The organism is Nonomuraea sp. NPDC050310 (genome assembly GCF_040655795.1).
In the GTDB taxonomy this organism is placed as follows: domain Bacteria; phylum Actinomycetota; class Actinomycetes; order Streptosporangiales; family Streptosporangiaceae; genus Nonomuraea.
This window is the reverse complement of sequence record NZ_JBFAKP010000014.1, coordinates 111493-206242: the sequence shown is the minus strand read 5'-3', so window position 1 is coordinate 206242 and position 94750 is coordinate 111493. Positions and strand designations below refer to the sequence as shown.

General features: G+C 70.7%; 94 protein-coding genes, 3 pseudogenes and 2 riboswitches (1 of these 99 cut by a window edge). Of the genes and pseudogenes, 66 read left to right on the top strand and 31 right to left on the bottom strand.

The window, feature by feature from the left end:
• Nucleotides 1-327 (bottom strand): transposase (locus tag AB0I67_RS28895; RefSeq protein ID WP_357929469.1); only part of this gene is annotated, 327 nt, incomplete at its 3' end.
• Between the two features lie 1167 nt (nt 328-1494).
• Between AB0I67_RS28895 and AB0I67_RS28890 the strand changes: the two genes are divergently transcribed.
• A complete protein-coding gene (locus AB0I67_RS28890; protein ID WP_357929466.1) occupies nt 1495-2055 on the top strand; it encodes a sigma-70 family RNA polymerase sigma factor in 561 nt (186 codons plus the stop codon).
• A 20-nt stretch (nt 2056-2075) separates the two neighbouring features.
• A complete protein-coding gene (locus AB0I67_RS28885; RefSeq protein WP_357929463.1) occupies nt 2076-2732 on the top strand; it encodes a hypothetical protein in 657 nt (218 codons plus the stop codon).
• Between the two features lie 864 nt (nt 2733-3596).
• On the opposite strand, the gene AB0I67_RS28880 is transcribed toward AB0I67_RS28885, so the two are convergent.
• Nucleotides 3597-4247, bottom strand: a complete 651-nt coding sequence (locus AB0I67_RS28880) for a hypothetical protein (protein ID WP_357929460.1) — start codon at nt 4245-4247, stop codon at nt 3597-3599.
• 132 nt (nt 4248-4379) lie between these two features.
• Between AB0I67_RS28880 and AB0I67_RS28875 the strand changes: the two genes are divergently transcribed.
• The 8 genes from AB0I67_RS28875 (at nt 4380) to AB0I67_RS28840 (ending at nt 13675) form a co-directional block, all read left to right on the top strand.
• Nucleotides 4380-6419 (top strand): sensor histidine kinase, encoded by a 2040-nt coding sequence (locus tag AB0I67_RS28875; protein ID WP_357929458.1) that lies wholly within the window; start codon nt 4380-4382, stop codon nt 6417-6419.
• Nucleotides 6412-7062, top strand: coding sequence for a response regulator transcription factor (locus AB0I67_RS28870; protein ID WP_357929456.1), 651 nt, complete (start codon nt 6412-6414; stop codon nt 7060-7062). The genes AB0I67_RS28875 and AB0I67_RS28870 overlap by 8 nt, the downstream gene beginning before the upstream one ends.
• A 445-nt stretch (nt 7063-7507) precedes the next feature.
• Nucleotides 7508-7759 carry a hypothetical protein gene (locus AB0I67_RS28865; RefSeq protein ID WP_357929454.1) on the top strand — a complete coding sequence of 84 codons (252 nt, stop codon included), beginning with the start codon at nt 7508-7510 and terminating at the stop codon, nt 7757-7759.
• A 139-nt stretch (nt 7760-7898) separates the two neighbouring features.
• Nucleotides 7899-8303 (top strand): hypothetical protein, encoded by a 405-nt coding sequence (locus AB0I67_RS28860; protein WP_357929451.1) that lies wholly within the window; start codon nt 7899-7901, stop codon nt 8301-8303.
• 68 nt (nt 8304-8371) lie between these two features.
• Nucleotides 8372-9472, top strand: a complete 1101-nt coding sequence (locus AB0I67_RS28855) for a serine hydrolase domain-containing protein (protein WP_357929449.1) — start codon at nt 8372-8374, stop codon at nt 9470-9472.
• Between the two features lie 112 nt (nt 9473-9584).
• The gene (locus AB0I67_RS28850) at nt 9585-12728 is read left to right on the top strand and encodes a BTAD domain-containing putative transcriptional regulator (protein WP_357929446.1); all 3144 of its coding nucleotides are present in this window, start codon (nt 9585-9587) and stop codon (nt 12726-12728) included.
• Between the two features lie 18 nt (nt 12729-12746).
• The gene (locus tag AB0I67_RS28845) at nt 12747-13088 is read left to right on the top strand and encodes a hypothetical protein (protein ID WP_357929444.1); all 342 of its coding nucleotides are present in this window, start codon (nt 12747-12749) and stop codon (nt 13086-13088) included.
• A 44-nt stretch (nt 13089-13132) separates the two neighbouring features.
• The gene (locus AB0I67_RS28840; protein ID WP_357929441.1) at nt 13133-13675 is read left to right on the top strand and encodes a TIGR03086 family metal-binding protein; all 543 of its coding nucleotides are present in this window, start codon (nt 13133-13135) and stop codon (nt 13673-13675) included.
• A 31-nt stretch (nt 13676-13706) separates the two neighbouring features.
• Here the strand turns inward: AB0I67_RS28840 and AB0I67_RS28835 are convergent, their stop codons facing one another.
• The 4 genes from AB0I67_RS28835 to AB0I67_RS28820 are packed head-to-tail and all read right to left on the bottom strand — an operon-like array spanning nt 13707 to nt 17174.
• Nucleotides 13707-14336: a response regulator transcription factor gene (locus AB0I67_RS28835; protein ID WP_357929439.1), complete on the bottom strand. Its 630-nt coding sequence runs from the start codon at nt 14334-14336 to the stop codon at nt 13707-13709.
• A complete protein-coding gene (locus tag AB0I67_RS28830) occupies nt 14333-15532 on the bottom strand; it encodes a sensor histidine kinase (RefSeq protein ID WP_357929437.1) in 1200 nt (399 codons plus the stop codon). The genes AB0I67_RS28835 and AB0I67_RS28830 overlap by 4 nt, the downstream gene beginning before the upstream one ends.
• A gap of 1 nt (nt 15533) precedes the next feature.
• On the bottom strand, nt 15534-16238 hold the full coding sequence (locus AB0I67_RS28825) for an ABC transporter permease (protein WP_357929435.1): 705 nt from the start codon (nt 16236-16238) through the stop codon (nt 15534-15536).
• A 30-nt stretch (nt 16239-16268) separates the two neighbouring features.
• Entirely contained in the window at nt 16269-17174 is a 906-nt protein-coding gene (locus tag AB0I67_RS28820; protein WP_357929432.1) for an ABC transporter ATP-binding protein, read from the bottom strand.
• Nucleotides 17175-17270: 96 nt separating this feature from the next.
• Between AB0I67_RS28820 and AB0I67_RS28815 the strand changes: the two genes are divergently transcribed.
• The 6 genes from AB0I67_RS28815 to AB0I67_RS28790 all read left to right on the top strand — a co-directional run bounded on the left by AB0I67_RS28815 (nt 17271) and on the right by AB0I67_RS28790 (nt 22655).
• Nucleotides 17271-18212, top strand: a complete 942-nt coding sequence (locus tag AB0I67_RS28815; RefSeq protein ID WP_357929430.1) for a phosphotransferase — start codon at nt 17271-17273, stop codon at nt 18210-18212.
• Between the two features lie 10 nt (nt 18213-18222).
• Entirely contained in the window at nt 18223-19110 is an 888-nt protein-coding gene (locus AB0I67_RS28810; protein WP_357929428.1) for a sigma-70 family RNA polymerase sigma factor, read from the top strand.
• A gap of 145 nt (nt 19111-19255) precedes the next feature.
• Nucleotides 19256-20107 carry a lytic polysaccharide monooxygenase gene (locus AB0I67_RS28805; RefSeq protein ID WP_357929426.1) on the top strand — a complete coding sequence of 284 codons (852 nt, stop codon included), beginning with the start codon at nt 19256-19258 and terminating at the stop codon, nt 20105-20107.
• The gene (locus tag AB0I67_RS28800; protein ID WP_357929425.1) at nt 20107-20640 is read left to right on the top strand and encodes a DUF305 domain-containing protein; all 534 of its coding nucleotides are present in this window, start codon (nt 20107-20109) and stop codon (nt 20638-20640) included. Before AB0I67_RS28805 ends, AB0I67_RS28800 begins: the two co-directional genes overlap by 1 nt.
• Nucleotides 20641-20717: 77 nt before the next feature.
• A complete protein-coding gene (locus AB0I67_RS28795) occupies nt 20718-21182 on the top strand; it encodes a hypothetical protein (RefSeq protein WP_357929423.1) in 465 nt (154 codons plus the stop codon).
• Between the two features lie 9 nt (nt 21183-21191).
• A complete protein-coding gene (locus AB0I67_RS28790; protein ID WP_357929420.1) occupies nt 21192-22655 on the top strand; it encodes a peptidase S10 in 1464 nt (487 codons plus the stop codon).
• Here AB0I67_RS28790 and AB0I67_RS28785 read toward each other — a convergent pair.
• On the bottom strand, nt 22645-23748 hold the full coding sequence (locus tag AB0I67_RS28785) for a methyltransferase (RefSeq protein WP_357929417.1): 1104 nt from the start codon (nt 23746-23748) through the stop codon (nt 22645-22647). The two genes, AB0I67_RS28790 and AB0I67_RS28785, sit on opposite strands and share 11 nt — an antisense overlap.
• Nucleotides 23749-23827: 79 nt before the next feature.
• On the opposite strand from AB0I67_RS28785, the gene AB0I67_RS28780 reads away from it, so the two are divergent.
• The 7 genes from AB0I67_RS28780 to AB0I67_RS28750 all read left to right on the top strand — a co-directional run bounded on the left by AB0I67_RS28780 (nt 23828) and on the right by AB0I67_RS28750 (nt 31017).
• Nucleotides 23828-24448, top strand: coding sequence for an NAD(P)H-binding protein (locus tag AB0I67_RS28780; protein ID WP_357929414.1), 621 nt, complete (start codon nt 23828-23830; stop codon nt 24446-24448).
• Nucleotides 24449-24496: 48 nt separating this feature from the next.
• Entirely contained in the window at nt 24497-25024 is a 528-nt protein-coding gene (locus AB0I67_RS28775; protein WP_357929411.1) for a hypothetical protein, read from the top strand.
• A 63-nt stretch (nt 25025-25087) separates the two neighbouring features.
• Nucleotides 25088-26698: an ATP-binding cassette domain-containing protein gene (locus AB0I67_RS28770; RefSeq protein WP_357929408.1), complete on the top strand. Its 1611-nt coding sequence runs from the start codon at nt 25088-25090 to the stop codon at nt 26696-26698.
• Nucleotides 26699-26763: 65 nt separating this feature from the next.
• Nucleotides 26764-27549 carry a hypothetical protein gene (locus tag AB0I67_RS28765; protein ID WP_357929405.1) on the top strand — a complete coding sequence of 262 codons (786 nt, stop codon included), beginning with the start codon at nt 26764-26766 and terminating at the stop codon, nt 27547-27549.
• A gap of 152 nt (nt 27550-27701) precedes the next feature.
• The gene (locus AB0I67_RS28760; RefSeq protein WP_357929402.1) at nt 27702-29186 is read left to right on the top strand and encodes a hypothetical protein; all 1485 of its coding nucleotides are present in this window, start codon (nt 27702-27704) and stop codon (nt 29184-29186) included.
• Nucleotides 29183-29848 (top strand): hypothetical protein, encoded by a 666-nt coding sequence (locus tag AB0I67_RS28755; RefSeq protein WP_357929401.1) that lies wholly within the window; start codon nt 29183-29185, stop codon nt 29846-29848. The genes AB0I67_RS28760 and AB0I67_RS28755 overlap by 4 nt, the downstream gene beginning before the upstream one ends.
• A gap of 56 nt (nt 29849-29904) precedes the next feature.
• Nucleotides 29905-31017 carry a C40 family peptidase gene (locus AB0I67_RS28750; RefSeq protein ID WP_357929398.1) on the top strand — a complete coding sequence of 371 codons (1113 nt, stop codon included), beginning with the start codon at nt 29905-29907 and terminating at the stop codon, nt 31015-31017.
• Nucleotides 31018-31041: 24 nt separating this feature from the next.
• On the opposite strand, the gene AB0I67_RS28745 is transcribed toward AB0I67_RS28750, so the two are convergent.
• Nucleotides 31042-31542, bottom strand: a complete 501-nt coding sequence (locus AB0I67_RS28745; protein WP_357929396.1) for an inorganic diphosphatase — start codon at nt 31540-31542, stop codon at nt 31042-31044.
• A 71-nt stretch (nt 31543-31613) separates the two neighbouring features.
• Here AB0I67_RS28745 and dacB point away from each other — a divergent pair, with 71 nt between their 5' ends.
• From dacB to AB0I67_RS28680, 13 genes and pseudogenes are all read left to right on the top strand, one after another.
• Entirely contained in the window at nt 31614-33014 is a 1401-nt protein-coding gene (gene dacB / locus AB0I67_RS28740) for a D-alanyl-D-alanine carboxypeptidase/D-alanyl-D-alanine-endopeptidase (RefSeq protein ID WP_357929394.1), read from the top strand.
• Between the two features lie 22 nt (nt 33015-33036).
• A complete protein-coding gene (locus AB0I67_RS28735) occupies nt 33037-34116 on the top strand; it encodes a zinc-dependent metalloprotease (RefSeq protein WP_357929391.1) in 1080 nt (359 codons plus the stop codon).
• Between the two features lie 197 nt (nt 34117-34313).
• On the top strand, nt 34314-35294 hold the full coding sequence (tilS, locus tag AB0I67_RS28730; RefSeq protein WP_357929388.1) for a tRNA lysidine(34) synthetase TilS: 981 nt from the start codon (nt 34314-34316) through the stop codon (nt 35292-35294).
• A gap of 10 nt (nt 35295-35304) precedes the next feature.
• Nucleotides 35305-35862 (top strand): hypoxanthine phosphoribosyltransferase, encoded by a 558-nt coding sequence (gene hpt, locus AB0I67_RS28725; protein ID WP_357929385.1) that lies wholly within the window; start codon nt 35305-35307, stop codon nt 35860-35862.
• Between the two features lie 211 nt (nt 35863-36073).
• Complete coding sequence (gene ftsH, locus AB0I67_RS28720) at nt 36074-38074, top strand: ATP-dependent zinc metalloprotease FtsH (RefSeq protein WP_357929382.1); 2001 nt, start codon at nt 36074-36076, stop codon at nt 38072-38074.
• Nucleotides 38071-38640 (top strand): GTP cyclohydrolase I FolE, encoded by a 570-nt coding sequence (folE, locus tag AB0I67_RS28715; protein ID WP_357929379.1) that lies wholly within the window; start codon nt 38071-38073, stop codon nt 38638-38640. Before ftsH ends, folE begins: the two co-directional genes overlap by 4 nt.
• Before the next feature lie 105 nt (nt 38641-38745).
• Nucleotides 38746-39621: a dihydropteroate synthase gene (gene folP / locus AB0I67_RS28710; protein WP_357929376.1), complete on the top strand. Its 876-nt coding sequence runs from the start codon at nt 38746-38748 to the stop codon at nt 39619-39621.
• A gap of 30 nt (nt 39622-39651) precedes the next feature.
• A complete protein-coding gene (locus tag AB0I67_RS28705; protein WP_357929373.1) occupies nt 39652-40092 on the top strand; it encodes a nuclear transport factor 2 family protein in 441 nt (146 codons plus the stop codon).
• Nucleotides 40061-40444 carry a dihydroneopterin aldolase gene (folB, locus tag AB0I67_RS28700; RefSeq protein WP_357929370.1) on the top strand — a complete coding sequence of 128 codons (384 nt, stop codon included), beginning with the start codon at nt 40061-40063 and terminating at the stop codon, nt 40442-40444. Before AB0I67_RS28705 ends, folB begins: the two co-directional genes overlap by 32 nt.
• Nucleotides 40444-40947: a 2-amino-4-hydroxy-6-hydroxymethyldihydropteridine diphosphokinase gene (gene folK / locus AB0I67_RS28695; RefSeq protein ID WP_357929367.1), complete on the top strand. Its 504-nt coding sequence runs from the start codon at nt 40444-40446 to the stop codon at nt 40945-40947. Before folB ends, folK begins: the two co-directional genes overlap by 1 nt.
• The gene (locus AB0I67_RS28690; RefSeq protein ID WP_357929365.1) at nt 40944-41402 is read left to right on the top strand and encodes a DUF3180 domain-containing protein; all 459 of its coding nucleotides are present in this window, start codon (nt 40944-40946) and stop codon (nt 41400-41402) included. Before folK ends, AB0I67_RS28690 begins: the two co-directional genes overlap by 4 nt.
• Nucleotides 41315-41641 (top strand): annotated as a pseudogene (locus AB0I67_RS28685) (alpha/beta fold hydrolase); the annotation flags it as partial. The gene AB0I67_RS28690 and the pseudogene AB0I67_RS28685, both read left to right, overlap by 88 nt.
• A gap of 22 nt (nt 41642-41663) precedes the next feature.
• Nucleotides 41664-41993 (top strand): annotated as a pseudogene (locus tag AB0I67_RS28680) (alpha/beta hydrolase); the annotation flags it as partial.
• Here the strand turns inward: AB0I67_RS28680 and AB0I67_RS28675 are convergent.
• Together AB0I67_RS28675 and AB0I67_RS28670 are read right to left on the bottom strand one after the other, a co-directional pair.
• Entirely contained in the window at nt 41950-43053 is a 1104-nt protein-coding gene (locus AB0I67_RS28675; protein ID WP_357929363.1) for an acyltransferase, read from the bottom strand. The pseudogene AB0I67_RS28680 and the gene AB0I67_RS28675 sit on opposite strands and share 44 nt — an antisense overlap.
• Entirely contained in the window at nt 43050-44207 is a 1158-nt protein-coding gene (locus tag AB0I67_RS28670; RefSeq protein WP_357929361.1) for an NADH-quinone oxidoreductase subunit D, read from the bottom strand. Before AB0I67_RS28670 ends, AB0I67_RS28675 begins: the two co-directional genes overlap by 4 nt.
• Nucleotides 44208-44328: 121 nt before the next feature.
• On the opposite strand from AB0I67_RS28670, the gene AB0I67_RS28665 reads away from it, so the two are divergent.
• Nucleotides 44329-45102 carry a DoxX family protein gene (locus AB0I67_RS28665; protein WP_357929358.1) on the top strand — a complete coding sequence of 258 codons (774 nt, stop codon included), beginning with the start codon at nt 44329-44331 and terminating at the stop codon, nt 45100-45102.
• A 499-nt stretch (nt 45103-45601) separates the two neighbouring features.
• Here AB0I67_RS28665 and AB0I67_RS28660 read toward each other — a convergent pair whose 3' ends face one another.
• Complete coding sequence (locus AB0I67_RS28660) at nt 45602-46900, bottom strand: aminotransferase class V-fold PLP-dependent enzyme (RefSeq protein ID WP_357929355.1); 1299 nt, start codon at nt 46898-46900, stop codon at nt 45602-45604.
• 41 nt (nt 46901-46941) lie between these two features.
• Nucleotides 46942-47057, bottom strand: a riboswitch (SAM riboswitch).
• A gap of 98 nt (nt 47058-47155) precedes the next feature.
• Between AB0I67_RS28660 and AB0I67_RS28655 the strand changes: the two genes are divergently transcribed.
• Complete coding sequence (locus AB0I67_RS28655; RefSeq protein ID WP_357929353.1) at nt 47156-47878, top strand: TerC family protein; 723 nt, start codon at nt 47156-47158, stop codon at nt 47876-47878.
• Here the strand turns inward: AB0I67_RS28655 and AB0I67_RS28650 are convergent.
• The 4 genes from AB0I67_RS28650 to AB0I67_RS28635 are packed head-to-tail and all read right to left on the bottom strand — an operon-like array spanning nt 47868 to nt 51867.
• Nucleotides 47868-49178, bottom strand: coding sequence for an FAD-binding oxidoreductase (locus tag AB0I67_RS28650; protein WP_357929350.1), 1311 nt, complete (start codon nt 49176-49178; stop codon nt 47868-47870). The genes AB0I67_RS28655 and AB0I67_RS28650 overlap by 11 nt on opposite strands.
• 33 nt (nt 49179-49211) lie before the next feature.
• Entirely contained in the window at nt 49212-50378 is a 1167-nt protein-coding gene (locus AB0I67_RS28645) for a cation:proton antiporter (protein ID WP_357929347.1), read from the bottom strand.
• Entirely contained in the window at nt 50379-50861 is a 483-nt protein-coding gene (locus AB0I67_RS28640) for a cation:proton antiporter regulatory subunit (protein WP_357929345.1), read from the bottom strand.
• Between the two features lie 31 nt (nt 50862-50892).
• Nucleotides 50893-51867, bottom strand: a complete 975-nt coding sequence (locus tag AB0I67_RS28635; protein ID WP_357929343.1) for an SAM-dependent methyltransferase — start codon at nt 51865-51867, stop codon at nt 50893-50895.
• Between the two features lie 162 nt (nt 51868-52029).
• On the opposite strand from AB0I67_RS28635, the gene AB0I67_RS28630 reads away from it, so the two are divergent.
• The 4 genes from AB0I67_RS28630 (at nt 52030) to panD (ending at nt 54697) form a co-directional block, all read left to right on the top strand.
• Nucleotides 52030-52251, top strand: coding sequence for a chaplin family protein (locus AB0I67_RS28630; RefSeq protein ID WP_357929340.1), 222 nt, complete (start codon nt 52030-52032; stop codon nt 52249-52251).
• Between the two features lie 287 nt (nt 52252-52538).
• Nucleotides 52539-53429: a DUF2520 domain-containing protein gene (locus tag AB0I67_RS28625; RefSeq protein ID WP_357929337.1), complete on the top strand. Its 891-nt coding sequence runs from the start codon at nt 52539-52541 to the stop codon at nt 53427-53429.
• Nucleotides 53420-54235, top strand: coding sequence for a pantoate--beta-alanine ligase (gene panC, locus AB0I67_RS28620; protein ID WP_357929336.1), 816 nt, complete (start codon nt 53420-53422; stop codon nt 54233-54235). The genes AB0I67_RS28625 and panC overlap by 10 nt, the downstream gene beginning before the upstream one ends.
• A gap of 48 nt (nt 54236-54283) precedes the next feature.
• Nucleotides 54284-54697: an aspartate 1-decarboxylase gene (gene panD, locus AB0I67_RS28615; RefSeq protein ID WP_357929333.1), complete on the top strand. Its 414-nt coding sequence runs from the start codon at nt 54284-54286 to the stop codon at nt 54695-54697.
• Here the strand turns inward: panD and AB0I67_RS28610 are convergent.
• Nucleotides 54624-55241, bottom strand: a complete 618-nt coding sequence (locus AB0I67_RS28610; RefSeq protein ID WP_357929332.1) for a VTT domain-containing protein — start codon at nt 55239-55241, stop codon at nt 54624-54626. The two genes, panD and AB0I67_RS28610, sit on opposite strands and share 74 nt — an antisense overlap.
• On the bottom strand, nt 55241-55903 hold the full coding sequence (locus tag AB0I67_RS28605) for a DUF998 domain-containing protein (RefSeq protein ID WP_357929329.1): 663 nt from the start codon (nt 55901-55903) through the stop codon (nt 55241-55243). The genes AB0I67_RS28610 and AB0I67_RS28605 overlap by 1 nt, the downstream gene beginning before the upstream one ends.
• A gap of 148 nt (nt 55904-56051) precedes the next feature.
• Here AB0I67_RS28605 and AB0I67_RS28600 point away from each other — a divergent pair, with 148 nt between their 5' ends.
• From AB0I67_RS28600 to AB0I67_RS28575, 6 genes are all read left to right on the top strand, one after another.
• Nucleotides 56052-57257 (top strand): histidine kinase, encoded by a 1206-nt coding sequence (locus AB0I67_RS28600; protein ID WP_357929326.1) that lies wholly within the window; start codon nt 56052-56054, stop codon nt 57255-57257.
• On the top strand, nt 57248-57895 hold the full coding sequence (locus tag AB0I67_RS28595; protein WP_357929325.1) for a response regulator transcription factor: 648 nt from the start codon (nt 57248-57250) through the stop codon (nt 57893-57895). The genes AB0I67_RS28600 and AB0I67_RS28595 overlap by 10 nt, the downstream gene beginning before the upstream one ends.
• Nucleotides 57892-58293 (top strand): hypothetical protein, encoded by a 402-nt coding sequence (locus tag AB0I67_RS28590; RefSeq protein WP_357929323.1) that lies wholly within the window; start codon nt 57892-57894, stop codon nt 58291-58293. The genes AB0I67_RS28595 and AB0I67_RS28590 overlap by 4 nt, the downstream gene beginning before the upstream one ends.
• Nucleotides 58245-58661, top strand: coding sequence for a hypothetical protein (locus tag AB0I67_RS28585; RefSeq protein ID WP_357929321.1), 417 nt, complete (start codon nt 58245-58247; stop codon nt 58659-58661). The genes AB0I67_RS28590 and AB0I67_RS28585 overlap by 49 nt, the downstream gene beginning before the upstream one ends.
• A gap of 87 nt (nt 58662-58748) precedes the next feature.
• Entirely contained in the window at nt 58749-61217 is a 2469-nt protein-coding gene (locus AB0I67_RS28580) for an L-aspartate oxidase (RefSeq protein ID WP_357929318.1), read from the top strand.
• On the top strand, nt 61217-62002 hold the full coding sequence (locus AB0I67_RS28575; protein WP_357929315.1) for a type III pantothenate kinase: 786 nt from the start codon (nt 61217-61219) through the stop codon (nt 62000-62002). Before AB0I67_RS28580 ends, AB0I67_RS28575 begins: the two co-directional genes overlap by 1 nt.
• 10 nt (nt 62003-62012) lie before the next feature.
• On the opposite strand, the gene AB0I67_RS28570 is transcribed toward AB0I67_RS28575, so the two are convergent.
• Nucleotides 62013-62522, bottom strand: coding sequence for a hypothetical protein (locus tag AB0I67_RS28570; protein WP_357929313.1), 510 nt, complete (start codon nt 62520-62522; stop codon nt 62013-62015).
• Nucleotides 62523-62656: 134 nt separating this feature from the next.
• Here AB0I67_RS28570 and lysX point away from each other — a divergent pair, with 134 nt between their 5' ends.
• Entirely contained in the window at nt 62657-64132 is a 1476-nt protein-coding gene (gene lysX, locus AB0I67_RS28565; RefSeq protein ID WP_357929310.1) for a bifunctional lysylphosphatidylglycerol synthetase/lysine--tRNA ligase LysX, read from the top strand.
• A 357-nt stretch (nt 64133-64489) separates the two neighbouring features.
• The gene (locus tag AB0I67_RS28560; RefSeq protein ID WP_357929308.1) at nt 64490-64675 is read left to right on the top strand and encodes a LuxR C-terminal-related transcriptional regulator; all 186 of its coding nucleotides are present in this window, start codon (nt 64490-64492) and stop codon (nt 64673-64675) included.
• Between the two features lie 77 nt (nt 64676-64752).
• On the opposite strand, the gene AB0I67_RS28555 is transcribed toward AB0I67_RS28560, so the two are convergent.
• Nucleotides 64753-65781, bottom strand: a complete 1029-nt coding sequence (locus AB0I67_RS28555; RefSeq protein WP_357929305.1) for a C40 family peptidase — start codon at nt 65779-65781, stop codon at nt 64753-64755.
• 9 nt (nt 65782-65790) lie between these two features.
• A riboswitch (cyclic di-AMP (ydaO/yuaA leader) is annotated at nt 65791-65944 on the bottom strand.
• Nucleotides 65945-66208: 264 nt separating this feature from the next.
• On the opposite strand from AB0I67_RS28555, the gene AB0I67_RS28550 reads away from it, so the two are divergent.
• The 6 genes from AB0I67_RS28550 to AB0I67_RS28525 all read left to right on the top strand — a co-directional run bounded on the left by AB0I67_RS28550 (nt 66209) and on the right by AB0I67_RS28525 (nt 72753).
• Complete coding sequence (locus AB0I67_RS28550) at nt 66209-66778, top strand: amino-acid N-acetyltransferase (RefSeq protein ID WP_357929303.1); 570 nt, start codon at nt 66209-66211, stop codon at nt 66776-66778.
• A gap of 86 nt (nt 66779-66864) precedes the next feature.
• A complete protein-coding gene (locus AB0I67_RS28545; RefSeq protein ID WP_357929300.1) occupies nt 66865-68424 on the top strand; it encodes an RDD family protein in 1560 nt (519 codons plus the stop codon).
• A gap of 138 nt (nt 68425-68562) precedes the next feature.
• Nucleotides 68563-69012, top strand: coding sequence for an RDD family protein (locus AB0I67_RS28540; RefSeq protein ID WP_357929297.1), 450 nt, complete (start codon nt 68563-68565; stop codon nt 69010-69012).
• A gap of 213 nt (nt 69013-69225) precedes the next feature.
• Nucleotides 69226-69375 carry a hypothetical protein gene (locus AB0I67_RS28535; RefSeq protein WP_357929294.1) on the top strand — a complete coding sequence of 50 codons (150 nt, stop codon included), beginning with the start codon at nt 69226-69228 and terminating at the stop codon, nt 69373-69375.
• A gap of 103 nt (nt 69376-69478) precedes the next feature.
• Entirely contained in the window at nt 69479-69814 is a 336-nt protein-coding gene (locus AB0I67_RS28530; RefSeq protein WP_357929291.1) for an Lsr2 family protein, read from the top strand.
• Between the two features lie 431 nt (nt 69815-70245).
• Nucleotides 70246-72753 carry an ATP-dependent Clp protease ATP-binding subunit gene (locus AB0I67_RS28525; RefSeq protein WP_357929288.1) on the top strand — a complete coding sequence of 836 codons (2508 nt, stop codon included), beginning with the start codon at nt 70246-70248 and terminating at the stop codon, nt 72751-72753.
• 52 nt (nt 72754-72805) lie between these two features.
• On the opposite strand, the gene AB0I67_RS28520 is transcribed toward AB0I67_RS28525, so the two are convergent.
• Entirely contained in the window at nt 72806-73525 is a 720-nt protein-coding gene (locus tag AB0I67_RS28520; protein ID WP_357929286.1) for a hypothetical protein, read from the bottom strand.
• Between the two features lie 296 nt (nt 73526-73821).
• Between AB0I67_RS28520 and AB0I67_RS28515 the strand changes: the two genes are divergently transcribed.
• Nucleotides 73822-74763 carry a TIM barrel protein gene (locus AB0I67_RS28515; protein ID WP_357929283.1) on the top strand — a complete coding sequence of 314 codons (942 nt, stop codon included), beginning with the start codon at nt 73822-73824 and terminating at the stop codon, nt 74761-74763.
• 15 nt (nt 74764-74778) lie between these two features.
• On the opposite strand, the gene AB0I67_RS28510 is transcribed toward AB0I67_RS28515, so the two are convergent.
• Nucleotides 74779-75189: a MarR family winged helix-turn-helix transcriptional regulator gene (locus AB0I67_RS28510; protein WP_357929281.1), complete on the bottom strand. Its 411-nt coding sequence runs from the start codon at nt 75187-75189 to the stop codon at nt 74779-74781.
• Nucleotides 75190-75304: 115 nt separating this feature from the next.
• Here AB0I67_RS28510 and AB0I67_RS28505 point away from each other — a divergent pair, with 115 nt between their 5' ends.
• Complete coding sequence (locus tag AB0I67_RS28505; RefSeq protein WP_357929279.1) at nt 75305-75676, top strand: cupin domain-containing protein; 372 nt, start codon at nt 75305-75307, stop codon at nt 75674-75676.
• A gap of 18 nt (nt 75677-75694) precedes the next feature.
• Here the strand turns inward: AB0I67_RS28505 and AB0I67_RS28500 are convergent, their stop codons facing one another.
• Nucleotides 75695-76450, bottom strand: coding sequence for an A/G-specific adenine glycosylase (locus tag AB0I67_RS28500; RefSeq protein ID WP_357929476.1), 756 nt, complete (start codon nt 76448-76450; stop codon nt 75695-75697).
• A 168-nt stretch (nt 76451-76618) separates the two neighbouring features.
• Between AB0I67_RS28500 and AB0I67_RS28495 the strand changes: the two genes are divergently transcribed.
• A complete protein-coding gene (locus AB0I67_RS28495) occupies nt 76619-77290 on the top strand; it encodes a hypothetical protein (RefSeq protein ID WP_357929276.1) in 672 nt (223 codons plus the stop codon).
• Between the two features lie 6 nt (nt 77291-77296).
• On the opposite strand, the gene disA is transcribed toward AB0I67_RS28495, so the two are convergent.
• Nucleotides 77297-78373: a DNA integrity scanning diadenylate cyclase DisA gene (gene disA, locus AB0I67_RS28490; RefSeq protein WP_357929273.1), complete on the bottom strand. Its 1077-nt coding sequence runs from the start codon at nt 78371-78373 to the stop codon at nt 77297-77299.
• Nucleotides 78374-78506: 133 nt separating this feature from the next.
• Nucleotides 78507-79913 (bottom strand): DNA repair protein RadA, encoded by a 1407-nt coding sequence (radA, locus tag AB0I67_RS28485; protein WP_357929270.1) that lies wholly within the window; start codon nt 79911-79913, stop codon nt 78507-78509.
• A 440-nt stretch (nt 79914-80353) separates the two neighbouring features.
• Between radA and AB0I67_RS28480 the strand changes: the two are divergent.
• Nucleotides 80354-81085 (top strand): annotated as a pseudogene (locus AB0I67_RS28480) (alpha/beta hydrolase); the annotation flags it as partial.
• Here AB0I67_RS28480 and AB0I67_RS28475 read toward each other — a convergent pair.
• Nucleotides 81082-81624: a dihydrofolate reductase family protein gene (locus tag AB0I67_RS28475; protein WP_357929267.1), complete on the bottom strand. Its 543-nt coding sequence runs from the start codon at nt 81622-81624 to the stop codon at nt 81082-81084. The pseudogene AB0I67_RS28480 and the gene AB0I67_RS28475 overlap by 4 nt on opposite strands.
• 138 nt (nt 81625-81762) lie before the next feature.
• On the opposite strand from AB0I67_RS28475, the gene AB0I67_RS28470 reads away from it, so the two are divergent.
• The 3 genes from AB0I67_RS28470 to AB0I67_RS28460 all read left to right on the top strand — a co-directional run bounded on the left by AB0I67_RS28470 (nt 81763) and on the right by AB0I67_RS28460 (nt 84730).
• Nucleotides 81763-82356, top strand: coding sequence for a TetR/AcrR family transcriptional regulator (locus AB0I67_RS28470; RefSeq protein WP_357929265.1), 594 nt, complete (start codon nt 81763-81765; stop codon nt 82354-82356).
• 50 nt (nt 82357-82406) lie between these two features.
• Entirely contained in the window at nt 82407-82964 is a 558-nt protein-coding gene (locus AB0I67_RS28465) for a TetR/AcrR family transcriptional regulator (RefSeq protein ID WP_357929263.1), read from the top strand.
• Nucleotides 82965-83038: 74 nt separating this feature from the next.
• Nucleotides 83039-84730, top strand: coding sequence for an alpha/beta fold hydrolase (locus AB0I67_RS28460; protein WP_357929261.1), 1692 nt, complete (start codon nt 83039-83041; stop codon nt 84728-84730).
• Nucleotides 84731-84928: 198 nt separating this feature from the next.
• Here the strand turns inward: AB0I67_RS28460 and AB0I67_RS28455 are convergent, their stop codons facing one another.
• From AB0I67_RS28455 to AB0I67_RS28430, 6 genes are all read right to left on the bottom strand, one after another.
• Nucleotides 84929-85849, bottom strand: a complete 921-nt coding sequence (locus AB0I67_RS28455; protein WP_357929259.1) for a hypothetical protein — start codon at nt 85847-85849, stop codon at nt 84929-84931.
• Between the two features lie 674 nt (nt 85850-86523).
• Nucleotides 86524-87291: an antibiotic biosynthesis monooxygenase gene (locus AB0I67_RS28450; protein WP_357929257.1), complete on the bottom strand. Its 768-nt coding sequence runs from the start codon at nt 87289-87291 to the stop codon at nt 86524-86526.
• 101 nt (nt 87292-87392) lie between these two features.
• On the bottom strand, nt 87393-88289 hold the full coding sequence (locus AB0I67_RS28445; protein ID WP_357929254.1) for a neutral zinc metallopeptidase: 897 nt from the start codon (nt 88287-88289) through the stop codon (nt 87393-87395).
• Between the two features lie 36 nt (nt 88290-88325).
• Nucleotides 88326-88634 carry a thioredoxin gene (gene trxA / locus AB0I67_RS28440; RefSeq protein ID WP_357929251.1) on the bottom strand — a complete coding sequence of 103 codons (309 nt, stop codon included), beginning with the start codon at nt 88632-88634 and terminating at the stop codon, nt 88326-88328.
• Nucleotides 88631-88993, bottom strand: a complete 363-nt coding sequence (locus AB0I67_RS28435; RefSeq protein ID WP_357929248.1) for a MerR family transcriptional regulator — start codon at nt 88991-88993, stop codon at nt 88631-88633. The genes trxA and AB0I67_RS28435 overlap by 4 nt, the downstream gene beginning before the upstream one ends.
• A 43-nt stretch (nt 88994-89036) precedes the next feature.
• Nucleotides 89037-91217: a M28 family peptidase gene (locus AB0I67_RS28430; RefSeq protein ID WP_357929245.1), complete on the bottom strand. Its 2181-nt coding sequence runs from the start codon at nt 91215-91217 to the stop codon at nt 89037-89039.
• A 195-nt stretch (nt 91218-91412) separates the two neighbouring features.
• Between AB0I67_RS28430 and AB0I67_RS28425 the strand changes: the two genes are divergently transcribed.
• The 3 genes from AB0I67_RS28425 to AB0I67_RS28415 all read left to right on the top strand — a co-directional run.
• Nucleotides 91413-92126, top strand: coding sequence for a Crp/Fnr family transcriptional regulator (locus AB0I67_RS28425; protein WP_357929242.1), 714 nt, complete (start codon nt 91413-91415; stop codon nt 92124-92126).
• Between the two features lie 87 nt (nt 92127-92213).
• Nucleotides 92214-93155, top strand: coding sequence for a hypothetical protein (locus AB0I67_RS28420; RefSeq protein ID WP_357929240.1), 942 nt, complete (start codon nt 92214-92216; stop codon nt 93153-93155).
• A protein-coding gene (locus AB0I67_RS28415; protein WP_357929238.1) for a hypothetical protein crosses the window boundary here: on the top strand, nt 93155-94750 show its 5' portion. It continues 420 nt past the right edge of the window; only the first 1596 of its 2016 coding nucleotides appear in the window; its start codon is at nt 93155-93157; its stop codon lies off the right edge, out of view. The genes AB0I67_RS28420 and AB0I67_RS28415 overlap by 1 nt, the downstream gene beginning before the upstream one ends.

Here is a 94750-nt window from a genome sequence, read left to right as displayed (position 1 = left end):
GACCGAGTCGATCGCGCATCGCGACCAGTCCAGCTCTCCGCGCGAGCCGAGCTCGTCCAGCAGGATCCGGTACAGCTTGGCCCACACCCGGGCGGCGCTCCACTCGGTGAAGCGGCGATGCACCGTCTGCCAGGAAGCGCCGAAGATCGGCGGGAGCTGACGCCACGTGCAACCGCTGGTCGCTACGAACACGATCGCCGCCAAGACCAGTCGGTCATCGGCTCGTCGCCGCCCACCACCCTGCGGGCGCGTCGGCGACGGCGGTACCACCCGCTGAAACAGCTCCCACAACTGGTCCGGAACCAGCCGATCGATGAACGGATCCATGATCAACCCAACGATTGATCACCAAACAAGACACTGTCTTAGGGGCTTCTGCGGGTCTAACTGCTTGACTGAGCGCTTCACGTCTTGACGATCCTGCCCATGGCGATCACATCGTGCTCCGCTACCTCACCTTGGCGGCTGGCCTGCGCTGCGGGCCCACACGAGACCGGTGGGCGAGCGGCCTCTGCGGGCTCCAGCACCTCCTGAAGTGACGCGACTACGCGCGCCTCCGGGTCTGGTGCAGCCCACCGGACCTCACCGAGCGGGAATGCTCGGCCTGCCGTACGTCTAGGCCGATCAGGTGGTTGTGTGGCGGTGGGCCGGTCAGGCACGACTGTTTGATCGTCGCCGACAGACACTGCGCAAAAGGACACGAGGAAAGCTCGTACGTCATCCTTGGAGCATGTCGCGTAGAAAGCCACCGCCCTCTCCAGTCGTGCTACTGATCGCCGGCCTTGGACTCTGCGTGTGTGGCTTCGCTGTTTGGACTATCTTTCTCGTCGCCGGCTTTGCCCTCGGTAGCGTTGGGATTGTCACTCTTGTGATCGTCATCATGACCCTCGGGCTTGGGATCTTTCTCTATACGTGCGCCCGTAGACGTCAATGAGTGCAGTCTTGTCGGCAGGACGGCAAGGGGCATGCCGGAGAACCCGCGAGGCAAAGTCTGCTTGCTTAAGCTTGTCGATAGGCATCTGTTACGACACCGCTAGTCGGCTGTCGACGTAGCTGGAGCCCGATCTCAATTTCTAGGATTTCGCACCGCGCTCGGGCGGACCCTGCCCGCCGTCACCGCCCCCGGCTCCCGATCCTGACCCCGCTGGCCGCCACTGACCAAGTCGTGGCGATGATCCTGGCCGCGCTAACCCATATCCGCCGCAAGAAACCCGGCCGCGATCGTCTTCAACCTGGCGCTGTTCGCCCCGGCCGCCTTTGTGGCCTGGGGCCGCTTCGGCCCGTACGCCCTCAAGACTCTGGAACCGAGCACGATCTTCGAACTCTACGTCTACACCTTCGGCAACCGCCGCGCCTGGCCGACGGCAGCTGCGGTCCTACATCCCAAGCTGGGCGACGCGCTGCAGGCGGCATTCAACCCCTTCTGTTCGCTCTCATAACGTTTTCCCAGCCACTGACCAAGAAGGGATGTAATCGACGAAGGGAGCACGGCCGGTGCGTCGCAGACAGGCGGACATCGCTACGGACGTGGAAGCGTTCGAGGTCTTCTACCGGCGCCACGTCGACGCGATCACGTCGTTCCTCGCCCGCAGGGTCGATGATCCGCACACGGTCGCCGACCTGGTGGCGGAGGTGTTCGTCGCGGTGCTCGACTCCGCCCACACCTACCGGCCCGGGCTGGGCAGCGAGATCGCGTGGTTGTACGGCGTGGCGCGCAACACCCTCTCGGCCGAGCGGCGGCGGGCGTTCAAGGAGACGAGACTGACCGACCGTCTGGGCGGGCGAAGACCGCTCGACTCCGACGACGTCGCCGAGCTCGAGGAACGGATCGATGCGGAGAGCGTGGCCAGGCGGGCTCTCCAGGCCATGGCCGGACTACCGGACGGTGATCGCGCGATGCTGGAACTGGTTGTCATCGACCAGCTCACGGTCAGCGAGGCGGCCACTGCCCTGGGCATCCGGCAGGGGGCCGCCAGGGCCAGGTTGCACCGCGCCCGCCACACGCTGAGGAACGTGCCGGGGATAGCCCCCTTCGTCTTGGAAGGAATGCGATGAACTTCAAGGAGCACGTACTGATGGAACTCAAAGCGGAGATCGTCGCCCGGAACGAGGCTCGCCGCCTGCGTATCAGGAGGCGTCTGCTCGCCGGAGCCGCGGTGGCCGGGATCGCCGCGGCGGCGGCCGTCGCGGTGCCGTTCCTGAACGGGGCGGGGACCCCGGCCTACGCCGTCGCCAAGAACGCCGACGGCACGATCACCCTGAAGATCAACGAGTTCAGGGATCCCGCCCAGGTGGAGAAGGACCTGGCAGCACTCGGTCTGACCGCTGACGTCTCCTACGTCAAGCCCGGCAGCCGGTGCGCCCCCGACCGTGGCGAGACCGACGCCGGTCCCTCGTTCTCCAAGGAGGAACTCGCGAGCAAGGACCCCGAGGTTCGGAAGAGGATCAACGCGGCGATCGACAACTCGCCGAACGGCAAGGCGTTCAAGATGGGCGGCGGCGAGGTGCGGATCAGACCGCAGCACATCAAGCCGGGGCAGACGGCCGTCATGGAGTTCACCGAGAACGAGGACCAGACCTCGGGCCCGGAGAAGCCCAGAGCCCTGTGGCAGTTCAGCGGCTACCTCGTCACCGGTCCGGTCAAGCCCTGCACAGTCATCGACGACCCGTCCTGGAACCAGATGCCCGACCCCAAGACAAACCCCGAGGCGTACCCGCCGGCCGGTAGCTGACTCCCGCCCGCAGCCGCCATCGATCCGCCGGGGCGGGTGGCCGACTGGGCGTAGCCGCCGTGCTCGGCGGCTACGCCTGGCCGCTGTACCTCACATCTGGCGTACGAGGCCAAGGTTGGCATCGCCACGGTCGGGGGCTCGTGACGATGTCGAAGACGCCGGAACCCCAGTGATCGACCTCAGAGCCATCGAGGGCGAAGGAGCCGCAGACGTCTGCTCGGCGGTGACGCCATCGACGCCCTGACCGAGCGTGGCGGCGGCACCGATAACCAGGCGCTCGTCGGCTCTAGATCGCTTTGCCATCGGGGCAGGGTCTCGTCGAAGGGGTGAGCGTGGGTCAGAAGCGCAGGCGAAGTCCCCAGGAAAAGAAGCTGCTGAGCTACACCAAGGACCGGCGCAACAACTACGGGCAGAGCGACAAGGGCTCGCGTAAGAGAATCCGCCGGAACAAGCGGGCACCTCATCGGGCGAACAGGCGCCACGTATCCCAGATTCTCGATGTGACTGTCGGGCCCGTCGATGCCGTAGCAGAGGAGGCCGCCGAGGAGCGGCTTGCCGTCAAGCGTCCCAAGCGATGGAAGAAGTGGCCGGACACGCCGCTCGGCCTGATGGTTCAGCAGCGGCTTGAGGGCAGGGCGGCACGTGACGATGGGCACGGGGCACGGAACGAACGACGAGCAAGGCGGGTAGGCATTCGACTGCGTCGGCCAACGACGGCAGTTGGGAGCCGTCTTCTCCGGGTGTAGATGACCTTCAACAATGATCTGCGGGCGTGGGCCATTGCTGGCATCGCTTCCTGAGCGGCCTACGAGGGTTGGCTTATACCGCGGCGCTCGGTGAGGCACCCGTCCCACGGTCGGCGCTTCAGCGGGGCAGCACCAAGCTGGGGCGGAGGGTGAGCAGGAGGCCGAGGGTGGCGTAGCCGAGGAGGAGGTGGCCGCCGCCGATCCAGCGGGCCCCGTCCTCGCCGGCCAGGATGAGTGCCGGCATGGTCACCGCGAACCAGCTCTCGGCGATCAAGGGCCACCAGCGCAGCGGGCCGCGCCAGCGTCCCGCCACCGCCAGCTTCACGCCGATGACCAGCATGCCGAGCATGGACAGCGGCCAGAACACGTCGAGGATGCCCATGGCCACGTGGTCCTGGGCGGACTCGGGCAGCAGACCGTTCAGCAGCGACCACAGGGTGGCCGGCGCGAGCAGTCCGAGCTCGACCTTGAGCATGGCCCGCGAGACGCGCGAGTCGCCCGTGGCGCGGGTCCGGATCTGGACGGCGAGCAGGGCGAACAGGCCGAGCTGGAAGGCGACCCCGGTCAGGCTGCCGATGCGCTCCTCGACGCCCTCGTTGACCGTGCCGAAGAGGAGGACGCTGGTGGCCCAGGCGAGGGTGCCCCCGGTGAGCGCGAGGCCGAGCAGGCGGACGGCGGCGGGCGTGATGGGTTCGGCGGCGATCGGCTGGTCAGACTGGGGGACGTCGGTGCGGGCCGTGGCTGGGGTGGTGGTGAGCTGCGGGTCCATGGGAGTTCCTTTCTGCGGGCTCGCACCAGGGTCGTGGCCGGTAGTCCCGGGCGGGCAGGGTCCGGTGTCCCGGTTTGTCCTGGGACTGCGGTCCCGGGTGGGTCAGGACGGCTTTGGGATGTAATACGGGGCATGACAGGAACGGGGCGCACCCGGGTGCCGCTCGTGCTGGCCGTCGCGGCGCTGGCCATCGCGGTGTTGACCGTAGCCCTGGACGCGCGGGTGGCGGGCGTGCCGATCCCCGCGGCGGCGCAGTTGGACCCGGGGTGGCCCGCGGCGCTGTCGGGGCTGGCGATGCTCGGGCCCGGCGTGCTGCTGCTGCGCATGTTGCCGCGGCATGCGGTGGCGTGGGTGCTGACCGGCTTCGGGTTGCTGGTGCTGGTCGACGGGATGGCGTCGGCGTGGGCGGCCTACGCCCTTTACGGCGCACCGGGGGCGCCCGGGGCGGCGGGCGCCTACTGGTTCTATTCGCGTTTCGGGGCGGCGATGCTGCTCGCCCTGCCCGTGCTGATCCTGCTGTTCCCGGATGGACGGCTGCCTTCCGGCCGGGTCTGGCGGCCACTGGCGGTGACGAGTCTGGCGTTGACGGGGCTGCTTCCGGCCCTGCTGGTCGTCGCGCCCATGGAGGTGATGTCGCGCTTCCACGGTGTCGCGTTGCCGCCCGAGATCGCGCGGCTGAGCCTGGATCCGCTCGCGGTGCGCCTGCCGTACGCCTGGTGGGAAGTCATCCTGCAGGTGGCCTACGGCTCGATCCTGGTGAGCATGCTCGTGCCGTTCGCGGTGGTGGTGCGGCGCTACCGGGCGGCCGATCCGGAGCGGCGGGCACAGATCAAGTGGCTGATGTGGGCGGCTCTGGTGGACACGGCCGTGCTGCTGGCGCCGCTGCGGGTGCCGCCGCAGGTGCCGTCGGTGCTGATGAGCCTGGCGATCGCGGCCACGTCGGCGGCGGTCGTCGTGGCGGTCGCCAAGTACCGGCTCTACGACGTCGACCGGCTGCTGTCGGCCACCCTGGCGTACGGCGTGCTGGCCGCGCTGGTGGTGGCGGTGGACGTGGCGGTGTTCACGGTGGCCGGCAGCGTGCTGGGCGAGCGTGATTCGGCGCTGGCGGCGATCGGGATCGTCGCGCTGCTGTACGCGCCGTTGCGCGGCTGGTTGTGGCGGGGGGCGCGACGGCTCGTCCGTGGCGGCGGGCACGACTCCTACGCCGCGGTCTCGACGCTGGCCGAGCGGCTGGAGCTGGCCACCGATCCGGACGAGCAACTGGTCGCGGTCGCCTCGACGCTCTCCGAGGCGTTCCGGCTGGCCTACGTGCGGGTGGAGATCGACCGCCCGAACGGCGAGCGTTCCGTGGTCCAGCGCGGCACGCCGCGTGGTCCGTCGGTGTCGCTGCCCGTCGCCTATCGCGGCGAGGTGGTGGGCCGGCTGGTGCTGTGCCGCGCCGACCTGAGCGAGCGCGATCAGCGGCTTCTGGGTGACCTGGTACGGCAGGCCGCGGCGGCGGCGCGGGCCACCGAGCTCAGCGCCGACCTGCAGCGCATCCGCGCCCGCCTCGTGCTGGCCCGCGAGGAGGAACGCCGCCGGCTCCGCCGGGACCTGCACGACGGGTTCGGTCCGAGCCTGGGCGCGCTGCGGCTGCGCATCGAGACGGCGCGCAACCTGGCGGCCACCGCGCCCGCCCAGGCAGACCGGCTGCTGGAACAGACGGCCGCCGACGTCGGCGACGTACTGGCAGACGTGCGCAGACTGGTGCACGATCTGCGCCCGCCCGCCCTCGACGAACTCGGCATCCTGCGCGCCATCGAGCAGCAGGCCGGCCGGTTCCGCTCGGCCGCGCTCGACATCCGCGTCAGCGGCGACGGCCCGCTGGACGCGCTGCCGGCGGCGGTGGAGGTGGCGGCCTACCGTATCGTGTCCGAGGCGCTGGCCAACGTGGTCAAGCATGCCGGCGCCGCGCGCTGCGAGGTCACCCTCGGCGTGCGGGACAGGAGACTCGAAGTGGCGGTACGCGACGACGGCGGCGGCATCGACCCCGGCGTGCTGGCCGGAGTCGGCATGCTGTCGCTGCGCGAACGCGCGGCCGAGCTGGGTGGCGACTGCCAGGTCAGTTGCCCGCCCGACGGCGGCACCCTCGTCGCCGCGCGGCTGCCGATCCAGGAGGCGGCCGGTGCCTGAGGAGACGATCCGCGTGCTGGTGGCCGACGACCACCCCGTCTACCGCGACGGGCTGGCGGTACTGCTCGGCTCGATCCCCGGCATCGACGTGGCCGGGACGGCCGCCGACGGCGCGCAGGCCGTCGAGTACGCCTCGGACCTGCAGCCCGACGTGGTGGTGATGGACGTGCGGATGCCGGGGCTCGACGGCATCGAGGCGACCAGGCGGATCGTCGCCGACAGCCCGCACATCGGCGTCCTGGTGCTGACCATGTCGGAGGAGGACGCCACCCTGTTCGCCGCCATGCAGGCGGGCGCCCGCGGTTACCTGCTCAAGGGCGCGGGCCAGGAGGAGATCGTGCGCGCGATCACGGCGGTGGCCCACGGTGAGGCGATCTTCGGTCCGGCGGTCGCGCTGCGTGTGGCCGAGTTCTTCCAGGGGGTCGCCTCGGCCGGTGATCCGGTGTTCCCGCAGTTGACGCCGCGTGAGCGTGAGGTCCTTTCCCTGGTGGCGGCCGGGCGGTCCAACTCGCAGATCGCCTTGGCCCTGCAGGTGTCGCCCAAGACCGTGCGTAACAACGTCTCCAACATCTTCGCCAAGCTGCACGTCGCCGACCGCGCCGAAGCCATCGTCCGCGCCCGCGACGCAGGTCTCGGCCGCTGACCTCAGCCGGGGTGGGGGCTGAGAGGTCGAAGGTTTCGGCGAGCCATCTGGTCTCGCGCTGGTTGTCTGTGATCTTGCGGATGGCGGTTGAGACGGTGACCGGTGTGACCGTCTGCGGCCAGGGCTTTGAAGGCCAGGTACGGCGGGCTTTCCGAGCTGATCCATGGTCGCTCGGGACGGTTTCCCAGAGTTTCCAGATCGCGAAGAACTCGCCGTAGATGTCGTAGATGACGCCGAGTTTTCGGCGCTTCTTTCGCTCGTCCCAGCCAGCCGAGGGATAGAGGGCGACGCCCAGGTTGGGCAGGGCTTTGACGACTTCGGTCCAGATCGAGCCGGCGTCCATGAAATCTCCTCGGAGTGACTGTCTGAGGGATCGGTGGGACGCGGCGGAACGTTGTCAGGGGATTTGAAGTTGTGGACCTTCGCTTCGGTGAATCATCCGTTCGTGGAGTGGCTGACGGAGGAGCCTCGGCCGAAGTATCGGGAGACGACGAGTTACACCGACCTGCGGACGTTCAACGGAAAGTCGTTTCCGTGGACCTTCTGGCGGCGGCCGTTGCAGGCGATGACGGGCGCGTTCGTGGAGGCGGGGTTCTGTCCGGCGGCCATCAGTGAGCCGCAGACGGCGCCGGGGGCGCCTGAAGCGTTCGCGGGGATCAGTTTCATGTGTTTCGTCGCCCAGGTGCCGGCGGCCTGAACAGGGGTGGGAGAGGTATCAGGGGTGGTGTCAGGGCGGTGACGGTCCCGTATCAGGGGGGTCGGCGAGAGTTGGGCCATCGAAAGAACGGCAGCCGGAAAGGCGGCCGGATCGGCTGACAACTCGAAGGAGCACCACCATGACCGCCACCCTCACCGACCAGGACAAGCTCACCCTCCGCACCGCCGCCTGGGGCGCGGTGTCGCTGATGTCGGCGGCCGGGATGGCCACCTCGGCGCACAAGGTCGCCACGCACGGATCGCTGGCGCTGACCTCGGCGACGGGGCTGGTCGGGCACGTGCTGACGAAGGCGCCGAAGGGCGTGAAGTACGGCAAGACGGTGGCGGACCTGGCGGATGTGGTGCTGCCGGCGCTGACGGAGGCGATGGGGCTGCTGAAGCGGCAGGCCCCGGCCGAGGCGGACAACTTCCGGAGCACGGTGATCGTGGCGATCGAGGCTTCGGCGCAGACGCACAAGGGCGAGCCGAGCCCGACCCTGGCCGACATGGCCCGCAAGATCACCGCCGCCCTGGATGCCGCCTAGCCGAAGTCCCCAGGGTGGCCCCGCCGCCCTTCGTTGAAACCACCCTGAACATCACTAAGGAGACACCCATGTCCGCCATCCAGAACCGTTCCGACCTGCAGCAGGCCCTTCAGGAGATCGTCGACTCCGGCTTCGCCGGGGTGCAGGTGCGGGTGAACGATGAGCACGGTGAGTGGGTCGGCAGCGCCGGCGTGCGGAAGCTGGGCGAGACGGAGAAGCCCTCCACCGACGGCCACTTCCGGATCGGCAGCAACACCAAGACGTTCGTCGCCGTCCTGACCCTGCAACTGGTCGCCGACGGGCAGGTCGGGCTGGACACGCCGGTGGACGACTACCTGCCGGAGTACGGGCTGGACCGCGAGATCACCGTGCGGATGCTGCTGCAGCACACCAGCGGCGTGTTCAACTTCACCGGCGAGCACTTCCCCGACGGCACGATCGCGCCGGGCATCCCGTGGGAGGGGCAGGGGTACGTGGACGGCCTGTCGCACACCTACGACCCCGAGGAGCTGGTCCGGCTGGCGCTGTCCAAGCCGGCGCGGTTCGCCCCGGGCACCGACTGGAGCTACTCCAACACCAACTACGTGCTGCTCAAGCTGCTGATCGAGAGGGTGTCCGGCCGGTCGCTGGCCGAGGAGATGCAGGACCGCATCCTGGGGCCGCTCGGGCTGACCGGCACAGTCGTGCCGGGCGCCTCGCCGGAGATCCCGGCGCCGCACGCCCACGGCTACTACCGCTACGAGGAGGCCGGCGAGTGGAAGCTGGTCGACGTCACCCGGATGAACCCGTCCTGGATCTCGGCGGCGGGCGACATGATCTCCACCACCAAGGACCTGCACATCTTCATCGCCGCGCTGACCGGGGGCAAGCTCCTGCCCGCCGAGCTGCTGGCGGAGATGTACGAGGCGTACCCGCAGATCGGTTACGGGCTCGGGGTGTTCGTGCAGCAGACCGAGTGCGGTGACACCGTCATCACGCACAACGGCGGGTTCTTCGGCTGGGGCGCGCTGATGTACGGCTCGCCCGACGGCCGCACCACGCTGACCGCCTCGCTGACCACCGGCGACGCCGAGCTCGACTTCATCGCCACCGCCCAGGCCTTCCAGGCGGCCCAGCAGAAGCTGGTCAACCTGGCCTTCTGCGCCGGCCAGGCCGAGCCGGCGGCGTGAGCGGGGTCCACGGCAGCCTGGCGGAAAGGTCCTCCCCGATCGTCGGGGAGGGCCTTTCCGCATGCCGTACCGCATGTGGTCGTCACTGCGGGGGTTCGGCACAATTGCTCAGATGAAAGTCGGATTGCTTGGACCGTTCGAGGTCAGGAACCACGACGGGGCCGTGGTGGAGGTTCCGGGGATCCGGCTGCGCGCGCTGCTGGCGGCGCTGGCTCTCGAAGCCGGTCGGATCGTCACCAGGTCGAGGCTGGTGGACTGGATCTGGGGCGAACGCCCGCCCGCGGACGAGGTGAACGCGCTGCAGGCGCTGGTGTCCAGGTTGCGGCGGGTGTTGCCGGACGGGGTGATCGAGGCCGACGCCGGGGGCTACCGGCTGGCCGTACCGCCGGACGACGTGGACGTGATCCGGTTCGAGCGCCTGGTGAGCAAGGCCAGGACGGCAGAGCCGGGGGAGCGGGCGGAGCTGCTGCACGCGGCGCTGGGGCTGTGGCGCGGTTCGGCCATGAGCGATCTCGTCCTCCAGGACAGTGAGGTGTTCGACGCCGCGGTCGGGCGACTGGAGGAGCTCCATCTCGCCGCGCTCGGCGATCGGGTGGACGCCGACATCCGGCTGGGTCGCGGTTCTGAGATGGTGTCAGAGCTGACCGAGCTGGTCGCGAGCCACCCGCTGCGCGAGGGGTTCGTCGCGGCCCTGATGCGGGCGCTGGCCGAGGCGGGACGCGGGAACGAGGCGCTGACGCTGTTCCAGCGCACCCGCGAGCGGCTCGCCGATGAGCTGGGCGCCGACCCGTCGGCCGAGCTCACCGCCCTGCACACCGCACTGCTGCGGGGCGAGCTGGGCGAGCGGACGGAACACCGCAGGACGAACCTGCGCGCCGAGCTGACCAGTTTCGTCGGCAAGGACGGCGACGTCGGCGCGGTCGCCGGGCTGGTCATCAACCACCGGCTGGTCACCCTGACCGGAGCGGGCGGCTCCGGCAAGACCAGGCTGGCCACCGAGACCGCGCGGATGGTGCTCTCCGAGCTGCCGGACGGGGCGTGGCTGATCGAGCTGGCCTCGGTGCAGGCGGGCGGCGACCTGGCCCAGGCCGCGCTGACCGCGCTCGGGCTGCGCGACCAGGCACTGCTCGGCGGCGCACGCGGCGGCGAGCCCATGGATCAACTGATCACCGCGCTGCGCGAGCGCACGATCCTGCTGGTCCTGGACAACTGCGAGCACATGATCGAGGCGGCGGCGGCGTTCGCCGACCGGCTGCTGGGCGAGTGCCGGCGGTTGCGGATCCTGGCCACGAGCCGGGAGCCGCTGGGCATCACCGGCGAGGTGTTGTGGCAGGTCGAGCCGCTCGTGCTGCCCTCGACCGGCGCCGGGGCGGAGGAGATCGGGAGCTCGCCCGCGGTACGGCTGCTGCGCGACCGGGCGGAGCTGGTGCGCAAGGACCTCGGCTCGGACCCGGCCACGCTGGCCGCCATGGCGCGGATCTGCCGGGCGCTGGACGGCATGCCGCTGGCCATCGAGCTGGCCGCGGCCCGGCTGCGCAGCATGTCGGTCGAGCAACTGGCCCGCCGGCTGGACGACCGGTTCCGGCTGCTCACCGGCGGCAGCCGTACGGCTCTGCCGCGGCACAAGACGTTGCGCGCGGTCGTGGACTGGAGCTGGGACCTGTTGACCGAGGCCGAGCGCGGCGTGCTGCGCCGGTTGTCGGTCTTCTCCGGCGGCGCGAGCCTGGAGGCGGCCGAGCGGGTGTGCGGGGAGGACGGGGAGTACGGCGGGGAACTGGTGCTCGACGTGCTGACCACGTTGATCGAGAAGTCGCTGGTGGTCGCGGGCGGCGAGGACGTGCCGCGCTACCGGATGCTCAACACCATCCGGGAGTACGCCGCCGGGCGGCTGGAGGAGGCGGGGGAGAGCGAGCGGATCCGCCGGGCGCACCTGGCCTACTTCACCGAGCTGGCCGAGACGGCCGACCCGCACCTGCGCCGGGCCGAGCAACTGACGTGGCTGGCCGTGCTCGACGCCGAGCGCGACAACCTCAGCGCGGCCGCACGCTGGGCGATCGCCGAGGGCTCGGCCGAGGAGGCGATGCGGCTGGTGGGAGCGGCCGGCTGGTACTGGTACCTGAGCGGCTCCCGCGCCGAGGGCATGGAGCTGTGCGTCCAGGCGGCCTCGCTGGAGGGCGAGGTTCCCGACGAGGTGCGCGCCCTGGCGTACACGCTCGTGGCGATCTTCATCACCGCCGGGCCGGGCGTCGACCAGTACCAGGCCGAGAAGTGGATCCTCGCGGCCCCGCGGTACACGCGGCCCGGGTACCGCAACCCGCTGCTCGGCTTCGTCGCGCCGCTGGAGCGGATGGTGCGGGAGCCCACGAACTTCCTGCCCGCCTTCGACCCGCTGGTGGCCGACGACGATCCGTGGGTGCGGGCGCAGGCCCGGCTCACCCGCGGGCGGTTGCGGCTCACGCTCGGCGGCGACGAGACCGACGTGGACACCGACGCCGAGACCGCGCTGGCGGAGTTCAGCGCGCTGGGTGACCGGTGGGGGACCTCGCTGGCCATGAGCTTCGTGGCCGATCGGCGGGCGATGCGGGGCGAGTTCGGCCGTGCGTGCGAGTTGCTGGCGGAGGCGACGGTGGCGGTGGTCGAGGTCGGTGCGACCGGGGACGCCATCGGGCTGCTGGCGCGGCAGGCGCAGCTTTACTGGCTGCTCGGTGACGAGCGGGCCAGCGCGGCGGCCGTGGCCGAGGCGGAGCGGTACGCGGGTGACATCACGTGGCCGGACACGCTGGCCGAGCTGGAGCTCGCGCTGGCGAAGCTGGCCCGGTGGCGGGGGGAGCCGGAGCGGGTTCGCCGGCACCTGGCCGCGGTGCAGGCGTTGCTGGGTGATGCCGAGCCGAACGACATGGTCAAGGCTCGGAGCATGGACCTGCAGGGTTACCTCGCGGAGGACCTTGAGGAGGCGCGGGCGCACCGGGGCGAGGCGCTTCGGGCGGCGGAGGGGCTTGGGTATCCGCCGGTGCTGGCCGATGCGCTGGTCGGGATTGCCGATCTTGCGATGCGGCGGGGGCTGGACGAGCGGGCTGTCCGGCTGCTCGCGGCGGCTGAGGGGGTGCGGGGGACACCGGATCTGTCGCAGCTCGACGCGGCCAGGATGGCGGCCGAGGCGCGCGAGCGTCTCGGGGAGGACGGGTTCGCAGAGGCGATGCGGGCCGGGCGGGAGGGGGACTGGCGTGAACTGGCTGAGGCCACGCTCACAGCCTGAGGCGGCCCTATATAGGGCATGGTGATGTCGGCCGCCGGCATCGCCGAGTCTGCCCACCGGGTGGGGGTGCAGGGCGGGATCGCGCTCACCTCGGCCACCGGCCTGGTCGGGCACGTGCTGGCCAAGGCGCCCAAGGGCGTGAAGTACGGCAAGACCGTGGCCGAGCTCGCCGATGTGGTGCTGCCGGCGCTCACCGAGTCGGTCGCCCTGCTCAAGCGGCAGGACCCGGCCGAGGCGGACAACTTCCGCGCCACGGTCCTCGTCGCCCTGGACGCCGCCGCCGGCATCCACCAGGGCACGCCCAGCCCCACGCTGGTCGACATGGCCCGCAAGATCACCGAAGCGCTCGACGCCGCGTGACCGGAGTCGCCCCCAAAGCGGGGCGGATCCGGCACGATGGGGCCATGGAAGAGATGTTGCCTGTGATGACCCGCGCGACGGAGAAGACCGTGGACCTGGTTCGCGGCATCCGCGAGGAGCAGTTCGGCGGGCCCACCCCGTGCTCGGAGTACACCGTCAAGGAGCTGATCGGCCACCTGGAATGGGTGTCCGAGGCGTTCGAGTCGATGGCCAAGGGCGGCTCGATGGTCCCGCAGGGGGAGTACGCCGGCGACTTCCCCGAGCGGGCCCGGCGCACGCTGGCCGCCTGGTCGCGGCCGGAGGCGTGGGAGGGGACCAGCCCGGGGCTGGGCCTGCCGATGAGCACGCTCGCGCAGATGTTCCTGGTGGACATGGTCGCGCACGGCTGGGACCTGGCCAGGGCGACCGGCCAGCCGTACGAGCCGGACCCGGAGGCGGTGTCGCGCGCCTGGCAGTTCGCCGGCCAGATGGCCGAGATGGGCCGGCAGCAGGGCGCCTTCGGGCCGGCGGTGGAGGTGCCGGAGGACGCGCCCGTGTTCGACCGCCTGCTGGGCACCATCGGCCGCGACCCGTCCTGGAGACCGTAAACCGCCGCCCTAAAAACCAGGCCGTACGGCGTCAGGTTAGAAGACCGCGCTGGAAGGCCACGGCCACCGCGGCGGCCCGGTCGTTGACGCCGAGCTTGGCGTAGATGTGCAGCACGTGCGTCTTGACCGTCGCCTCGCTGATGAACAGCCGGGCGGCGGCCTCCCGGTTGGTCGTGCCCTGCGCGATCAGCCGGAGGATCTCCAGTTCCCGGGCGCTGAGCGGGTCCGCCGCCGGCGCCCGGACCTGTCCGATCAGCCGCGTGGCGACCGACGGCGACAGCACCGACTCGCCCCGGGCCGCCGCCTCGACCCCCCGGATCAGCTCGTCGCGGTGCGCGTCCTTGAGCAGGTACCCCGTCGCCCCGGCCTCGATGGCCGGCACGACGTCCCGGTCAGTGTCGTAGGTGGTCAGCACGAGCACGCGGGCCGTGCTTCCGGTCCGGGCCAGTTCCTTGATCGCGCTGACCCCGTCCATGCGCGGCATCCGCAGGTCCATCAGGATCACGTCCGGCCGCAGGGCGAGCGCGAGCTTGACCGCCTCACCGCCGTCGCCGGCCTCGCCGAGCACCTCGAAGCGGTCGTCGCCGGTGAACATGCCCCGGATGCCGTCGCGCAGGATCGGGTGGTCGTCCACGATCAGCAGCTTGATCGGCGTGCTCACGCGTCCTCCCTGGCGACCGCCGGGACGGTGGCCGAGATCGCGGTGCCGCCGCCGGGCTCCGACTCGATCTCCAGGCTCCCGGCCAGCCGCGCGACCCGCTTGCGCATCGAGGTCAGGCCGAACCCGCCGCCGTCGGCGGCCCGGTCGAGGGCGAAGCCGACTCCGTCGTCCCGGACGTCCAGGGTGACCACATCTTCCATGTACGACAAGGTAAGCCCGACCCGGCGGGCTTCGGCATGCTTGGCGACGTTCGCGAGCGCTTCCTGGGCGATCCGCAGCAGGGTCTGCTCGACCTCGGGGTGCAGCGGGCGTGCCGTACCCGTGGTGGTCATCTCCGCCGGTACGGCCTGCAACCCGGACCAGCCGGCGACCACCTCGGCCAGCGCCTCCGGCAGCGGGGCCGTCTCGAGCTGCCCCGGCCCGATGGCGTGCACCGAGCGGCGGGCCTCGGCGAGGCTGTCGCGGGCCAGCCGGGCGGCGGTGTCGAGATGTCCCCGCCACTGCGCCCCGGTCTCCTGGGCGTGCGTCGCCGCCTGGATCTGGGCGATGATCCCGGTGAGCCCCTGGGCCAGGGTGTCGTGGATCTCCTGCGCCATGCGCTGGCGCTCGTCGAGCACGCCGGCCTCGCGGGCCTGGAGGAGGAGCTGGGTGTGCAGGACCGCGTTCTCCCGCATCGCCTCTTCGAGCTGGTTCACCATGCGCTTGCGTTCGCTGCTGCGGGCCGCGGTTACGTCGCCGACCAGGCTGAACAGCGCGACCAGCGAGGTGATCGCGGCGATGAAGAACACGTGGGTGAGGATCGCGGGCAGCGTCGGGGCGGGCAGCCCGCCGGTGAAGCTGGTCACGCTGATGGTCGCGGTGGCGGCGATCCCGACGAAGCGCCATCTGCCTGTCAGCAGTTGCCAGGAGGCGATGTAGCCGACGAAGGCGAAGAACCCGGCGAACCAGATGCCCTGGCTGCACAGCGCGGCGATGAGGACGATCAGCCCGGCGACGTAGACCGCGTGGTGGCGGCTGCGGCCCAGCAGGGCGATCCAGGTGGCCGCAACGGCGGCGACGCCGAGCATCAGCAGATGCTCGGCGAGCGTCCGGCCGTCGGTCAGCCAGGTGAGGGCGACCGAGACCGTGAGCAGGAGGTAGGGCACGGTGGCCTGGAGCCGTTCGAGCCGGGCCTCCTGCAGGTCGAGCGAGGTCACGTTACTCCCAGCGGAAGAGCTTGGCGGCGGCGACACTGATGACCACCGCGTACCCCGCCATGATGACCAGGGAGAGCGTGCTGGGGAAGCCACCCGCCCAGACGTCCTGGAGAGCCTGGCGGAAGGCGCCCAGCGGGGTGTATGTCCCGATTTGGGCAAGGATAGCGGGCATCTGGCTGGGCGGCTGGATCAGTCCGGCGAGGTAGGCCATCGGGAAGTAGAGCAGCACGCCGATCCCGTTGGCCGCCCGCCCGTTCGGCGCCAGCGCCGCGATGAGCAGGCCGATCGCGAACATCGCCCCGGTGCCGAGCAGGAAGGTCAGCGTGACGGCGACGGGCGCGCTGGGCAGGTTCGCGCCGAGCACCGTGCCGGCGACCGCGAGCAGCAGCCCACAGGCGGCGACGGCCAGGACGAGCTGCAGGATGAGCTGCACCGCCAGCAGCCGGGCGGGCGGCACCGGGGTGGTGGACAACCGGCGCAGGATGCCGCGCTCGCGGTAGGTCGCCAGGGTGGTCGGCACCAGGTACAGGCCGACGAGACCGACCGCGATGGACAGGGCCATGGGCACCAGCACCGTGTCACCGGGGGCGATCGAGCTCCCGAAGATCACCAGGATGAACAGCGGGATGAGCAGGGCGAACATCGAGCCGGGTTCGCGGACGAGCAGCTTGGTCTCGATGGTGGTGAGCTTGGCGAGCGCGGTCATCTTCGAAGCCTTTCGATGAAACGGGGGGAGTCAGGAGAAGGTGCGGCCGGTGAGGGCGAGGAAGGCGTCGTCCAGCGTGCGCTTGTCGATGCGCAGGTCCGAGACGAGCAGGTTGTGCCGGGCGAGCTGCGAGGTGACCGCGCTGGCGAAGTCCCCGCGGCCGGTGATGACCGTCTTGGCGCCGGTGACCTCGACCGAGGAGACCCCGGGCAGGCCGCCCAGCAGCGCCGGCAGCTCCTCGGCGGTCCCGGTCAGCAGGGTGAAGCGCATCTCGTGCTCGGCCCCGACCAGCCCGGCGGGGGTGTCGAGGGCGACCACGCGGCCCCGGTCGACGACCGCCACCCGGTCGCACAGCTCCTCGACCTCGTCCATGAAGTGGCTGACCAGCACCACGGTCACGCCGCTGTCCCGCACCTGCTTGATCAGCTCCCAGGTGGCCCGCCGCGCCTGCGGGTCGAGCCCGGTGGTCAGCTCGTCGAGGAAGGCCACCCGCGGGTCGCCCACCAGGGCCAGCGCGATGAACAGCCGCTGCTTCTGGCCGCCGGACAGCTTGCCGAAGCGGGCGTTGCGCTTGTCCTTCAGTCCCCAATGCTCCAGCAGTTCGCGCCAGTCGCGCGGCTTGGCGTAGAAGGAGGCGTACAGGTCGAGCGCCTCCCACACCTTGATGTTCTCCGGGAGCTGGGTGTGCTGGAGCTGCACGCCGATCTGCTCGCGGAGCTCGCTGCCTGCCGTACGCGGGTCGAGGCCGAGGACGCTGATCCGGCCGCTGTCGGCCCGGCGCAGGCCCTCCACGCACTCCACCGTGGTGGTCTTGCCCGCGCCGTTCGGGCCGAGGATGCCGAAGATCTCCCCGGCCTCCACCGAGAAGGTCACGCCCTCCAGGACGGACTGGGTGCCGTACTTCTTGACCAGGTCTGCGACTTCGATGACTGCCATGGCAAAAGCATCGCGTCAGAGCCCCGGCTGGCGGATCGCCCCGGCAGCTACCATTCGCCCTGGATGTGGCTGATCGCGTAATCCACCGAATGGTGGATGGCGGAACCGGGGGAGGATGCCGTCGAGAATCTGCGCGAGCTGGTGCGTGAGCGCTTCGGCACCGAGATCGCCCAGCTCGACCGGGTGCACGGCGGCAGCAAGAAGGGCGTCTACCGGCTCACCCTGGGCACCGGCCGGACGGTGATCGCCTACGTCTGGAGCGACGAGGAGAACTACTGGCCGCCCGCCCCGGCCGCCGACTGGGACCCGTTCGCGCACGCCACCGGCTACCGGCTCTTCGAGCGGGCGCACACCCTGCTCAGCTCGCTCGGCGTCCGGGTGCCCGAGCTCTACGCGGGCAACGACGCCGACCTGGCACTGGTCGAGGACGTCGGCGGGCGCACGCTGGAGCGGCTGATCGAGGACGACCCGGCCGCGGCCGGACCGGTGCTGGCCAGGCTTGCCGGCTCGCTCGACCGGATGAGCCGGCACCGCACCGCGTGGACCGGGCCGATGTCCTGCGCCGAGGTGGTTCTGCGGCGGGCGCGGGCCGATCTGGGTGAGGCCGCCGCTCGGGTGGAGCGTCTGGCCGCGGCGGGGGACGAGCTGGCCGCGGTGCTCGGGGACCTGGCGGACGGGATCGAGCCGCGCGCCGAGTGCGGCCTGGTCCACGGCGAGCTGGGCCCCGACCACGTGCTCGTGGACGCCGCGGGCGAGCCGGTGCTGATCGACTTCGAGGGCGTGGTCCCCTTCGACGTCGAATGGGAGCACGTCTTCCTGCGCATCCGCTTCGGCGAGCACTACCCGGCCCTCGCGGTGCCCGGCCTCGACGAGCGGCGGTTGCGGTTCTACCGGCTGGCGCAGCATCTCTCCCTGGTCGCCGGGCCGTTGCGGCTGCTCGACGGGGACTTCCCCGACCGGGCGTTCATGGCCGGGATCGCCGAGCATCACACCGGCCAAGCCCTGGCCGTGCTCACACCCGGCGGGCCGTCCTGGTAGGACGGAAGGCGTGACGACGACTGTGGACGAGCTGGCGAGGCGCTTCGAGGACGACCGGGCGCACCTGCGGGCGGTGGCCTACCGGATGCTCGGCTCGCTGGCCGAGGCCGAGGACGCCGTCCAGGAGGCGTGGTTCCGGCTGAGCCGTACCGACGTGAGCGAGGTCGGCAACCTGACCGGCTGGCTGACGACGGTGGTCGGGCGGATCTGCCTCGACCTGCTGCGGGCGCGGGCGGCGCGGCCCGAGGAGGTCGGCGAGGCGCACGTGCCGGACCCGGTGGTCAGCCCGGTGGACGGGGTGGACCCCGAGCACGAGGCCCTGGTGCGGGACGCGGTGGGCCTGGCGCTGCTGGTCGTCCTGGAGGAGCTGGCGTCGCCCGCCGAGCGGCTGGCGTTCGTGCTGCACGACATGTTCGGGATGCCGTTCGAGGAGATCGCGCCGATCGTGGAGCGCAACCCGGCCGCCACCCGGCAGCTCGCCAGCCGGGCCAGGCGGCGGGTACGGCAGGCGCGCGTGGTGCCGGACGCGGATCTCGCCCTGCAGCGCGAGGTCGTGGAGGCCTTCATGGCCGCCTCCCGGGAGGGCGACTTCGACGCGCTGGTCGAGCTGCTCGACCCGGAGGTCGTGTTGCGCGCCGACTACGGCGCCGAGCCGGTGGGCGCCTCCAAGTGGGTGCGCGGTGCCCGCCAGGTCGCCGCCACGGCGCTCACCTTCCGCCGCCTGGCCGCCTACCAGCGGCTCGCGCTGGTCAACGGCGGGCTGGGGCTGGTGTCGTTGCCCGGCGGCAAGCCGTTCGCGGTGCTGGGGTTCACCGTGGTGGACGGCCGGATCGTGGAGATCGACGTCCTGGCCGACCCGGCGCGGATGGCCGTGCTCGCCCTCCCCGACCTCGGCTGACCCGGGGCCATCAATGTGCACGGTCATCAAATTTTTCACTTGTCCACCAGCTTTTTCCTGCCCAGAGCTCCCGCAAAGCCACCCCGGAGTGCTTAACTCTTAGGAAGGTTTCCTTTTAATTCCTGCTCACCCCCCAGGAGTTGAAGTGCGCAAAACCATGTTCGCCGCCACTGCGGCGGCGACTGGAGCCCTGGTCCTGCTTCCGGCCAGTGCAGCCAACGCCCACGGCACGATGTCCAATCCGCCCAGCAGGGTCTACGTCTGCAAGAACGAAGGCCCTGAGACGCCCAAGTCCGCCGCCTGCAAGGCCGCGGTGGCCGCGGGCGGCACCCAGGCCTATTACGACTGGAACGAGGTCTCCCTGCTCGAAGCGGGCGGCCGGCACCGCGAGCTCATCCCCGACGGCAAGCTGTGCAGCGCCGGGCGCGAGAAGTACCGCGGGCTCGATCTGCAGCGAGCCGACTGGCCCGCCACCAGCGTGCGCCCCGGCGCGTTCACGCTGACCTACCACGCCACCGCGCCGCACTCGGCGAGCAACTTCGAGTTCTACATCACCCGCGACGGCTGGAACCCCACCATGCCGCTGCGCTGGTCGGACCTGGTGCACATCCGCACCTTCAACGCCCAGAACCCGACGACCTTCACCAACTGGACGATCAACCTGCCGCAGCGCTCCGGCCGGCACATCCTGTACTCGATCTGGCAGCGCGTCGTGGGCAGCAACGAGGCCTTCTACACCTGCTCCGACGTGGACTTCGGCGGCCCGACCCCGACCTCCAGCCCCACGCCGACCCCCACCTCCAGCCCGACGTCGAGCCCCACGCCGAGCCCGACCACCAGCCCCACGCAGCCCGGCGGCACCTGGAAGTCCGGCACCGCCTACCGCCAGGGTGACCGCGTCAGCTACAACGGGTCGACCTACGAGTGCCTTCAGCCGCATACTGCCATCCAAGGCTGGGAACCCCCCAACGTTCCCGCGTTGTGGCGAAGGGTCTGATGAGACGTCTAACCGTGGCCGTCCTGCTGCTGCCGGCTCTGCTCGGCGGCTGCGGGACGGCCCAGCCCGCGGCCGAGCCGGTCAACGCCGACGACGTGATGTTCCTGCAGATGATGATCCCGCACCACCGGCAGGGCCTGGAGATCGTCAAGCTGGCCCGCGACCGCGGCAAGCACCCCGAGCTCAAGACCCTCGCGGCGGCCATCGAGACCACTCAGGGCGACGAGATCGCGAACATGAGCGCCTGGCTGCACGACTGGGACCAGCCGCTGGCCGCCCCCACCGACGCGCACGCCGGGCACGACGTGCCCGAGACCGACCTGCGGCAGATCACCGCCCTGCGCAAGTCGAAGACCTTCGACCGCGACTTCCTCCTGCTGCTCATCGCCCACCAGGACGACGCCGTGCAACTCGCCCTCAAGGAGGGGTACGGCGGAGCCAACCCCAAGGTGAAGGCGTGGGCCAAGCAGGTCGAGAAGTCCCGCCTGCAGCAGATCCAGATCATGAAGGGCCTGCTGGAGCAGATGTCCTGACCTCCCCGGCGCGAGGTGGCGGGTTCCCCCGCACGGGGGAACCGCAGACCCGCCCGCCGGTCGTAGCGTCGGCGGACATGACCCCACCGCTTTCCGCCCGCCCCTGGCCGGCGTGGCTGCTGGCCCTGCTGTTCCTCGGCTACGCGGCAGGCAAGGCCGTCTTCGCCGTGCAGGGCCGTCTGGGCTTTCCCGGCGGGCCGCCGGTTTCGGTGGAGGAGGCGGCCGCCTACTTCCTGGAGCCGGGACCGGCGCAGGGGCTCGCCGCGCTCTCCGGCCTGCTGGGGGCCTGCGTGGTGCTGGCGACGGTCACCCCGCCGGGCCGCCGGATCCCTCGCCGGGTGCTGCTCGCCGCGCTCGGGGTGCTGGCCCTCGCGACCGGCGGCGGCGCGGGCATCATGATCCTCGACGGATTCCTCGGCCTGGGCGTCGGCTGGCGCTGGTACCACGGCCTCCTCGGCGTGATGGTGCTCGCCCTGCTGGTCGAAACGGTGCGGAGATACGTGCGCAAGGTCCCCGTGCGTACTATCCAAATCGGTACATAATGGTTGCCCATGGCGCAAGAATCCGAGGACAAGCAGGTCAAGCCCGCCGAGCCGAGCGACAACCTGGTCACCACGCGGCACACCCTCCCGACCGGCGCGGCCTACACCGCGACCACCGGAACCTACGTGTTGCGCGAGGAATCGTTCACCGACGGCAAATTCGACGGGCTGAAGGCCAAGGCGGAGGTCTTCGTCACCTCCTACACCCTGGACGGCGCCGACTCCAAGACCCGGCCGGTCACCTTCGCCTTCAACGGCGGGCCGGGATCCTCCAGCGTCTGGCTGCACCTGGGCGTGCTCGGGCCCCGGCGGATCGTCATGGGCGACGCGGGGAGCCTGCTGCCTCCGCCGTACGGGCTGGCCGACAACGCCGAGACGCTGCTGCTGGAGAGCGACCTGGTCTTCATCGACCCGGTCTCCACCGGCTACTCCCGCGCGGCCGAGGGCGAGCAGGCCGAGCCGTACCACGGGTTCACGGGCGACCTGGAGTCGGTCGGCGAGATCATCCGGCTGTGGACGACGCGGAACGGGCGCTGGATGTCGCCGAAGTTCCTGGCCGGTGAGTCCTACGGCACGCTCCGCGCCGCGGCGCTCGCCGAGTACCTGCAGACCCGGTACTCGATGTACCTCAACGGCCTGATGCTGATCTCCAGCGTGCTGGACATGGGCACGATCGACTTCACCCCCGGCAACGACCGCCCCTACGCGCTCTTCCTGCCGACCTACGCGGCCATCGCGCACTACCACGGCCTGCACGGCGACCGCGAGCTCGCCGACGTGCTGCGCGAGGCCGAGGAGTACGCCGAGCGCGACTACCTGTGGGCGCTGGCGCGCGGCACGCGGCTGAGCGCCGAGGAGCGGGCCGCCGCGGTCGCCAAGGTGGCCTCCCTGTCGGGGCTGTCGGAGGACTACGTCGACCGGGTGAACCTGCGCATCGAGCACATCCGCTTCTTCACCGAGCTGCTGCGCGACCGGCGCAGGACCGTCGGCCGGCTCGACGGCCGCTTCACCGGCTGGGACGACGACTCCGGCCGCGAGCACTTCAGCTACGACCCCAGCATGAGCGCGATCATGGGGCCGTACAGCGCGGCGCTCAACCACTACCTGCACACCGAGCTGGGCTACTCCAACGACCTGCCGTACGAGATCCTCACCGGGCGGGTGCGGCCCTGGTCGTACAAGGAGTTCGAGAACGCGCACGTCTTCGTGGCCGACAAGCTCGGCGCGGCCATGCGGCACAACCCGCACCTGCGGGTGCACGTCGCCTGCGGCTACCACGACGGCGCCACGCCGTACTTCGCCGCCGAGGAGACCTTCGCGCGGTTGCCCATCCCGGCGGAGCTGGCGGGCAACATCGAGTTCAAATACTACGAGGCCGGACACATGATGTACGTCCACGAGGACAGCCGCCTCCAGCAGTCGGCCGACCTCGCCGCCTTCGTCCGGGCGGGCCGTCCCGAGGTCAGCGCCTGACCGAGCGGAGCACGACGAACTTGGGGTCGCCCGCGACGACCTCGCAGTTGCCGAACAGGCGGCGCAGCTTGACGTGGTAGCCGAGGTGCCGGTTGCCCACGACCCAGAGCTCGCCGCCCCGGCGCAGGGCCGCGCGGGCGCCGGTGAACATGCGCCAGGCGGTGCCGTCGGTGACGCCGCGGTGGCTGTGGAAGGGCGGGTTGTTCAGCACGAAGTCCACCGAGCCGGGTGGGAAGCCGGACAGCCCGTCACCCACCACGAACTCGGCCTTGCCGTCGCAGTTGTCGCGGAAGGTCGCCTCGGCGGAGGCGACCGCCTGGTAGGACTCGTCGAGGAAGAGCACCTCCTCGGGCGTCCCGGACAGCGCGGCGGCCAGGCCGACCACGCCGTTGCCGCAGCCGAGGTCGACGACGCGGCCGCCGTCGATCCGCGGCAGGTGCTTGAGGAAGAAGCGGGTGCCGAGGTCGAGGCGGTCGGCGCAGAAGATGCCCGCGTGGTTGGTGACCGTACGCCCGGACAGCACGCCGACGTCGTCCGGCAGCGCGTAGCGCAACGGCCACGGGTTGGCCAGCCGGGGGAGCGCCGGGTCGGGGGTGCAGTGGATCAGCCGCGCCTTGCGCTCGGCGAGCGAGGTCCTGGTGGGACCGAGGATGCGCTCGAACAGCCGCAACGTCGAGGTGTGGATCTCGGTGACCATGCCGGTGCCCATGATCAGCGTGTCCGCGTGCACCGCCGGGGCCAGCCGGGTGAGCTGGTCCTCCAGCAGCGCGAGGCTCTTGGGCACCCGCACCAGCAGCGCGTCGATGCGCTCGGGCGGCGTGTCGCGGGTGGACAGCAGCCGGACGGCGCCCTGGTCGAGGCCGTTGCGGTCGAGGTTGGCGAGCGTGGCCTGCTGGGTGAGGAACGAGTCGGTGATCTGGGTGAGCGGCCCTTGCGCGGCGAGCGCCGTCGCCAGGGCGCCCCAGCGGTCGCCCACGACGGTCGGCGCGGTGACCGGGGGCAGCTCGCGCAGGAGGTACTCGTCGGCCGCGTCCCAGGCGCGCAACTGCTCGCGGGGGTGGTCGGGGAAGCGCCTGAGCTCGAACTCGTTCATCGGTCCCGAGGGTACCCCGCCACACTCACCCCGCCGGACTTGCCGGGCTTCGCGGCCCGGGGCCGATAGCGTCGCTGACATGCAGATTCTCGTCATCGGCGCAACAGGAATGATCGGCTCGCGGGTGGTCGCGGAGGCGCTGCGGCGCGGGCACCGGGTCACCGGAGCGACGCGCAGCGGCGCGGACGGCACGAAGGTCGTCCAGGCCTCCGACCCGAAGGCCGTCGCCGAACTCGCCAAGGGACACGACGCGGTGGTGATGGCGGTCTCGCCGCCGCGCGACGGTTCGGAGCCGGTCGGCCCATTCCTGGCCGACGGCCGCGGCGTGCTCACCGGCACGCACGACGCCCGGGTCGGCCGGCTGGTGATCGTCGGCGGCGCGGGCAGCCTGGAGGTGGCTCCGGGGCTGCCGCTGATGGACACCCCCGACTTCCCGCCCGCCTACCGGGGCGAGGCCCTGGCGCAGGCCGCGCTCCTGGACGAGGTGCGCAAGGAGACCAACCTCGACTGGACCTACCTGTCCCCGGCCCCGGAGATCGGGCCCGGCGAGCGCACCGGCGCCTACCGGCTCGGCGGCGACCAGCTCATGACCGGCGCCTCCGGCAAGAGCTTCATCAGCGCGGAGGACTACGCGGTCGCGCTGGTCGACATCCTGGAGAAGGACCTGGGGGTGCGCCAGCGCGTCTCAGTGGTCGGCTAGCGAACGGGGGGCGGAGGTCGCACCACTACAGTGAGCCGCGTGAATTTCATGGGATTGGTAGTCGGTGCGACTTTCGGCCTGGTTTTCGTGCTGGTGAACGCCGGCGAGCCGTTGCCGTTCTGGCTCGCCACGGCGCTGCAGATCCTGGCGATCGTCGGCTATCTGGCGATGTTCGTCCTGGGCCAGCTCGGCTTGAAGAAGCACGGCCGTCCCGAGGCCGACCCGGCCGGCCGGCAGTCGTACGGCAAGGGGTTCTGGATCACCGTCGTGATCGAGTTCGCGCTCATCTTCGGCGGCCTCTACGCGCGCGCCCAGACCGACCTGCCGCCCGAGACGAACGTGGCCTGGATCGCCTTGGTCGTCGGCCTGCACTTCGTCGTCTTCTGGAAGATCGGCTGGGACTTCGTCATCGCCATCCCGGGCTTCATCCTCACCGCCCTCGGCCTGATCGGCCTGGTCATGGTCTTCACCCCCGCGCTCGCCTGGACGCCGATCGTCAGCGGCGTGCTGGCCGGCGTCGTCCTGCTCGGCGGCACCCTGTCGGCGGTGGCCGACCACTACCGCACCGGGCGATAAATGGGATGACCCTCCCCTCGACAGCCGGGTAACCTGCGCGGGGACCTGGGGAGGGAATTCACAATGGGCCACGTCGAGGTGGGTCATCTGACCTACGTGCTGCCCGACGGCCGTCCGCTGCTCAACGACGTCTCCTTCCGCATCGGCGAGGGCGTCAAGGCGGCACTCGTCGGACCCAACGGGGCGGGCAAGACCACGCTCATGCGCCTCATCGCCGGCGACCTGCAGCCGGTGGAGGGCAGCGTGGCCAGCTCGGGCGGGCTCGGCGTGATGCGCCAGTTCATCGGCTCGGTGCGCGACGGCTCCACCGTGCACGACCTGCTGCTCAGCGTGGCCCCTCCCGCGGTACGGCAGGCGGCCGAGCGGCTGGAGCGGGCCGAGCTGGCGATGATGGAGCGCGAGGACGAGAAGACCCAGGTGCGCTACGCCCAGGCGATCAGCGACTACACCGACGCCGGGGGCTACGACATCGAGGTGCTCTGGGACACCTGCACGGTGGCCGCGCTCGGCGTGCCGTACGATCGCGTGAAATATCGGGACGTGTCAACGCTGTCGGGCGGCGAGCAGAAGCGCCTGGTCCTGGAGGCCCTGCTCCGCGGCCCCGACCAGACCCTGCTGCTCGACGAGCCGGACAACTACCTCGACGTCCCCGGCAAGATCTGGCTGGAGCAGGCGCTCAAGGAGACCCCCAAGACCGTGCTGCTGGTCAGCCACGACCGGCAACTGCTGGCCAACGCCGCCGACCGCATCGTCACCGTCGAGTCCGGGAACATCTGGATCCACGGCGGCGGCTTCGGCACCTACGTCGCCGCCCGCAAGGCCCGCAACGAGCGCCTCGACGAGCTGCGCCGCCGCTGGGACGAGGAGCACGCCAAGCTCAAGGCCCTGGTCAACATGCTCAAGAACAAGGCCAGGTACAACGACGGCATGGCCCCGGCCTACCACGCCGCCCAGACCCGGCTGCGCAAGTTCGAGGAGGCCGGCCCGCCCGAGGTCGCGCCCAAGGACCAGCTCATCTCCATGCGCCTCAAGGGCGGCCGCACCGGCAAGCGCGCGGTCATCTGCGAGCGCCTGGAGCTCACCGGCCTGATGAAGCCCTTCGACCTGGAGATCTGGTACGGCGAGCGGATCGCCGTGCTCGGCTCCAACGGCTCGGGCAAGTCGCACTTCCTGCGGCTGATCGCCGGCGAGCCGGTCAACCACACCGGCGTCGCCCGGCTCGGCGCCCGCGTCGTGCCCGGCCACTTCGCGCAGACGCACTCCCGTCCCGACCTGCTCGGCCGCACGCCGTGCGAGATCGTGATGACCGAGCACGCCCGGCTCAAGAACGAGGCGATGAAGACGCTGGCCCGCTACGAGCTCGCCGGGCGGGTGGCCGAGCAACGCTTCGAGACGTTGTCGGGCGGCCAGCAGGCGCGGCTGCAGATCCTGCTCCTGGAGCTGTCCGGCGCCACGTTGCTCCTGCTCGACGAGCCGACCGACAACCTCGACCTAGCCAGTGCCGAGGCGCTCCAGGAGGGCCTCGACGCCTTCGACGGCACCGTCGTGGCCGTGACGCACGACCGCTGGTTCGCCGAGGACTTCGACCGGTATCTGGTGTTCGGGGCGGACGGCAAGGTGTACGAAGCGCCCGAACCCGTATGGGACGAGAGCAGAGTGGTGCGAGCCCGTTAAAGAGTTGGTACGGCAGGCGCGTGTCCCGCGCTTGCCGTACCAAGAAAGCGGCTACTACCGAATACGTGCGTATCACCGTCCTTGCCCTGGGCCTGCTGTGCCTCGCCGGGTGTTCCACCGGCACCGAGCCGGCGCCCGTCCAGCTCAAGCCGCTCGCCCTCGCCGAGCAGGCCTCGACAGTCGTGAAATCGGGCGACGGTTACGTCGTCAACTGGGCCGGAGTGCTCAGCAACGCCAACCCGTGGCACTTCGGCGAGCACGTCGTGGCCACCGTGGTCGGCCGGGACGCCAAGGGCGCCGAGGTGGTCCGGATGGACCAGCCGCTCGACGCCGTGCCCCCGGGCGGCAAGCTGGCCTTCACCGGCCAGGCGACCGCCGCCGCCAAGCCGGAGAAGGTGAGCATCGAGTACGGCCAGGCGCAGTGGCGGCCGGCCGGGCGCATCGTCTCGTCGTTCAAGGCCTTCCCGGCCTCGCGCGTCCAGACGCTCAAGCAGAAGGACGGCAGCTACCTGATCACCGGCGCGGTGGCCAACCCCTACCGCACCCCGGCGGGCAGCCTCGTCGTCAGCGCGCTGGTGCGCGACAGCGCCGGCAAGCTGCTGGGCGGCGGGAGCACCTTCGTCGACAACGTGAAGGCGGGCTACACACCGCGCTTCCTGCTCACCATCGAGGGGTTGAAGGACCCGGCGGCGGTGGCCAAGACCGAGGTCGTGGTGCGCACCTGGGGCTCGACCGGCCGGCCGTACGAGGAGCTGGCGCTGGGCGGCGCGGTGCCGGTGCACACGGTCAAGCCGACGACCGAGCCGTTCCTGCGCGACCGGGGACGTCAGCCTCTGCCGACGGATCAGTAAGCACGTGACGGCGCGGCAATTCGCCAGCAAATAGCCTGATAAATCAGGCATTTGAATGGTGTGATTGACGCGCCGTACAAATTGCCGACCTCTTTTGTCATTGGCGGAGAAAACGTAGAACTGCAAGTTACCGATCCATTACCGTCTGTCGCATGAATGACCGCGTCCTGGTCGAGGCCCTCCGCTCCCGCGACCCGGGAGCCCTCGCCGCGCTCTACGACTCCCACGCCGAAGGCGTCTACAGCTATTGCTGGTCCCTCCTGCTCAGCGGCGACAGCGCCCAGGTGGCCCTGCGCGACACCCTGATCGCCGCCGAGGCGCACATCGCCAGGCTCGCCGATCCCGACCGGCTCCGGCCGTGGCTGTACGCGCTGGCCCGCGTCGAATGCCTGCGCCGCCGCCAAGCGGTGCCACCGGACCGCGAGGCCGAGGAGCCGCCGGAGCTCGACGACCCCGAGGACGCCGACCTGCGGGTCATGGCCTGGAACGCGGTCCGCAGCCTGGCCCCGGAGGACCGGGAGATCCTGGAGCTGACCGCCACGCACCGGCTGCCGATCACCGAGGTCGCCGCCGTCCTCGGCATCGGGCTGCGCCGCCTGGACGAGGACCTCGACGAGGCCCGCGAGCGGCTCAGGGACGCGATCACCGCCGAGATCCTCGCCCGCAAGGGCCCCTACGACTGCCCGCGCCGCGCGGTGCTCCTCACCGGGTTCGCCGGTGAGCTCACGCCCGAGATGCGCGACCACCTCGTCCGCCACCTGGCCCGGTGCACGCTGTGCGCGCCCCACCGGCTGCGCCAGGTCTCCGCCGCCCGCGTCTTCGAGCTGCTGCCCGGCATGTGGCTGCCCGAGTCGCTGCGGGTGCGCGTGCTGAGCTGCTTCGTCGACCCCGAGCTCGTGCCCTACCGCCGCTACGTGGCGCGCCGTTCGGCCGCCCTGGACGCCGCCGGATTTCCCGGCGCGGACGGAGGGCGGGCTCGGCGGTGGACTCAGGCGCTGGTGGGCTCGCTGGCGGGCGTCGCGGCGCTGATCGCCATCCTGGGCGTCTTCCACTACTTCGGGGCCGAGCCGCGTGCCCTGCCCGGGGTGGCCGGGGGCGCGTTGTCGCCGATCGGGGAGTCGCCCGGCATCCTGCTGCCGTGGCAGCCCGACCCGCTGGACACCGCGCTGCACGTCGAGCCGCTGCCCGACAGCCGCGACACCCGCCCGCTCGGACCCGGCGGACCTGGCGGACCTGGCGGGCTCGGCGGGCCGGGCGGGCCGGTCGTGCCCGTGGCCGGGCCGGGGGCGCGGGCGCCGATCCCGCCCGTCGCGCCGCCCACGGTCCGTCCGGCGCCGACCGCCCGGCCCACCGGCCCGGCTCCCAGGCCGCAGCCCACGACCGCGCCGGCCCAGGGCGAGCCCGGACGGGCGCCCGGCCGCGACCACCACGGCGGCTCCACCCGCACGCCCTGCCCGCCCAAGAAACCCGCCCCCAAGCCCCCCGCCGACCGCCCGACCGACAAGCCCACGAGCAAGCCGACCGACCAACCCACGGTCAAGCCTTCGGACCCGCCCCAGACCCCCACCCCGGCGCCCAGCAATCCCCCTGGCACGACCGAGCCGCCCGCCTCCACCCCCGAGCCGTCGAGCACGTGACCTCGGGCGCCGCCTTCGAGGTCCGGCTCGACCCGCAGCTCGGCGCCCGGGTCTGCCCCGGCGAGCTGCCGCCCGCCCTGGCCGCGCTGGTCCCGCGCAGCCAGCGGGCCGACTGGCCGACCTGGCTCGACCCCGGCCCGCGCATGCTCCGCGACGTGCTGGAACTGGCCCGGCTGCAGACCGCGCGCGGCCTGGCCGTACTGTCCTGGCTGGCCGGGGCCGAGACCCCGGCCGACCTCGGCTGGCTGTGGGCCACCCGCCGGCTCACCGGCCCGCGCCAGGAACGCATGTACGGCGCCGCCGCGGCCGTCCCCGACCCCGTGCTCGGCCTGGTCCTGGCCAACTGGACCTGGGCGCTCGACACCCGGCACGGCGGCCGGGTGATCGCCCCCTACCTCGCCGCGACCGCCTACCCCGGCGACGGCCACCAGGCCGCGCACGCCGCCATGACCCTGCTGCAGACCTACGACCGCCACCCCGAGGTGCGCGCCGCGGTCGCCGCCGCCTGGGCGACCGCCAAGGTCGGCACCGACTGGTGCAAGGCCGCCGAACTCCGCGCGACCTACGGAAGCCCGACCCCGGTCTTCACCTACCCCCGTGGGGCGATCCCGCCGCCGATAGGCGTACGACCCTGGATCGAACGCCTTTTTCGCCTGCGATGATTACAGTGTGTAGTGGTTCAGGTGTGCTCTGTGTGACGAGTGGGCACAGTGAGTCCATGAGCCCGATCCGAGCTGGACTTTTGGCTGCGTGCCTGCTCGTGACGGTCTGCCCCCCGGCCGTTGCCGAGCCCGGCCCATCCGCTGACGACGTCGCCGACGCCCGGCGGGAGGTGCGCAGCCGTACCCGAGACCTGGGGGCGGTCAACGCGCGCCTGGCCGCCGCCCGCGCCCGCCTCGACGCGCTCGCCACCACCGCCGGGCGGCTGGTGGAGGCCTACAACGGGGAGAAGGTACGGCTGGCCCGGGCCGAACAGGCCCACCGCGACGCCCTCACCCGGCTGTCGGCCGCCGAGACCGCGATGGAGGCGGCCCGCGTCGAGGCGGCCCGGCTCGCGGGGGAGCTGTACGGCGGCGCAGACGTGAACCGCCCCTTCGTCGGGATGATCAACACCGACGGCTACCTGCACCGGGTCAGCGTGCTGCAGCAGATCGGCGGCGAGCGCGGCATGGTGCTGGTCCGCATGCGCGACAGCCGGCTCGTCGCCCAGGTGCTGCGCGAGGAGGCCGAACGCGCCCGGCGCGAGCAGCAGGCCGCGGCCGAACGTGCCGCGGCGGCCCAGCAGGCGGCCGAACGCGCGGTCGCCGAGCAGCAAAAGGAGACCGCGGCGCTCAAGGAGGAGCGGGAGGAGCTCGAGAGCGAGCTCGACGCCGCCCGCAGCGAGGCCGAGCGCCTCGAACGCCGCAGGGCGGAGACTCTGGAACGGTCCAGTTTCGGCTACGTGTCGCTGGCCAGCGGTTCGGCGCGCGGGGACCTGGCCGCCAACTGGGCGCTCAGCCAGCTCGGCAAGCCGTACGTGTGGGCCGCCGACGGCCCGTCCAGCTACGACTGTTCGGGCCTGACGATGCGGGCGTGGGAGCGGGTGGGCGTCCGGCTCGACCACTGGACGGGCACCCAGTGGACCTCGGGGCCGCACGTGCCGCTCAACCAGCTCCGCCGGGGCGACCTGCTGTTCTTCGGCTACGTCAGCCGCGACCCCGGCACCATCCACCACGTGGGGATGTACATCGGCAAGGGCCTCATGGTGCACGCGCCGCAGACCGGGGACGTGGTCCGCGTCGCCTCGATGTGGCGACGCGACCTCGTCGGCGCCACCAGGCCGGCCGGTTAGGGCCGGCCCGGCGGGACCGGTGGACTAGTGGTGGCCGTGGCCGCCCTGGTCCTTGAGCCGCTGGAAGGAGCGCACGACCTCGGCCTCGGCCTCGACCCGGCCGACCCAGTTGGCGCCCTCGACCGACTTGCCCGGCTCCAGGTCCTTGTAGACCTCGAAGAAGTGCTGGATCTCCAGCCGGTCGAACTCCGGGACGTGGTGGATGTCGCGGATGTGCTCCATGCGCGGGTCGGTGGCCGGGACGCACAGGACCTTGTCGTCGCCGCCCGCCTCGTCGGTCATCCGGAACATGCCGACCGCGCGGCAGGTGATGTAACAACCCGGGAAGGTCGGCTCCTGGAGCAGGACAAGTGCGTCCAGGGGGTCGCCGTCCTCACCGAGGGTGTTCTCGATGAAGCCGTAGTCTGCGGGGTACTGCGTGGAGGTGAACAGCAGCCGGTCAAGCCTGATCTTGCCGGTTTCGTGGTCCACTTCGTACTTGTTCCGTTGCCCCTTCGGAATCTCAACGACAACGTCGAACTCCACGGCGGTTCCTCCGCTTCACACCCGGACGGGCGTTAATGTCTCATAGGCGAATACGTACTTGGGAGAGATAGATGCGCGAGCGGTGGTTGGCACTCGCCACACTCGCCATGCTCCAGGTCGCGACCCTCGGCGCGGGCGCTTACGCGATCGCGAACGACGGTTTCAACCTGGACGCGATGACGAAACCGGCAACCCGGACCGAGCCGGTCGCCGAACCCCCCGTCGCACCCGTCATCACCTCCGGACCCGTGCTGGCCACAGGCGGTGACGGAACTCTCCCGACTAAGAGTACTTTGGCCAGCGAACTCACCGGCGCGCTGGGTGACAAAGCCCTGGGTCCCCACGTCGGAGCGGTCGTCATCGACGTCGCGACGGGGGAACGACTCTACGCCGCCAACGCCGACGAGGGCGTCATTCCCGCCTCGACAACCAAGATCGTAACGGGTGCCGCCGCGCTCGCCTCCCTCGGGCCCGACACCCGCCTCACCACCCGCGTCGTCCAGGGCCGCACCGCGAACACGATCGTCCTGGTCGGCGGCGGCGACCCGACGCTGGCCGGCCCGTCGGCCAAATCCTCGGGCGCCTACCCGCGCCCGGCGACGCTCGCGACGCTCGCCCAGCGCACCGCCGAGGCGCTCAAGGACAAGGGCGTCACCAAGGTCACGCTCTCCTTCGACGACTCCCTGTTCACCGGGCCGTCCAGCGCGTCCGGCTGGAAGTCCAACTACATCCCCGACGGCGAGGTCGCGCCGGTCACCGCCCTCATGATCGACTCGGGCAAGGCCAACCCCGCCCAGTCGGCGCCGCGCGTCGCCGACCCGTCCCGGCACGCCGCCACCGCCTTCGCCAAGCTCCTCGCCAAGTACGGCGTGAGCGTCGGCAAGACCGTCGCCGCCGCCACCGCGCCCGCGGGAGCGGCCGAGCTCGCCCAGGTCCAGTCCGCCCCCGTCTACGCGCTCGTGGAACGCACCCTGACCCGGAGCGACAACGACGTCGCCGAGGCGCTCGCCCACCACGTCGGGCTCAAGGAGGGCTTCGGCGGCTCCTTCGACGGCGGCATCAAGGGCGTGCAGCAGGCGCTCAAGCGCGTCGGCGTGACCAAGGGGATCGTGGTCACCGACGGCAGCGGCCTGTCCATCAAGAACCGGATCAGCGCCGGCGCGCTCGCCCAGCTCGTGGCCCTCGCCTCCTCGCCCGCCCACACCGACCTGCGCGCCGTCGTCTCCGGCATGCCCATTGCCGGGTTCTCCGGCACGCTCGGCAACGGCCGCCGCTTCACCAGCCCGCAGAGCAAGACCGAGGTCGGCCTGGTCCGCGCCAAGACCGGCACGCTCAACAACGTCAACACCCTCGCCGGCTTCGCCACCACCCGCGACGGACGCCTGGTCAGCTTCGCCTTCCTGGCCGACAAGGTGCCCGTCTACGCCGAACCCGTTCTCGACCGGCTCGCCGCCATCGTCGCGCGCTCCTGAGCTAGCACGTACGGTGGACGGTATGCAGGTGATCGACTGGGATCTGGCCGTCGCTACCGGAACGCGCCTGGTACGCCCAGGCCCGCAGGTGAGCCGCGAAGAAGCCAGGCAAGCTGTATCCGAGCTGCGCACCCTTTCGCGCGAGGCCGAGGGCCACGTCCGGGAGTTCACGCAGATCCACACCGAGACCCCGCCCCAGCCCGCGACCATCGTCGACCGGCCGGGCTGGATCAAGGCCAACGTCGAGGGCTTCCGCGTCGTGCTGGAGCCGCTCACCGAGCGCATGTCCGCTCGCGACAACCCGCCACCCGCCATCGTCAGCGCCGTCGGCTCCCGCATCACGGGCGTCGAGGTCGGCGCCGTCCTGGCCTTCCTCGCCACGCGCGTCCTGGGCCAGTACGAGCTGTTCCTGCCGCCCGACCCCTCCGGCCGCGAGGCTGTCGGCCGGCTGACCCTGGTCGCGCCCAACATCGTCTCCGCCGAGCGCGAGCTCAACGTGCACTCGCGGGACTTCCGGCTCTGGGTCTGCCTGCACGAAGAGACCCACCGGGTGCAGTTCACCGGCGTGCCCTGGCTGCGGGAGTACGTCCGGGGGCAGATGACCGAGTTCCTGCTCGCCTCCGACCTCGACCTGCCCACCCTGCTCGAACGGCTCCGCAACGCCGCCGACACGGTGGCGGACGTGGTGCTGCGCGAAGGCGAGGGCAACCTCATCGAGGCCATCCAGACGCCGGAGCAGAAGGCCATCCTCGACCGGCTCACCGCGGTGATGACCCTGGTCGAGGGGCACGGCGACTACGTCATGGACGCGGTCGGGCCGGCTGTCGTGCCCTCCGTGGTGGACATCCGGGCCAAGTTCCAGCAGCGGCGGGCCGCTGGGGGGCGGGTCGATCGCACGATCAAGCGGCTGCTCGGGCTTGAGCTCAAGATGAAGCAGTACGCGCAGGGGTCGGCCTTCGTGCACGCCGTGGTGGGGAAGGTGGGGATGGAGGGGTTCAACAAGATCTGGACCTCGCCTGAGACGCTGCCGACCATGGACGAGATCTCCGACCCGGACGCCTGGACCCGTCGGGTTGTGGGGACGGACGCGCTTCCGGCCTGACGTTTGGAATTGGGCGGGCTGGGGTTACTTCGGGCACTCTCCCCGTAGCTCCGGCCCGCCGTACCCCCTCGTCCCTGAGGTTCGGGCTGAGGGGACTTTGGATGTTCCTCCGAAATCCACCCCAGCCGTCCTCCTCCTTCCTCTCAAAATCCACCCCAGCCCCATACGGCGGGGCCCGGCACGGCCAGAATGAGCCCATGGGTCCACACCCGGCCGTGGCGGATGTACGGCGAGCAGTGCGGGAGTGCCTGGCCGACCTGAAAGCGGGCGACCTGGTCCTCGTGGCATGCAGCGGCGGCGCCGACTCCCTGGCCCTGGCCGCCGCAACCGCGTTCAGCGCACCGAGGATGAACCTCAGGGCAGGCCTGGTGACGGTGGACCACAACCTCCAGCCAGGCTCGGCCGAACAGGCGAGGAAGGTCACCGACCTCCCCCTCGACGGCCTGGAGTTCGCCGAGATCGCCAACGCCCAGGTGGGCACGGAAGGCGGCCCGGAGGCGGCGGCCCGGGAAGCCCGCTACGAAGCCCTGGCCAAGGCCGCAGACCGGCACGGGGCGGCGGCGGTCCTGCTGGGACACACCAGGGACGACCAGGCCGAAACCGTCCTGCTAGGCCTGGCCAGAGGCAGCGGTCTCCGCTCCCTGGCCGGAATGGCCCAGGTCAACGGCCGCTACCGCAGACCCCTGCTCGCGCTGAGCCGGGCCACCACGGTCGCGGCCTGCGAGGCGCTCGGCCTGACCCCGTGGGCCGACCCGCACAACGAGGACCCGAGATACACCCGCGTCCGGGTGCGCACCACCGTCCTGCCCACCCTCGAACACGAGCTGGGCCCCGGCGTCGCCGAGGCGCTCGCGCGCACGGCCGACCTGGCGCGGGCGGACGCGGACGCGCTCGACGAGTGGGCCGCGACGGCCTACCACGATTGCGCTCTAAGCGATATCCCGACGCTTGCCGTACCCCCGCTGGAAGCCCTCCCGGCGGCGGTCCGCCGGCGGGTCCTGCGCCGGGCGGCGATCGCCGCCGGAGCGCCCGCCAGCGCCCTCACAGCGGGCCACGTCCTGGCGGTGGAGCGGCTGGTGACCGCCTGGCACGGGCAGAAACGCGTTGACCTGCCCGGGGGTCATGGCGTGGTTCGGCGGTATGGCACCCTGGTGTTCGACCAGCCACCCGTCGAGTAAGGAATCCCAGGTGCACGCAGCCGACATGGGCAAAGACCTGGAGAAGGTCCTCATTCCCGAGGACGAGCTCCAGGCCAAGATCAAGGAGCTCGCGGCCCGGATCGACGCCGACTACGCGGGCCAGGAACTGCTGCTCGTCGGCGTGCTGAAGGGCGCGGTCATGGTGATGGCCGACCTGGCCAGGGCGCTGAGCACGCCCATCCAGATGGACTGGATGGCCGTCTCCTCCTACGGCGCGGGCACCAAGTCCTCGGGCGTCGTGCGGGTGCTGAAGGACCTGGACACCGACATCATGGGCCGCCACGTGCTCATCGTCGAGGACATCATCGACTCCGGCCTGACCCTGCACTGGCTGCTGGAGAACCTGAAGTCGCGCAACCCGGCCTCGCTGGAGATCTGCACGGCGCTGCGCAAGCCCGACGCGGTGAAGGTCCCGATCGACGTGAAGTACGTCGGTTTCGACATCCCCAACGAGTTCGTCATCGGGTACGGCCTCGACTACGCCGAGCGTTACCGCAACCTGCCCTTCATCGGCACGCTCGCACCGCACGTCTATAGCGGCGAATAGCGCGGGAACACAAGGCGACCTGACGTACGTTGGTAGGGCAAGGCCAGTGGCGCGGACGGTGCCCCCGTGCGCGCCGCCGGTGTACCTTCTGACACTTAGAGGATTTCCCTCTGGGTAGTCAGTAGGAGCGGCATCCGCCGCGGCCCCCGGTCACCGAGGGTTTTCAGGCCATGGTCAGGAAGGGACGGGCCCGCAAGGGGTTCCGCATCGGATGGATCTCAAGCGATTTACACGTGGGCCACTGCTGTGGATCCTGGGCATCGTCGTGCTGCTCCTGCTCGTCACCTCGCTCTGGAGCAGCGACGGCAATTTCAAGCAGGCCGACACCTCGACGGCGCTGAAGCAGATCCGGGACGGCAACGTCGCGGTGGCCAAGGTGGTCGACAAGGACATGCGGATGGAGCTCACGCTCAACTCCGCGATCCCGGTCAAGCAGAACGACACCCCCACCAACCGCATTCAGGCCTCCTGGGTCACGGGTCAGGGCCCGCTCCTGGTCGAGGAGCTGGACAAGCAGGTCCAGGCCGGTAAGACCAAGAGCTACACCGTCGAGGTCCCCCAGGAGAACTTCCTGGTCGGCCTCCTGATCAGCTTCCTGCCGATCGTCATCATCGTGCTGCTGTTCCTGTTCATCATGAACCAGATGCAGGGCGGCGGCTCGCGAGTCATGAACTTCGGCAAGTCCAAGGCGAAGCTGATCACCAAGGACACGCCCAAGACCACCTTCGCCGACGTCGCCGGCGCGGACGAGGCCATCGAGGAACTCCAGGAGATCAAGGAGTTCCTGCAGGCCCCCGCCAAGTTCCAGGCGATCGGCGCCAAGATCCCCAAGGGCGTGCTGCTCTACGGCCCGCCCGGCACCGGCAAGACCCTGCTCGCCCGCGCGGTCGCGGGTGAGGCGGGCGTGCCGTTCTACTCCATCTCCGGCTCCGACTTCGTCGAGATGTTCGTCGGCGTCGGCGCCAGCCGCGTGCGCGACCTGTTCGAGCAGGCCAAGGCGAACGCGCCCGCGATCATCTTCATCGACGAGATCGACGCCGTCGGCCGTCACCGCGGCGCCGGACTGGGCGGCGGTCACGACGAGCGCGAGCAGACGCTCAACCAGCTCCTCGTCGAGATGGACGGCTTCGACGTCAAGGGCGGCGTGATCCTCATCGCCGCGACGAACCGGCCCGACATCCTCGACCCGGCGCTGCTGCGTCCCGGTCGTTTCGACCGGCAGGTCACCGTCGACCGTCCCGACCTGGAGGGCCGCAAGGGCATCCTCAAGGTCCACGGCCGCGGCAAGCCGTTCGCGCCCGACGTCGACCTCGACGTCATCGCCCGCCGTACGCCGGGCTTCACCGGCGCCGACCTGGCGAACGTGATCAACGAGGCCGCCCTGCTCACCGCGCGGGCCGACCAGAAGCTGATCACGATGGAGCTGCTGGAGGAGTCGATCGACCGCGTCATGGCGGGCCCGGAGCGCAAGACCCGGGTCATGTCGGACAAGGAAAAGAAGATGATCGCCTACCACGAGGGCGGTCACGCGCTCGTGGCGCACGCGCTTCCCAACGCCGACCCGGTGCACAAGATCACCATCCTGTCCCGGGGCCGCGCGCTCGGCTACACGATGACGCTGCCGATGGAGGACAAGTTCCTCGCGACGCGTTCGGAGATGATGGACCAGCTCGCGATGTTGCTCGGCGGCCGTGCGGCCGAGGAGCTCATCTTCCACGAGCCCACCACCGGCGCCTCCAACGACATCGAGAAGGCGACCTCGATCGCCCGCCGCATGGTCACCGAGTACGGCATGAGCGAGCAGCTCGGCGCCCGTAAGTTCGGCTCCGGCAACGGCGAGGTCTTCCTCGGCCGCGAGATGGGCCACGAGCGCGACTACTCCGAGAAGATCGCCTCCACGATCGACGAGGAAGTCCGCCGGATGATCGAGACCGCGCACGACGCGGCGTGGGACATCCTCGTCGAGTACCGCGACGTGCTCGACAACCTCGTTCTCCACCTGATGGAGAAGGAGACGCTCTCCCGCGACCAGGTGCTGCAGATCTTCGCCCCGGTGGTCGTCCGCGAGCACCGCCCGTCCTACGCGGGGTACGGCAAGCGGCTGCCCTCCGACCGGCCGCCGGTGCTGACGCCGAAGGAGCAGTCCGGCAACGGCTCGACCGCGGTGTCCTCGCTCAACCCCAAGGCCATCCAGCCGGGGGACGGCGCGTGAGCGTCGATCAGCCACGGATCGAGAAGGCCGTCCGCGAGATCCTGATCGCCATCGGCGAGGATCCCGACCGAGACGGCCTGCTCGACACCCCGTCCCGCGTGGCCCGCGCGATGACGGAGCAGTACTCCGGGCTGCACCAGACCCCCGAAGAGGTCCTGACCAAGGTCTTCGACGTCGACCACGACGAGATGGTGCTGGTTCGCGACATCGAGGTCTACTCGACGTGCGAGCACCACCTCGTCCCCTTCCACGGCGTGGCCCACGTGGGCTACATCCCCAACGAGAAGGGCCAGGTGACCGGGCTGTCCAAGCTCGCCCGCCTGGTCGACGTCTTCGCCCGGCGCCCGCAGGTGCAGGAGCGGATGACCTCGCAGATCGCCGACGCGCTCATGCGGGTGCTGGAGCCGCGCGGGGCGATCGTGATCATCGAGGCCGAGCACCTGTGCATGACCATGCGCGGTGTGCGCAAGCCGGGGGCCAAGACGCTCACCTCCGCGGTGCGCGGAGACTTCCGCAACAGCGACAAGACGAGGGCCGAGGCGATGGCCCTCATCCTGGGCCGCTGACGCCGGGTTTCGAGCGGGCGCCGGGGACTTCCCCGGCGCCCGCTCGCGCTTTCCGGGGGACCCCGCGTGCTGCCCGGGCTTGCCCGAACGCCTAGGCTTGAGCCCATGATGAGGGGATTGCCAGCCGCGGATCGGTGCCTCGTCATGGGCGTGGTCAACGTGACCCCCGACTCCTTCTCCGACGGCGGCCTCTGGTTCGACGAGGACGCCGCGGTCCGCCACGGGCTCGCCCTGGTGGCGGAGGGCGCCGACCTGGTGGACGTGGGCGGCGAGTCCACCCGCCCGGGCGCGGCGCGGGTCTCGCTGGAGGAGGAGCTGCACCGGGTGGTCCCGGTCATCCGCCGGCTGAGCGCCGAGGGCGTCGCCGTCAGCGTCGACACCATGCGCGCCGAGGTGGCCAGGGCCGCGGTCGAGGCCGGGGCGCTGCTGGTCAACGACGTGAGCGGCGGGCTGGCCGATCCCGACATGCCGCGCGTGGTGGCCGCGACCGGCGTGCCGTACGTGGTGATGCACTGGCGTGGGCACAGCCACAGCATGGACAGCCGCGCGATCTACGACGACGTGGTCGGCGAGGTGCGCGAGGAGCTGGCCAAGCGGGTGGCGATGGTGCTGGCCGAGGGCGTCGACGAGAGCCAGATCGTGCTCGACCCCGGTCTGGGCTTCGCCAAGACCGCCGAACACAACTGGGCGGTTCTGGCGGGAATGGAGCGCTTGCTCGATCTGGGCTATCCGTTGCTGATCGGGGCTTCCCGCAAGCGCTTCCTCGGTAGGCTCCTGGCCGATGCCGACGGTTCGCCGCGGCCGTTCGCCCGGAGCGACGCGGCCACGGTCGCGGTCTCAGCACTCGCCGCGGGCAGCGGCGCGTGGTGCGTGCGCGTGCACGAGGTCGGCCCCAACGCCGACGCCGTGCGGGTGGCCGCGGCATGGAAGCGTGGCGGGGCCTCGGCGAGCGGAGCCCCGACGAGAGTGGAGAGCCCGTGAGAATGGTGACCCCGTGAGGCTGGTGACTCTGTGAGCGTGGACACCCAGGCGGTGGAGACGGTCAACCAGGCGTTCTACACCGCGATCGAGAACGCCGACCTCGACAAGATGACCGAGGTCTGGGCGGAGGACTCCGCCGACAGCCAGGTGAGCTGCGTGCATCCGGGCTGGTCGTTGCTGGCGGGGCGCTCCGAGGTGTTGCGCTCGTGGGCGCTGATCATGGCGAACACGACCTACATCCAGTTCGTGCTGACCGATGTGAAGACCGCCGTGCTCGGCGACCTGGCCGTGCTGACCTGCGTGGAGAACATCCTGACCGCGGGCGACGAGGGCGAGTCGAGCTTCGCCGCCGGCAAGGTGGTGGCCAGCAACGTCTACGTCCGCACGGCCGAGGGCTGGCGGCTGTGGATGCACCACGGCTCGCCCGTCCTGCAGACCGATGACGAGGAGGACGACGAGTTTGACGCTTGATCGCATCACCGTGAAGGGCCTGCGGGCGCGTGGGCGGCACGGCGTGCTGCCCGCGGAACGCGAGCTCGGCCAGGAGTTCGTGGTCGACGCCACGCTCTTCGTCGACACGCGCAGGGCCGCCGCGGGCGACGACCTGAGCTGCACGGTGCACTACGGGGAGCTGTCCGAGGCCCTGGTCAAGGTGGTGGAGGGGGAGCCGGTCAACCTGATCGAGACCCTCGCCCAGCGCCTGGCCGACGTCTGCCTCGACAGCGAGCTGGTGCGCGAGGTCGAGGTCAGCGTGCACAAACCGGCCGCGCCCATCCCCTTGCCCTTCGACGATGTGATCGTGACGATCCGGCGGAGCCGCTGATGAAAGCCGTCCTCGCACTCGGCAGCAACCTGGGCCGCCGCTTCGAGACCCTCCAGGGCGCGGTCGACGCGCTCTTCGACGCGCCGGGCCTCGACTACGTCGCGGTCTCGCCGGTCTACGAGACCGACCCGGTCGGTGGGCCGGAGGCGCAGCGCCCCTACCTCAACGCCATCGTGCTGGCCGACACCAAGGTCGACGCCTACACGTTGCTCGAACGCGCCCAGAGCATCGAGAACGCCTTCGGGCGGGAGCGGGCCGAGCGCTGGGGGCCGCGCACCCTCGACGTCGACCTGATCGCCGTGGCCGACCTCGCCTACGACACCCCGGAGCTGATCCTGCCGCACCCGCGGGCGCACGAGCGGGCGTTCGTGCTGACGCCGTGGGCCCAGGTCGACCCCGACGGCGAGCTGCCCGGTCACGGGCGCATCAGCGACCTGCTGGCGGGGCTCGACCAGACGGGGGTACGGCTCCGCCCCGACCTGCGACTCCAGGGGCCGGCTTGAAGCCCACCAGACCCGCACCGCTCGTCGGCCTCCTGGTGGTCGTCGCGCTGGTGACGTTGCTGCTGGTCCGGCAGTTCTACTCCGATCTGCCGCTGGTGCCCTGGACCGCGATCCCGACGGTGGTGCTGCTGGCCATCGGCGAGTTCGTGACCGGCGCCAACACCAAGGCGCGCATCGCCCGCAAGCCCGACACCAAGCCGGTGGAGCCGCTGGCCGTCGCCCGGCTGGCGGCGCTGGCCAAGGCCTCGGCCTACGCCGGTGCGGTGTTCGCCGGGATCTTCGGCGGGTTCGCGCTGCACACCGTCGGGCTTCTGATGCAGGACACGCCGCGCCGGGAGTTCTTCGTCACGACCGGCTCCTTCGTGGCGTGCGTGCTGCTCGTGTGCGCCGCGCTCTACCTGGAGTACTGCTGCCGCGTGCCCAAGCAGCCCGGCGAGGAACGGGAGCAGGCCTGAGCACCAAGGGTCTGGCCTGGACGGAGCGGGCCGGGGCGGCGCCTGCCGTCCTGCTGCTGCACGGGCTGGCCGGGCACGCGGGTGAGTGGGACGCGGTGCTGAGCGGGCTGGGTCATCGGTCGGTGGCGCTCGACCAGCGCGGCCACGGAGCCAGCGAGCGGCGCCCGGCCGACCTGTCGCACGAGGCGCGGGTGGCCGACGTCATCGCGGTCCTCGACGAGCTGGGGCTGGAGCGGGTGGTGCTGGCCGGTCCCCTTCCCGGACCGGGCGGCGGCGGTGGAGTTCCTAGGCGCGGGTTGGGCCGACGGCCTGGCGAGCACCCCGGAGGGCCTGGTGCCGCGCTTCGACCCGGACGTGATGGTCGCGATGATCGCCGAGCACTGCCGCCGCGACTACTGGGCCGAGTGGGCGCGGGTCCGCTGCCCGGTCACGCTCGTGCTCGGCCAGAACGGCATCATCCCGGCCGAGGACGTCGCGCGCATGGGGATCGAGCCGCACGTCGTCGCCGGAGCGGGCCACGACGTCCACCTGGACGCGCCGGAGGCGGTCAGGTCTTCGCTGGTACGGCTGTGCGCCGCCGTCGCCGGGTGAACAGCGCGATCACCGGCACCGTGCAGATCAGCGGCCCGAGGATGGCGATGGGCCGCTCCAGCCACCAGTACAGGTCGGGCGGCACGTCCCGGCCGATCTGCCCGAACAGCCACCACGAGATGCCCAGCGCGATCGCCATGCCGGTGGTGTGGAAGAGGAAGAGCGGCAGCGCGTAGCGGTTGATCGTCTCGTTGACCTTCTTCCACCGCGGCCGGGCCAGCAGCCGTTCCATGGTCGGCCGCAGCACCTCGACCAGCCCGATCTGGAACATCAGCAACGCCACGATGACGAAGGTGGGCGGGGCCATGTTCGACCACTTGTCGCCGGGCACGCCGACCATCGAGCCGGGGTAGATGCCCGAGTAGACCAGCCCGAACAGCGCGAACAACCCGGTCCAGAGCACCGCGTAGTCGTAGCGCCTGGGCAGGTCGACGACGCGCTGGTAGAAGAATCCGGCCTGGTGCGCCAGCCCCCACACGATGATCATGTTCAGCCAGCCGACCCACTCGACCCCGTAGCGGAGCCGGATCACGTCGACCACCAGCGCCGCGCCGCCCAGCCAGACGAGGGTGAGCACGTCGTAGCGCTTGTGCAGCCAGATCGACACCGGCAGCAGGGCGATGAGCACCAGGTAGACCGCCATGAACCAGAGCGGGCTGAGGATGAGCAGCACCACGCGGCCCATCCACTCCACGTCGAAGACCAGCGTGATCACCACGCCGATCGCCACCCAGACCGCCGAGAGCACGAGAGCGGGTACGGCCAGCGCCTGGATCCGCCGCAGGACGAAGGAGCCGATGCCGACGCCCCTCGCGTGCGCCCGCTCCCACGACAGCAGGTGGACGTGCCCGCCCACGTAGAAGAAGAGCGGCAGCACCTGCAGCAGCCAGGTGAGGATCCACAGGCCCGAGGTGAAGCCGAGCGGGCTGGTCGGCATCGGCCCGTCGGGCTCCCACTCCAGGATGGTGAAGGCCCAGTGCCAGACCACGACCACGATGAGGCTGAGGGCGCGGAGCCAGTCGACGTAGGGGTCGCGTTGGGTGGTGGTGGGGGAGCTCACTTGTCGATGTCACCCACGACGAAGAACATCGAGCCGAGGATGGCGACCATGTCGGCGACCAGATGGCCGGGCAACATCTCGCGCAGCACCTGGATGTTGTTGTAGGAGGCCGCGCGCAGCTTCATCCGCCACGGGGTCTTGTCGCCCTTGGAGACCAGGTAGTAGCCGTTGATGCCCAGCGGGTTCTCCGTCCAGGCGTAGGTGTGGCCCTCCGGCACCTTCAGCACCTTGGGCAGGCGCTGGTTCACCGGGCCTGGCGGCAGGTCGCGCATCCGCTCCACGCAGCGCTCGGCCAGGTCGAGGGAGACCTGGAGCTGCTCGAAGAGCACCTCGAAGCGGGCGTGGCAGTCACCGGCCGTGCGGGTCACCACCTTGACCGGGAGTTCGGGGTAGGCGAGGTACGGCTGGTCGCGGCGCAGGTCGAAGTCGACGCCCGAGGCGCGGGCGATCGGGCCGCTCACGCCGTACTGCATGATCTGCTCGCGGCTCAGCACGCCGACGCCCCGGGTGCGGGCCAGGAAGATCTCGTTGCCGAGGATGAGGTTCTCGATGTCGGGGACGCGCCGCCGTACCTCGGTGAGGGTCTCGGACACCCGGTCGAGCCAGCCGAGCGGGAGGTCCTCCTTCAGCCCGCCGACGCGGTTGAACATGTAGTGCATGCGACCGCCGGAGATCTCCTCCATCACCGCCTGGAGCCGCTCGCGCTCGTTGAAGGCGTAGAAGATCGGGGTGATCGCGCCCAGTTCGAGCGGGTAGGAGCCGAGGAACATCAGGTGCGACAACATCCGGTTGAGCTCGGCCAGCAGGGTGCGGGCCCAGACCGCGCGGATCGGCACCTCCATGCCGAGCAGGCGCTCGGCGGCCAGCACCACGCCGAGCTCGTTGGCGAAGCCGGACAGCCAGTCGTGCCGGTTGGCCAGCATGATGATCTGGCGGTAGTCGCGCACCTCGAACAGCTTCTCGGCGCCGCGGTGCATGTAGCCGATGATCGGCTCGCAGCCGGAGATGCGCTCGCCGTCGAGGGTCAGCCGCAGGCGCAACACGCCGTGGGTGGACGGGTGCTGGGGGCCGATGTTGAGGACCATGTCCTCGGTGGCCAGCTCCTTGCCCACCTCGGCGGCGCCTGCCCCGATGCCGACCACCCGTTCTGTCATAAGCCCCATGCTGCCACCCAGCCCGGGGGTCTTCCAGCACAGGCCTCGGTCAAGGAACGGCAATAACCCGCATTTCGGGTGTAGCGAGGGGGAGGAATGTCTTGATTGGGGGGATTCAGGGATGAAGAAGGTTCCAGTAGACATCGCAGCGCTGATCGCACGGATCGTGCTCGGCGTGATCTTCGTGGCGCACGGCTGGCAGAAATGGCAGAACGGCATCGACGCCACGACCCAGATGTTCACCCAGGCCGGAGTGCCCCAGCCCCAGCTCGCCGCCACGTTCACCATGGTCGCGGAACTGGTCGGCGGCGCTCTGCTGATCCTCGGGCTGTTCGTGCGGGTGGCGGCGCTTCTGCTGCTGGCCGTCACGATCGGGGCGATGATCTTCGTGCACTTCCGTAACGGGATCTTCATCGCCGACAACGGGTGGGAGCTCGTGGGGGCCCTGGGGGCGGGGTGCCTCATGCTCATGGCCACCGGGGGTGGGCGGCTTGGGCTTGACGGGCTCTACCTGGCTCTGCGGCGGCGCAACAAGGCGCGGGACGCCGCTCAGGAGGAGTTGTCCACGGCTCGTCAGGCGCGGGAGGACGCCGAGCGCAAGGCCGCCGAGGCCCGTACCGAGGCCGCCGAGGCCGAGGCGGCCCGTGCCGCCGACCGCGAGGCCCGGCGTGACGCCGTCCAGGAGTCGACCGGGGCCACCCGGGACGTCGCTCGCGACGCCGCCGACGACGCCCGTGACTCCGCCCGCGACGCCCGCCACTCCGCGGCGTCGGCCCAGGCCGCCGAGGAAACCCGCCCCAACACCGTGCCCCAACAGGCCCACGGCCTCTCCGAGGCAGACCGCAGGGACATCGACGCCTTGCTCGCCGACGAAAAGCGCCGCGGCGAATCCTGACCCACCCAACAGCGGGCGGGCCGCACCGGGCCTGAGGCCGGGGTGGTCGGGCCGCGGTGGTTGGGCTGGCCGGACCGGGGATGCCGAGGTGCCGGGCCGGGGTGGCCGAGGTGCCCGGCTTAGGGATGCCGGGTGGCCGAGGTGGCCGGGCTAGGGATGCCGGGGTGGCCGGAGGGGCCGGGGTGAGCAGGCCGGGGGCCGGAGCCGGGGGCCAGGCGGACCCACCGCCCGCCCCCCGCCGCCACCCGATACGGCGAGGACCCCGTGCGGCGGCTGCCTCCCACCGATGCGGCGAGGACCCCGTGCGGCGGCCGCCCTCCCACCGATGCGGCGAGGACCCCGTGCGGCGGCCTGCCTCCCACCGATGCGGCGAGGACCCCGTGTGGTGGCCGCCCGTCCACCGATGCGGCGAGCACCCTGTACGGCGGCCACCGGTCCACCGATGCGGCGAGAACCCCGGACAAGGGCCACCGAGGCGGCGAGGATCCCGCGTGGGGGGTCAGCGGGTGGTGAGGTTGTGGAGGGCGGTGAGGAGGCGGTCGATGTGCTCGTCGGTGGTGCCCAGGCCGATGGAGGCGCGGACGGCTGAGGCGGTGCCGTCCTCACAGCCACCGTCCGCAGTCCCCAGCAGGTGCCGCACGAAGGGATGCGCGCAGAACTTCCCGTCCCGCACCCCGATCCCGTACTCGGCCGACAGAACCTCGGCCACCTCCCGAGCGGTGAACCCGTCGACCACGAACGACACGATCCCCACCCGAGGGTGGTCAGCCCCCCACAGGGAAAGCTCCCGCACCCCGGAAAGGCCCGCGATCCCGGCCCGGAGCCGCCCGATCAGCCGCTCCTCCTCCCGCACGAGCGCCGTCCACCCGGTGGCGGAGAGCGCGTCGCAGGCGGCGGCCAGCGCGATGGCGCCGAGCACGTTAGGGGTGCCGGCCTCGTGCCGGGGCTCGGGGTCGTCGTGCCACTCGATCTCGTCGTTGACCGCCCGCACCGCGCCGCCGCCCTTGAGGTACGGCTCGCCCGCCGCCAGCCAGTCCCGCCGCCCGATCAGCACGCCGGCGCCAAAGGGCGCGTAGAGCTTGTGCCCGGAGAAGGCGACGTAGTCGAGGTCGAGCGCGGTGATGTTGAGCCGCCGGTGCGGCACGAGCTGGGCGGCGTCGACGAGGATGCGCGCCCCGTGCCGGTGGGCGATGTGCGCCAGGGCCGCGATCGGCCACAGTTCGCCGGTGACGTTGGAGGCGGCGGTGACGACCAGCAGCTTGGGGCCGTCGATCCCGGCGAGGGCCTCGTCCACGGCGCGTACGGTCTCGCCGGGGAAGGCGGGCGGCGCCAGCCGTACGACATCGGTCCAGGGAAGCAGCGAGGCGTGGTGCTCGGTGTCGAAGACGACCACGGTGGTGCCTTCGGGCAGGCAGCCGGCCAGCAGGTTGGTGGAGTCGGTGGTGTTCCGGGTGAAGATCACCGCGTCGTCGGGGCGGGCGCCGGCGAAGGCCCGCACGGTGTGCCGCGCCTGCTCGTAGCGGGCGGTGGTGAGCTGGGAGGCGTAGCCCGCGCCGCGGTGGACGCTGGAGTAGGCCGGCAGGGCGGCGGTCACGGCCGCGCTGACCGGCTCCAGACAGGGCGCGCTGGCGGCGTAGTCGAGGTTGGCGTAACTCACCAGCCGGCCACCCTTGACCGGAACCTCCAGGTCGGCACCCAGGACCGCGGGCAACTCACGCGCGCCGGACTCGCCGGGCGAGGCGGCGGGGGAGGTGGTGCTCTGGGCGGGGACAGAGCTGAAGATGCTGAGCGTGGACACGGCGAACTCCTTCGAGGCCTTGGGCCCCGATCCGTCCGTGGAGCCCGCGCTTGCCCGCCACACCTCGTGACGGACCAGGTCCTCACCCGGGGCACCCCGCCGCGGACGCGAGGGTTGCCGGCCAGCAAGCCGGGGCTGTGCGCTGGCACTCATGACCTTCGTCGGAACTATAACCGACACAGGGGCGGAAACCGCAAGTCGCGAACTTTCTCGAGTCGACGATCGTTGTGTGCAGATTGAGCAAGGAGGTACAGAATGCTGGACTGGGTGACCAACCCAGAGATCTGGATCGGGTTTCTCACCCTGGTCGCACTCGAGATCGTGCTGGGCATTGACAACATCATCTTCATCTCGATCATCGCGGGGAAGCTCCCGCCCGAGCAGCGCGATCGTGCTCGGGTGCTGGGTCTCGCCGCCGCGTTGATCAGCCGCCTGGCGCTGCTGCTCGCCCTGTCGTGGGTGATCAGGCTGACCGAGCCGCTCTTCACCGTGCTGGGTCAGGAGATATCCGGACGAGATCTGATCCTCATTCTCGGCGGTCTGTTCCTGCTGGCCAAGAGCGTGCTGGAGATCGGCCACAGCATGGAGCTGAAGGACGGCGAGGGGGGCACCAAGCGCAAGGTCACCTCGTTCGCCTCGGCGATCATCCAGATCATGATCCTGGACATCGTCTTCTCGCTGGACTCGGTCATCACCGCGGTCGGCATGGTCGACGAGCTGGGCGTGATGATCGCCGCGGTCATCGCCTCGGTGATCGTGATGCTCTTCGCCAGCGGCCCGATCAGCCGTTTCGTGGACCGGCACCCGAGCATCAAGATGCTGGCGCTGTCCTTCCTCGTGCTGATCGGCGTCGTGCTGCTCGCCGAGGGCTTCGAGCAGCACATCAGCAAGGGTTACATCTACTTCGCGATGGCCTTCTCCCTGGTCGTGGAGATGCTGAACATCCGGATGCGGAGCAGGCACCGGGCTAAGCAGTAAGGGTCCGCTCGCCGCCGAACAGGCCCGCCGGGTCGAGGCGTCTCTTCGTCTCGGCCAGGCGCGCGCCGTACTCCGGGGTGAAGGCCCGCGCGATCTGGTCGGGCCCGGCGGCGAAGTTGAACGGCGTGTAGCCGGTCGCGGCGGCGCCGAGTCCGGCCGAGAAGCGGCCGCCGAAGTCCTGTACGGCGGCGGCGACGTCCGGCCCGGGCGCGAGGCTGACCGCCTCGGCCACGAACTCGCCCTGGGCGTAGGCCAGCCCGGGGTCGAGCTGCGGCGCGCCGCCGATGTGCCGCACCAGCCACAGCAGGTACGGCTCGGCATCCCGGGGCGAGATGCCGGCGAGGTAGTCGATCGCTTCGTCGCTGAGCCCGGCCAGCATCTCCGCGCGCAACATGAACGGCAGCGGATCGGTCGGGTCGGCGGTGATCTCGTCGATCCGGTTCGAGGGCATTGGCCCGGTGAGGTCCATGACGAGTCCCGGCAGCGCCCGCAGCGGCGCGAGCAGCTCGTCCATGCCCGAGTGGTCGGGTCCGGGGTGGCACAGGCAGATCCGGGCGACCGACTGGCCGCGCATGGGCGGCGGCACGAAGGGCGCGTCCGGCACGTGCAGCACACCCACCGCGGAGGTCAGCTCGCGCGGCACGGTGGCCACCCAGTCGCGGTAGGCGAGGAGGACGTCCCTGGCCAGGTCGGCCGGCCACATCATGGACCCGGCGTAGAGCTGCGCGGCCGGGAACAGCCGGGTGCGCAGCGCGGTGACCACGCCCAGGTTGGGCCCGAAGCCGCGCAGCGCGGCCATCAGCCCGGGGTCGCGCTGGTCGTCGACCCAGCGGATCTCGCCGTCGGCGGTGACGAGCTGGAGTTCGACGATGGCCTGCGCGGCCAGGCCGAAGGGCCGGGCCAGGAAGCCCAGGCCGCCGCCGAGGCTGTAGCCGACGACGCCGACGTCGCTGGTGCTGCCGACCAGGGGCGCCAGGCCGTGCGGGTGGGCGGCGTCGATGACCGCCTTCCACTTGGCGCCGGGGCCGACCAGGGCGGTGTCGCCGTTGATGGCGACGGTGTCCATGCCGGAGGTGACGAGGAGCAGGTCGTCTTCGGTGGCGGGGCGCAGCGCGCCGTGCCCGGTGGCCTGCACGCGCACGCGCAGGCCGCGCTGGGCGGCGAAGTCGACCGCCTCGGCGACCTGCTCGGCGGTCTCGGCGACCGCCACGTAGGCGGGCCGGTGCACGATGGCGGCGTTCCACGCCGCGCAGAGACCCGGATACTCAGAGTCACCGTGCTGGAGTAGGCGAAGTGGCATGCCTCGAGTGTCGAGGCATGCCCGCACCGTCCGCTAGCTGGGAGAACTACGTAGGAGCCGGGTCAGCAGCGGCTCCACCAGCCGGGCGGCCAGCGGTCCGAAGGCGGCCAGCACGAGGACGTAGGTCGCCGCCAGCGGGCCGAGGTCGGGGTGGACCCCGGCGGCCACCGCCAGTCCGGCGATGACGATGTTGAACTCGCCGCGCGGGATCAGCCCGATGCCGGCTCTGACCCGGCCGGCCCGGCCCACGCCGGCCCGTCTGGCCGCCCAGGCGCCGGTCCCGAGCTTGGTCAGCATGCTGATCACCGCGAGCAGGATGGCCAGCCCCGCCACCGGCGGGATCTTCGTCGGATCGGTCTGCAGGCCGAAGAAGACGAAGAAGACCGCGGCGAACAGGTCGCGCAGCGGCGCGAGCAGGGCCCGTGCCTCGTGCGCGAGCTCACCGGACAGCGCGATGCCGACCAGGAAGGCGCCGACCGCCGCCGAGACCTGGAGCTGCTGCGCGAGCCCCGCGACCAGCAGCGCCAGGCCGAGCACCTTGAGCAGCAGCACCTCGGCGTTGGGACTGCTCACGAAGGCCTCGATGAAGCGCCCGAACTTGAGCGAGATGATCAGCACGCCGGTCACCGTCAGCAGCGCGACGCCGACCGAGACCGCGCCCGCCACCACCCCGACGCCGGCCAGCAGCGCGGTCAGCACGGGCAGGTAGACGGCCATGGTCAGGTCCTCGAAGACCAGCAGGCTGAGCACGACCGGGGTCTCGCGGTTGCCGATCCAGCCGAGGTCGGACAGCACCTTGGCGGTGATGCCGGAGGAGGTCATGTAGGTCACGCCGCCGAGCGCGACCGCGGCCACCGGGCCCCAGCCGAGCAGCAGCGCGGCGATCACGCCGGGGGCGGCGTTGAGCACGAGGTCGACGACTCCGGCCAGGGCGTTGCCGCGCAGGCTGGAGACGAGTTCGTTGGCGTTGTACTCCAGCCCCAGGGTGAGGAGCAGGAGCACGACGCCGATCTCGGCGACGATCGAGACGAAGTCCGTGCTGGTGGCCAGGGGGAGAATGCCGCCCTTGCCGAAGGCGAGTCCCGCGACGAGGTAGAGGGGGATGGGGGAGATGCCGAATCGAAGAGCCAGCGCGCCGAGCACGCCGAGCGCGAGGATGATGGCACCGAGTTCGAGAAAGACGATCGCGGTGTGGTGCACTTAGCCTTCCGTCAGGATGTCGGCGACGGCGGCGGTGTTCTCCTCGTCGCCCACCACCACGGCGATGTCGCCGTCGGCGAACACGAAGTCGGGGCCCGGGCTGGTGTGCACCTGCCCGCGCCGCACCACCGCCACCACCGAGGCGCCGGTGCGGGTCCGGATGCGCGCCTCACCGAGGGTTCGTCCCGCGTACGGCGAGCCCGCCGGAATGGGCAACTGCAGGCTGACGAGCCCTTCGATCTCGCGGTGGAGGTCGTTGAGCCGCTGCACGATGCGCGGGGCGCCGAGCAGCTCGACGAGCGCGTCGGCCTCGTCGTCGTTGAGCTGGATCGCCTCGCAGGCCCGGTCGGGGTCCTCGCGCGAGTAGACGATCAGGTCACGGCGACCGGAACGGTGCGACACGACGGCGATGCGCCGGCCCGACTGGGTGTTGAACTCGTGTTTCAGCCCTATGCCGGGCAGGGCTGTCTGCTCGATCTCCACCCTTTTACCGTATCGGGGGACCTGCGTGGTTTCATCTCCGCTGGGTCAACCACCCGAATGCGCCCAGCCCGTGCGGATCGATGAGCTCCGCCTCCTCGCCGGCCGCCGACAGGGCTCGCACGTAGCCGCGCGGATCGTGGTGGGCGAGGTCGATCGGGGGGCGGGTGCCCGTGATGCCCAGCTCTCGCAGGATCTCGCGCTGTGTGGACAACTCTGTGGATATCACGCCCGCTTCGATCCCGGTCGCGGCGCAGGCGTCGAGGGCGACGTGGGCGGTGATGTCGCAGGTCCCGTTGGGTATGGGGGCGACGAGGCGGCCGTCGCGGTAGCCGGCGAGTGATCCACAGGGCGGCCGGTTATCCACAGGGTGTGCATAATCGATGGCGATCGCCTGACCCCTGGCCAGCCGTACCAGCACGGCCGCCCAGGCGGCGTCGCGGGTGCGGCCGATCTCGGCGCGCGCGCCCACCCGGGTGAGCGGCCACCAGCGGTCGAGCCAGGCGCGGTCGGCGGGTGCCGGCGGGTCGCCGAGGCGTTCCTCGCCGGTGTCCGGGTCGACCAGGACCAGCCGTGGGCCGCCGGGGGTGAGTTCGACGACGTCGAGCGGGATGTTGTCGAGCCATTCGTTGGCGATGGCGAGGCCGGTCATCGCAGGGGGCAGGTCGTGCCGCCAGCGGATCTCCTCGGGCAGGCCGTCGGGGCGCGGGGAGAGGTCGACCGCGGTGACCCGCAGGCGTTCGCGCAGGTCGCCGGGTGCGGCGTCGAGCACCCGGCGGGCCAGCCGGCCCTCACCGGCGCCGATGTCCACCAGGTCGAGCACGGCCGGCGAGCCCAGGTCGCGATCGAGCCGTTCCAGGAGCGTCAGGATCGCGCGGGCGAAGGTGTTGGCCGCGCTGACCGAGGTCCGGAAGTGGCTGGACGGGCGCTCGCGCAGGTAGAAACCGGCCTGGCCGTCGAGATCGCCGTAGAGTGCGCGCTCCATCGCCGCCCGCCAGGTGAGCCACATGCCATGACTATCTCATGACACGCGGAGTGCTGAGATGGCTACGCATGGTGATCGCTTTGCGCTAGCGTTACTCGCTGTCACCGGATGGTCGCCCGGCCCGGCCCCCAGCGGGCGCGGTCACACCCGGTGCGGTCCACAGCAGATCCGACGAAAGGAGCCCCCGTGCTCAAGAAGACCGCCGTCGTCGCCGGAGTCCTGGCCCTCATGGCCGTCGCCGCCCCCGCGGGCGCCGACACCACGAGTGGGGACAGCGGCATCCTGTCCGGCAACCAGATCTTCGCCCCGATCACCGCGCCCATCAACGTCTGCGGGAACGCGGTTGGGCTGTTCGGCGTCGCCATCGCCGGCTGCCAGGGCGGCGCCCACGCTCACGTGCACCACTGATACCCCTTGCATCCCTGGCACCACTGGCACCACTGACGGGCGCCGAAGACCCGGCCGGTCATGGACCGGCCGGGCGCACCTCCACGGGTAGCACATCGTCAAACGCGGACGCCGGTTCCAACCCGGAACCCGGGGTCCGCTCACATGCGATGGATCCACTTCCCCTCGTTCGATATTCGATTAGGGGGTGCGATGTTTGTATGCCCTTGTCGGATTTGTCGCTACCTCAACATGCGGCAAAACCCCAGTCACGGCCGATGGACCCGGGGCCGGTTACCCTGGTCGGCATGGAGGCTGGGGATCGGCCGGGTCGACTGTCGGTCGGCGTGCTCGGCACGGGGAAAGTCGGTTCGGCGCTCGGCGCGGCGCTCGCGACCGCCGGGCACCGGGTGGTCGCCGCGAGCGGGGTCTCCGACCGTGCGCACCGATGGGCCGCCGAGCGGCTGGGGGTCGAGCCGGTCCAGCCTGACCAGGTCGTCCGTGCCGCCGACCTGGTGTTGCTGACCGTTCCCGACGACGCGCTGCCCGACCTGGTGGCCGGGCTCGCCGCGACCGGGGCGGACCTGCACGGCAAGATGCTCGTCCACACCAGCGGCGCCTACGGCCTGTCGGTGTTGGAGCCGGCCACCCGTCGCGGCGCGCTGCCGCTGGCCCTGCACCCCGTGATGACCTTCACCGGCCGGGACGACGACCTGACCCGGATCACCGGCGCCTCCTTCGGCGTCACCGCCCCCGACGTCCTGCGGCCGATCGCCGAGGCCCTGGTCATCGAGATGGGCGGCGAGCCGGTCTGGATCGACGACGCCGACCGCGCGCTCTACCACGCGGCCCTGGCCGGGGCGGCCAACCACATGGTCACCCTGATCGCCGAGTCCTCCGAGCTGCTGACCAGGATCGGCGTGGACAACCCGGGCCGCATGCTCGGCCCGCTGCTCGGCGCCGCGCTCGACAACGTCCTGCGGATGGGCATCGGCGCGCTGACCGGCCCGGTCGTGCGCGGCGACGCCGGCACCGTGCGCAAGCACGTGGACGCGCTCATCCTCGCCGCACCCGAGGCGGCCGACGCCTACATCGCGCTCGCTAGGCTCACCGCCGACCGGGCGCTGGCGGCCGGCCTGCTCAAGCCCGAAGCCGCCGAGCGCCTCCTGGACGCGCTGGGAGGCAACATATGGACGTAGCACGCACCGGGGCCGAGCTCCGCGAACTGCTCAAGGGCGGCAGGGTCGCGCTGGTGCCGACGATGGGCGCGCTGCACGAGGGCCACCGCTCGCTGATGCGTCTGGCCCGCGAGCGCGCCGACCAGGTCGTCGTCAGCATCTTCGTCAACCCCCTGCAGTTCGGCCCGAACGAGGACTTCGGCCGCTATCCGCGCACCTTCGACCAGGACCTCGAGGTCTGCGCCGCCGAGGGCGTCGCGGCGGTCTTCGCCCCCTCGGTCGAGGAAATGTACCCGCCGGGCCGCCAGGTCAGCGTCTCGGCGGGGCCGATGGCCACCGTCTTCGAGGGCGAGGTGCGTCCCGGCCACTTCGACGGCGTGCTGACCGTCGTGCTCAAGCTGTTCAACCTGGTGCGTCCCGACGTCGCCGTCTTCGGGCAGAAGGACGCGCAGCAGCTCGCGATGATCCGGCGCATGGTCGCCGACCTCGACGTGCCGGTCGAGATCGTCGGCGCGCCCACGCTGCGCGAGCCCGACGGGCTGGCGTTGTCCAGCCGCAACCGCTACCTGTCGGCCGAGGAGCGGCAGCGGGCGCTGGCCATCTCCCGCGCGTTGCGCGCCGGGGAGATGGAGCGGGCGCCGTCGGCGGTGCTGGCGGCGGCGCGAGCCGTACTCGACGAGGAGGGTCTGGTCCCCGACTACCTCGCGCTGGTGGATCCGGCGACGTTTACCCAGGTGGACGACCGCTACTACGGGCCGGCGGTGCTGGCGGTGGCGGTCAAGATCGGGACTACCCGATTGCTCGATAACGTTCTGCTTGAGCTGTAATCGGCGCGCAAGCCCAAAAGGTCGCGCGGCCAGGCGAAAGGTGAACGAATGCTCAGGACGATGCTGTCCGCCAAGATCCACCGGGCCACGGTGACGCAGGCGGATCTGCATTACGTGGGGTCCCTCACCATCGATGAGGACCTCATGGACGCCGCGGGTCTCCTCCCGGGCGAGCAGGTGCACGTGGTGGACATCGACAACGGCAACCGGCTGGTGACCTACGCGATCACGGGTCCGCGCGGCTCGGGCGTCATCGGCATCAACGGCGCGGCGGCCCGGCTGGTCTCGCCCGGCGATCTGGTGATCATCATCGCCTACGGCCAGATGGAGGACGCCGAGGCCCGCGTCTTCGAGCCGAGGATCGTGCACGTCGACCGCGGCAACCGCATCATCGAGCTGGGCTCCGATCCGGCCGCGGCGGTCGAGGGGACCGTGCGCGGCGACGAGGTGTACGCGCACTGAGCACGAGCGCGCCGATGAGAAGCACGGCCAGGACCGGGCCGACGACGCCGAGCGCGTCGCTCCACGTCCGGTAGGCGGCGGCCTGGGTGTAGCCGAGGGTGACCACGGCGCCCGCCCAGGCCACCGCGCTGGGCACCACCGCCAGCGCGAAGGTCCGGTACGGCATGCCGCCCGCGGCCGAGATCCGCGGCACGAGGGTCCGCCCGGCCGAGCTCCAGTGCCCGACGGCGACCGCCCACCCCCGATGCCGCCCCACCAGGTCCCGGCACCGGTCGAGCAGTCTGACCGAAGGCAGCCCCGTGGTGCGCCCGCGCCAGAAGCCGACGTGCGCACCCGCCACCGTCCCCGCCGCGGCCAGCGGGATCGCCAGCGCCAGGGGCGTGACGCCGAGCTGCGACAGCACGCCGAGGATCAGCAGGATCGAGGTGCCCGGGACGAACAGCCCGGCCAGCAGCCCCGCCTCGACGACCAGGGCGAGCGTGGCCACGCCCAGCACCGCCGGGCCGGGCAGCAGCCCGAGCCAGCCCAGGATGGTCTCGATCATCAGAAGGCCAGCGCCGGACGCGGGGCGGCGAGCCGTACCGGCCGCTCGGCCAGCTTCAGCAGCCGCATCGCGACGACGACGAGCGCCCCGACCGCGAACGCGGCCATGGTCCGCTCGGCCAGCCCGATCAGGAAGCGGTCACCGAAGTAGGTCGAGGCGACGATGAGCCCGCCGGTGACCGTGGCTCCGGCGGCCATGGCGCGCAGGCGGCCGGTCAGGTCGCGCCAGTGCTCGTCGGCGCGCAGGCCATGGGCGAAGGTGAAGGTGGCCGCGATCAGCGCCACGAAGGCCAGGCTCGCCGAGACCCGGTGCAGCCAGCCCGCCGCGCTCAGCTCGACCAGGGTGAACGGGTTGTCGGTGGGCACCAGCGCGGTCACCGCCAGGCCGCCGCACCAGGTGAGCAGGAGCGCCTTGGTCCACCGGCCCATCGGGGCGGCGGCGCGGCGCAGTCCCGCGAACAGCGCCAGCGAGGCGGCCACGCACAGGAAGATGCCGATCGACACCGGCCCGCTGAAGTCCACCGCGGCGAAGTCGCTGATCGTGCTGCCCCAGGCGGTCAGCCGCGAGTCGGCGCCGACGTGCCCGAGGACGGTCATGCCCGCGGTCAGGCCGAGCCCGAGGTAGGCCAGGTGGGCAAGGGGGCGGAAGGAACCGTTCGTCATGGGTTCGACGATCCCCGCAGGCCCCGGGGCGGGTCGCTACCCCCGCGTTCCGACTGATGGTGCACTTTTCTGCACCCTGGAGAGTCCACCCTGAGCCTCTCTCAGGGGCCATCGAATCACCCCATACCCGGCATTACGGTTAGGCGATGTGACCGCCCTCCACCTCCCGGCCAGGCCCCGCCGCCTGCCCTGGTCTGCCCGTACGTGGCTCGACACCCTGCACGCGGTGACCGGGCTGCCGCTCGCGCTGCCCGCCTTCGCCGGGACGTTGCTGCACGCCCTCCTGGCGCTGACCCTGAGCTGGACCGTGTACCCGGCCAGGGCCGTCCTGGGGCGGTTGTCGGCCCGCACGCACGTCTACACCCACCGCCAGCGCGGCCGCTTCGCCGCCTTCCTCGGCGTGGACCTGCCCGCCCCCGCCCTGGAGCCGGGCCGCTTCGCCTGGCGCAAGGCCGAGACCTGGCGGCTGTCGCTCTACCACCTGCTGGTCGCCCCGCTGGTCGGGCTGGCCGGCAGCCTCGCGGTCACCGGGGCCTGGGCGGGCGGCCTGGTGATGGCCACCTCCGCGTTGTGGAGCCCGCAGCCACGCCGCACGCTGCTGGAGCTGACCCCGGCCGGGATCGTCCTGCTCGTGCTCGCGCCGTGGATCGCGCACCTCGTCGTCCGCCTGGACGTACTGCTGGCCCGCCGCCTGTTCGGCCCCACCCTGAGCGAGCAGCTCAGCGTCAAGGTGGAGAGCCTGACGGTCAGCCGCGCCGAGGTGGTCGCCGCCGCCGACGCCGAACGCCGGCGCATCGAGCGCGACCTGCACGACGGCGCCCAGCAACGCCTGGTCTCCCTGGCCATGAACCTGGGCATGGCCCGCGCCCAGTTCACCGACCTGCCGGAGCCGGTGGCCCAGGCCATCGCCGCGGCCCACGAGGAGGCCAAGCAGGCGGTCAAGGAACTGCGGGACCTGGTCCGCGGGCTGCACCCGGCGATCCTGGAGGAGCAGGGCCTCGACGCGGCCCTGTCCGGCCTCGCCGCCCGCGTCCCCCTCCCCGTACGGCTCAGCGTCGCCGTCGAGCGCCGCGCGAGCCCCGCGATCGAGGCCGTCGCCTTCTTCGTCGTCTCCGAGGCGCTCACCAACATCGTCAAGCACGCCGAGGCCGCCCGGGCCGCCATCGAGGTGGTCGGCACCGCCGAGCGCCTGCGGCTGACCATCACCGACGACGGCAAGGGCGGCGCCCGGCCCGGCGCGGGCAGCGGCCTGCGGGGTCTCGCGCAACGGGTGGGCTCCGTGGATGGGATCCTCGACATCGACAGCCCCCCAGGGGGACCGACCACCATCACCGTGGAGCTGCCATGCGCGTAGTGCTCGCCGAAGACTCCGTCCTGCTGCGCGAGGGACTGGTCCGGCTGCTCGGCTCGGCGGGCATCGAGGTCGTGGCGGCGGTGGCCGACGCCGAGGAACTGCTGCGCGCCGTCGACGAGCACGAGCCGGACCTGGTCGTCACCGACGTGCGGATGCCGCCCACCCACACCGACGAGGGGCTGCGTGCCGCGCTGGTCCTGCGCCAGCAGCGGCCCGGGCTGGCCGTCCTGGTGCTCTCGCAGTACGTGGAGGAGCGCTACGCCACCCAGTTGCTGGCCACCGCGACCGCCCGGGTCGGTTACCTGCTCAAGGACCGCGTCGCCGACGTGACCGAGTTCCTGGAGGCGTTGCAGCGCGTGGCCTCCGGCGGCACCGCGCTCGACCCCGAGGTCGTCGCCCAGCTCCTCATCCGGGGCAACAGCGGCCCGCTCGACCGGCTGACCCCGCGCGAGATCGACGTGCTGCGGCTGATGGCCGAGGGGCGGGCCAACTCCGGCATCGCCACCACCCTGGTGATCAGCGAGAGCGCGGTGGCCAAGCACATCAACAACATCTTCACCAAGCTCGACCTCAGCTCCGACGGCATGGACCACCGCCGCGTGCTGGCCGTGCTGCGCTTCCTGGAGTCCGGCAGGTGATCTCCCGAGGCAGGTGGCTGGGCTGGGGCGCCTTCGCCACGGCGGTGGCCCTCCTGCTCGGCTGCTTCGCCGGCTGGCTGTGGCTGGAGCGGCCCCCCGAACAGACCCTCCGCAGCACCGCGACCTACCGGTCCGAAGGTCAGGCGCTGACCCTCGACACCTCCGCCGGGCACGGCCGGGTCGAGATCGCCGCCGGGCGACCCGGCGAGATCCGGGTCGAGCGGACGCTGGCCTGGGACCGGGCCCGGCCCCAGGCGAGCCAGACCTGGCGGGACGGCGTGCTGTCGGCTGCCCGCGCACCGGCCTGGTCTCGCTGCCCGCCCGCTGCGCCGCCGACTACCGCATCTGGGTGCCGCCGGAACTGGCCGTACGGGCGCGGGTCGGCGACGGCGACCTGACGGTCACCGGGCTGCGGGGCGCGCTGCACCTCACCGTGCCGCGAGGCGACGTGGCGCTGAGCGAGATCTCGGGGCCGACGGTCGCGCGGGTGGGGGAGGGCAGCCTGGTCGCGCTCGGGGTGCGCTCGCCCACGGTCGAGGTGCACGGCGACGAGGGGCTGCTGTCGCTGGCGTTCGCCTCGGTGCCGCAGCGGGTGGAGGCGGTGCTCGGCCAGGGCTCGCTCTCGGTGGACCTGCCGGACGAGGGGCTCTACCGGGTCGAGGGCGGGGTCGTCGAGGGCAGCGAGCGCATCGACGTGGCCATCCGCGAGGCCGCGCCGAGCATGGTGATCGCCCGGGTCACCGAGGGCAGCCTGGACATCGGCTGACCGGACGACGGGGGCCTGTGGCAAAGCCGACCCCGGGAAGAGGCGTGCCGGCGAAGGCGTTATCGTCATAGTGACGAAAGGACGCCCATGATTCCCCTGAAGCTCACGGCGCCCGCCCCCGGCTGGACCGTCTCCGCCGACGTCGTGGTCGTCGGATCCGGCGTCGCCGGCCTCACCGTGGCGTTGCGCCGGGCCGAGCTGGACCCGGCGGCCACGGTGCTCGTGGTCACCAAGGACGTGCTCTCCGCCGGCTCCACCCGCTGGGCCCAGGGCGGGATCGCGGCCGTCCTCGACCCGGCCGACAGCCCGGCGGAGCACCTGGAGGACACCCTCGTCGCGGGGGTCGGCCTGTGCGACACGCGTGCCGTACGGGCGCTGGTGACCGAGGGCCCGGACGCCCTGCGGCGGCTGATCGACCGGGGCGCGCGCTTCGACCGCGACGGCTCCGGGGAACTGCAGCTCACCCGCGAGGGCGGCCACCGCCGCAACCGCATCGTGCACGCCGGCGGCGACGCCACCGGCGCCGAGGTGCAGCGGGCGCTGATCGAGGCCGTGCGCGCCCACCCGGCGATCCGCGTCATCGAGCACGCGCTCGTCCTCGACCTGCTCAAGGACGCCGCCGGCCGGACCGCCGGCGTGACGCTGCACGTGATGGGCGAGGGCACGCACGACGGCGTGGGCGCGGTGCACGCGCGGGCGGTCGTGCTGGCCACCGGCGGCATGGGCCAGGTCTACTCGGCCACCACCAACCCGGTCGTCTCCACCGGCGACGGCGTCGCGCTGGCCCTGCGCGCCGGCGCGGTCGTGCGCGATCTGGAGTTCGTGCAGTTCCACCCGACCGTGCTCTGGCTCGGCCCCGACGCCACCGGCCAGCAGCCGCTGATCTCCGAGGCGGTACGCGGCGAGGGCGCCCACCTGATCAACGAGGCCGGCGAGCGCTTCACCGACGAACTGCAGCCGCGTGACGTGGTCGCCAAGGCCATCATGCGCGAGCCGGGCCAGGTCTACCTGGACGGCCGCCACTTCGGCGAGCGGATGTGGCGCGAGCGCTTCCCGACCATCTACGCCGCCTGCCGCGAGCACGGGTTCGACCCGGTCACCGAGCCGGTCCCGGTCATGCCCGCCGCCCACTACGCCTCCGGCGGCGTCCGCACCGACCTGCGCGGCCGCACCTCCATCCCCGGCCTGTACGCCTGCGGCGAGGTCGCCTGCACCGGCGTGCACGGCGCCAACCGGCTGGCCTCCAACTCCCTGCTCGAAGGGCTGGTCTTCGCCGAGCGCATCGCCACCGACCTGCACACCGTACGGCAGGCGCCCGGCGAGGTCGTCGCGGACGAGGCCCCCGGCGGCCTGGTCGACCCGCGCGCCCGCACCAGGATCCAGGCGCACATGAGCCGCGGCGCCGGCGTGCTCCGCTCGGCCGACACCCTGCGCGGCACCGCCAAGGCCCTGGCCGACGCCCTCTGGGCCCCGGTCGCGGTCCGCCCCGGCGTCGAGTCGTGGGAGGCGAGCAACCTGCTCACCGTGGCCACCGCCCTGGTCACCGCCGCCCGCCTGCGCGAGGAGACCCGCGGCTCGCACTGGCGCGAGGACCACCCCGGCCGCGACGACGCCGACTGGCTTGGACACATCGACATCGAGCTGACCCGGGAGGGTTTCCGGATGACCTACGCCCCGCACACGCTGCCCGAGCCGCTCGTCGCCGAGCTGTCGGCCGCCGGGCTCGACCCGGCCGAGGTGCAGGAGGTGATCGACCGGGCCATCGACGAGGACCTCCAGGCCGAAGGCGACGTCACCACTCTCGCCACCATCCCGGACGACCGGCGCGACGTCGCCGAGGTGGTCGCCCGCGCCGACGGCATCGTCGCCGGTCTGGCCGTGGCCGAGGCGGTCTTCGCACGCTTCGGCCTCGCCCGCTTCGAGCGCCTGGCCAAGGACGGCGAGCAGGTGCGCGCGGGCGACGTGCTGCTGCGCGTCGAGGGACCGGTCCGCACCCTGCTGACCGCCGAGCGCACCGCGCTCAACCTGCTCACCCACCTGTCCGGCATCGCCACCCAGACCGGGCACTGGGTCGAGGCCCTCGCGGGCACCAAGGCTCGCGTGCGCGACAGCCGCAAGACCCTGCCGGGACTGCGGGCGCTGGAGAAGTACGCGGTGCGGGCCGGCGGCGGCACCAACCACCGGATGTCGTTGTCCGACGCCGCGCTGATCAAGGACAATCACGTGGTGGCGGCGGGCGGAGTGGCCGAGGCGTTCCGCGCGGTGCGCGAGCGCTACCCCGAGCTGCCCATCGAGGTCGAGGTCGACCGGATCGACCAGATCGAGCCGGTCCTGGCCGAGGGGGCGGCGGAGATCCTGCTGGACAACTTCACCGTCGAGGACCTGGCGCGAGCCGTACGGATCGTCAACGGCAGGGCACGCCTCGAAGCGAGTGGCGGACTCACCTTGGAAACCGCCAGGGATGTGGCGGAAACTGGCGTGGACTACCTTGCGGTGGGAGCGCTCACGCATTCGGCACCGGCGCTCGACATCGCTCTGGACCTACGGGGGCATTAGTGCTGCTCACGATCGACGTCGGCAACACCCACACCGTGCTCGGCCTGTTCGAGGGCGAGGAGGTCATCGAGCACTGGCGGCTGGCCACCGACGCCCGCCGTACCGCCGACGAGATCGCCGTGGTGCTGCAGGGGCTGCTGACCCAGTCGCCCCTGCTGAAACACGCTGACATCTCCGGGATCGCCATCTGCTCGACGGTCCCGAGCGTGCTGAACGAGATGCGGGAGATGTGCCGCCGCTACTACGGCGACGTCACGGCCGTGATCGTGGAGCCGGGCGTGCGCACCGGCGTGCCGGTGCGCATGGACAACCCCAAGGAGGTCGGCAGCGACCGCGTGGTCAACGCGCTGGCCGCCATCGACCAGTACGGCGGGCCGTGCATCATCGTCGACTTCGGCACCGCCACGTCCTTCGACGCGGTCTCGGCCAAGGGCGAGTACGTGGGCGCGGTCACGGCCCCGGGCATCGAGATCTCGGTGGACGCGCTGGCCGCGGCGGGCGCCCAGCTGCACAAGGTGGAACTGGTCCGGCCGCGGTCCGTGCTGGCCAAGAACACCGTGGAGGCGCTCCAGGCCGGGATCATCTACGGGTTCGCCGGCCAGGTGGACGGCATCGTCGAGCGGATGGCCGCCGAGTTGTCGCCCGACGACCCCGACGAGGTCACCGTGGTCGCCACCGGCAGCGGGGCCGCGCTCGTGACGAGCGAGGCCCGCTCGATCGACGTGCACGAGCCGTGGCTGACGCTGATCGGCCTGCGGCTCATCTACAAGCGGAACACCATGTGAGCCGGCGGCGTCACATCTGCTCGTAGGAGTACACGTACTGCCAGTGCTTGGTGCACTTGGTGACGTACTGGCCGTGCTTGTCGGTCTGGCAGACCTTCACGCGCAGCGCCCGCACGTCGTCCTCCTGGAAGGAGTACCACTTGAAGCCGGGGTAGCCGCAGTGCTTCCTGGTGTAGACGGTCTCCCACTCGTGGGAGGCGTCGCCGAAGTAGTTGGCCTGGAACTTCACGTACGCGCACAGGCCGCCGTGGCGGTACTTGCGCGGGTCGAGGTCGTAGAGCCGGCCGCTGACGGTGGTGCTGTTGGTGTCGCCGTAGTCCTGCCAGTCGACCTTGACGTGGCCGAAGGACTTGGCCAGGCCGTTCTTCGACCAGACCGCCCCCCAGTCGTCGTGGTAGACCGGCGGGGTGGTGGTGGCGGCCACAGCGGTGGTCGCGCTCGCCGCGGCGGGGACGGTGGCGGCCAGGGCGGTGGCGGCGGCGGCCGCGAGCAGCCCGGTGGCGATCTTCTTGATCATCATCTCTCCTTGGGCCCTCCCTGAGCCGGCGCCGTGCCGGTCCCCCCTGAGCCCTGTGATCCTTTGATAACGGAGAGTGCTTTCAAGGATCATTCAGGAGACTGACCAACTCTTGCAGTTCGCTAGTCTTGGATGTCGTGGAACTTCCTGAGCAGATGCGTATCCGGCGGGAGAAGCTCGACCGCCTCCGGAGTGAAGGTGTCGACCCGTACCCGGTCAACTTCCCGCGTACCGTCACCAACGCCGAGCTCAAGGAGAAATACACCGACCTGCCGCCCGACACCGCCACCGGCGACCGGGTGGGCGTGGTCGGCCGGGTCATGCTCAGCCGCGTGGGCGGCAAGCTCTGCTTCGCCACCCTGCGCGACGGCAGCGCCGACCTCCAGGTCATGATCTCCCTCGACCGGGTCGGCGAGGAGTCCCTGGCCGCCTGGAAGCGCGACGTCGACCTGGGCGACCACGTCGGCATCGAGGGCGAGGTCATCACCTCCCGCCGCGGCGAGCTGTCCATCCTGGCCGACACCTGGCAGATCACCTCCAAGTGCCTGCGCCCGCTCCCGGAGAAGCACACCGGCCTCACCGACCCCGAGGCCCGCGTCCGGCAGCGCTACGTCGACCTCATCGTCAACGACGAGGCGCGCAAGATGGCCCACATCCGCAGCGCCACCGTGCGCGCGGTGCGTGACTTCTGGCACGAGGAGGGCTACCTCGAGGTCGAGACGCCGATGCTCCAGCCGATCCACGGCGGCGCGGCGGCGCGTCCGTTCAAGACGCACATCAACGCCTACGACATGGAGCTCTACCTCCGCATCGCGATCGAGCTCTACCTCAAGCGGCTCGTGGTCGGCGGCATCGAGAAGGTCTTCGAGATCAACCGCAACTTCCGCAACGAGGGCGCGGACTCCACGCACAACCCCGAGTTCACCATGCTCGAGGCCTACGGCACCTACCTCGACTACAACGACATGGCCGACCTGACCCAGCGGATGTACCAGAAGGCCGTCGTGGCCGCCCTGGACACCACCGTGGTCAACCACGACGGCGTCGAGATCGACCTGGGGCTCAAGCAGTGGCCGCGGATCACGCTCTACGGCTCGGTCTCCGAGGCGCTCGGCGAGGAGGTCACCACCGAGACCTCCCTGGAGCACGTGCGCAAGCTCGCCGACCGGCGCGAGATCCACTGGGACCCGAAGTGGGGCCAGGGCAAGCTGGTCCAGGAGATCTTCGAGGCGCTGGTCGAGCACACGCTGATCCAGCCGACGTTCGTCATGGACTACCCGGTGGAGACCTCGCCGCTGACCCGGCAGCACCGCGACAACCCGCTGCTCACCGAGAAGTGGGACCTCATCGGTTTCGGCACCGAGCTCGGCACCGCCTACTCGGAGCTGATCGACCCGATCGAGCAGCGCCGCCGGCTCACCGAGCAGTCGCTGCTGGCCGCCGGGGGCGACCTCGAGGCGATGCAGCTTGACGAGGACTTCCTGGCCGCCCTGGAATACGCCATGCCGCCGACCGGGGGCATGGGGGCGGGCATCGACCGGATGATCATGGCGTTCACCGGCAAGAACATCCGCGAGACCATCCTCTTCCCGCTGGTCAAGCCCACGCACTGACCCGTTCGCCCGACAGCCGGTACGGCGTGCCGTACCGGCTGTTGTCATGTCGGCGGTCATGACCGGACCGGGGGCCGGCGCCGCCGCGGGAGGCGGGATACGGGCCGGGCGGGAATCCGGGATCGGCTGGGTCGAAACCCGGAGGGGCCGAGGCGCTCATCGCGACCGCACAGACGCCGACATATCGTGAGTAGTTCACATTGTGTGGATCATGTCAATGGCGCTGGTCAAGTGGGGGGATCGGCGACCTTGACGACCTTTCCGGAATGCGTTTACGGTTTCGTCGGGCGAGACGCCGCCGAGGGCTTCTGCTGTGGGGGGAGGCTACGGATGGATTTACTCACCGAAGGCGTTGAGTTGAGCCGCGCTGATCTGGCTCTGCTCGCCGAACTGGCCAAGGGAGTGACCGTGGACAGGGTGGGGCGAAGGCTCGACGTCAGCGGCCGGACCGTACGGCGCCGGCTGCGGGTGATCTGCGACCGGATCGGGGTGGCGACCGCGATCGAGGCGGTCGCCTGGGCGGCGCGTCGCCAGCTCATCTGATCCGACGACCGGGCTCGCGGTGGACCGGTCCGCTCGGCTCGGCCGGCTCAGCCGTCGATGCAGTCGGCTCGGTCGGCTCAGTCGGCGATGCGGACCGCGCCCGCCCACGGGCGGTTGCCGATCGGCGCCAGCCGTACCACGTCGCCCGTCTGCGGCGCGTGCACCATCATGCCGCCGCCCACGTAGATGCCCACGTGGTGCAGGTCGTTGTAGAAGAAGACCAGGTCGCCCGGGCGCAGCTCCTCGCGGGAGATGTGCCGGCCGGCGGTCCACTGGTCGCCGGTGTAGTGCGGCAGGCTGATGCCGACCTGCTGGTAGGCGGCCATCACCAGGCCGGAGCAGTCGTAGGAGTTGGGCCCCTCGGCGCCCCAGACGTACGGCTTGAGCTGCTGGGTGAGCGCCCAGCGGGCGGCCTCGGCGGCCTTGCCCTGGCCGATGATCGGCAGGTCCACCCGGGTCGCGCGGCCCCGCGAGCCGGCCTGGCCCAGGGCGCGGCGGTAGATGGCGCTCTCGACCTTGGCGACCAGCTTGGTGATCTTCCCGCGGCGCTCCTCGAGGTCGGCGACCAGTGCCTTGACCTCCTTGATCTGCGCTGAGGCGGTCCGCTCGGCCTCCTCCGCGGCGGCGATGGCCACGGAGACCTCCTTGAGCTGGTTGCTGTGCTGCTCCTCGATCGCGGAGGTGGTGGCGACGTTGTCGAGGAAGAGCCCGGGGTCGCCCGACTGGGTGAAGGCCCAGGTGCGCTCCAGGCCGCCGGAGATGTAGGAGCTCTGTGCCAGGGAGGCGGCCCGCGCCCGCTTGCCGGCGAGGTCCTGCTGGCGGGTGGAGAGCGTCTTCTGCGCCGCCGCGGCGGTCTTCTCGGCTGTCTTCAGCTTGACGCGCTGCCCGTTGAACTGCTCGCTGAGCTGACCGATCTCGGTGTGCATCTTCTCCGCCCGCGCGGCCAGCTCCTTGAGGCTGGGCTCGGGGTCGGCGGTGGCGGGGCCGAGCGGGAGGGCGAGGCTGAGCGCCGCCAGCGCGGTCGCGACGACGGCGAAACGTCTCCTGCGTTCCGGAGGGCGGGCGTCGCCCGCGGTCTTCTCCCCACGGTCGCGCGTGCGCTTCACCAACCAGCCACCTCTCCTGTTCGGGCGCCGACCGGGTTAGCTGCCGGGTTCGGGCCGGAGTAGCCCTACCAGGCCGAAGACCTGGATTCACCCCCGCGCTCCCGGGGCGGGAGCGCTGTGGTTCCCCGGTTCCCCCGACGAGGGGATTGGGCGCACCCCTTCGCGGGATCTCGAAGGGATATCGACGCTGGACACTAGTGCACGATCAGTTCGTGCTCAACCAGAACTGCCAATTCCGTTGAGGTTTGGCATCCGAAGGATCACGGGCGGATCACGTGCTTGCGGCCATAGCCGGGCATTTTGCGGGGTTTACGGTGGTTTGGTGCGTTCGTGAGCCTGGGGGCGGGAGGGACCGCTCCAAACGTTCGCCACAGGATCATGCCCGGGATACGGCCCAGCCGTAAAGGCGTCGGTACGCTGAAGGGTCATGGAGCAGGTCGCCGAGCCCGTGCTGCACAAGAGGCAGATCACCGTCCGTCGTGCCAGGACCGCCGATGTCCGGACGATCAAGATGCTCGTCGACACCTATGCCGGAGCCGGGCCCCGATTGCTGGAGAAGGCCACCGTCACGCTCTATGAGGACGTGCAGGAATTCTGGGTCGCCGAACATGACGGAAAAGTCGTGGGATGCGGCGCGTTGCATGTCCTGTGGGAGGATCTCGCGGAAATCCGTACGGTCGCGGTGGATCCCGATCATCGTGGACTCGGCGTAGGCCACAAGATCGTGTCAGCGCTCATCGGAACCGCAGTGGAACTGGGTCTGCGCAGGGTCTTCTGCCTGACCTTCGAGGTCGACTTCTTCGCCGGGCACGGATTCCGCCCGATACAGGGAACGCCCGTCTCGCCCGAGGTCTATGCCGAGCTCCTGGCCTCGTATGACGAGGGTGTGGCGGAGTTTCTCGACCTCGAACACGTCAAGCCCAACACCCTCGGTAACACGCGCATGCTGCTGCATCTCGCGGCTAATGACTCGGCTGTTGACCGAGTGGAAAGGTGATTGTTGATACCTATGCCGATACCTTGGGCAGCAGCAAGCATGTGTCCTGACATGTGCCACATGCGAACTCGAAGTGAGGTGACACGGTGAGCACCGGACAGCCGCCGTATCCACAGGATGATCCCGGTGAGAACGACAAGCCCCGGGCTCCCGAATACGGACAGCAGTACCCGGGCCGTGCCCCGGGTGAGGCCGACCCCGACGTGACGGTCGTGGGGTATCGCACTGACGGCGATCCCTACGGTCAGCAGGGGTACGGCCAGCAACAGCCATATGGCCAGCAGCAGGGCTACGGCCAGCAGCCTGGTTACGGTCAGCAGCAGCCTGGCTATGGCCAGCAGGCCCAGCCCGACTACGGCCAGCAGGCCGCTTCGGGTCAGCAGGGTTACGGTCAGCAGCCCGGCTACGGGCAGCAGCCGTCGGGCCAGCAGGGTTACGGCCAGCCCGCCTCGGGTCAGCAGGGGTACGGCCAGCAGGCCCAGTCCCAGCCCGGCTACGGCCAGCAGCCCGGTTACGGCCAGCAGCCCGGCTACGGGCAGCAGGCTCAGCCCGACTACGGCCAGCAGGCCGCTTCGGGTCAGCAGGGGTACGGCCAGCAGGCCCAGTCCCAGCCCGGTTACGGCCAGCAGCCCGGCTACGGCCAGCAGGCCCAGTCAGGCTCCGGCCAGCAGCCCGGTCAGCCGGGTTACGGCCAGCAGCCCTCGGGCCAGCAGTACGGCGCCTCCGGCCAGCAGGGCTACGGACAGCAGTCCCAGCCCGGCTACGGCCAGCAGCCCGACTACGGCCAGGCCGCGGGTCAGCAGGGATACGGCCAGCAGTCCCAGCCGGGTTACGGGCAGCAGCCCACCTCCGGCCAGCAGGCCTACGGGCAGCAGCCCGGTTCCGGCCAGCAGGCCTACGGCCAGCCCGCCTCGGGTCAGCAGCCCGACTACGGCCAGCAGGGCTACGGCGCCCAGCAGCCCTACGGCTCGCCCGGCACCCAGCCCGGCTACGCCCAGCCGCAGTACGGCGCCCAGCAGCCCGGCTACGGTCAGCAGTACGGCGGGGCACAGCAGCCCGCCTACGGCCAGCAGCAGGGCTACGGCGCCACGCCGTACGGCCAGCCGGGCTACGGCCAGCCCGTCGGCCTCCAGCCGCCCGGCGCCCCGGCGCCCCTGGCGGAGTGGTGGCAGCGCCTGGTCGCCCGAATCGTCGACGGTCTCATCTTCGGTGCGATCGCCGGCATCCTGAACGCCCTGTTCATCGCGGTGCTGATCACCTCGTCGAACGCCTGGACGGGCAGCTCCTCGGGATTCCTGAGTGCCACCATCGGCTCGCTGATCCTCTGGATCCTCATCGGCGCGCTGTACATCGGCTACGAGTTCTTCATGACCAAGGCCAAGGGGCAGACCCTCGGCAAGATGGTCATGGGGATCAAGATCGTCCCGGTGGGCCAGGCCATGCCTCCGGGCGGGCTCGCCTCCGACATCGCGCTCAAGCGGGCCGGCGTGACCTGGGGCGGTTACGCGCTCTACGGACTTCCGATCGTCGGTTTCGCCGGGCCGATCCTGGTCCTGGTGAACGCGCTCGCGCAGTTCTGGAACAAGCCGCTCGCGCAGACCTACGCCGACAAGTTCGTGAACACCGTCGTGGTGAAGGTCAAGTAAGGCCGACCGAACAAAACAGGGGCCGGCTTCCCGCCGGCCCCTGTTTCGTACCCGCTCGCCGTACCAAACTGTGAGATATAGCCCTCCGCCCCGGAGAGGTGAGCGCATATGGCGCCCCCGCCGCCTGAGACCAGAGTGATGCCCGCCGAATGGTGGGAACGCTTCACCGCGCGACTCATTGAGGCGCTGGTCTTCGGCGTCCTGTATTACATTCTGTCCCTTCTGCTCTGGCTGTTCTTCCGGTCTGTCGGGTTGCTGGAGGCGTGGGAGGGCCGGCTGCCGGGGTTGTGCGCGTGGGCGGCGGCCGGCGCGGCGTATACCTGGTACGACTGGAGGGCGCTTTCGGGGCGCGGTCGCACCTTCGGCAAAGCGATCATGAGGATTCGGGTCCAAGGGCAGGGCGGGGCCTTAGGGAAACGCTCGCTCCTCTATCCTGGGCTCGCCATGGCGATGGGGATTCCCGTGGTGAATCTCCTCGCTGGAATGCTCGCGTTCGCCGTGGGTCTGTTCATCTTGATCGACAAGCCGCTACAGCGTGGTCCGCACGACAGGCTCGCCGGCACCTGTGTGGTCAAAGACCCTCGATGACGTGGGAAGCGACACATTTCCGGAAATTTCGCATGATCCGGTAAGAAGTCTGGCCGGACTGGCATTAGGCTGAGTACGCAGTGCCCGTGAACCCGAAGGGGAGACGGGGCGCTGGTCACGCTAGGGTCGGGTACGTGTCCGGCGGCGCGTGGTCGCGCCGCTCGTCCGTGGTGTTGCTCGTGCATAAAGCGCACCCAGTGGAGTCGAGGACGAATGCAAGCTGTAACAGACGTATTGGCAGCCCTGCTTCCCCCGGCGGTCGTGGCCGCCGCCTTCATCTATGGGGTCGTGAAGCTCGTCAAGTCGGAGGCCGCCGCCACCCGCGGGCAAACCGCCGCCGATGGGGCCGAGAAGCAGAACTGATCCGCCGCCTCCAGAATCACGCGGGCGCTGAATTGTGTCCGCGCCTTTCCGGGTATATGTTTGGGCAGGCGAATGCAGTAATACTCCGGAAAGGAATGCGTAGATGGCCAAGCAGATCCAGGAGATTCTCATCGATGACCTCGACGGAGGCGAGGCCAATGAGACGGTCGGCTTCGCTATTGACGGCATCTCCTATGAGATTGACCTCAGCGAGGGAAACGCCAAGAAGCTGAGGGACGCGCTGTCGCCTTTCGTGCAGTCGGCGCGGAAGTCGGGCAGCGGCGTCGCACGCCGTCGTGGCGGCCGTGGGAGCTCCCGTCAGATGACCCGCGAGCAGAGCTCTGAGATTCGCGCCTGGGCCAAGAGCCGCGGACTGAACGTCAGCGAGCGCGGTCGCATCGCGAAGACGATTGTGGACGAGTACGAGCGGGCTCACTAGCGGACGACCATGCGCTTATGACGATCGCCTAGAACCCCGGCGGATGCCATAAGCGCATGATCGCGGGTGGATCCGGTTTATTGGACGTTTCTCCGGCGTGTTTGATCACGCCGTGCCGCTCTGCCGTACCCTCGGGTACGGGAGGGGCGGGTGTTCGCCGTCGGCGATCGGCGGGCGCGCTACATTAGGCCTGGCACGGCCTGTGGATCTCGTGATGTTTCTCCGGATCCAGCTAAACATCGTTCGCTTGCGGCGTATCGGGAACACACCACCCTCAGATGGTAGTTGGATGGAGGGTGAACGCCCTGCTCTCGGGGAACGTTCTCTGCTATAGAGCGGCAGAGGGCGCACCTGGAAGCCTGGGCTGGCATGCGGGATGACGGGACCGGCTAGTTGCCGGCCTGGCTGACCGCTCTGTGAGGAGCGACGAGATGTTCGAGAGGTTCACCGACCGAGCGAGGCGAGTTGTCGTCTTGGCCCAAGAAGAGGCCAGGATGCTCAACCACAACTACATCGGTACTGAGCACATTCTTCTTGGTTTGATCCACGAAGGTGAGGGCGTTGCCGCCAAGGCTCTGGAGAGCCTGGGCATCAGCCTCGAGGGTGTGCGTCAGCAGGTCGAGGAGATCATCGGCCAGGGCCAGTCGGCTCCGTCGGGGCACATTCCTTTCACCCCGCGGGCCAAGAAGGTCCTCGAGCTGTCGCTCCGTGAGGCTTTGCAACTGGGCCACAACTACATCGGCACCGAGCACATCCTGCTCGGGCTCATCCGCGAGGGTGAAGGTGTGGCGGCCCAGGTGCTCGTGAAGCTTGGAGCCGATCTCAACCGCGTGAGGCAGCAGGTCATCCAGCTCCTCCACGGTTACCAGGGCAAGGAGCCGGCCGCGGCCGGCGGTCCGCAGGAGTCCGCTCCGTCGACCTCCCTGGTGCTCGACCAGTTCGGCCGAAACCTGACCCAGGCTGCCCGCGAGGGCAAGCTCGACCCGGTCATCGGCCGCGAGAAGGAGATCGAGCGGGTCATGCAGGTCCTCTCCCGGAGGACCAAGAACAACCCGGTTCTGATCGGCGAGCCCGGCGTCGGCAAGACCGCCGTCGTCGAGGGGCTCTCCCAGAAGATCGTCAAGGGTGAGGTGCCCGAGACGCTGAAGGACAAGCAGCTCTACACGCTTGACCTCGGTGCTCTCGTCGCGGGCTCCCGTTACCGCGGTGACTTCGAAGAGCGCCTGAAGAAGGTGCTCAAGGAGATCCGCACGCGCGGCGACATCATCCTGTTCATCGACGAGCTGCACACGCTCGTCGGCGCGGGCGCCGCCGAGGGCGCGATCGACGCCGCCAGCATCCTCAAGCCGATGCTGGCCCGCGGCGAGCTGCAGACCATCGGTGCGACCACGCTGGACGAGTACCGCAAGTACCTCGAGAAGGACGCCGCCCTGGAGCGGCGCTTCCAGCCGATCCAGGTGGCCGAGCCCTCGCTCAGCCACACGATCGAGATCCTCAAGGGCCTGCGCGACCGCTACGAGGCGCACCACCGCGTGTCCATCACCGATGGCGCGCTGGTCGCCGCCGCGCAGCTCGCCGACCGCTACATCAGCGACCGGTACCTGCCGGACAAGGCGATCGACCTCATCGACGAGGCCGGTTCGCGGATGCGCATCCGCCGGATGACCGCGCCGCCGGACCTGCGCGAGTACGACGAGAAGATCGCGAAGGTCCGCCGGGACAAGGAGTCCGCGATCGACGCGCAGGACTTCGAGAAGGCCGCCGCCCTCCGCGACCAGGAGAAGCAGCTCCAGCTCAAGCGCGAGCGCCGCGAGCGGGAGTGGAAGGCCGGCGACATGGACGTCGTGGCCGAGGTCACCGAGGAGCTCATCGCCGAGGTGCTCGCGACCGCCACCGGCATCCCGGTCTTCAAGCTGACCGAGGAGGAGTCGCAGCGCCTGCTCCGCATGGAGGACGAGCTGCACAAGCGGATCATCGGCCAGGACGACGCCATCAAGGGTCTGTCCCGTTCGATCCGCCGGACCCGCGCCGGTCTGAAGGACCCGCGTCGCCCGGGTGGCTCGTTCATCTTCGCCGGCCCCTCGGGTGTCGGTAAGACCGAGCTGTCCAAGGCGCTGGCGGAGTTCCTCTTCGGCGACGAGGACGCGCTGATCTCGCTGGACATGTCCGAGTTCATGGAGAAGCACACCGTCTCCAGGCTGTTCGGCTCCCCGCCCGGCTACGTCGGGTACGAGGAGGGCGGCCAGCTCACCGAGAAGGTGCGGCGCAAGCCGTTCTCCGTGGTCCTCTTCGACGAGATCGAGAAGGCCCACCCGGACATCTTCAACTCGCTGCTGCAGATCCTGGAGGACGGTCGCCTGACCGACGCCCAGGGTCGCGTGGTGGACTTCAAGAACACGGTCATCATCATGACCACCAACCTCGGCACCCGGGACATCTCCAAGGGCATCGGGGTCGGGTTCTCGAAGGCCAACGACTCCGAGTCGAACTACGAGCGGATGAAGGCGAAGGTCCAGGAGGAGCTCAAGCAGCACTTCCGGCCCGAGTTCCTCAACCGTGTCGACGACATCGTGGTCTTCCACCAGCTCACGCCGAAGGAGATCATCCAGATCGTCGATCTGATGCTCGCCCAGGTGTCGGACCGGTTGAAGGACCGCGACATGGGTCTGGAGGTCTCGCCCGAGGCCAAGCAGCTCCTGGCCGACCGTGGTTACGACCCGGTCATGGGCGCCCGTCCGCTCCGCCGCACCATCCAGCGTGAGCTGGAGGACTCGCTGTCGGAGAAGATCCTGTACGGCGAGATCCGTCCGGGCCAGGTCATCAAGGTGACCATCGAGGGCGAGGGCGAGGAGGCCAAGTTCGTCTACACCGGCGAGCAGGCCCCGGCCCAGGTCCCCGACTCGGCGGCCTCGATCGCGGAGCCGATCCAGCAGAACTGACCGTTCTGCTCGTTCTGAGCGAAGGCCCCCTGCTCCGGCAGGGGGCCTTTTCTCATGCCACCTTCGAGCTGGACGCCTTCCAGACGTTGCAGGAGGCGGGGCTGCCGGTCTTGAAGCCCTGGGTGTACCAGTGGACGCGGCTGGCCGCCTTGCCGAAGAGGCCCGACCTGGTGAGCTCGTCCTTCTTCAGCCCGGTCAGCATTACCTTCCACTCCTTGCCGCTGCGCTTCTGGGCCGTCCACACGCTCTTCATGAAAGCCGCGCCCAGGCAGTCCGACAGCAGGGCCGGGCGCCGCCAGACGTTCTCCGCGTCGTCGGACGGGAACTCCAGGTAGGACCTTGTGATGCCGGCGGCCTGCTGCACGAACCGGCCGTAGGCCCAGGTCACCTCCCGCAGGACCGCGTGGTCGTCGCGGGCCTTGATCCAGTCGGACTCGACCTGGACCTGCAGGTCCTTGCAGAACAGCGCGAGCGAGGTGGAGCTTTTCTCGTCGGAGTTGGCGCACTGGGCGTCCTTGACGATCCGCAGCCCCGGGACGTCGCCGTGGTAGAGGGGCTTGAGGTGCGGCCGCCAGGTCTTGTCCAGGCAGGAGACCAGAGCCGTGACGTACTTCTCGGACGAGGCGCGGGTGGTGCCCTTGACCAGTTTCTTGGCGCAGGAGTTGGTGAGCTTGGACCCCTGGAACAGGGGGTTGTCCTTCAGGTCGCCCATGGGGTCAGCGGAGGCCGTACCGGAAAGAGCTACGACGGCTGCGGTCAGATAGATGAACACAGAGGCGGACAGTAGGCCCCAGAACGTCGCTAGGTAAATCCCCGGATGGTCGTGGGCGCACGGGATTGAGATTGTTGGCCGGATCGGCTATCTCGCCACCGGAAGTAGTACTACACTGCGTAGAGCAAGCTCCGCCAAGTCTCGGACAAGTGTCTCACAAGAGCACGCGCCTATGGTGGGGCGTCCTCCCCGGGGAGTAGTAAGCAGTCAACCCAGGGCGGACGCGAAGGTCGCCCTCGAGCCGGGATGCTCGATGCGGGCGAGAACGTCAACAGTCAAAGCCGTGGAGGAATTCGATGCGCCTGCGTCACGAGGACGGAACGCTCGTTCACCTGGCCTACAACGCCGGCGTTCACCCCGCGGAAGACCTGGAGAACCTGATCGCGCACCTGACCAGGTACGCGGTGCCGGTGCGCAAGCGGCTGGGCGTGGAGCGGATGGGCATCGGGCTGTGGTTGTCGCCCGGCGTGGCCGACCACCTGACCGCCGACCGGATCGAGCTGGTACGGCTGCGCCGGTCGCTGGAGGAGCGCGGGCTGGAGGTCGTGAGCCTGAACGGCACCGGCGGGCGCAACCAGGAGGTGCCGGGTCCCGACTGGGCCAAGCCGGAGCGCTACCGCTACACGATGGCTCTGGCCAAGATCCTGGCGTTCCTGCTGCCGGAGGACGTGCGGTTCGGGAGCATCTCCACCATCCCGATCGGCTGGCGGCGCGACTGGCCGGCCGACCTGCACACGATCGCCACGCGCCGGCTGGAGCGGCTGGCCCGCGAGCTGCGCGGCATCTACAGCGTGACCGGCAAGACGATCCGCGTCGGCTTCGAGCCGTGGCCGGGCTGCGTGCTGGAGACCACCGAGCAGGCGCTGGAGCGGGTCGGCGACATCGACTCCGACCACCTGGGTGTATGCCTGGACGCCTGCCATCTGGCCTGTGGCGACACGGAGCAGTCGGGTGAGGCCCTGCGTGGCCTGGCGCTGGCCGGAGCCCCTGTGGTCAAACTGGGGCACGTGCACAACCACACCAACGAATCGCCCGACACCGGGGCGGTGCTGCACGACACGCTCAACGCGATCCTGTCGGGCGCGGTGAACGGCACCGCGCACATCGAGGTCGAGACGCACAACCTGGCCGTGCCGCTCAAGGCCAAGGGGCCGGGCGCGCTGGTGTCGATGCTGGCCGAGGAACTCGACTGGGCCCGCACCAGCTTGACCGGCCTCGGCCTGCAGCTCGCGGCCTGACCTGCGTGTCCCCGGTCAGGTGCTGAACCAGCCGGGGACGTCCAGGCGCCAGGGGTCGGCGGGGGTGACCTTGCGCAGGTCGCTCTCCAGCGCGCGCAGGCGCTCCTCGCCCAGGGTCTCGGCCCAGCCCGCGCGGAGCCGGTCGAAGATCTCCGCCGAGCGCCGCAACGCGTCCCAGCCTCGCTCGCTGATCCGGGCGATCTTCTTCCGGCTGTCCTGCGGGTCGCGCGCGCTCACCACGTAGCCGAGCCGCTCCAGCGTCTCGATCGTCTTGCCCGCGGCCTGCTTCGACACGCCCAGGGTGCGTCCGAGCTCGACCGCGGTGCAGCCCGACCCGCCGATCGCCTGCAGCACGAAGCCGTGCATGGGCCGCAGGTCCGGATGTCCCTGCCGGCCCAGCTCGGCGTGGAGCTCGTCGATGAGCATCCGGAATCCGAGGAAGAGACGGAGTGGCAGCTCGAATCCCGGGGGATCGCTTGACATGATAGACAACCTGTTTGACTATAAAGGACAATGTCTTTGTCTATCTTAGGAGTACGGCATGCTGGTCCGCGAGCAGGAAACCCGTCGATCGGAAACCGCCACCGGCGTCATGACCACCCTGGCCTCGCCCACGCAGGGCGGCTCCGAGCTGTCGTTGTGGCGGGTCGAGGTGCCGGCCGGCGCCTCGGGCCCGCTGCACGAGATCAGCACCGAGCAGATCTGGACCTTCCTGGCCGGTGGCGCGACGGTGCAGCTCGGGGAGCAGGCGCTGACCGTGACCGCGGGGGACACCGTGGTGTTGCCCGCCGGGGTGACGCGCCGCCTGACGGCCGATGAGGAGGCGGGCTTCACCGCCATCTGCACCGCTCCCGGCACCGCCCGGGCCTCGGTGGACGGCAAGGACTTCGGCGTCCCGTCCTGGATCGCCTGAGCCCCGGGTTTTGGAAGGTCAGGCGGGCAGGCGGTAGGTGCCGTCGTCGAGCACCTCCGCCAGCCCGTCGGCGATCAACCCGTCGAGAGCGCGCTCGCGCTGGATCGCGTCCTCCCAGGTCACGTCCAGCGCGGCCTTCGGCACCGGGCCGTGCGCGCCACGCAGGACGGCCAGCAGCCGTCCCCGGCACTGCCGGTCGGTCCCGTCGTAGGTCTGGCCCTTGCGCGGCGGCCCGTCGTGCGGGGGCTTGCCGGCCAGCCGCCAGGCGCACCGGTCGGCGATCGGGCAGTCCGCGCAGCGCGGGGCGCGTGCCGTACAGACCAGGGCGCCCAGCTCCATCACCGCCACACCCCAGGTCGGCGCGCCCACCTCGGGCAGCAACGACTCGGCCAGCCGCCGCTCGACCGCGGAGGTCGCGGTGGGCGGGTACTCCTGGGAGCGTACGGCTCGCGCGAAGACCCGGCGGACGTTGGTGTCGAGCACCGCGTGCCGCCCGCCGAAGGCGAAGCTGGCCACGGCCGCCGCGGTGTACTCCCCGATGCCCGGCAGGGCGAGCAGGGTCGCGTGGTCGTCGGGCACCTCGCCGCCATGCTGCTCGGTAATGGCCACCGCGCACGCGTGCAGCCGCAGCGCCCGCCGCGGATAGCCCAGCCGTCCCCAGTGCCGGACCGCCTCACCGGGCGCCTCGGCGGCCAGGTCCTTGGGGTACGGCCAGCGCTCCATCCACTCCAGCCAGATCGGCAGCACGCGGGCGACCGGCGTCTGCTGGAGCATGATCTCGCTGACCAGGATGCCCCACGGGGAGGCGTCGGGCTGCCGCCACGGAAGATCCCGGGCATTCGCCGCGTACCAGTCGAGGATGGGGGTCTGCAGGTCGGGCACGAGTAAAGACTACGGCGGGTCGCCGGGCGGGCGAGCCGGGATGTGATCCATGCTGTGCGTATGGAGCCGGACACGTTGCGTGGCGATGGTGGAGACGTCTACTGGCGGCGGCGCATGACCCTGCTGGTGGGCGTCCTCGTGGTGGTCGCCGTCGTGGCCTGGGCGTGTTCCGGCGGGTCAGAGGGGCCGAAGAGCCCGACCGCGAGCGGCGCCTCGGCCAGTGCCTCGCCGAGCGCGGACCCCGTGCTGGCGGGCCTGCCGTCGATCACGCCGTCGCCGACGCCGTCACCCACCGTCACCAAGCCTTCGGTGAAGCCCGCCGCCGCGCGGCCGCGCCGTCCCGGCCAGCCGTGTGACCGCAAGGATCTGGTGCTCTCGTTGCAGGGCCGCCAGGAGGTCTACACCGGGGACGCCCGGCCCGGGTTCGTCTACACGCTGGTGAACACCGGCCCGGTCATGTGCACCTTCGATGTCGGGCCGCGGGCCATCGAGTTCCGGATCACCTCCGGGGCTGACCGGATCTGGTCGACCTCGGACTGTGTGGCCGGCTCCGGCGAGCAGGTCGAGCGGCTGGAGCGCGGCGTGCCGTACGTCAAGACGGTGGACTGGGACCGGCGCAGGTCGGGGGAGAGCTGCGGCGGCAAGCAGCCGGTGGCGCTGCCCGGGACCTACGTCGCGGTGGTGGACACGGGGGAGATGCGCAGCCGGAAGTCGGTCTTCCACCTGCGGTAGCGAGGGTTAGACGTAGCGTTCGAGGATGGACGATTCGGCCAGCCGTGACAGGCCCTCTCGCACGCTGCGCGCCCGGGACTCGCCCACGCCCCCCACGGCCTGGAGGTCGTCGATGCTGGCGGCCAGGAGCTTCTGCAGCCCGCCGAAGTGGTCCACCAGCCGGTCGACGACCGTGCCGGGCAGGCGCGGGACCTTGGCCAGCAGGCGGAAACCACGCGGGCTGACCGGGCTGTCGAGGGCCTCGTTACCCGCATAGCCCAGCACGGTCGCGACGGCGGCCAGGTCGAGCAAGTCGCTGGGAGAGAGCTGGTCCATGTCGTGCAGCGACTGGGCGAAGCTCTTCTGCCGCCGCCCGGAGCCCGACGGCAGGTAGTCGCGGACGACGAGCTCGCGCTCGGAGTCGACGCCGGCGACCAGCTCGTCGAGCTGCAGGGACAGCAGCCGGCCGTCGGTGCCGAGCTCGACGACGTAGCCCTCGATCTCGTCGGCGATGCGGCGGACCATCTCCAGCCGCTGGGCCACGGCCGAGACGTCCCGTACGGTGACCAGATCCTCGATCTCCAGCGCGGACAACGTGCCGGAGACCTCGTCGAGGCGGTGCTTGTAGCGTTCGAGGGTGGCCAGGGCCTGGTTGGCCTTGGACAGGATCGCCGCCGACTCCTCCAGCACGTAACGGATGCCGTCGAGGTAGAGGGCGATGATCCGCATCGACTTGCTGATCGCGATGACCGGGTAACCGGTCTGCCGCGCGACCCGCTGGGCGGTGCGGTGGCGGGTGCCGGACTCGTCGGTCGGGATGGACGGATCGGGCACGAGGTGTACGGCGGCGCGCACCACCTGGTAGTCGCCGGAGCGCAGCACGATGGCGCCGTCCATCTTGGCCAGCTCGCGCAGCCCGGTGGCGGAGAAGCCCACGTCAAGCTGGAAGCCGCCGCTGCAGATCTCTTCCACCACGCTGTCGTAGCCCAGGACGATCAGCCCGCCGGTGTGCCCGCGCAGGATTCGCTCCAGACCGTCGCGCAGTTGCGTGCCCGGAGCCAGGGCTGCCAGGACTTCGCGACGGCGGTCATCAAGTGTCGCCACATGGCCCCCGTGTCGCTCTGTTCCATCCTCAGCTTAGCGGGGACCTGCCACCTGGGGGCGGGCCTCCCGCACTTCACTGGTGTGGCGGCACTGTTTTCGCGGGTCGAGCGGGTCTGGCGGGGCTGTGGAGAGGTCAGGTGACGTGGGTGAGCGCGTCCCACACGTTCTCGGCCTCGACGACCTCGAAACCGGGCGCGAACTGGGTCGGGCCGACCGGCACGAGGGTGCGTTGCCGCCCGGGAGCGCCCCGCCGGCCGCCCTCCTCCAGGGAGCCCTTGGGCACCAGCGCCCGGGTGAAGCCGAGCCGCGAGGCCTCGGTCAGCCGGCGCCGCACGTCACGCACCGGGCGCAGCTCGCCGGCCAGGCCGACCTCGCCCAGGGCGATCAGCCCGGCGGGCAGGGCCTTGTCGCCGGCGGCACTGGCCACGGCGAGCATGACCGCCAGGTCGATCGCGGGATCGGTGAGCTTGATGCCGCCCACGGTGGCGGTGAAGACGTCGCTGCCGCCCAGCCGGGCGTTGAGCCGGCGTTCGAGCACGGCGAGGATGAGCTGCACGCGGTAGGGGTCGAGCCCGGCGCTGGTACGGCGCGGCTGCTGGGCCTCGGTGCGGGCGACGAGCGCCTGGACCTCGGCCGGCAGCGGGCGGGTGCCCTCGACGGTGACTGTGACGCAGGTGCCGGGCACGGGCTTGCTGCGGTGGGAGACGAACAGGCCGGTGGGGTCGCTGATCCCCTCGATGCCGCGCTCGTGCAGGTCGAAGCAGCCGACCTCGTCGGTCGGGCCGAAGCGGTTCTTCACCGCGCGCACCAGGCGCAGCCGGGAGTGGCGGTCGCCCTCGAAGTTGAGCACCACGTCGACGAGGTGCTCCAGCGTGCGGGGACCGGCGATCGAGCCTTCCTTGGTGACGTGGCCGACGATCACCGTGGACATGTCGCGTTCCTTGGCCAGCCGTACCAGGTTGGCGGCCACCTCGCGCACCTGCGTGACGCCGCCGGGCACGCCGGTGGCCTGCGAGGTGCCGATGGTCTGCACCGAGTCGACGACCAGGAAGCGCGGCTGCACCTTTTCCACGTGGCTGACCAGCGCCGCCAGCTCGGTCTCGGCGGCCAGGAAGAGCCGGTCGCGGATCGCGCCGATGCGGTCGGCGCGCAGCCGGACCTGGGAGGAGGACTCCTCGCCGGTCACGTAGAGCACCGTCTCGCGCTCGGCGAGCTTGGCCGCGGCCTCCAGGAGCAGGGTGGACTTGCCGATGCCCGGCTCGCCGGCCAGCAGGACCACCGCGCCCGGCACCATGCCGCCGCCGAGCACGCGGTCGAGCTCGCCGATGCCGGTGGTGCGGGCGATGGCGACGTCCGCCTTGACCTGGCCGATCGGGATCGCGGGGGCGCTCGTGGCGCCGCCTTGCACGACGCGGACGCCCTTGGCGGCGCCCTCCTCGTCGACCGTGCCCCACGCCTGGCACTCACCGCACCGGCCGACCCACTTCAGTGTGCGCCAGCCGCACTCGGTGCAGCGGTATCCAGCAGCAGTCTTCGCCATGCGGAGCAGGCTAGCGGCCGGGACCGACAAAGACGGCTCCGCCTGGCCCGGTCCCGAGCCCGTGATGGGCGGCGGTAGGCACGAATACCTGCAGAGCCGTCGTCACGGCCCTCTAGCTGCGGGCCTTGGCGGAGCTACCGCCGTCCAGCGGTCCGGCCCGGCGGCGATCCTGTTCAGGAATCCTTCAGCCGCACCCGCCGACTGTCGGGCGGAAGGGGGGATCCGCACGGACGACGACCTCCGCCAGTGGCGGTCCGCCCTTCCCGGCGCCGAGAAGGAACGCGATCGCGGCCTGCGTGCGCTCTTCGACCGGTTCGATCTGACGTACGAGGACCGCACCGTACCGACTCGCGAGGGCGACGTCACCCTGGGGATCCTTCGTCCTCGGGGCTCGGAGAACCGCACCCTTCCCGCGCTCTACGACATCCACGGGGGCGGGATGGTCCTCGGGACCCGCCATTCGACGCCGGTTCCGGAGCGCGTGCAGTGGGTTCTTGGTCACCCCCGAGTACACCCTCGCCCCGGAAGCGCGGGCGCCACGTGCGGCGATGGAGTGCTACTCGGCATTGGTGTATCTGGCCGCGCATGCTGACGAGTTCATGATCGACCCGTCTCGGATCATCCTCTCCGGGATCTCGGGAGGCGGAGGTCTGGCCGCCGGCGTCGGGTTGCTCGTCCGGGACAACGGGGGACCGTAGCTTCTGGGGCAGATGCTCAACTGCCCGCAGCTCGACGACGGTCACCGGACGACCTCGTCGCAGCAGTTCAGCGCAGCGCGGGGAGCGATCGACTCCTGGGTGAGGGAGACGAACGTCTAGGCGTGGAACGCGATCCTCGGCGAAGGGAACGAAGAGCGGGAGGTGAGCATCTACGAGTCCCCGGCTCGTGCCGACGACCTGCGAGGGCTGCCTCAGACCTTCATCGACGTCGGCGGATGCGGGGTGTTCCGTGACGCGGCCATCGCCTACGCGTCGACGTTGCTCGCCGGCGGCGTATCCACAGAGCTGCACGTCTGGCCCGGCGGCTACACGGCTACGAGAATTTCGCGCCCGAGGCGGCGGTGTCGATCCGGACGCGTGAGGCGCGGGCCAAGTGGCTCGAGCGGGTGCTCGCAGCCGGTCGTGCACGCCCGTAACCCGGCGGCTCGCACCGCTGGACGGGCCTCTGGCTAACGGAGGACCCGGTAGCGAAGGTGGGCCTCGCTCGCGAAGGCCGACGTTTCGAGGCGCTCGAGCTCGATGTGCCGACCAAGGCCGGCGAACAGCGAGATGCCGTCGCCGAGCAGGACCGGCGCGACGTCCAGGTGGAGCTCGTCGACGAGACCGAGCCGCAGGCACTGTCGTGCGATGCTTCCGCCGAGCAGGCTGACCCAGCGGTCCCCGGCCGCTTGCGTGGCCAGCCTGACGGCCTCGGCGATGTCGTCGACGACGAAGGTGTACGTGGTGCCGTCGCGCTCGATCGGCTCATGGGGGCTGTGGGTCATCAGGTAGACGGGAACCTTCAGCATGCCGCCGTACGGGATCTCGCCGTCCTCGATGGTCTGGGTCTTGTTCGCGCCGCCGACCACCGCGCCGATCCGGCTCATCACCGCCTCGACGACGGCGTCGTCCTCGGGGGCAGAAGGCCGGCCGAACATCCAGTCGACCCCGCCGTCCTCCTTCGCCAGGAATCCGTCGAGGGTGATGGTCGCGTGGACGATCACAGTAGCCATGGCCGCTCCTGACTCGTAGAGGTGAGTCAAGCGACTCACCTCTATCACCGTAGACGTGCGCGTCATGGTGAGTCAATGAACTCACCTCTATGAGACACTGGCCGGATGACACGTGGACGCTCCTCGTACCACCGTGAGGTGGCCGCGACCAACCGTGAGGCGATCCTCGGCGCCGCCGCGCAGCTCTTCCTGGAGTTCGGGTACGACCGCACGCCTCTGGCACGGGTCGCCGAGCGCGCAGGGGTGTCCAAGGCGACGCTCTTCAAGCAGTTCCCGACCAAGGCCGAGCTCTTCGAGGCGACGGTGCTCGCGGCCGGCGGATCGCCGACTCCGGAGCCGGTCGAGATCCCGACCGGCGACCTCCACGCGGGCCTGGTGGTGCTGGGTCGCGCATATGCGGAGCTGGTGACCCGTCCTCGCATGGTCGCCCTGATGCGGACCGTGATCGCCGAATCGCCCCACTTCCCCGAGCTGCGCGAGCGGACCTTCGACTTCGGCGCGCTGCCTGTACTGCAGGCACTGGGGCGCTATCTTCGGGAGGCGCACACCGCGGGAAGCGCCGACATCGCTGATCCGGATCTGGCGTCCGCGCAGTTCCTCGGCATGATCGCGTCCGCGATCTTCTGGCCGCGGCTCATGCACGGCACGTGGTCGATCACCGAGGAAGAGCAGGCGCGAGCGGTCGACGAGGCAGCCCGGACGATCGCCGCACGCTTCGCGGCAACTCCCTGACGTGATCGGGGCGGTTGCCAGAAATATGTAGACCGGTCTATTCTCAGGCCATGGGGCAGAAGGGCATGGAGACGCGGAACCGGATCCTGGACGCGACACTGGATCTGGTCGAGTCCGGAGGGTACGCCGCCGCAGGGCTGAACCAGGTGATCGCGACCAGCGGCGCACCACGCGGCTCGTTGTACTTCCACTTCCCCGAGGGCAAGGACCAGCTCGTCGGCGAGTCGATCCGGCGGGCCGGCCAGGCGGTCGGCGACGCCTTCGAGGAGCTGGCCGGGTCCAGCGCGTCCATGGCGGAGTTCGTCGAGGGGATCCTGCGGCATCTGGGTGACCGGCTGGAGGAATCGGGCTGGCACAAGGGGTGCCCGGTGGCCACGGTGGCGCTGGAGATGGCAGCTACCAGCGACCCGCTGCACCAGGCCTGCTCGGAGGTGTACACCTCATGGGCGGCCGCCCTGCGTGAACGGCTCTCGGAGCGGGCGGACGCCGACGACCTCGCGGTCACCGTCCTGGCCCTGATCGAGGGAGCGCTATTGCTCGCCAAGGCACACCGCAGCAGGCGACCGCTGGAGCAGGTCGCCGGTCAGCTCGCCGCTTTGCTCCGCTAGACGGGCCCGCCGCTGGAGGCGGGCCTTCTTTCTGACCTGAAAATATGTAGACCGATCTATTCGGAGGATTCCTCATGGATGCGATGGTTTTCGGAGCGACGGGTTTCCTCGGCCGCTCCCTGGTCGTCGAACTGCTGGCCAAGGGACAGCGGGTGGCGGCAGCCGTACGCAAGGACACCCTCACCCCCTGGCTGCACGCGCAGAACGTCGACACCAGCGGCCTGACGGTCGTCACGGCCGACATCACCCGGCCGCTGTCGGGTCTGCCCCAGGTGCGTGACGTCTACAACACCGCGGGCCGCTACGCGTTCGGCCTCAGCGTGGAGGAGGCACGGGCGGCCAACGTGACCGGCGCGCTCAACGTCCTGGAATGGGCCGCGACCCTGCCGGAACTACGCAGGCTCGTGCACGTCAGCGGCTACCGGGTGAGCAACGTGCACCCGGACTACGCCCACCTGGGCGCCTACGAGGCGTCGAAGGCCGAGGGCGATCGTGAGATGCGCGCCAGGGCCGCTGAGCTGGGGGTCCCGCTGAGCATGGCCAACCCCAGCTCGGTGATCGGTCCTGGCCAGTACATCGGTCTGGGCTCGCTCGTGCGGGATCTGTGGAACGGGCGGCTGCCCGCGCTTCCGGGCGGCCCCGACGTCGTCGTGCCGATCGTGACGACCGGCTACTTCTCGCGGTTCCTGGCGGAGATCCCGGCCTCGCCCGAGGTGGAGGACTACTGGGTGCTCGACGAGTCGACGCCGCCGCTGCCCGAGCTCGTCGGCACGGTCGCCGCTCACCTGGGCGTGCGGGCGCCTCGCCGTACCATCCCGCTCGGCCTGCTGCGCCGGCTGCCCAGGAAGATCACCGGGGCCGACCCTGAGACGCTGTCGTTCCTGTCGGCCGATCGCTATCCGACGGGTACGGCTCGCGCGCTCGCCGCCAGGACCGGTCTGCGGATGCCCCCGGCCGGCCAAGCCCTGCGCGCCTGGACTAACGACCTGGTGGCCGGCCGCTTCGGCGCCGCGCAGCCGTGGCTGAGCCCGTACGGCTTCCGCGACCGCACGTGGACGATGGGCGAGGCACACCGGCCCGCGCAGGTCCTGCTGCACGGGCTGCCGATGAACGCCGACCTGTGGGCGCCGGTGGCCGCTCACCTGTCCGGCCCGATCCTGGCGGCCGACCTCCCCGGCCTGGGCCGCTCGGCCGCCACGGACCAGCCGACGCATGAGTGGCTCGCCGACCTGATGGCCCCGGTCCGGACCCGGCCCGCGCTGGTCGCCCACTCGGCGGCCGCGGGGCCGGCGCTCCGCTTCGCCGTCGAGCATCCCGACCGCATCAGCAAGCTCGTCCTCGTCGCCCCCGCCTTCCTGCAGGCGCCGAGCCCGTGGCTCACCCGCTCGCGCCTGGCCGTACCCATGCTGCGTCGCATGTCCGCGGCCCGCCTGGCCGCCACGCTCGGCCTTCCCGAGGGACCGGAGGTGGCGAGCGCCGCAGCGGACCTGCGCCGTCCGGGGGCGGCGGGCCGGGTGATCGCCGCGATGCGCGCCTCCTTCACTGAGCGTGAGGCGACACTGTCGCTGCTGCGGCGCGTGATCGTCCCGGTGGAGATCCTCGTGGGCTCGGCCGACCCTCTGACCATGGACGTCGACCACCCGATGACCGAGCTCGCCGGCGCTGGGCACTACCCGCAGCTCACCCACCCCGCCGAGCTGGCCCGTCACCTCGAACCGCTCACCGCTCCCACGGCTGGAACGACCGCGAACGTCACGCTGAGCTGAGCAGATCCCGCAGACGCGCGAGCCGTACGGCATCGCCCGCGGCCTTGGCCGGGTGACGGTGGGAGGTTCCGGGAAGTACGGCGAGCATGCGGTAGGGGGCGGCGTGCACCTCAGACGTGGAATGCCGGGCAAGCCCTTTCGCCGGCGAGTGGCTGGCCGCTCGTGCCAGCCATCCCGGCGTCGGTGCGGGACGAGCCGTCAGTCAGTGTCAGCGGGGCGGGCGCCCGCGCGCAGGATGTCGGTCATCTCGTCAACGGCGGGTGCCCGGCCGGGCTTCGCGACGGGGGCGGTGATGGCGACCTTGGCCTGCCAGTCCCAGAACCGGGTGACCGCTCGGATCGAGCGGATGCGGTCGTCGCCCAGGCCCTTGGTCTTGGTGGTCGTGGTGAAGTGCCAGGCGAGCCGGTCCGGCAGGCCGCGGTCGTCGTACAGGTACTGCCACCAGATCTCGTCGGCGCCGACGTTCGGGGTACCCGCCGCCTCGCGGAAGGTGGGGGAGATCCGGTACAGCTCCTTGAAGGTGATGGTTCCGCTGTGGGTGTAGATGCGCTTGCGGCGGCCGGTGGCGCGGTCCTTGATCCACGGGGTGACGTTGAAGCGGTCAGCGGTAGCGATCAGCTTGGCCAGGGTGGCGGGTTCCAGCACGTTGATGATCTGGTCGCCGTACGCCGCGGCGGCCCCGCTGGCGCGCCCGGTGCGAAGCCAGGAGCGGGTCTTGGGCAGCAGGTGGTAGAGCCAGCCCTTCGTGCTGATCATGCGGGTCGTCCCGGCGGATGCGAGCAGACCGGCCCAGTAAGCGTCGCCCTTGTCGGCCTCCTGCTGCATGAGGACTTCGCCCTCCAGGTCCACGATGCGGGTGATCTCGGAGGCCGTGACTCCGGTGGGGCTGAGCTTGAGCTTGCCGGTGCCTCGGAAACCGAGGCCGCCGGTGATCTGCTGACGGGGGGAGTCGTTCTGCCAGAACAGGTCGGTCTGGGCGCCACCCAGGAACTCGATCGTGACTCCGGCGCTGCGGGCCAGCAGGGCGCGCACGGTGGCCACCGGGTCGGGGGCGGCGGAGGCGTGGGCGGTGCCGGGGAGGGCGGTGGCGAGAGCCACGGTGGCGATGAGAGCTTTCATGTCCTGTCCGGTGAGGGGGGTGAAGATCGTCGCTCATTGTGGCGGAGCAGGAGAAAGCCTGTCGATTCTGGGACGAATGTGTTCGTACCGGGCTAAGCGCTCTTCTTTGGACTGCGAGGTCCCCGTCGGACGCGGCTCTTGGGCGGCCATGATGACCTACACCCTCACCGAGGCCAGCGCATCTTAGGGTTTTCTGTCAGGCAGGGCCGCGTACCAGGTGCCGTCATGTTCCGGCCCGGGCAGCCACGCCGGGGGATCGGCCGAACCGAGCGCCTCCTCAGCCCAAGCCAGCATGTAGGCGTCCGTGGCCGCAGGCGGCTGCTGGTGGCCCAGGCCTTCGCACGGTGGGAGCTCAGCGTGCGAGGAGCACGGCCGAGGAGGACACCCGCGATCATGGTCCCTCGGCCACACCATACGGCTGGCCGACCCGTCGTCGGCGGAGGAACGGCCGGTTCTCTGACCGGCGAGGAACCGGAGATCTGCGTGTCGGCAGCTCGGATGTCTGCCACGGGTGCCAAGTCCTGAGCACGAGCTGCCGAGACGACGGAGACTTGGGTGTCGGCCGTGCGGAGATCATCGCCGGAGCTCACGCCACCAGGATAACGATCAGCGCCGGATCCGCCCTGTTTCGCGGCCGTCCGGGACGGACGCCGCTTGCTCGCCATGCGGGGTTCTCAGCTACTCGGTTTGTAGGGCGGGGCGATTCCCCAGCCCCACCGGGGTACCGGGGCCTGGTCCACTGGGGTGGCGCCGGGCTGGGAGTTGGCGAGGGCGAGCCGGGTGCCCCATTCGATGTAGCCCATGAACGCGGCGCGGAACTCCGGGTCGTCCGGCAGGCCGACCGCGTCGGCGGCGTCGGCCAGCAGGCTCACCCAGCGGCGGCGGTGGGCCTCGGTGATCGCCTTGCCGAGGTGCATGCGCAGCATGTGCGGGTAGCCGCCGCGCTCGCCGGTGTAGCGCGCCGGGCCGCCGAAGACCTCCGCCAGCCACATGGCCACGTATCGGGGGTGGTCCGAGTCCATGTGCGCGAACAGCGGCCCGATGAGCTCGTCGGCCATGACCTTTTCGTAGAAGCGTTCGGTGAGCCGTTCCAGGGCCTCGGTGCCGCCCAGCCACTCGTACAGGGTGGGGACGGAGCCGCCGGCGCCGCGCACCGCGGTCGGCTTGTAGTGGCGCATCTCCTCGATCATCCCGATGTACGGGCGGATCTCCGCCAGGAAGGCGGGGAACAGCTCGCCGCGCCTGAATCCTTCGAGGTGGTCCTGGGCCGAGGTCCAGGTGATCCGCAGGGTGTAGCAGGCGGGCTCGTCCACGCAGCGGCTGAGTTCGTAGTCGACGCACTGGGGCGCTTGCGCGAGCAGGCGGGAGGCTCTGCCGTAGGCCTGCTCGAACTCCGCCGAGAGTTCGTCGGGGAGGCGGTAGCGGATGTACTCGACGATCATCGGAGCTCCTCCGGGAGACGGTGATCAAAACCTTAACGCCAATGTGTAATCGTGTAATAGCCCCGTCGCTGAGGAAGGCACAAGCCAGTGCGGAACAGGTCCTACTTCACCGCGGAGGACTTGGCGTGCCAGGTGTCGCACGCGCCGGTGGTGCCGGCCTTCCAGCCGCGTTCCATCCAGGTCACCTGGGTGCGGGGCAGGCCGTGGCTGCGGTCCCAGGAGGCTTCCTGGTCCCAGCGGGCGGTGTAGGCGCGGTAGTCGTCCCAGGGCGCGCGGGAGGGGAACATGGAGTCGTAGAGCGCGCCGAGCGCGACCCCGGCGAAGCACTCGGTCTGCAGCTCCGAACGCCGGTTGACCAGGTCGGCCGCCTTGCGGCCCTTCTTGTCGGCCTGCCAGAAGGCCTTGTCGATGTAGCTCATGTAGCCGGACATCTTCTGGACGTGGTGACCGTACTCGTGGGCGGTCAGGATGGCCAGGTCGATCCGCATCTCGGGCCAGACGTCGTCGGGGCGCACGACGACGGTGAAGCGCTTGTCCTCCTTGAGCCCGGCCAGGTCGCAGTACATGCCGCCGGCGTTCTTGCCCCACTCCAGCCCGCAGAAGCGCGCCGGGGCCTTGCGGACGAAGGTGGCGCCGGGCGGGGTGTAGCGGAGCCCGGCACGGGCGAACTCGCGCTTCCAGAACCGGTCGAGGCAGCCCTTCACCGCGGTGAGGTAGCGCTTCATGGTGTCCCACTTGCGGACCTTGACGGCTGGGGTGCCGCTGCAGGACAGGGTCTTGGCCTTGCTGAGCTTGTTGAGCGGGTTGTGGTCGCGCGCCTGGTCGAAGGCGGGCGGCGCGCTGGGGCCGGGCTGCCGCGGGGCGGTGGCGGCCGCGGCCTTGGCGGGAGCGGCCGTCGGGGTGGGCGTGGGAGCGAGCCCGGAGGCGGCCGGAGGAGCGGTCGCACAACTCGCGAGCAGCAGCATGCCGACCAGCAGAAAGGGGGATTTGCGGAGCACGTCCGCAAATCATGCCATATGTCTGGTTTGTCGGAACTAGTGCTCCAGGCCGAGTTCCTGGACGAGCAGGCGCTTGGGCTTGGCGCCGACGATCTGCTTGACCGGCTCGCCGTTCTGGAAGAGCAACAGCGTGGGCAGCCCGAGCACGCCGTAACGGGCGCCGATGTCGCCGTACTCGTCGTAGTTGAGCTTGCCGATGGTCAGGCCGTACTCCGCCTCGATCTGCTCCAGCACCGGCGCGACCATCCGGCACGGCCCGCACCACTCGGCCCAGAAGTCGACCAGCACCGGCTTGTCGGCCTGGAGCACCTGCTCCTCGAAGTTGTCGGCGGTCAGAGTGATCATGAAATTCTCCTCGTGCAACTGGCTGCGAGCTGGGCGGAGACCTCCGCGCGGCGAAGGAGCAGGGCGCGGATCTCGTCGTCGATCTCGGCGATCTTCCGCCGGTAGACCGCCACCGACTCCGCGCAGGAGCCGCCCGAGGGGTGGCCGCCGCGCAGGCAGTCGACGAAGGGCCGTGTGTCCTCCAGGGTGAACCCGATGGACAGCAGCGCCCGGATCTCCGTGACGAGCTTGACGTCCTCTTCGGTGTACTCCCGGTAGCCGTTGCCGCCGCGCCGGGCCGAGAGCAGGCCGTGCTGCTCGTAGTACCGGAGCGAGCGCGGGCTCACCCCTGCCCTTCGGGCCAGCTCTCCGATCCGCATGCCTCCAACGTAAACGTTGACGCCTGTGTCAAGGTCAAGCGGGTCACAGCGACTGGTCCCGGAAGGCGGTCGCGGACGGGTGCAGGTTGACCAGGTCGGGCGCGGGCCGATAGCCCGGCACCACGCTCAGGTCGAACCCCTGGGAGAAGGCCCGCACCTTGGCCGGCCCCGGCTTGAGCACCAGGGTGACCTCCACGCCCTCGGGGGGCGGGTTGAGGAAGGCGACCCCGCGAGCCCGGCCGACCCGGATGCCCCCGACGGTGAACTCCGCGCCGCCGGTCACCTCCAGGCCGATCTCGTTGCGGCCGCTGAGCCGTACCCGCACGGTACGGCCGGCCGCGGCGCTCTCGTCGGCGAGCACCTTGATCTCCGGAGCCGCCAGCGGAGCGGGCGGCGCGGCGATGGCCGGGGTGTCGCGGCCGAAGAAGTGCTCGGCGTCGACCGGCCCGCCCGCGACGCCCTCGGCCGGCGGCACGCTCCACGCCGCCTTGCCGGTGGCGGTGTCGAGGGCGTAGGCGAGATGCTGCTGCCTCGGGTGGGCGACGTCGAAGCGGTCCACCGCGAGCCCGCCGCCGGTCAGGGCGAGCGCGACCACCGCCGCGAGCGCCGGCACCGGCCAGCGCGCGGTGGCCATCAGAGGCGTGACCAGCAGCAGGAAGAGCGCGAAGGTGGGCGCCGCGACCAGGCCGCCCATCACCAGCCCGAGTCCGAGACCGCTGAGCGCCGAGCCGACCAGCAGCACAGCCCCCGGAGCCAGGCCCAGGGTCAGCGCGGCCACCGCGGGCCAGCTTGAGGGAAGGGCTCCAGATGTCCGGTCGAGGCGGAGCGCGGCCAGCCAGCCGAGCGCCGCGGCCAGCGCCGGCCAGGCGTAGGGGTGGGAGCCGCCCGGCAGGAAGAGCGCCGAGAGCACGCCGAGCAGGGCCACGACGACGACACCGCCCGCGCCCAGCGCCGCTGCGGTCAGCCGCCGTCCGCGCAGGAGCACGAACCAGCCGGCCACCAGCGCCGCCGTGGCGACCAGCAGCGCCGCCTGGTACAGGCCGGGCCGGTAGGGGTCGCCCAGCAGCATGCCCGCGTACTCGGGCCGGATGAGCTCCAGCAGCGGCATGAACCCGGCGGCCAGCCCGGCCGCCCCCGCGACCGGCAGCAGCGCCAGCCCGGCCGCGGCGGCGGTGGCCGGCAGGCTGAGCAGCGCCCGCCGCCGGAGCACGACGACCAGCAGCCCGGCCGCGACCAGGCCGAGGAGCGCCACGGGCAGCTCCAGCCAGGCCGGGTAGCGCACGAACAGGCCGGGGACGTTGAAGTAGACGAGTTCCTGGCCGTTGCGCAACGTCGCCAGATCCGCCGCGCCGAGCGCGGTGGCCAGCGCGAGGGTGTTCTCGCCCATCTGCTGCAGGCTGCCGCGGTCGAGGTGCGCGGGGTCGTCGAGGGGCGTGTGGTAGTACGCGCCGCCTCCGACGATCGCCGAGTCGAGGGCCAGCCAGTTCGCCTGGGTGAAGGCGGTGAAGTCGGTGTCGTTCGGCAGCATCTTCATGATCGCCGCGAAGCCGGAGTCGGCCGCGGGATGCGGTACGGCGGAGCCGTACAGGCTCATCAGCGGCGCGCTCCCCGCCGAGGCGCGGAAGGTGAGCACCGGCCCGGTGACCCCGCGCGCCTCGTTGTTGACCACCACCACGGGCCCGTCGCCCAGCGCCCGCTCGCGGGTGAGCGCCTCGGCGCCCAGCAGGCCGACCTCCTCGCCGTCGGTGAACAGCAGCACGAGGTCGTTCTTGAGCGCGCGCGGCAGCCGCGACGCGGTCTCCAGCATCGTCGCCACCGCGATGCCGTCGTCGGCCGCGCCCGGCCCGGCGTGCACCGAGTCGTAGTGCCCGGCCAGCACCACCTTGCCGGTGGGCGCCGTGCCGGGCCGTACCGCGATGATGTTGCGCGTCCGCGCCAGCGGGATCACGTCGTCGGCCAGCTCGCGCGGGAACTTGCCCACCGCCTCGTGCACCCGCGTCTCGAAGCCCAGCTCGCGCAGCTCGGCCAGCAGGTGCTCACGGACCCGGTCGTTCTCCGCCGACCCGGTCGGCCGCGGCGCCTTCGCGACCGCCTCGACGTGCCGGAAGGCCCGCTCGGCGCTGAACCCGGCGGCTTCGGCCCCCGCGGGCGCCGGCGGCGCGACGTCCCAGACGGTCAGCGCGGCCACGAGCGCCAGCAACACCAGCGCGAAAGAAGCCCTCATGCGGCCAGATTAGGGCGATACATCGCAAAGAGGATCATTCGCGAGGACTATCCGCGGGTCAGCCGAAGGGAGCACATGCACCTAGCCCAAAGATGAGTTTCTTTCCCGAGTTTGATGGACGTTTCATCGGCGTGATGTGTACAGTGACAGACCTTGTTTTGATATTTCGGTTGTTGTCCCATCTCAGGGTGATAAATGCCGGAATGGTGGCCAGCGGGCACATTCATGTCACGACTGGGGGAATCCGCGAGAGAGGATCTTCTTTCGCTCGGTTCGCCCCGGTCTTTCGAGCCGGGAGACACCCTCATCCATCAGGGTGACCGGCTCCGCGACGAGGTGTACCTGCTGCGCTCCCGCACCGGTTCCACCGCGTGCGTCAAGGTCTGGGCCTACCTGGAGAACGGCGCCGAGGCGCTGCTGGGCATCCGGGTGAGCGGCGACGTGGTCGGCGAGCTGGCCGCGCTGCGCGGCACCCCGCGTGTGGCGACGGTCGCCGCCTGCTCGCCGGTGCTGGCCACGGTCATCTCCGCCGAGGCGTTCCGCGCTTACCTGACCCGGTGGCCGGAGGCTTGGAACGCGGTGCTCCGCATGGTGGCCGACCAGCTCGACTGGGCCAACAACCGCAGGCTGGACACGGCGGGATACGGCGTGCCAGCTCGGCTGGCGCGGGCGCTCGGCGAGCTGGCCGAGCGTTACGGGCAGGAACGGCCTCAGGGCAGGGACACCGGTGTCGATCTCACCCAGCTGGAGCTGGGCCGGCTGATCGGTGCCGGGGAGGACGCCGTCGGCAAGGCGGTGCAGGAGCTGAAGAAGGCCGGACTTGTGCGATCCGGGTACCGGCGGCTTTTTGTTACCGATGTAGATGGATTGTCGGATTTCTGGGGCAAAGATTGCCGTCCCGACCGGTAAATCATCAGATTCCGTACTAGTACGACTTTCTGCGGCCGAGCTTCCTGCAAGCTTGCTGCCGCACGGACGATTACCTGGGAGGGCGAAGTGTCGAATGCCGGTTTCCGCCGCGGCCTGATCCTGGCCGTGGACGCCAAGGGCTACGGCAGCGGAACGGACCAGCGGCACGAGGCGATCCAGGCAGGCTTGATCAAAGTCCTGACCGAGGCCGCTGCGGGGGCGGGTCTCGACCGGGAGGCGTGGGCCCGCCAGGGGTCGGGCGACGGCGAACTGGCCATCCTCCCGCCGCACGAGCACGAGCCCGCGGTGCTCGACGACTTCGTGCACAAGCTGGCCACCGCGTTGCGCCGGCACAACGCCGACCTCCGCGACGAGGCCCGGCTGCGGTTGCGCCTCGCCGTCCACCACGGAGCCTCGATGCCCAGCGCCAACGGCTTCGCCGGGCAGGCGGTGGTGACCGCCTGCCGCCTCGCCGACAGCGATGCCGCCCGCGCGGCACTCGCCTCGGCGCCGGAGGCCGATCTGGTCCTCGTCCTGTCCGAGCGGGTCTTCGAAGACACCGTACGGCAGGGCCACACCGCCCACGAGCCGGACGATTTCACCCCCGCCCTGGCTCGGACGAAGGAAGGCGAGGAGATCGCCTGGATCCGCGTCCTGGGCCGCCGGGCGAGCCGCCACCACCTCGACGAAGGGAAGAAGAACGTGAATTCGACGATTGCCGAGACGGCCGAGACGCTCTGGCCGATCATCGCGGCCGGCGGGCTGGAGCGCGTGGGCGCCTACGGCACCGAGGGCATGGTCGCGGCGACCAAGTCCCTGCTGGACCGGCTCCGCGCCTTCCGCAAGCGCAGGGGCGAGCAGGAGGACCCGGCTTCGCGTGAGGAGCTGGTGGAGAGCCTCGAACTGCTCACGGAGGCCGACGCCGACGCCGAGCCGCTGTTGCAGCGGTTCGTGGCGGAGAAGATCGTGGTCCAGAACTTCCGCGGGCCGGTCTTCGCGGAGAACGCCGTCTTCGGGTTCAAGAACTGATGGAGACGGCGGAGCCGGCCCAGGCCGAGGAGCCACTGGAGCCGGTCGAGGAGCCGGAGCAGGACCTCTCCGCGGAGAACGTGCGCCAGCTCAACCAGGGCCAGACGGTCATCAACAACTTCTTCCGCGAGGTGGAGGGCGCCGTTTTCGGCGTCGACAACTCCGGCGGCGGCCGCGCCAGGCGGCGCGGCTCCGGCCCGATCTCCGTGGAGGAGATCACCCGGGTGACCCGGTCCTACGTGGCGCCGGGTTGCTACGCCGAGGCGCGCGAGACCCTCGTCGCCTCCAGAGTCGTCGCGCTCACCGGACCGCAGGGGACCGGGCGGCGTACGGGCGCCATCAACCTGCTGCACGGCCTCGCTGAGCACCTCATCGAGCTTGCCCCTTCGTACACGCTGGAGGAACTGGCGGGGCGCGACTATCGGCAGGGATACGGCTACCTGCTGTGCGGCTGGGCCGGTGCCCGGCTCGACCGCGAGGTCACCGACTTCCACGTGCGCGCCCTGGAGACGCGGATCAAGCAGGCGGACGCCCACCTAGTGATCACGGGATCGCTCTCCTCACCCCCGCCGATGTGGTGCGCCCGCTGGGAGCGTCCGGCGGCCGAGGCCGTGCTGACCGCCTACGGCGTGCCTCCCGAGGTTGTCGCGGAGGCCGCCGCCCTGCTGACCGCCGACTCCTCCATGGCCGATCTCGTGGAGCTGGCCCGGCGGCTGGCCAGTGGCGCGGACTTGACGGAGGCGGTCGACAAGCTGAGCGCCTCCGGACGGCAGCGCGTGGCGAAGTGGTTCGCCGGACCGGCGCGTGACGCCGCCAAGGACTTCGAGCTGGCGGCCATGCTCTTCACCTACGGCCTGCGTGAGCGGGTGTTCGAGGAACTGCTGGCCAGGCTGACGACCGGCCGGGCGGCGCCGGCCGAGGTGGGCGTGGAGAGCCAGGCCGTGGCCGAGAGCAGGCGGGCGCGCTTGACCGGGGACTCGTTGTTCACACTGGAGCAGCAGACCGGCCGGTTCCGCGGGCAGCAACAGCGGCGGCTGCGCTTCCACGACCATGCCTACCGCCGGTACGTGGTCTCGGAGCTGTGGGACCGGTGCGGGCCCGAACTGTGGGAGCCGATCGCCGCCTGGCTCGACACGATCGTCACAGAACCCGACTTCGAGCTGCAGGCGCAGCTCGCGCACGGCATCGCGCTCCTGGCCGCCGAGGACTACGACTATGTGGAGGACCGATTCCTGTTGCCGTGGGCGGGCGGCGGGCGGGGGTGGGCCGGGCAGGTCGTGGCCGCCCACGTGTTGTCCTGGATGTGCCTCGACGACCTGCTGGGCCCGATCGCGCTGAAGACCGCCATCGACTGGACACGCTCGTCGTCCGTCCCGTTGCGCGCCACGGCCGCCTTCGCCTTCAGCGGCGAGCTCGGCGCGCGCTATCCCACCGAGGCGGTCCAACGCCTCGGCGAGCTGCTCGAGGCCGGCGGGCGGGAAGGCGGCTCGGCGCGGGTGGCCTTCGCCCAGCTCTTCGCCACTCTGACCACCGCGACCGGTAACGCAGTCCCGGTGCTGCGCTGGCTCCTCCGCCGGCTGGCCGTCGCGCCCGTC

Excerpts from the sequence above, each read along its gene's own strand:
- AB0I67_RS28775 (WP_357929411.1), top strand. The coding sequence starts at position 24,497 with ATGGGATTGGTAGTCGGTGCGACTTTCGGCCTGGTTTTCGTGCTGGTG.
- AB0I67_RS28550 (WP_357929303.1), top strand. The coding sequence starts at position 66,209 with ATGGAGCAGGTCGCCGAGCCCGTGCTGCACAAGAGGCAGATCACCGTC.
- folB (WP_357929370.1), top strand. The coding sequence starts at position 40,061 with ATGACGAGGAGGACGACGAGTTTGACGCTTGATCGCATCACCGTGAAG.
- AB0I67_RS28515 (WP_357929283.1), top strand. The coding sequence starts at position 73,822 with ATGCGCCTGCGTCACGAGGACGGAACGCTCGTTCACCTGGCCTACAAC.
- AB0I67_RS28845 (WP_357929444.1), top strand. The coding sequence starts at position 12,747 with ATGGTGATGTCGGCCGCCGGCATCGCCGAGTCTGCCCACCGGGTGGGG.
- AB0I67_RS28790 (WP_357929420.1), top strand. The coding sequence starts at position 21,192 with ATGGCGCAAGAATCCGAGGACAAGCAGGTCAAGCCCGCCGAGCCGAGC.
- AB0I67_RS28455 (WP_357929259.1), bottom strand. The coding sequence starts at position 85,849 with ATGAAAGCTCTCATCGCCACCGTGGCTCTCGCCACCGCCCTCCCCGGC.
- AB0I67_RS28670 (WP_357929361.1), bottom strand. The coding sequence starts at position 44,207 with ATGACAGAACGGGTGGTCGGCATCGGGGCAGGCGCCGCCGAGGTGGGC.
- AB0I67_RS28450 (WP_357929257.1), bottom strand. The coding sequence starts at position 87,291 with ATGATCGTCGAGTACATCCGCTACCGCCTCCCCGACGAACTCTCGGCG.
- AB0I67_RS28655 (WP_357929353.1), top strand. The coding sequence starts at position 47,156 with ATGCTGGACTGGGTGACCAACCCAGAGATCTGGATCGGGTTTCTCACC.
- AB0I67_RS28510 (WP_357929281.1), bottom strand. The coding sequence starts at position 75,189 with ATGCTCATCGACGAGCTCCACGCCGAGCTGGGCCGGCAGGGACATCCG.
- AB0I67_RS28855 (WP_357929449.1), top strand. The coding sequence starts at position 8,372 with ATGTCCGCCATCCAGAACCGTTCCGACCTGCAGCAGGCCCTTCAGGAG.
- AB0I67_RS28530 (WP_357929291.1), top strand. The coding sequence starts at position 69,479 with ATGGCCAAGCAGATCCAGGAGATTCTCATCGATGACCTCGACGGAGGC.
- folP (WP_357929376.1), top strand. The coding sequence starts at position 38,746 with ATGATGAGGGGATTGCCAGCCGCGGATCGGTGCCTCGTCATGGGCGTG.
- AB0I67_RS28425 (WP_357929242.1), top strand. The coding sequence starts at position 91,413 with ATGCCGGAATGGTGGCCAGCGGGCACATTCATGTCACGACTGGGGGAA.
- AB0I67_RS28465 (WP_357929263.1), top strand. The coding sequence starts at position 82,407 with ATGGGGCAGAAGGGCATGGAGACGCGGAACCGGATCCTGGACGCGACA.
- AB0I67_RS28525 (WP_357929288.1), top strand. The coding sequence starts at position 70,246 with ATGTTCGAGAGGTTCACCGACCGAGCGAGGCGAGTTGTCGTCTTGGCC.
- ftsH (WP_357929382.1), top strand. The coding sequence starts at position 36,074 with ATGGATCTCAAGCGATTTACACGTGGGCCACTGCTGTGGATCCTGGGC.
- AB0I67_RS28500 (WP_357929476.1), bottom strand. The coding sequence starts at position 76,450 with ATGCTCCAGCAGACGCCGGTCGCCCGCGTGCTGCCGATCTGGCTGGAG.
- trxA (WP_357929251.1), bottom strand. The coding sequence starts at position 88,634 with ATGATCACTCTGACCGCCGACAACTTCGAGGAGCAGGTGCTCCAGGCC.
- AB0I67_RS28635 (WP_357929343.1), bottom strand. The coding sequence starts at position 51,867 with ATGTGGCTCACCTGGCGGGCGGCGATGGAGCGCGCACTCTACGGCGAT.
- AB0I67_RS28850 (WP_357929446.1), top strand. The coding sequence starts at position 9,585 with ATGAAAGTCGGATTGCTTGGACCGTTCGAGGTCAGGAACCACGACGGG.
- AB0I67_RS28885 (WP_357929463.1), top strand. The coding sequence starts at position 2,076 with ATGGAACTCAAAGCGGAGATCGTCGCCCGGAACGAGGCTCGCCGCCTG.
- AB0I67_RS28650 (WP_357929350.1), bottom strand. The coding sequence starts at position 49,178 with ATGCCACTTCGCCTACTCCAGCACGGTGACTCTGAGTATCCGGGTCTC.
- AB0I67_RS28430 (WP_357929245.1), bottom strand. The coding sequence starts at position 91,217 with ATGAGGGCTTCTTTCGCGCTGGTGTTGCTGGCGCTCGTGGCCGCGCTG.
- AB0I67_RS28780 (WP_357929414.1), top strand. The coding sequence starts at position 23,828 with ATGCAGATTCTCGTCATCGGCGCAACAGGAATGATCGGCTCGCGGGTG.
- AB0I67_RS28580 (WP_357929318.1), top strand. The coding sequence starts at position 58,749 with ATGATTCCCCTGAAGCTCACGGCGCCCGCCCCCGGCTGGACCGTCTCC.
- panC (WP_357929336.1), top strand. The coding sequence starts at position 53,420 with ATGGACGTAGCACGCACCGGGGCCGAGCTCCGCGAACTGCTCAAGGGC.
- AB0I67_RS28860 (WP_357929451.1), top strand. The coding sequence starts at position 7,899 with ATGACCGCCACCCTCACCGACCAGGACAAGCTCACCCTCCGCACCGCC.
- AB0I67_RS28800 (WP_357929425.1), top strand. The coding sequence starts at position 20,107 with ATGAGACGTCTAACCGTGGCCGTCCTGCTGCTGCCGGCTCTGCTCGGC.
- AB0I67_RS28435 (WP_357929248.1), bottom strand. The coding sequence starts at position 88,993 with ATGCGGATCGGAGAGCTGGCCCGAAGGGCAGGGGTGAGCCCGCGCTCG.
- AB0I67_RS28760 (WP_357929402.1), top strand. The coding sequence starts at position 27,702 with ATGAATGACCGCGTCCTGGTCGAGGCCCTCCGCTCCCGCGACCCGGGA.
- AB0I67_RS28840 (WP_357929441.1), top strand. The coding sequence starts at position 13,133 with ATGGAAGAGATGTTGCCTGTGATGACCCGCGCGACGGAGAAGACCGTG.
- AB0I67_RS28665 (WP_357929358.1), top strand. The coding sequence starts at position 44,329 with ATGAAGAAGGTTCCAGTAGACATCGCAGCGCTGATCGCACGGATCGTG.
- AB0I67_RS28610 (WP_357929332.1), bottom strand. The coding sequence starts at position 55,241 with ATGATCGAGACCATCCTGGGCTGGCTCGGGCTGCTGCCCGGCCCGGCG.
- AB0I67_RS28735 (WP_357929391.1), top strand. The coding sequence starts at position 33,037 with ATGCAGGTGATCGACTGGGATCTGGCCGTCGCTACCGGAACGCGCCTG.
- AB0I67_RS28535 (WP_357929294.1), top strand. The coding sequence starts at position 69,226 with ATGCAAGCTGTAACAGACGTATTGGCAGCCCTGCTTCCCCCGGCGGTC.
- AB0I67_RS28785 (WP_357929417.1), bottom strand. The coding sequence starts at position 23,748 with ATGAACGAGTTCGAGCTCAGGCGCTTCCCCGACCACCCCCGCGAGCAG.
- folK (WP_357929367.1), top strand. The coding sequence starts at position 40,444 with ATGAAAGCCGTCCTCGCACTCGGCAGCAACCTGGGCCGCCGCTTCGAG.
- AB0I67_RS28770 (WP_357929408.1), top strand. The coding sequence starts at position 25,088 with ATGGGCCACGTCGAGGTGGGTCATCTGACCTACGTGCTGCCCGACGGC.
- panD (WP_357929333.1), top strand. The coding sequence starts at position 54,284 with ATGCTCAGGACGATGCTGTCCGCCAAGATCCACCGGGCCACGGTGACG.
- AB0I67_RS28595 (WP_357929325.1), top strand. The coding sequence starts at position 57,248 with ATGCGCGTAGTGCTCGCCGAAGACTCCGTCCTGCTGCGCGAGGGACTG.
- AB0I67_RS28875 (WP_357929458.1), top strand. The coding sequence starts at position 4,380 with ATGACAGGAACGGGGCGCACCCGGGTGCCGCTCGTGCTGGCCGTCGCG.
- AB0I67_RS28460 (WP_357929261.1), top strand. The coding sequence starts at position 83,039 with ATGGATGCGATGGTTTTCGGAGCGACGGGTTTCCTCGGCCGCTCCCTG.
- AB0I67_RS28625 (WP_357929337.1), top strand. The coding sequence starts at position 52,539 with ATGGAGGCTGGGGATCGGCCGGGTCGACTGTCGGTCGGCGTGCTCGGC.
- AB0I67_RS28475 (WP_357929267.1), bottom strand. The coding sequence starts at position 81,624 with ATGGCTACTGTGATCGTCCACGCGACCATCACCCTCGACGGATTCCTG.
- AB0I67_RS28750 (WP_357929398.1), top strand. The coding sequence starts at position 29,905 with ATGAGCCCGATCCGAGCTGGACTTTTGGCTGCGTGCCTGCTCGTGACG.
- tilS (WP_357929388.1), top strand. The coding sequence starts at position 34,314 with ATGGGTCCACACCCGGCCGTGGCGGATGTACGGCGAGCAGTGCGGGAG.
- AB0I67_RS28540 (WP_357929297.1), top strand. The coding sequence starts at position 68,563 with ATGCCCGCCGAATGGTGGGAACGCTTCACCGCGCGACTCATTGAGGCG.
- AB0I67_RS28605 (WP_357929329.1), bottom strand. The coding sequence starts at position 55,903 with ATGACGAACGGTTCCTTCCGCCCCCTTGCCCACCTGGCCTACCTCGGG.
- radA (WP_357929270.1), bottom strand. The coding sequence starts at position 79,913 with ATGGCGAAGACTGCTGCTGGATACCGCTGCACCGAGTGCGGCTGGCGC.
- AB0I67_RS28505 (WP_357929279.1), top strand. The coding sequence starts at position 75,305 with ATGCTGGTCCGCGAGCAGGAAACCCGTCGATCGGAAACCGCCACCGGC.
- AB0I67_RS28495 (WP_357929276.1), top strand. The coding sequence starts at position 76,619 with ATGGAGCCGGACACGTTGCGTGGCGATGGTGGAGACGTCTACTGGCGG.
- AB0I67_RS28795 (WP_357929423.1), top strand. The coding sequence starts at position 20,718 with ATGACCCCACCGCTTTCCGCCCGCCCCTGGCCGGCGTGGCTGCTGGCC.
- AB0I67_RS28570 (WP_357929313.1), bottom strand. The coding sequence starts at position 62,522 with ATGATGATCAAGAAGATCGCCACCGGGCTGCTCGCGGCCGCCGCCGCC.
- AB0I67_RS28880 (WP_357929460.1), bottom strand. The coding sequence starts at position 4,247 with ATGGACCCGCAGCTCACCACCACCCCAGCCACGGCCCGCACCGACGTC.
- AB0I67_RS28820 (WP_357929432.1), bottom strand. The coding sequence starts at position 17,174 with ATGGCAGTCATCGAAGTCGCAGACCTGGTCAAGAAGTACGGCACCCAG.
- dacB (WP_357929394.1), top strand. The coding sequence starts at position 31,614 with ATGCGCGAGCGGTGGTTGGCACTCGCCACACTCGCCATGCTCCAGGTC.
- AB0I67_RS28815 (WP_357929430.1), top strand. The coding sequence starts at position 17,271 with ATGGCGGAACCGGGGGAGGATGCCGTCGAGAATCTGCGCGAGCTGGTG.
- AB0I67_RS28825 (WP_357929435.1), bottom strand. The coding sequence starts at position 16,238 with ATGACCGCGCTCGCCAAGCTCACCACCATCGAGACCAAGCTGCTCGTC.